The 113,292-nt window shown below is 68.2% G+C and carries 107 protein-coding genes and 1 pseudogene (2 of these 108 cut by a window edge); 37 read left to right on the top strand and 71 right to left on the bottom strand.

Translation table 11 applies throughout. The annotated features are described in order from the left end of the window. Both PGN12_04780 and PGN12_04775 read right to left on the bottom strand, forming a co-directional pair. Nucleotides 1-869: the start of a CusA/CzcA family heavy metal efflux RND transporter gene (locus tag PGN12_04780; GenBank protein ID MEH3103203.1), read on the bottom strand. Its footprint begins 2,314 nt before the window's first position; only the first 869 of its 3,183 coding nucleotides appear in the window; it begins with the start codon at nt 867-869; its stop codon lies off the left edge, out of view. Next, a complete protein-coding gene (locus tag PGN12_04775) occupies nt 866-2,128 on the bottom strand; it encodes an efflux RND transporter periplasmic adaptor subunit (protein MEH3103202.1) in 1,263 nt (420 codons plus the stop codon). Before PGN12_04775 ends, PGN12_04780 begins: the two co-directional genes overlap by 4 nt. 85 nt (nt 2,129-2,213) lie before the next feature. Here PGN12_04775 and PGN12_04770 point away from each other — a divergent pair, with 85 nt between their 5' ends. Then, complete coding sequence (locus PGN12_04770) at nt 2,214-2,891, top strand: response regulator transcription factor (protein ID MEH3103201.1); 678 nt, start codon at nt 2,214-2,216, stop codon at nt 2,889-2,891. Then, nucleotides 2,888-4,207 carry an ATP-binding protein gene (locus tag PGN12_04765; protein ID MEH3103200.1) on the top strand — a complete coding sequence of 440 codons (1,320 nt, stop codon included), beginning with the start codon at nt 2,888-2,890 and terminating at the stop codon, nt 4,205-4,207. The genes PGN12_04770 and PGN12_04765 overlap by 4 nt, the downstream gene beginning before the upstream one ends. A gap of 70 nt (nt 4,208-4,277) precedes the next feature. Here the strand turns inward: PGN12_04765 and PGN12_04760 are convergent, their stop codons facing one another. Further along, nucleotides 4,278-6,224 (bottom strand): CocE/NonD family hydrolase, encoded by a 1,947-nt coding sequence (locus PGN12_04760; protein ID MEH3103199.1) that lies wholly within the window; start codon nt 6,222-6,224, stop codon nt 4,278-4,280. A 153-nt stretch (nt 6,225-6,377) separates the two neighbouring features. Here PGN12_04760 and PGN12_04755 point away from each other — a divergent pair, with 153 nt between their 5' ends. The 3 genes from PGN12_04755 to PGN12_04745 all read left to right on the top strand — a co-directional run bounded on the left by PGN12_04755 (nt 6,378) and on the right by PGN12_04745 (nt 10,399). After that, the gene (locus PGN12_04755; protein ID MEH3103198.1) at nt 6,378-8,087 is read left to right on the top strand and encodes an alpha-L-fucosidase; all 1,710 of its coding nucleotides are present in this window, start codon (nt 6,378-6,380) and stop codon (nt 8,085-8,087) included. Between the two features lie 236 nt (nt 8,088-8,323). Further along, a complete protein-coding gene (locus tag PGN12_04750; GenBank protein MEH3103197.1) occupies nt 8,324-8,797 on the top strand; it encodes a glycine zipper 2TM domain-containing protein in 474 nt (157 codons plus the stop codon). A 153-nt stretch (nt 8,798-8,950) separates the two neighbouring features. Next, nucleotides 8,951-10,399, top strand: coding sequence for an oligosaccharide flippase family protein (locus tag PGN12_04745; protein ID MEH3103196.1), 1,449 nt, complete (start codon nt 8,951-8,953; stop codon nt 10,397-10,399). A 10-nt stretch (nt 10,400-10,409) separates the two neighbouring features. Here the strand turns inward: PGN12_04745 and PGN12_04740 are convergent, their stop codons facing one another. The 5 genes from PGN12_04740 to PGN12_04720 all read right to left on the bottom strand — a co-directional run bounded on the left by PGN12_04740 (nt 10,410) and on the right by PGN12_04720 (nt 14,726). Then, a complete protein-coding gene (locus tag PGN12_04740; GenBank protein MEH3103195.1) occupies nt 10,410-10,811 on the bottom strand; it encodes a TadE/TadG family type IV pilus assembly protein in 402 nt (133 codons plus the stop codon). Then, the gene (locus PGN12_04735) at nt 10,808-11,329 is read right to left on the bottom strand and encodes a hypothetical protein (GenBank protein MEH3103194.1); all 522 of its coding nucleotides are present in this window, start codon (nt 11,327-11,329) and stop codon (nt 10,808-10,810) included. The genes PGN12_04740 and PGN12_04735 overlap by 4 nt, the downstream gene beginning before the upstream one ends. Then, nucleotides 11,326-13,293 carry a hypothetical protein gene (locus tag PGN12_04730; protein ID MEH3103193.1) on the bottom strand — a complete coding sequence of 656 codons (1,968 nt, stop codon included), beginning with the start codon at nt 13,291-13,293 and terminating at the stop codon, nt 11,326-11,328. Before PGN12_04730 ends, PGN12_04735 begins: the two co-directional genes overlap by 4 nt. Before the next feature lie 217 nt (nt 13,294-13,510). Next, nucleotides 13,511-14,215: an anti-sigma factor gene (locus PGN12_04725; GenBank protein MEH3103192.1), complete on the bottom strand. Its 705-nt coding sequence runs from the start codon at nt 14,213-14,215 to the stop codon at nt 13,511-13,513. Next, complete coding sequence (locus tag PGN12_04720) at nt 14,205-14,726, bottom strand: sigma-70 family RNA polymerase sigma factor (protein MEH3103191.1); 522 nt, start codon at nt 14,724-14,726, stop codon at nt 14,205-14,207. The genes PGN12_04725 and PGN12_04720 overlap by 11 nt, the downstream gene beginning before the upstream one ends. Nucleotides 14,727-14,938: 212 nt before the next feature. Between PGN12_04720 and PGN12_04715 the strand changes: the two genes are divergently transcribed. Further along, nucleotides 14,939-15,928 carry a ferritin-like domain-containing protein gene (locus tag PGN12_04715; GenBank protein ID MEH3103190.1) on the top strand — a complete coding sequence of 330 codons (990 nt, stop codon included), beginning with the start codon at nt 14,939-14,941 and terminating at the stop codon, nt 15,926-15,928. Between the two features lie 53 nt (nt 15,929-15,981). After that, nucleotides 15,982-17,040, top strand: a complete 1,059-nt coding sequence (locus PGN12_04710) for a ferritin-like domain-containing protein (protein MEH3103189.1) — start codon at nt 15,982-15,984, stop codon at nt 17,038-17,040. A 42-nt stretch (nt 17,041-17,082) separates the two neighbouring features. Here the strand turns inward: PGN12_04710 and queA are convergent, their stop codons facing one another. The 7 genes from queA to panC form a co-directional block, all read right to left on the bottom strand. Then, nucleotides 17,083-18,108 carry a tRNA preQ1(34) S-adenosylmethionine ribosyltransferase-isomerase QueA gene (queA, locus tag PGN12_04705; protein ID MEH3103188.1) on the bottom strand — a complete coding sequence of 342 codons (1,026 nt, stop codon included), beginning with the start codon at nt 18,106-18,108 and terminating at the stop codon, nt 17,083-17,085. Nucleotides 18,109-18,112: 4 nt separating this feature from the next. Next, nucleotides 18,113-18,787, bottom strand: coding sequence for a peptidylprolyl isomerase (locus tag PGN12_04700; GenBank protein MEH3103187.1), 675 nt, complete (start codon nt 18,785-18,787; stop codon nt 18,113-18,115). Between the two features lie 212 nt (nt 18,788-18,999). Next, nucleotides 19,000-19,500, bottom strand: coding sequence for a pantetheine-phosphate adenylyltransferase (gene coaD / locus PGN12_04695; protein MEH3103186.1), 501 nt, complete (start codon nt 19,498-19,500; stop codon nt 19,000-19,002). 15 nt (nt 19,501-19,515) lie between these two features. Next, the gene (locus PGN12_04690; GenBank protein MEH3103185.1) at nt 19,516-20,424 is read right to left on the bottom strand and encodes a polyprenyl synthetase family protein; all 909 of its coding nucleotides are present in this window, start codon (nt 20,422-20,424) and stop codon (nt 19,516-19,518) included. Next, nucleotides 20,421-20,660, bottom strand: a complete 240-nt coding sequence (locus PGN12_04685) for an exodeoxyribonuclease VII small subunit (GenBank protein ID MEH3103184.1) — start codon at nt 20,658-20,660, stop codon at nt 20,421-20,423. The genes PGN12_04690 and PGN12_04685 overlap by 4 nt, the downstream gene beginning before the upstream one ends. Before the next feature lie 50 nt (nt 20,661-20,710). Continuing rightward, a complete protein-coding gene (locus tag PGN12_04680; protein MEH3103183.1) occupies nt 20,711-21,001 on the bottom strand; it encodes a hypothetical protein in 291 nt (96 codons plus the stop codon). A 109-nt stretch (nt 21,002-21,110) separates the two neighbouring features. Next, the gene (panC, locus tag PGN12_04675; GenBank protein ID MEH3103182.1) at nt 21,111-21,953 is read right to left on the bottom strand and encodes a pantoate--beta-alanine ligase; all 843 of its coding nucleotides are present in this window, start codon (nt 21,951-21,953) and stop codon (nt 21,111-21,113) included. Between the two features lie 74 nt (nt 21,954-22,027). Between panC and PGN12_04670 the strand changes: the two genes are divergently transcribed. From PGN12_04670 to PGN12_04660, 3 genes are read left to right on the top strand one after another with little or no spacing between them, the layout of a single operon-like run. After that, entirely contained in the window at nt 22,028-22,837 is an 810-nt protein-coding gene (locus PGN12_04670; GenBank protein ID MEH3103181.1) for an AAA family ATPase, read from the top strand. An 8-nt stretch (nt 22,838-22,845) separates the two neighbouring features. Beyond that, nucleotides 22,846-23,106, top strand: a complete 261-nt coding sequence (locus PGN12_04665) for a J domain-containing protein (protein MEH3103180.1) — start codon at nt 22,846-22,848, stop codon at nt 23,104-23,106. Beyond that, complete coding sequence (locus PGN12_04660; GenBank protein ID MEH3103179.1) at nt 23,103-24,473, top strand: phosphomannomutase/phosphoglucomutase; 1,371 nt, start codon at nt 23,103-23,105, stop codon at nt 24,471-24,473. Before PGN12_04665 ends, PGN12_04660 begins: the two co-directional genes overlap by 4 nt. Before the next feature lie 156 nt (nt 24,474-24,629). Here the strand turns inward: PGN12_04660 and PGN12_04655 are convergent, their stop codons facing one another. After that, entirely contained in the window at nt 24,630-25,370 is a 741-nt protein-coding gene (locus PGN12_04655; protein MEH3103178.1) for a Crp/Fnr family transcriptional regulator, read from the bottom strand. Between the two features lie 126 nt (nt 25,371-25,496). Between PGN12_04655 and murA the strand changes: the two genes are divergently transcribed. Together murA and PGN12_04645 are read left to right on the top strand one after the other, a co-directional pair. Beyond that, on the top strand, nt 25,497-26,780 hold the full coding sequence (gene murA, locus PGN12_04650; protein ID MEH3103177.1) for a UDP-N-acetylglucosamine 1-carboxyvinyltransferase: 1,284 nt from the start codon (nt 25,497-25,499) through the stop codon (nt 26,778-26,780). 124 nt (nt 26,781-26,904) lie between these two features. Next, nucleotides 26,905-27,126, top strand: a complete 222-nt coding sequence (locus PGN12_04645; GenBank protein MEH3103176.1) for a hypothetical protein — start codon at nt 26,905-26,907, stop codon at nt 27,124-27,126. A gap of 163 nt (nt 27,127-27,289) precedes the next feature. On the opposite strand, the gene PGN12_04640 is transcribed toward PGN12_04645, so the two are convergent. The 4 genes from PGN12_04640 to PGN12_04625 form a co-directional block, all read right to left on the bottom strand. After that, nucleotides 27,290-27,574, bottom strand: coding sequence for a hypothetical protein (locus PGN12_04640; protein MEH3103175.1), 285 nt, complete (start codon nt 27,572-27,574; stop codon nt 27,290-27,292). A 286-nt stretch (nt 27,575-27,860) separates the two neighbouring features. Then, the gene (locus PGN12_04635) at nt 27,861-29,084 is read right to left on the bottom strand and encodes a threonine synthase (GenBank protein ID MEH3103174.1); all 1,224 of its coding nucleotides are present in this window, start codon (nt 29,082-29,084) and stop codon (nt 27,861-27,863) included. Between the two features lie 171 nt (nt 29,085-29,255). Then, on the bottom strand, nt 29,256-30,542 hold the full coding sequence (locus PGN12_04630; GenBank protein ID MEH3103173.1) for a homoserine dehydrogenase: 1,287 nt from the start codon (nt 30,540-30,542) through the stop codon (nt 29,256-29,258). Between the two features lie 340 nt (nt 30,543-30,882). After that, nucleotides 30,883-31,365 carry a GNAT family N-acetyltransferase gene (locus tag PGN12_04625; GenBank protein MEH3103172.1) on the bottom strand — a complete coding sequence of 161 codons (483 nt, stop codon included), beginning with the start codon at nt 31,363-31,365 and terminating at the stop codon, nt 30,883-30,885. Between the two features lie 139 nt (nt 31,366-31,504). Here PGN12_04625 and PGN12_04620 point away from each other — a divergent pair, with 139 nt between their 5' ends. Continuing rightward, nucleotides 31,505-32,266, top strand: a complete 762-nt coding sequence (locus PGN12_04620; protein ID MEH3103171.1) for a DUF6454 family protein — start codon at nt 31,505-31,507, stop codon at nt 32,264-32,266. 4 nt (nt 32,267-32,270) lie between these two features. Here PGN12_04620 and PGN12_04615 read toward each other — a convergent pair whose 3' ends face one another. Next, nucleotides 32,271-32,885 (bottom strand): FMN-binding negative transcriptional regulator, encoded by a 615-nt coding sequence (locus tag PGN12_04615; GenBank protein MEH3103170.1) that lies wholly within the window; start codon nt 32,883-32,885, stop codon nt 32,271-32,273. A gap of 89 nt (nt 32,886-32,974) precedes the next feature. Between PGN12_04615 and PGN12_04610 the strand changes: the two genes are divergently transcribed. From PGN12_04610 to PGN12_04595, 4 genes are all read left to right on the top strand, one after another. After that, nucleotides 32,975-34,912, top strand: a complete 1,938-nt coding sequence (locus tag PGN12_04610) for an oligopeptide transporter, OPT family (GenBank protein MEH3103169.1) — start codon at nt 32,975-32,977, stop codon at nt 34,910-34,912. After that, the gene (locus tag PGN12_04605; protein ID MEH3103168.1) at nt 34,909-35,379 is read left to right on the top strand and encodes an OsmC family protein; all 471 of its coding nucleotides are present in this window, start codon (nt 34,909-34,911) and stop codon (nt 35,377-35,379) included. Before PGN12_04610 ends, PGN12_04605 begins: the two co-directional genes overlap by 4 nt. Before the next feature lie 124 nt (nt 35,380-35,503). Continuing rightward, the gene (locus PGN12_04600) at nt 35,504-35,887 is read left to right on the top strand and encodes a DUF2946 family protein (protein ID MEH3103167.1); all 384 of its coding nucleotides are present in this window, start codon (nt 35,504-35,506) and stop codon (nt 35,885-35,887) included. Between the two features lie 47 nt (nt 35,888-35,934). Further along, complete coding sequence (locus PGN12_04595; protein MEH3103166.1) at nt 35,935-37,251, top strand: PepSY domain-containing protein; 1,317 nt, start codon at nt 35,935-35,937, stop codon at nt 37,249-37,251. On the opposite strand, the gene PGN12_04590 is transcribed toward PGN12_04595, so the two are convergent. Then, a complete protein-coding gene (locus PGN12_04590) occupies nt 37,206-38,426 on the bottom strand; it encodes a multidrug effflux MFS transporter (protein MEH3103165.1) in 1,221 nt (406 codons plus the stop codon). The genes PGN12_04595 and PGN12_04590 overlap by 46 nt on opposite strands. Nucleotides 38,427-38,443: 17 nt before the next feature. Further along, nucleotides 38,444-39,625 carry a Xaa-Pro peptidase family protein gene (locus PGN12_04585; GenBank protein ID MEH3103164.1) on the bottom strand — a complete coding sequence of 394 codons (1,182 nt, stop codon included), beginning with the start codon at nt 39,623-39,625 and terminating at the stop codon, nt 38,444-38,446. Between the two features lie 125 nt (nt 39,626-39,750). Here PGN12_04585 and PGN12_04580 point away from each other — a divergent pair, with 125 nt between their 5' ends. Then, nucleotides 39,751-40,068: a hypothetical protein gene (locus PGN12_04580; protein ID MEH3103163.1), complete on the top strand. Its 318-nt coding sequence runs from the start codon at nt 39,751-39,753 to the stop codon at nt 40,066-40,068. Here the strand turns inward: PGN12_04580 and PGN12_04575 are convergent. The 14 genes from PGN12_04575 to PGN12_04510 all read right to left on the bottom strand — a co-directional run bounded on the left by PGN12_04575 (nt 40,050) and on the right by PGN12_04510 (nt 58,030). Beyond that, nucleotides 40,050-41,798: a glycogen debranching enzyme gene (locus PGN12_04575; GenBank protein ID MEH3103162.1), complete on the bottom strand. Its 1,749-nt coding sequence runs from the start codon at nt 41,796-41,798 to the stop codon at nt 40,050-40,052. The genes PGN12_04580 and PGN12_04575 overlap by 19 nt on opposite strands. Further along, nucleotides 41,795-43,414, bottom strand: coding sequence for an alpha-D-glucose phosphate-specific phosphoglucomutase (locus tag PGN12_04570; protein MEH3103161.1), 1,620 nt, complete (start codon nt 43,412-43,414; stop codon nt 41,795-41,797). Before PGN12_04570 ends, PGN12_04575 begins: the two co-directional genes overlap by 4 nt. Continuing rightward, on the bottom strand, nt 43,411-44,859 hold the full coding sequence (glgA, locus tag PGN12_04565) for a glycogen synthase GlgA (GenBank protein MEH3103160.1): 1,449 nt from the start codon (nt 44,857-44,859) through the stop codon (nt 43,411-43,413). Before glgA ends, PGN12_04570 begins: the two co-directional genes overlap by 4 nt. A gap of 4 nt (nt 44,860-44,863) precedes the next feature. Continuing rightward, on the bottom strand, nt 44,864-46,126 hold the full coding sequence (gene glgC, locus PGN12_04560) for a glucose-1-phosphate adenylyltransferase (GenBank protein ID MEH3103159.1): 1,263 nt from the start codon (nt 46,124-46,126) through the stop codon (nt 44,864-44,866). Between the two features lie 264 nt (nt 46,127-46,390). After that, nucleotides 46,391-48,562, bottom strand: coding sequence for a 1,4-alpha-glucan branching protein GlgB (glgB, locus tag PGN12_04555; protein ID MEH3103158.1), 2,172 nt, complete (start codon nt 48,560-48,562; stop codon nt 46,391-46,393). Continuing rightward, complete coding sequence (locus PGN12_04550) at nt 48,559-50,982, bottom strand: glycogen/starch/alpha-glucan phosphorylase (protein MEH3103157.1); 2,424 nt, start codon at nt 50,980-50,982, stop codon at nt 48,559-48,561. Before PGN12_04550 ends, glgB begins: the two co-directional genes overlap by 4 nt. 29 nt (nt 50,983-51,011) lie before the next feature. Continuing rightward, the gene (locus PGN12_04545; GenBank protein MEH3103156.1) at nt 51,012-51,848 is read right to left on the bottom strand and encodes a YihY/virulence factor BrkB family protein; all 837 of its coding nucleotides are present in this window, start codon (nt 51,846-51,848) and stop codon (nt 51,012-51,014) included. A gap of 274 nt (nt 51,849-52,122) precedes the next feature. Beyond that, a complete protein-coding gene (locus PGN12_04540) occupies nt 52,123-52,476 on the bottom strand; it encodes an iron-sulfur cluster assembly accessory protein (protein MEH3103155.1) in 354 nt (117 codons plus the stop codon). Then, complete coding sequence (locus tag PGN12_04535; protein ID MEH3103154.1) at nt 52,476-52,937, bottom strand: SUF system Fe-S cluster assembly protein; 462 nt, start codon at nt 52,935-52,937, stop codon at nt 52,476-52,478. The genes PGN12_04540 and PGN12_04535 overlap by 1 nt, the downstream gene beginning before the upstream one ends. Then, entirely contained in the window at nt 52,934-54,145 is a 1,212-nt protein-coding gene (locus PGN12_04530) for a cysteine desulfurase (protein MEH3103153.1), read from the bottom strand. The genes PGN12_04535 and PGN12_04530 overlap by 4 nt, the downstream gene beginning before the upstream one ends. Nucleotides 54,146-54,188: 43 nt before the next feature. Further along, nucleotides 54,189-55,253 carry a SufD family Fe-S cluster assembly protein gene (locus tag PGN12_04525; GenBank protein ID MEH3103152.1) on the bottom strand — a complete coding sequence of 355 codons (1,065 nt, stop codon included), beginning with the start codon at nt 55,251-55,253 and terminating at the stop codon, nt 54,189-54,191. Then, nucleotides 55,250-55,993, bottom strand: a complete 744-nt coding sequence (gene sufC / locus PGN12_04520) for a Fe-S cluster assembly ATPase SufC (GenBank protein ID MEH3103151.1) — start codon at nt 55,991-55,993, stop codon at nt 55,250-55,252. Before sufC ends, PGN12_04525 begins: the two co-directional genes overlap by 4 nt. 124 nt (nt 55,994-56,117) lie before the next feature. Continuing rightward, complete coding sequence (sufB, locus tag PGN12_04515; protein ID MEH3103150.1) at nt 56,118-57,581, bottom strand: Fe-S cluster assembly protein SufB; 1,464 nt, start codon at nt 57,579-57,581, stop codon at nt 56,118-56,120. A gap of 2 nt (nt 57,582-57,583) precedes the next feature. Beyond that, nucleotides 57,584-58,030: an SUF system Fe-S cluster assembly regulator gene (locus PGN12_04510; protein ID MEH3103149.1), complete on the bottom strand. Its 447-nt coding sequence runs from the start codon at nt 58,028-58,030 to the stop codon at nt 57,584-57,586. A 278-nt stretch (nt 58,031-58,308) separates the two neighbouring features. On the opposite strand from PGN12_04510, the gene PGN12_04505 reads away from it, so the two are divergent. Then, complete coding sequence (locus PGN12_04505) at nt 58,309-59,334, top strand: quinone-dependent dihydroorotate dehydrogenase (GenBank protein MEH3103148.1); 1,026 nt, start codon at nt 58,309-58,311, stop codon at nt 59,332-59,334. Nucleotides 59,335-59,475: 141 nt separating this feature from the next. Here PGN12_04505 and ggt read toward each other — a convergent pair whose 3' ends face one another. Next, nucleotides 59,476-61,233 (bottom strand): gamma-glutamyltransferase, encoded by a 1,758-nt coding sequence (gene ggt / locus PGN12_04500; protein ID MEH3103147.1) that lies wholly within the window; start codon nt 61,231-61,233, stop codon nt 59,476-59,478. Between the two features lie 115 nt (nt 61,234-61,348). Between ggt and PGN12_04495 the strand changes: the two genes are divergently transcribed. Continuing rightward, nucleotides 61,349-63,133 carry an AMP-dependent synthetase/ligase gene (locus PGN12_04495; protein ID MEH3103146.1) on the top strand — a complete coding sequence of 595 codons (1,785 nt, stop codon included), beginning with the start codon at nt 61,349-61,351 and terminating at the stop codon, nt 63,131-63,133. A 146-nt stretch (nt 63,134-63,279) separates the two neighbouring features. Here the strand turns inward: PGN12_04495 and PGN12_04490 are convergent. The 16 genes and pseudogenes from PGN12_04490 to PGN12_04415 all read right to left on the bottom strand — a co-directional run bounded on the left by PGN12_04490 (nt 63,280) and on the right by PGN12_04415 (nt 74,740). Further along, a pseudogene (locus tag PGN12_04490) lies at nt 63,280-63,564 on the bottom strand (GIY-YIG nuclease family protein). A 10-nt stretch (nt 63,565-63,574) separates the two neighbouring features. Then, entirely contained in the window at nt 63,575-64,903 is a 1,329-nt protein-coding gene (locus tag PGN12_04485; GenBank protein ID MEH3103145.1) for a sorbosone dehydrogenase family protein, read from the bottom strand. Between the two features lie 144 nt (nt 64,904-65,047). Continuing rightward, a complete protein-coding gene (locus tag PGN12_04480; protein MEH3103144.1) occupies nt 65,048-65,962 on the bottom strand; it encodes a hemolysin family protein in 915 nt (304 codons plus the stop codon). Between the two features lie 11 nt (nt 65,963-65,973). Next, nucleotides 65,974-66,483 carry an rRNA maturation RNase YbeY gene (gene ybeY, locus PGN12_04475; protein ID MEH3103143.1) on the bottom strand — a complete coding sequence of 170 codons (510 nt, stop codon included), beginning with the start codon at nt 66,481-66,483 and terminating at the stop codon, nt 65,974-65,976. A 1-nt stretch (nt 66,484) separates the two neighbouring features. Beyond that, nucleotides 66,485-66,883 (bottom strand): type II toxin-antitoxin system VapC family toxin, encoded by a 399-nt coding sequence (locus PGN12_04470; GenBank protein MEH3103142.1) that lies wholly within the window; start codon nt 66,881-66,883, stop codon nt 66,485-66,487. After that, a complete protein-coding gene (locus tag PGN12_04465) occupies nt 66,880-67,128 on the bottom strand; it encodes a type II toxin-antitoxin system VapB family antitoxin (protein MEH3103141.1) in 249 nt (82 codons plus the stop codon). The genes PGN12_04470 and PGN12_04465 overlap by 4 nt, the downstream gene beginning before the upstream one ends. A 48-nt stretch (nt 67,129-67,176) precedes the next feature. Continuing rightward, nucleotides 67,177-68,175, bottom strand: a complete 999-nt coding sequence (locus PGN12_04460) for a PhoH family protein (GenBank protein MEH3103140.1) — start codon at nt 68,173-68,175, stop codon at nt 67,177-67,179. A gap of 233 nt (nt 68,176-68,408) precedes the next feature. Further along, a complete protein-coding gene (gene miaB, locus PGN12_04455; GenBank protein ID MEH3103139.1) occupies nt 68,409-69,743 on the bottom strand; it encodes a tRNA (N6-isopentenyl adenosine(37)-C2)-methylthiotransferase MiaB in 1,335 nt (444 codons plus the stop codon). Nucleotides 69,744-69,788: 45 nt separating this feature from the next. Further along, the gene (locus PGN12_04450) at nt 69,789-70,211 is read right to left on the bottom strand and encodes a c-type cytochrome (GenBank protein MEH3103138.1); all 423 of its coding nucleotides are present in this window, start codon (nt 70,209-70,211) and stop codon (nt 69,789-69,791) included. Nucleotides 70,212-70,213: 2 nt separating this feature from the next. After that, on the bottom strand, nt 70,214-70,927 hold the full coding sequence (locus PGN12_04445; protein MEH3103137.1) for a lysophospholipid acyltransferase family protein: 714 nt from the start codon (nt 70,925-70,927) through the stop codon (nt 70,214-70,216). Nucleotide 70,928: 1 nt separating this feature from the next. Next, nucleotides 70,929-71,348 (bottom strand): Fur family transcriptional regulator, encoded by a 420-nt coding sequence (locus PGN12_04440; GenBank protein ID MEH3103136.1) that lies wholly within the window; start codon nt 71,346-71,348, stop codon nt 70,929-70,931. Between the two features lie 59 nt (nt 71,349-71,407). Then, nucleotides 71,408-71,893, bottom strand: a complete 486-nt coding sequence (rimI, locus tag PGN12_04435; protein ID MEH3103135.1) for a ribosomal protein S18-alanine N-acetyltransferase — start codon at nt 71,891-71,893, stop codon at nt 71,408-71,410. Continuing rightward, nucleotides 71,890-72,519: a tRNA (adenosine(37)-N6)-threonylcarbamoyltransferase complex dimerization subunit type 1 TsaB gene (tsaB, locus tag PGN12_04430; protein MEH3103134.1), complete on the bottom strand. Its 630-nt coding sequence runs from the start codon at nt 72,517-72,519 to the stop codon at nt 71,890-71,892. The genes rimI and tsaB overlap by 4 nt, the downstream gene beginning before the upstream one ends. Then, nucleotides 72,519-73,112, bottom strand: coding sequence for a malonic semialdehyde reductase (locus tag PGN12_04425; protein ID MEH3103133.1), 594 nt, complete (start codon nt 73,110-73,112; stop codon nt 72,519-72,521). The genes tsaB and PGN12_04425 overlap by 1 nt, the downstream gene beginning before the upstream one ends. A gap of 35 nt (nt 73,113-73,147) precedes the next feature. Further along, nucleotides 73,148-73,720, bottom strand: coding sequence for a NifU family protein (locus tag PGN12_04420; protein MEH3103132.1), 573 nt, complete (start codon nt 73,718-73,720; stop codon nt 73,148-73,150). 240 nt (nt 73,721-73,960) lie between these two features. Next, the gene (locus PGN12_04415) at nt 73,961-74,740 is read right to left on the bottom strand and encodes an aspartyl/asparaginyl beta-hydroxylase domain-containing protein (protein ID MEH3103131.1); all 780 of its coding nucleotides are present in this window, start codon (nt 74,738-74,740) and stop codon (nt 73,961-73,963) included. Nucleotides 74,741-74,908: 168 nt separating this feature from the next. On the opposite strand from PGN12_04415, the gene PGN12_04410 reads away from it, so the two are divergent. Further along, nucleotides 74,909-77,818: an insulinase family protein gene (locus tag PGN12_04410; GenBank protein MEH3103130.1), complete on the top strand. Its 2,910-nt coding sequence runs from the start codon at nt 74,909-74,911 to the stop codon at nt 77,816-77,818. A 170-nt stretch (nt 77,819-77,988) separates the two neighbouring features. Here PGN12_04410 and PGN12_04405 read toward each other — a convergent pair whose 3' ends face one another. Then, the gene (locus PGN12_04405; protein ID MEH3103129.1) at nt 77,989-78,291 is read right to left on the bottom strand and encodes a polyhydroxyalkanoic acid system family protein; all 303 of its coding nucleotides are present in this window, start codon (nt 78,289-78,291) and stop codon (nt 77,989-77,991) included. 84 nt (nt 78,292-78,375) lie between these two features. Between PGN12_04405 and lnt the strand changes: the two genes are divergently transcribed. The 3 genes from lnt (at nt 78,376) to ruvA (ending at nt 82,144) form a co-directional block, all read left to right on the top strand. Continuing rightward, nucleotides 78,376-79,995 (top strand): apolipoprotein N-acyltransferase, encoded by a 1,620-nt coding sequence (lnt, locus tag PGN12_04400; GenBank protein MEH3103128.1) that lies wholly within the window; start codon nt 78,376-78,378, stop codon nt 79,993-79,995. 42 nt (nt 79,996-80,037) lie between these two features. Further along, on the top strand, nt 80,038-81,255 hold the full coding sequence (gene metK, locus PGN12_04395; GenBank protein ID MEH3103127.1) for a methionine adenosyltransferase: 1,218 nt from the start codon (nt 80,038-80,040) through the stop codon (nt 81,253-81,255). Nucleotides 81,256-81,547: 292 nt separating this feature from the next. Next, entirely contained in the window at nt 81,548-82,144 is a 597-nt protein-coding gene (gene ruvA, locus PGN12_04390) for a Holliday junction branch migration protein RuvA (protein ID MEH3103126.1), read from the top strand. Nucleotides 82,145-82,383: 239 nt separating this feature from the next. Here the strand turns inward: ruvA and PGN12_04385 are convergent, their stop codons facing one another. After that, nucleotides 82,384-83,778 carry a DEAD/DEAH box helicase gene (locus tag PGN12_04385; protein ID MEH3103125.1) on the bottom strand — a complete coding sequence of 465 codons (1,395 nt, stop codon included), beginning with the start codon at nt 83,776-83,778 and terminating at the stop codon, nt 82,384-82,386. Nucleotides 83,779-84,029: 251 nt separating this feature from the next. Here PGN12_04385 and PGN12_04380 point away from each other — a divergent pair, with 251 nt between their 5' ends. The 4 genes from PGN12_04380 to PGN12_04365 all read left to right on the top strand — a co-directional run bounded on the left by PGN12_04380 (nt 84,030) and on the right by PGN12_04365 (nt 89,427). Then, nucleotides 84,030-86,138: an ATP-binding protein gene (locus PGN12_04380; protein MEH3103124.1), complete on the top strand. Its 2,109-nt coding sequence runs from the start codon at nt 84,030-84,032 to the stop codon at nt 86,136-86,138. Between the two features lie 103 nt (nt 86,139-86,241). Next, on the top strand, nt 86,242-88,326 hold the full coding sequence (locus tag PGN12_04375; protein MEH3103123.1) for a catalase: 2,085 nt from the start codon (nt 86,242-86,244) through the stop codon (nt 88,324-88,326). A gap of 12 nt (nt 88,327-88,338) precedes the next feature. Then, complete coding sequence (locus PGN12_04370) at nt 88,339-88,962, top strand: YbhB/YbcL family Raf kinase inhibitor-like protein (protein ID MEH3103122.1); 624 nt, start codon at nt 88,339-88,341, stop codon at nt 88,960-88,962. Between the two features lie 3 nt (nt 88,963-88,965). Continuing rightward, complete coding sequence (locus tag PGN12_04365) at nt 88,966-89,427, top strand: DUF3429 domain-containing protein (GenBank protein MEH3103121.1); 462 nt, start codon at nt 88,966-88,968, stop codon at nt 89,425-89,427. 19 nt (nt 89,428-89,446) lie between these two features. Here the strand turns inward: PGN12_04365 and PGN12_04360 are convergent, their stop codons facing one another. The 3 genes from PGN12_04360 to PGN12_04350 form a co-directional block, all read right to left on the bottom strand. Beyond that, nucleotides 89,447-89,653, bottom strand: a complete 207-nt coding sequence (locus PGN12_04360) for a hypothetical protein (protein ID MEH3103120.1) — start codon at nt 89,651-89,653, stop codon at nt 89,447-89,449. A 128-nt stretch (nt 89,654-89,781) separates the two neighbouring features. Then, nucleotides 89,782-90,360, bottom strand: a complete 579-nt coding sequence (locus PGN12_04355; protein ID MEH3103119.1) for a PEPxxWA-CTERM sorting domain-containing protein — start codon at nt 90,358-90,360, stop codon at nt 89,782-89,784. 89 nt (nt 90,361-90,449) lie between these two features. Next, the gene (locus PGN12_04350) at nt 90,450-91,130 is read right to left on the bottom strand and encodes a tRNA (guanine(46)-N(7))-methyltransferase TrmB (GenBank protein MEH3103118.1); all 681 of its coding nucleotides are present in this window, start codon (nt 91,128-91,130) and stop codon (nt 90,450-90,452) included. 47 nt (nt 91,131-91,177) lie between these two features. Between PGN12_04350 and PGN12_04345 the strand changes: the two genes are divergently transcribed. Beyond that, nucleotides 91,178-91,942, top strand: coding sequence for a hypothetical protein (locus tag PGN12_04345; protein MEH3103117.1), 765 nt, complete (start codon nt 91,178-91,180; stop codon nt 91,940-91,942). Nucleotides 91,943-91,997: 55 nt separating this feature from the next. Further along, nucleotides 91,998-92,627, top strand: a complete 630-nt coding sequence (locus PGN12_04340; protein MEH3103116.1) for a phosphatase PAP2 family protein — start codon at nt 91,998-92,000, stop codon at nt 92,625-92,627. 15 nt (nt 92,628-92,642) lie between these two features. On the opposite strand, the gene PGN12_04335 is transcribed toward PGN12_04340, so the two are convergent. Continuing rightward, nucleotides 92,643-95,546, bottom strand: coding sequence for a glycosyl hydrolase family 28-related protein (locus PGN12_04335; GenBank protein ID MEH3103115.1), 2,904 nt, complete (start codon nt 95,544-95,546; stop codon nt 92,643-92,645). Nucleotides 95,547-95,932: 386 nt separating this feature from the next. After that, nucleotides 95,933-96,187 (bottom strand): LuxR C-terminal-related transcriptional regulator, encoded by a 255-nt coding sequence (locus PGN12_04330; protein ID MEH3103114.1) that lies wholly within the window; start codon nt 96,185-96,187, stop codon nt 95,933-95,935. A 203-nt stretch (nt 96,188-96,390) separates the two neighbouring features. Here PGN12_04330 and PGN12_04325 point away from each other — a divergent pair, with 203 nt between their 5' ends. Continuing rightward, nucleotides 96,391-97,068 (top strand): FCD domain-containing protein, encoded by a 678-nt coding sequence (locus PGN12_04325; protein MEH3103113.1) that lies wholly within the window; start codon nt 96,391-96,393, stop codon nt 97,066-97,068. A gap of 109 nt (nt 97,069-97,177) precedes the next feature. Here PGN12_04325 and PGN12_04320 read toward each other — a convergent pair whose 3' ends face one another. Next, nucleotides 97,178-97,720 (bottom strand): gluconokinase, encoded by a 543-nt coding sequence (locus PGN12_04320; GenBank protein ID MEH3103112.1) that lies wholly within the window; start codon nt 97,718-97,720, stop codon nt 97,178-97,180. A 118-nt stretch (nt 97,721-97,838) separates the two neighbouring features. On the opposite strand from PGN12_04320, the gene PGN12_04315 reads away from it, so the two are divergent. Then, the gene (locus tag PGN12_04315) at nt 97,839-100,931 is read left to right on the top strand and encodes a TonB-dependent receptor (protein MEH3103111.1); all 3,093 of its coding nucleotides are present in this window, start codon (nt 97,839-97,841) and stop codon (nt 100,929-100,931) included. A gap of 117 nt (nt 100,932-101,048) precedes the next feature. Here the strand turns inward: PGN12_04315 and gloA are convergent, their stop codons facing one another. Both gloA and PGN12_04305 read right to left on the bottom strand, forming a co-directional pair. Further along, entirely contained in the window at nt 101,049-101,549 is a 501-nt protein-coding gene (gene gloA, locus PGN12_04310; GenBank protein ID MEH3103110.1) for a lactoylglutathione lyase, read from the bottom strand. Between the two features lie 13 nt (nt 101,550-101,562). Beyond that, entirely contained in the window at nt 101,563-101,988 is a 426-nt protein-coding gene (locus tag PGN12_04305) for an organic hydroperoxide resistance protein (GenBank protein MEH3103109.1), read from the bottom strand. A gap of 109 nt (nt 101,989-102,097) precedes the next feature. Here PGN12_04305 and PGN12_04300 point away from each other — a divergent pair, with 109 nt between their 5' ends. Then, nucleotides 102,098-102,538 (top strand): MarR family transcriptional regulator, encoded by a 441-nt coding sequence (locus PGN12_04300; protein MEH3103108.1) that lies wholly within the window; start codon nt 102,098-102,100, stop codon nt 102,536-102,538. A 130-nt stretch (nt 102,539-102,668) separates the two neighbouring features. Then, entirely contained in the window at nt 102,669-102,986 is a 318-nt protein-coding gene (locus PGN12_04295; GenBank protein ID MEH3103107.1) for a hypothetical protein, read from the top strand. A gap of 168 nt (nt 102,987-103,154) precedes the next feature. Here PGN12_04295 and PGN12_04290 read toward each other — a convergent pair whose 3' ends face one another. The 5 genes from PGN12_04290 to phaC all read right to left on the bottom strand — a co-directional run bounded on the left by PGN12_04290 (nt 103,155) and on the right by phaC (nt 107,974). Then, nucleotides 103,155-103,769 (bottom strand): glutathione S-transferase family protein, encoded by a 615-nt coding sequence (locus PGN12_04290; protein MEH3103106.1) that lies wholly within the window; start codon nt 103,767-103,769, stop codon nt 103,155-103,157. After that, entirely contained in the window at nt 103,766-104,653 is an 888-nt protein-coding gene (locus PGN12_04285; protein MEH3103105.1) for a dienelactone hydrolase family protein, read from the bottom strand. The genes PGN12_04290 and PGN12_04285 overlap by 4 nt, the downstream gene beginning before the upstream one ends. 298 nt (nt 104,654-104,951) lie before the next feature. After that, nucleotides 104,952-105,284, bottom strand: coding sequence for an ATP-dependent Clp protease adapter ClpS (clpS, locus tag PGN12_04280; GenBank protein ID MEH3103104.1), 333 nt, complete (start codon nt 105,282-105,284; stop codon nt 104,952-104,954). Nucleotides 105,285-105,412: 128 nt separating this feature from the next. After that, the gene (locus tag PGN12_04275) at nt 105,413-106,195 is read right to left on the bottom strand and encodes a phasin family protein (GenBank protein MEH3103103.1); all 783 of its coding nucleotides are present in this window, start codon (nt 106,193-106,195) and stop codon (nt 105,413-105,415) included. Between the two features lie 84 nt (nt 106,196-106,279). Next, nucleotides 106,280-107,974, bottom strand: coding sequence for a class I poly(R)-hydroxyalkanoic acid synthase (phaC, locus tag PGN12_04270; GenBank protein ID MEH3103102.1), 1,695 nt, complete (start codon nt 107,972-107,974; stop codon nt 106,280-106,282). 135 nt (nt 107,975-108,109) lie between these two features. On the opposite strand from phaC, the gene PGN12_04265 reads away from it, so the two are divergent. Then, complete coding sequence (locus PGN12_04265) at nt 108,110-109,318, top strand: LL-diaminopimelate aminotransferase (GenBank protein ID MEH3103101.1); 1,209 nt, start codon at nt 108,110-108,112, stop codon at nt 109,316-109,318. Nucleotides 109,319-109,513: 195 nt separating this feature from the next. On the opposite strand, the gene rpoZ is transcribed toward PGN12_04265, so the two are convergent. After that, entirely contained in the window at nt 109,514-109,858 is a 345-nt protein-coding gene (gene rpoZ / locus PGN12_04260) for a DNA-directed RNA polymerase subunit omega (protein ID MEH3103100.1), read from the bottom strand. 117 nt (nt 109,859-109,975) lie between these two features. Between rpoZ and PGN12_04255 the strand changes: the two genes are divergently transcribed. After that, nucleotides 109,976-111,136, top strand: a complete 1,161-nt coding sequence (locus PGN12_04255; GenBank protein ID MEH3103099.1) for a phosphatidylserine/phosphatidylglycerophosphate/cardiolipin synthase family protein — start codon at nt 109,976-109,978, stop codon at nt 111,134-111,136. Between the two features lie 111 nt (nt 111,137-111,247). On the opposite strand, the gene PGN12_04250 is transcribed toward PGN12_04255, so the two are convergent. Beyond that, nucleotides 111,248-113,065, bottom strand: a complete 1,818-nt coding sequence (locus tag PGN12_04250) for an ABC transporter ATP-binding protein/permease (protein MEH3103098.1) — start codon at nt 113,063-113,065, stop codon at nt 111,248-111,250. Nucleotides 113,066-113,180: 115 nt separating this feature from the next. On the opposite strand from PGN12_04250, the gene PGN12_04245 reads away from it, so the two are divergent. Then, nucleotides 113,181-113,292: the beginning of a hypothetical protein gene (locus PGN12_04245; protein ID MEH3103097.1), read on the top strand. 119 nt of this gene lie beyond the right edge of the window; only the first 112 of its 231 coding nucleotides appear in the window; it begins with the start codon at nt 113,181-113,183; its stop codon lies beyond the right edge, outside the window.

Here is a 113,292-nt window from a genome sequence, read left to right as displayed (position 1 = left end):
GCACCGCGCTGCATCAGCACGATGCCCTGCACGATGTCGTCCTGGTCGTTATAGCCGGCGATGCCGAGCCGCGGCGTGTTGCCGATCGTGACCTTCGCCACGTCCTTCACCAGCACCGGCTGCCCGCCGGCGGTGCCGACCAGCACGTTCTCGATCCCCGAGGGCGACTGGATCAGGCCGACGCCGCGGACGATCGCGGCCTGTGCGCCGAAGTTGATCGTCTGCCCGCCGACATTGCCGTCGCTCTTCGCGATCGCCTGCAACACCTGGTTGACGGTGACATTGTGCGCGGAGAGGCGATCGTTGTCGATCACCACGTCATAGGCGCGCAGCTTGCCGCCCCAGCCGGTGACGTCGATCACGCCGGGAATGCGCTTGAAGCGGCGTTGCAGCACCCAATCCTGCAACGTCTTGAGGTCCATCACCGAATAGCCCTTGGGCGCGGCGATCCGGTAGCGATAGATTTCCCCGACCGGGCTGGTCGGCGACAGCGTCGGCTGCGCGCCGCCAGTGAGCGGGGGCAGCTGCGACAGGCGGTTGATGACCTGCTGCCGCGCCTGTTCGTTGGTGTAATCGTAGCTGAACTGGATCTTGATGTCGGACAGGCCGAACAGGCTGATCGCGCGGATCGCGGTCAGATGCGGGATGCCCGCCATCTGCACCTCGATCGGGATCGTGACGTTGCGCTCCATCTCCTCGGCGGACAGGCCCTGCGTCTGGGTGATGACCTCCACCATCGGCGGGACCGGATCGGGATAGGCCTCGATATTGAGGTTGAGGAAGCCGATGACGCCCGCCACCAGCATGGTGACGAAGACGCCGACGATCAGCAGCCGCTGACGCAGCGCGAACCCTACGAGGCGGTTCACTCGCCGAGCCCCGCTTCGTTGACGAACAGCGCGCCGGCGGTGACGATCCGCTCGCCGGGCGCGAGCCCCTTCACGATCGCGATCTGCCCGTCCTGGCTGTCGCCGGTCACCACATCGCGCGAGGCGAGCACGCCGTGCGGCTGGACGACCCAGACGCGTGCCTGTTCGCCCTCGTGGATCACCGCGGCAGCCGGGACGCGCATCTCCGCGCTCGCGCTGGCGCGGCGGATCGCGAAGCTGGCGAACATCTGCGGCTTGAGCGCGCCGCCCGGATTGGCGATCGCCGCGCGCACCGGCAAGCGGTGCGTCACGGGATCGAGCGCGGCGCCGACCAGATCGATCCGCGCGCTGAACGTGCGGCCGGGCAGCGCGGGCGTGGTGACGGTGGCGGCATCGCCGACGTGGATCGATTCCGCATCGCCTTCGGCAACCTGCGCGACCAGCCAGACGCGCGACGGATCGGTGATCGTCATCACCGGCTTGTCGCCGCCCTGCCCGACATATTGCCCGGCGGCCACGTCGCGCGTCGCGATCAGCCCGCCGATCGGCGCGTGGAGCGTGGTGACGTCGTGGATGCCCGACACTTCGCTGACATTTTCCAATCGGCGGATTTCGGCGGGCGTCTTGCCGAGCACCGCGAGCTTGTCACGCGCCGCGCCCAGCGACGCGGCGGCGGTGCGCGCGCTGGCCTGTGCGGCGGCGAGATCGACCTGCGCCTGCTGGTAATCCTTCAGCGCGCCGCCGGCGGTCTCGTAGATCTGCTTCTGGCGATCCGCCGCGCGTTGCGCCGCGACCAGTTGCGCCTGCGCGTTCTGATAGCCGGCGCGCGCGGCGAACAGCCCGCTGCGCGCCTCGACGAAGTCGCCGGTGCGCACCAGCAGCAGCGGCTGGCCCTGCACGACGCGCTCGCCGGCCTCGACCAGTACCTTCACGACCTGACCCGCATAGGGCATCAGCACCGGCGTGCTGCGGTCGCCGTCGACGGTGATCGCGCCGCTCGCCAGCAATTGCTCGGCCGATCCGCCCTCGCCGACGCGCAGCGTCTGGAGCCCGGCGAGCTGCGTCGGGGTCGGGCGGAAGGTGCCGGGCGGCGGTGGTGCCGGGGGTGCCTCTTCCTTGTGGGTCCATTTGCCGATCAGCGTGACGAGCAGCACGATGCCGACCAAAGCGGCGGCGGCGATCGCCAGCCAGCGCCACTGCGCCGGGCGCGACAGGCGGCTCGCGGTGGGGAGCGGAACGGATTCGTCGGCTGCGTGCATGATCGACTCTGCGTACGGTGAACCGTAAGGCGCGTAGCGGTGCCGGCTTACATGTACCTGACGATTGCTGCGCTGCGGGGGGTTCTTGCGCATATTATTGATCGAGGATGACAGGGCGTTGGCGGAGGCGTTGGCGGCGGCGTTGCTGCAACGCGGGCTGACGCTCGACCATGCCGCGTCGCTGGACGAGGCGGAGGCGTATATGGCGGCGGTCGACCATGCCGCGATCCTGCTCGACCTCGGGCTGCCCGATGGCGACGGGCTGGCGTGGCTGCGGCGGCGGCGCGCGCGCGGCGAGACGCGGCCGGTGCTGGTGCTGACCGCGCGCGGCAGCGTCGAGGCGCGGGTACGCGGGCTGCATGACGGGGCGGACGATTATCTGGTCAAGCCGTTCGATGCCGACGAACTGCATGCGCGATTGCTGGCGGTGCTGCGGCGGCAGGGCGGCTATCTGGGCGTGTCGCTGACGTGTGCGCGGCTGACCTTCGACGTCGAGACGCGGACGGTGCGGGTCGGCGACACGCTGCTGACGCTGTCGACGCGCGAAACCGAATTGCTCGAATTGCTGCTGCGGCGAGCCGGGAATGTCGTGCCCAAGCGCGTGGTCGAGGACCAGTTGTTCGGGGCGGGCGGCGATCAGGGATCGAAGAACGCGGTCGAGGTCTATGTCCACCGGCTGCGCAAGCGGCTCGACGAGGCCGGCACCGGCGCGCGGATCGATACGGTGCGCGGGGTCGGTTACCTGTTGCGCAGCGCGGCATGAGGCGGTGGTGGCCGCGATCGCTGTTCGGGCAGCTCGCGCTGCTCCACGTCGCGATCGCGCTGGCCGCCGCGGTGACCTTGCCGGTCGCGGTGGGGGCGCTGCTCCACCGCGTCGCGCGGCATTACCAGCATGAGGTGCTCCACCAGCAGGCGCAGCGGGTCGCCGACCGGCTGCACGCCGATCGCGGCGATGCGCGGCGCGCGATGGCGAGCGTCGATTTGCTCGCGGGCGGGCTGTCGCTGGCGATCGTCGATGGCGCGCGGCATGTTCTCGCCGCGCGCGGGGCGATGGTGCCGGCGGACGTGCCGCTGGCGGGGCAGCCGGAACTGGTGCGGCTTGGACGGGTCGCGGTGCTCAGCCGGCCGGCGGGTGCCGGGCGGTGGATCATGGTGGCGCAGGACAGCACCGCGCCCGAGGTGGTGACCGACGATATCGTCACCACCTTCCTCAAGCGCTTCGTGCTGTTGCTGCTGCCGTTCGTGATGCTGGGGCCGCTCGCCGCGGCGTGGCTGACGCGCGGGATCCGCGCGCGGATGCGACGCGCGGCGCAGACCGCCGCCGCGATCGGCCCGCGCGCGCTCGACCGTCGCCTGCCGCAGGGGACGCTGCCCACCGAGATCGAGCCGCTGGCGGTGGCGACCAATGAAGCGCTCGACCGACTGGAGCAGGCGTTCGCGGCGCAGGCGGCGTTCGCGGCAGATGTCGCGCACGAGCTGCGCACGCCGCTGGCGACGATCCGGCTGCGCGCCGATGCCGTGACCGACGCAGCAGCGCGCGCGGCGCTGTTGCAGCAGGTCGACCGCGCGGCGCGGGTGATCGCGCAATTGCTGAGCCTCGCCGATCTGGAGCGGCCGGTGCAGGACGATGGTGGGGTCGTCGATCTGGGTACGCTCGCAGAGAAGGTGGTGGCGGAGCGGGCGCCGGCGGTGCTCGCGTCGGGGCGGACGATCGCGTTGCAGGTGGACGGCGCCGCGGCGATCCCCGGTCAGCCGGCGGCGATCACGCTGGCGCTGGAGAATCTGATCGACAATGCGGTGCGGCATACGCCGGCGGGGGCGCGGATCGCGGTCGCCGCCGGGCCGGGCGCGCGGCTGTGCGTGTGCGACGACGGCGCGCCGATCCCGCCCGAGCGGCTGGTCAAGATGCGCGAACGCTTCTGGAAGGGTGAGGCGCGCAGCGGCGGCTCGGGGCTGGGGCTGTCGATCGTCGCGCGGATCGCCGCGGCGCATGGCGGGGCGCTGACGCTCGCGCCGGGCGAGGACGGGCGCGGGTTGCGGGCGTGTCTGGTGTTGGGCGGCACGTCATCCCGGACTTGATCCGGAATCCCGCTTTTGCTGCGGCTGCCGAAGAAGCGGGGCCCCGGATCAGGTCCGGGGCGACGGTCGGTTATTGGGGCGCCTGCCCCTGCGCCACCGGGACGATCGGGAGCAGCACCGCGCTCGCCTGCGCGCCGCCGCGTTCGATCGTCACGGTCGCCTTCTTGTAGTCGCCGGGCTGCGCGAAGAAGATGTTCTTCACATAGGTCTGCGGGTTGCGGTCGTAGAGCGGGAACAGGCTCGACTGAACCTGCACCATCACGCGGTGCCCCGGCTGGAAGACGTGGTTCACGGTCGGCAGCCGGAAGCGATAGCGCTGCACCTTGCCCGCCGGGATCGCGCTGGGGTTCGCGAAACTGTCGCGGTAGCGGCCGCGGAAGATGTCGAGGCTGATCGGCAATTGATAGCCGCCCATCTTCGCGTCGGCGACGTTCGCCGGCAGCACGTCGATGATCTTGACCACGAAATCGCCGTCGGTGCCGGTCGTTTTCGCATAGAGATCGGCGATCGGCGCGCCAGAGACGCGCAGCGGCTGCGTCAGCACCGGCGTCATATAGGTCATCACGTCCGTGCGGCCATCGGCAGGGCGCTGGTCGCTGACCAGCCAGTCGCCCCAGCGGCCGTCGTTGAAATTGACCGGGCGCGGGAGGTGCGGGACCGGCTTGGCCGGGTCCGAGACATAAGCGTCGCCGCCCGCCGCGCCCTTGGCGGTCGACAACCCGCCGTCCGCCTGAAGGTACATCGGCGTCAGCGGCGCGGCGCAGCCCTGCTCGCACGCCAGTGGCCAGGTGGCGAAGCGATCCCAATGGTTCTCGCCGGTGTTGTAGATCGCGGCGGTCGGCAGGTTCGCCGCCGGCCCGTCCTTGAGATACTGGTCAAACAGCGGGCGCACCATCTGCTCGCGGAATTGCGCGGCGGTGTCGCCGTTCCACTGGAACGGGCCCAGGCTGTTGCCCTCGCGGTTGACCTGGCTGTGCCGCCACGGCCCCATCACGAGGAAGTTGTTGCCGAGCTTGCCCTTGGCCTTGAGCGCCTCCCACGCGGTGATCGCGCCGTACATGTCCTCCTGATCCCACAGCCCCTGTTCCCAGAGCGTCGGGACGTTCGAGGGATTGGCGGCGAGCAATTTGTCGAGCGCCTGCCCCTGCCAGAAGGCGTCATAGGCGGGATGCTGCGACATGCGCGTCCAGTACGGCAGCTGGTCGTAGCCCGATTGCTTGGCCCAATCGCCCGCCGACTTGTCGCGGAAATTGTCGTAATCGTCGTAACCGCCGGTCGGCGGGAGCGGCCCGCCGCTCTTGTAGCCGGTCTGCCCGCCCAGCCATGCGATATTGGCGAGCCGGAACGCGCCGTAATGGAACCAGTCGTCGCCCATCCAGCCGTCGATCATCGGGCTTTCCGGCGCGGCGACCTTGAGCGCGGGATGCGGGTTGAGCAGCGCCATCACGACGGTGAAGCCTTCGTAGGACGAGCCGATCATCCCGACGCGGCCGTTCGACTGCGGCAGGTTCGCCTTGTTCACCAGCCAGTCGATCGTGTCGTAGGCGTCGGTGACGTGATCGACCCCGATCTTACCTGGGGGGGTGGGGTTGAGCGGGCCGATCACCGGGCGGGTCACGACATAATCGCCCTCCGACCCGTATTTGCCGCGCACGTCCTGATAGACGCGGATGTAGCCGCCCTTGACGAAGATCTCGTCGGCGAGCGGCAGCGCGTTAAGCATCGAGGGGCCGTCGCTGCGGTTCGCGCGCGCCGAGGCATTGTACGGCGTGCGGGTCAGCACGATCGGCGCGTTGGTGGCGTTCTTCGGGATGACGATGACGGTGTGGAGCTTCACCCCGTCGCGCATCGGGATCATCACGTCCTGCTTGATATAGTCGCGCTCGATCGTGGGCAGGCGGAAGTCGGCGGGAATGTCGCCGCCGGCGGGCGGCTGGGTCTTCGTTCCGGTTTGGGGCGCCTGCGCCGCGAGGGTGGCCAGAGCGATGAGCGGCAACGACAGCACGGAACGGCGCATGGAAAACTCCGGCAGGATTGTTGCCCCGATCTGTGCGGCAGGACGCCCGTTATCGCAAGCGTGGCGAAAGGGGGTGGTCATGCGCCGGGTCGCAAGGCATGATCGTGAAAACCAGTTTTCAAAACAACGAATTACCCTGAGAGGAGCAGCCCGATGAAGGTGACACGCAGGCAGGCGCTGGGTGCGGGTGCGACCGCTGGGGCCCTGGCAGGGGTGCCCGCGGCCGCGGCGGGCGCGGGCACGTGCGCCTATAGTACGCGACCCGGCGGCAAGCGCGCGGTACGTGTCCCTGCCCCGCGCGCCTTCACCGGCGACTGGCGTTCGCTGACCGATGGCTATAGCGTGCCGGACTGGTTCCGCGACGCCAAGTTCGGGATCTGGGCGCACTGGACCGCGCAATGCGTGCCCGCCGCGGGCGATTGGTATGCGCGCAACATGTACCTGCAGGGGTCGTCGCAATACGCGCATCACCTGAAGAATTACGGCCACCCCGCCGACACCGGCTTTATGGAGATCCAGAACCGCTGGAAGGCCGAGAAGTGGGACCCGGTGCGGCTGATCGACCTCTACCAGAAGGCCGGCGCGCGCTATTTCATGGCGCTCGCCAACCATCACGACAATCTCGATTGCTATGCCTCGACGCATCACGCGTGGAACAGCACGCGCGTCGGGCCGAAGCGCGACATCGTCGGCACGTGGGAGAAACTGGCGCGCGAACGGGGCCTGCGCTTCGGCGTGTCGAACCATTCGGCGCACGCCTGGCACTGGAACCAGGCCGCCTATGGCTATGACCCCGAAGGACCGCGGCGCGGGCAGCGCTATGACGCGTTCCGGCTGACCGCCGCCGACGGCAAGGGCAAATGGTGGGAGGGGCTCGACCCGCAGCAGCTTTATACCGGGCGCGACGACATCATGCCCGACGGGATCGAGACGCTGCTGGAGGCCAATGCGTGGCACGAGGCGCACGACCGGCTGTGGAACGAGGGCACACCCGCCAATCCGGCGTTCGTGCGCAACTGGTATCTACGCTGTCAGGAGCTGATCGACCGCTATCGCCCCGATCTGGTCTATTTCGACAATTTCGACCTGCCGCTCGAACAGGCCGGGCTCGACATCACCGCTTACTTCTACAACCGCAGCATGGCGTGGAACCGCGGGCAATTGCAGGCGGTGGTGACGGGCAAGAACATCCCGCCGCAGCGCCGGATGGGCGTGGTCGACGACGTCGAGCGCGGCGGCAAGACCTATATCGAGCGCTTCCCGTGGCAGACCGACACCTGCATCGGCGAATGGCATTACGATCAGGCGGTGTACGATCAGGACCGCTACAAATCCGCCGCGACCGTCATCCATACCTTGTGCGACGTCGTGTCGAAGAACGGCAATCTGATGGTCAACGTGCCGCTGCGCGGTGACGGGACGATCGACGACAAGGAAGAGCGGATCGTCGAAGGGATCGCGGCGTGGATGCAGCGGTACGGCGATGCGATCTACGCTACCCGCCCGTGGCGCGTGCATGGCGAGGGGCCGCGCAACGGCGGCGGCGGCTTGTTCTCGGAAGGCGGGCCGACGTCGCTCTATGGCCCGAAGGATATCCGGTACGTGACCAAGGGCGAGCGGCTGCATGCGCTGGTGCTCGGCTGGCCCGAGGATGGGGTTGCGCGGCTGACGTTGCTGGCCAAGGACAATCGCGTCGGGCGCGGGACGGTCCAGCGGGTGACGGTGCCGGGCAGCGACGCGCCGCTGCGCTTCGTGCGGACGGATGAGGCACTGGAGGTGACGCTGCCGCCGGCGTTGCGCAACGAGATCGGTGTGGCGCTGGTCCTCAGCGGGTCGGGGCTGACCGAGGGATCGGTAATGTAGTCCGTCTTCCGTCGCCTCGGCCTTGAGCCGGGGCCCGCTTCCCGCGCCCCAGGAGGAAGAAGAAGCGGGATCCCGGATCAAGTCCGGGATGACAGAAAGAGGAAGGTGGCGTTTTGAACATCGACCTTAACACAGGATAACGGACGCATTCAGTCTTCGCTCAAGCGCGCGAGTCTATCCCGGCATCGTCGCAGCCGCCTCGGCCTGCGGCAGTGATGCGTGAGGGGAGCTGGATCATGTGGAAGAAGATTTCGGTCGGTTTCGGTTCTGCGGCGTTGGCGATGGCCGCGCTGACCCCGGTCGCTGCGCAGGCGCAGCGGTGGGTCGAGCGTGACTATTACGAGCGCGACTATCGCGGCTATGACGACGATGGTTATCGCGACCATAACCGCGCGTATCGCGATGCGTATCGCGACGGCTGGAACCGCGGCCCGCGCTACGCCGAATATGATCGCGGCGGATATTATCGCGACGATCGCGGTGGGTACGATCGTGGCTATGATCGCGACGACCGCCGCTACCGCTATCGCGCACGCTGCCAGAACGGCACGACCGGCACGGTGATCGGCGCGATCGCCGGCGGGCTGCTCGGACGCACGATCGACCAGCGCGGCGACCGCACGCTGGGCACCGTGCTGGGCGCCGGGGCGGGCGCGCTGGCGGGCAACGCAGTCGAGCGCGCCGACAATCCGCGTTACTGCCAGCGCTGAGCGACGCATCGGTCGTCGTGGCGGAAGAGCCCCCTCCCTCGCGGGCGGGGGCTTTTCCTCTTTATGGTTCCGGATCAACACCTTCGATCAAGTGCATGGCGGCCGTGCGATGAATATTGCATGGCACGCCGTACTTGATCGAAGAGGAAGATCGTGGCGCGTCCAGCGGTGCTCAATACGCTCAGCCTGGCGATTTCGAGCGGGCTGAACTTCATTTCGTTATTACTGTGGGTTAGACTTCTTTCCCCCGCCGAATTCGGGCAGCTGACGCTGATCACCACGACCACGCTGCTCATCAATGCGACTTTGTTCGAATGGGCGCGGATCATCAGCGCGCGGACACTTTATTCGTCGTCGTCCGCCACCCGGATCGACCCCGGGCGCGCCGATGCGCTGTTCACGATCGTGATCGGGCTGATCGTCGCGCTCGGCGGCGTGACCGCATTCCTGTCGCTCGCGGGCCGGACGGTCTTCGGTCTGGCATCCGGCTGGCTCTGGATCCTGTTCGCCTTTCTGGTCAGCGAGGTCGCGTTGACGCAGTTGAACGTCATCAGCCGGGCGCGACAGGCGGCGTGGCACACCTTCTGGGTGATCGTCACCCGCTCGGCGCTGTCGCTCGCAATCGGGGTGACGCTGGTGCTCGGTTACCGGCTGGGGCTCGCGGGCGTGCTGCTCGGTCTGGTCGTCGGCCAGTCGGTGGCGGTCATCGGTGGCGTCGCGACCGACGCGGTGTGGCGGCGATTGCGGCTGCGCGGGGTGCGGCAGGCGGATCGCGCGGTGATGGGCGGAATGCTCCGGCTGGGCGCGCCGTTGATGCTGAGTTCCGGGCTTTCCTACGGCGTCGGGGTGCTCGATCGCTATCAGGTCGAGCATATCCTCGGCACGACGAGCGTCGCTTATTACGCCGCCCCCGCCGACCTGTTGCAGAAAACGCTCGGCTTCGCGATGCTGGCGGTCAACATCACCATGTATCCCGCGATGGTGCGCGCTTACGAGGACGACGGCCCGGGCGCGGCGCGCGTGCTGCTTGAGGGCAATGCCGTCCTGTACTGGGCGATGTGCCTGCCGATGCTGGTCGCCGCGACGGTGCTGGCCGGGCCGGTCAGCCAGCTGCTGCTCGGTGCGCGGCTGGCGGCGCAGAGCGCGCCGTTGCTGCCGCTGGTCACCGCCGCGGCGCTGCTGCGCATGCTGACCATCTACCACCTCCAGATCGCGTTCCAGCTGACCCGGCATATGCGGCTGCTGATGGTCGCGCCGGGGGTGGCGATCGCGACCTTCGTGCTGCTGGGGGCACCGGCGCTGCATCGCTTCGGGCTGATCGGGATCGCAGGCGTGTCGCTGCTGGCGCAGGCGAGCGGCTATGCGATCAGCGCGGCGCTGGCGCGGCGGACGTTCGGCCTGCGGCTGCTGCGGCCCGACAATGCCAAGGTGCTGGTGGCAGGCGCGGCGATGGCGGCGGCGATGCTGCCGTTCGCGCACGTCACCGGCATGGCGATGACGCTGGCCGCGCTCGTCTCGGGCGGGACGGTCTATGCCGGCGCGATCCTGTTGCTGCGGCTCGATCAGGTGCGCACGGTCCGCGCGACGTTCGCGCGTCGCTGATCGCGGGCGATCACACCGGAGGCAGTGCGGGCAGGCAGGCGCGGCCGCGGACCGTGGCGGGCAGCGGCAGCAGCTTGCCGACCGGCGAGGAGAAAGCGACGGTGAGCGTCACCGACAACCCGCCCGTCGACCCGCCGCAGGTCGCGGCCGGATCGATGACGACGTTGGCGGGCGCGACGGTGATGCCGTTCGCTTTGGCGCGAGTCACCGCGTAGCTCACCTGTTTCGCCGCGCTGTCGCACGCCGCACTCGCGATCGTGCGGCAGCGCGCGGTGCTGTAGGCGGCCTGGTCCAGCGCCTGATCCATCCAGATCAGCCGCGCACCCTCGATCAGCCCGAACAGCGCCATCAGCAGCAGCGGCAGGACGATCGCGAACTCGATGACGGTCGCGCCGCGTTCGTCGCGGATCATTGCAGCCGCACCGTCGTGCTCTGCGACACCACGCCGTTGCCCAGCATCCCGCGCGGGAGCAGCGCGGGGCGGAACGGGTAGGAGGCGGTCATCCTGAGATAATAGCCCGACTGGCTGTTCGCCGACGCGCCGCTGCCGCACGGCGCGCCGCAGCTACCGGCGGGGACCAACGTCGCCGACGAGGTCAGGCACGCACAGGTGCGCGCGGTGTTGACGCAATTGTCCTGCCCGCCGTTGCAACCGATCCTGACCGTCAGCGCGCCGGGCGTCGTGACGTTGGAGGCGGCGCGCAAATAGCCGGGCAAGGCGCTGTAATTGACCGCGTCGCGCGACTTGAACGCGGCGATCGACGCGCCGCTCATCGCCTGCGCGAGCCGCGCGCGCTCGATCGAGAAGGTGCCGATGTCGAGCGCGGCGAGCATGGTGATGAAGAACAGCACCATCCACAGCGCGAATTCGGCAGCGGCGACGCCGCGCCGGTCGCCGGAGAGACGGCGGAGAAGAAAGCGCTTGTTCATGAGATCAGATCCACCGTGCCGCTGCCCCCGCCACCCGTGCCGATCCCGGTGCAGGTCGACCCCGACGTCGCACCGCCGGTCACCGTCACCCGCAACGCCACCAGCATGAAGCATCGCACGCCCGATTGCGTGCTGTTGCCGCCGCTGCTGGTCAGCGCCGAATTGGGGAGATGGACCGCGCCGCTGAAGACGCTGGTGGCGCCGGCGCTCCATTTGGTGTCTGTCGAGGTCAGGCTGTCGATCAGCATGTCGGCGATGGCGCCGTTGGTCGTCGTGGTCGCGGGTGCGATCAGCAACGTCTTGGCGCCGCCGCCCAGATTGATCGTCCCCGACAGGATGAAGGTGACATTCACCCCGGCCATGTCAAAGTCGGCGACGCTGGTGCCTTCGAGGGTATTGCCCCAGGTCTTGTTGTTGATCGGCGAGGTATAGGGCCAGGTCGTGCCGCCCGTGCCGTTCACGAGACTGCCCTTCACGGTGTAACGGCCGGCGCCGAACAGCACCGAGCCCGCGATCGACAGGTCCCCGTTGATGAGGTGGTTCGCCGTCTTGCCGAACACCAGCCGGCTGCCCCCGGCCGTCACCACCGAACCGTTGGCGCTGAACAGGCCGTCCCCCATGAAGAAGCGCCCGCTGCCGCTCAGGTCGATCGCATTCGCGCCGGGGTTGGAGAGCGTGACGTCGCCCGCGCCGGCAATGATCGTCGAATCGCCGGCGACCGAGACCGCGCCGGTGACGTCGAGCGACCCGTCGCCCATCGTCAGCCAGCTGCCGCCGCCAACCGAGATGCCGCCAAAGGCGTGCGCCCCGGCCCCGATCGCCAGCGTGGCGCCGCCGCCGATCGTCAGCGGTGAGACGATCGTCACCGGACCATTGCCGACGCGATTGGTGCCCGTGAAGCTGACGGTGCCTGCGCCGATCGACAATTCGCCGTTGCCGAAGGTCACGCCGCTGGAACCGCTCGTGAAGCCGCCGTTGATCCGGTAGGTTCCGTCACCGAAGACGACGGTCGAACCGCCGCCGATCGTCACGCCGCGCGCGACCGTCACGGTCGACCCGGCGTTGAAGGTCACGCTAATCCCGCCTCCGATATCGAGTGTGTCGATCGTGTAATTGCCGGCCGGCACGACGAAGTTGCTGCTGCCCCCCTTGCGAAATGCGACGACCGCCGGCGACGGCGTGCTGCTGAACGACCAGGCCGCGCCCCCGCCTGGCGTGGTCGGGTTGGCGAGGGTGGCCGGCGCACGCCACGTCCCGATCAGCGACCGCGCGCTGCTGAGATCGAGATTGTCGGCCAGCGGATCGGTGACGGTGGAGCTCTGCTTCACGCGCTTGTCCGCGCTCGGCACGTTGTTGTTCCAGCTCGGATTGGTGAAAGTGCCGGCGTAGCGGAGCAGATCGGCGCTGAGCGTGCCGTAATTGTTCACGATGTCGCCCGCGCCGGAAATGATGTTCTTCGCGGTGATGCCGTTGCCGTTGTTCGCGACCGTCCCGACCCCCGCGACCGCGCACGCCGCCGCGTTGATCGTGGCCCCGCCCTGCGTCTCGATCGCGTTGCCCGAGTTCGCGAGCCCGACGATGCAGCCGGCGGTCGACTGCGTGGCGAGGCTTGCGGTAGCGATGGTGCTGACGGGATAGCTGGCACCGAGCCCGAGCACACGGCCAAGCGTGATGTTGAGCGGCACGGTGATCGTCACCTGCACCGCCTTCGCGCCGGGCGTCGGCACGTCGGTCACCAGTCGCGCCACGACGGTGCCGTTGGTAATGCCGTGAACGGTCGCCAGATCCTGCGCGGTGGGCTGGAGGATCGCCTCGTTCTTTGCCGCACCATAAGCGACCGCGGCGGCCAGCGCGGCCATATCGGCGACGCGCTGGTTCGACACCATGGTCTCGTAGCCGCGATTGAGATCGACCGCGAAACTGGCCATGCCGATCAGGCTGACCGCGGAGAGCGCCGCGAGCACGCTGACGCCGCCACGGCGATCCGCGACGACGTTCCACCGCCTGAATGGCGCACACTTGCTCCAGGTCCACATACGCGGGACGCTAACGCGGTCTGGTAAATAAATTCAGATCAAGCCACGTCGAAGTACCTTGAAGATCGATGAAAATCCGGAAGGCTCTTCCCGTAAGCCTTCAAAACCCTGGGGCAGCGATCGGGTGTTGCTGTCCCGTCGACGATCACAAACGCTCCACCGTCCCGGCCAGCACCACCGGTCCGGTCGGTTGCCCGGTCGGCGACCCGCCGAGCGGCTCGATCGAGATCGCCAGCGTGCTGCCTGCCACCGGCAGGTTGGCGAGCGCGACGCGCACCTCACGCCCGTCGCCACGCGGCAGCAAGCCGAGCGGGATCGGCTTGCCGCCCGCCGGAATCCGCCACAATTGTCCGTCGCGACCGGCGGGCGTGTCGACGGCGCGGCTCAACCGCACCGACCCGGTCGTCGCTTCGACGATCGCGACCGGGGCAGGCGTCTTCGTCTTGTCGGTCCACGCCAGCTGCGCGATCATCAGCTTCGCCGGCGCCGCCGGCACCGTCACCGGCGGCGCGGGCGGCGTCACGGTGGCGGGGGTGAGCAGCCATGCGGCGAGCGACGCGGCGAGCGCGCCACCGGTCGCGCCGAACGCGAGCGAGCGCCAGTGCACGCGCTTCGTACGTCCCGCGACGTGCGGCAGCCCCAGCATCGCCTCGATCCGCGCCGCGAGCTGGGGCGGCGGCGCGACCTCGGGATAGTGATCGAACAGCGGCGCGAAGCGGGTTTCCCACCAGTCGACCTCGGCGGCGAAATCGGCATCCTGCGCCCGCCGCGCTTCCGCCGCGGCGGCCTCTTCCTCCGCGAGCAGGCCGATCACCAGCTCGGCCGCCAGAATGCGATCGTCAGGCGTCATCGTTCAGACACTCCCGCAGACGGATCAACGCACGACGGATGATGCTCTTCATCGTCGGCAGCGGAACGCCCGCGCGCCCGGCGACATCGGCATAGGTGAGCCCGTCGAGGAATGCCGACCGGATCGCGTGGCGCGGCCGCTCGTCGAGTTCCTCCAGGCAGAGATCGAGCCGCTGCCCGTCCTCGATGGCGACCATCGCCTGATCCGCCGGCAGCGCGTCATCGACCGATTCGTGCGCATCGTCGGTCGGGATCGGCGCGAAGGCGCGGCCGCGCGGCGAGCGTCGCCAGTCGAGCGCGCGGTTGCGCGCGATCGTCGCCAGCCACGTCACCGGATGGCTGCGCTCCGGCCGATAGGCGGCGGCGCGGCGCCAGACGATCAGATATACCTCCTGCAACACGTCCTCCGCGGCCTGCCGCTCGCCACAGATACGCAGGCAGATGCCGTAAAGCTTCGCGGCAGTCAGGTCGTACACGCGTCGAAACGCCTGCCGGTCTCCATCCGCGCTCATCGTCAACGCGGCGACGAGCGTCGCTCTTCGCGCGTCCGCCGTCTGTGTGTCGGTTGCCGTCACCGCTTCACTCCGCTGGCGGGATCGCCCGCTGAAATTGTTTTTTTAACGATCCCGCATCCTATCCCGAACTCGTCTCGTAGCTGCATTCACCCACGTCGAGGAAGATGCTTCGTGTCATTCCCGTGGGTTGTGGGAGGTGCGAAGTGACGATGCAAGACGCCCGAACCGAGCAGGATCTGTTGATCGAAACCTTCGACGGCCGTGCGCGCCGCCGGGAAAACCGCCGTGCCTTCTTCACCGCTGCACTGGGGGTCGCCGCCGTCGGCGGGGCGTTCGCCTATGCCGATCCGGCACTGGCGCAGACCAGCGTCACCGACAGCGACGTGCTGAACTTCGCGCTCAATCTCGAATATCTCGAGGCGCAATTCTATCTCTACGCGGCCAACGGCACCGGACTGACCAGCGACCTGACCGCGAGCGGCGGCAACACGGCCGGCGGCACGGTGACCGGCGGTGCGCAGGTGGACTTCACCACCGATCCACTGGTCGGCGCCTATGCGCGCGAGATCGCCGCCGACGAGCTGGCGCACGTCAAGTTCCTGCGCACCGCGCTCGGCACGGCGGCGGTGGCGATGCCGAACATCAATATCAGCGGCGCGGCCGACGGGCCGTTCACCGCCGCCGCGCTTGCGGCCGGGGTGATCACGTCGGGCGCCTTCAATCCCTATGCCTCGCCAACCGACTTCCTGCTCGGCGCGTTCATTTTCGAGGATGTCGGGGTGACCGCCTATAAGGGTGCGGCGCCATTGCTGAGCAACAAGACCTTCCTGGAGGCCGCCGCAGGCATCCTCGCGGTCGAGGCGTATCATGCCGCGATCGTCCGCACGACGCTCTATTCGAAGGGTGTGCAGGGGCTGATCGACGCGACCGAGAAGATCGCCGCCGCGCGCGACTCGCTGGACGGCGCGCCGACCGAGGACAAGGTGCGCGGCATCGCGCCGAACGACGATCAGGGGATCGCGCCGTCTGGCAGCGGCGACACGCTGACCGCCAATCTGTCCCCGCTCAACAGCAACGGGCTCGCCTTCAGCCGCACGCCGGGACAGGTGCTCAACATCGTCTATCTCAACCCCGGCACGGCGACGATGGGCGGCTTCTTCCCCAACGGCGTCAACGGAAACATCAAGTCGACGACCTGAGCGCCGACGTGCGCTTCCGATGATGTTTCCCTGACGCTCCGAAGGAATTTTCCATGATCGACCCGTTCAAGGCTCTCGAAATCCTGTCCGCCGCCGATGCGCGGCGTGCCGCCCGGCGCGGCTTCCTCAAGGCCGCTGGTGGCGGCGCGGTGCTATTGGGTGGCGCTTCGCTGCTGTCGGGGTGCTACGGCGATTACGGCGATACGGTCGACCCGACGCCGACGCCCTCCCCTACCCCGACGCCCACCCCGACCGCGATCACCGACAGCGACGTGCTGAACCTCGCGCTCAACCTCGAATATCTCGAGGCGCAATTCTATCTGTACGCGGTCAACGGGACCGGTCTGTCCGCAACGCAGACCGCCAGCGGCGGCGGCACCGCCGGCGGCACCGTGACCGGCGGGGCGAAGGTCGACTTCTCCGGCGATCCGATGGTGGGCGCCTATGCGCGCGAGATCGCCGCGGACGAAGCGGCGCACGTCGCCTTCCTGCGTGCAGCGCTTGGGTCGGCGGCGGTGGCGATGCCGAACATCAACATCGACGGCGGCGCGAACGGCGCCTTCACCGTAGCGGCGCGCGCGGCGGGCGTGATCGGATCGAGCGATACGTTCAATCCCTATTCGTCACCTGAAAACTTCCTGCTTGGTGCATTCCTGTTCGAGGACGTCGGGGTCACCGCGTACAAGGGCGCGGCGCCGCTGCTGACGAACAAAACCTATCTGGAAGCGGCGGCGGGCATCCTTGCCGCGGAGGCGTATCACGCCGGGATCGTGCGCACCGTCCTCTATGCCAAGGGCATGTCGACCGACGCGCTCATCACCGCGACGACGAAGATCTCCGATGCGCGCGACCTGCTGGACGGCAAGCCGACCGATGACACCACGCGCGGGATCGGCGCGGACGACGATCAGGGGCTGGTGGACGCCAGCAACGGCAACGCCGCCAATCTGGTCCCGGCCAACGTCAACGGCATCGCCTATAGCCGCAGCAGCGAGCAGGTGCACAATATCGTGTATCTGAACGCGACCGGCGCGAACCGTACCGGCGGCGGATTCTTCCCGAACGGGACGAACAACCCCAACGCCGCGCTGCGCGTCGGGCTGTCGTCGTAAGGCGCACGGCCGTCCGGGTGACCTCACCCGGGCGGCCGTCGACTATGGCAGCAACAGGCTCGCGTCGCCGTAGGAATAGAAGCGATAGTCGTGCCCGATCGCATGGGCGTAAGCGGCCTGCATCCGGTCGAGCCCCATCAGCGCCGAAACCAGCATGAACAATGTCGAGCGCGGCAGATGGAAGTTGGTCATCAGGCCGTCGATGCCGCGAAAGCGATAGCCGGGAGTGATAAAGATCGAGGTATCGCCCTCGAACGGCTGGATCACACCCTTCGCGTCGGTGGCGCTCTCGATCAACCGTAGCGAGGTGGTGCCGACCGCGATCACGCGTCCGCCGCGCGCACGCACCGCGTTGAGCCGCTCTGCCGTCGCCGCGTCGATCCGCCCCCATTCGGCGTGCATCTTGTGGTCGGCGGTATCCTCCGCCTTGACCGGGAGGAACGTGCCCGCACCGACGTGGAGCGTCAGCGTCGCATGCGCGACCCCGGCGGACTCGAGCGCGGTCAGCAGCGCGGTGGTGAAGTGCAGTGCGGCGGTCGGCGCGGCGACGGCACCGGGTTCGGCCGCGAACATCGTCTGATAGTCCTGCGCGTCGCGCGCGTCGGTGTCGCGCTTGCCCGCGATATACGGCGGCAGCGGCATCCGCCCGGCGCGCTCCAGCAGCAATTCGACCGGCTCGTCACCCGCGAAGACCAGCGCCCAGCTGCCGTCCTCGGCGCGGTCGTGCGCGGTCGCGGTGACGTCGCGCCCGAAGTCGATCGCGTCGCCGTCGCGCAGCCGCCGCGCGTTGCGGACGAACGCACGCCAGCGCCGCGGACCCTCGCGCTTGTGGAGCGTCGCGCCGATCCGCGCCGATCCACGCGTGCCCTCCAGCTGCGCGGGAATCACGCGCGTGTCGTTGAACACCAGCAGGTCGCCGGCCCGCAGCAGCGCCGGCAGATCGGCGACGAGGCGGTCGGCCAGCCCCCCGGGCGTGACCACCAGCATCCGCGCCGCATCGCGCGGGGCAGCGGGACGCAGCGCGATCCGCTCCGGCGGGAGCGTGAAGTCGAACAGATCGACGTTCATCGTGTCAGCGGCGGGCGGCGCGCTTCCTGGGCGCGGGCTGCGTGCCCGGCAACGTCGGGAGCGTGGCGGGCAGCGTCGGCGGCGGCGCGACCGCGAGCGGCTGATACGCCGGGGGATTGTCCGATGCGATATAGGCGTGGACGATCCGCGACGGGTTCTGCGGCGGCTCGCCCTTCTCGATCGCATCGACATAGTTCATGCCGGTCAGCACGCGGCCGAACACGGTGTATTTCTTGTCGAGCTGGAAGCGCGGTTGCAGCACGATGTAGAACTGGCTGTTCGCGCTGTCTTCCTTCTCGGCGCGCGCCGCCGCCACCGCCCCGCGGACGTGCGGAAGGTAGTTGAACTCGGCGGGCAGGTCGGGGAGCGTGCTGCCGCCGGTGCCGTCGCCCTTGGGGTCGCCGCCCTGTGCCATGAAGCCGTCGATGACGCGGTGGAAGACCAGCCCGTCATAGAAATGCTGACGGGTCAGCGTCTTGATCCGGTCGACCATCTTCGGCGCGACGTCGGGACGCAGCGCCACCTCGACCCGGCCGCCGGTCGAGAGATCGAGCACCCAGATGTTGGTCTTGTCGCCCAGCGGCGGGGCGGGAAGCCGGTCCTGCGTGGTCGCCTGGGCGGAAGCGGCGACGGAAAGCGTCGCGGCGAGCGCGGCGGCGAGAAGGGCGATCGGGCGCATCGGGTCTTTCGGATCGGATCAGTGGTTTCCGTTTCGCCCTAGACCAGAAATGCGCTTGCGCCAAACTGAACGCGCACCCGTCATCTTCGCGGCGGCGGGGATCCAGACGCGCAGGTTCGTCGAAGGAGACGGGACGTCAGAGGTTCTGGATTCCCGCCCTCGCGGGAATGACGCAAAGAGGGGGCGGGGATGACGGTGGGTGAGGAAGCGGCTCAGCTCCCCCGGCGACCGTCGCGCTCGACCCGCGCCACGACCTCGTCGCACACCGCGGGGCTGACGAACTTGCCGATGTGCCCGCCGAAGATCGCGATTTCCTTGACCAGCCGCGAGGCGATCGGTTGCAGGCAGACGTCGGCCATCAGGAAGACCGTCTCGATCCGGTCGTTCAGCTGCTGGTTCATCCCCGCCATCTGATATTCATATTCGAAGTCGGCGACGGCGCGCAGGCCACGGACGATCATCGTCGCGCGCTCGCGCTCGGCGAAGTCCATGAGCAGCGAGTCGAACGAGACGACGCGAATGTCGCCGCCGATCTCGGCGACTTCGCGCTCGACCATCGCCATCCGCTCGCCCAGCGAAAACATCGGCGACTTGCCGGGATTGGTGGTGACACCGACCACCAGCCGGTCGACCAGCTTCGCGCCGCGCCGGATGATGTCCATATGCCCCAGCGTGACCGGATCGAAGGTGCCGGGATAGACGCCGATACGCATGGGAAAGCCCTTCGGTCAGCCGCGACGATCAATGACGAAGCGCGCGATCGCGCGGAGCAATTCGGCTTCCTCGCCATAGCTGCGCAGATGGTCGATCGCCTGGTCGACCAGCATCCGCGATTGCTGGCGCGCGCGATCGACGCCGAGCAGCGAGACGAACGTCTCCTTGCCTTGTTCGCCGTCCTTGCGCAGCTTCTTGCCGGCCAGTTCCTCGTCACCCTCGACGTCGAGCAGGTCGTCGACGATCTGGAAGGCGAGCCCGAGGTCGTGCGCATAGCCACGCAGGTGGCGGCGACCCTCCGGCGGGATACGGCCGAGGATCGCGCCGCCCTCCACCGCCGCGCCGATCAGCGCGCCGGTCTTCATCTGCTGGAGCCGGGTGACGGTGTTGAGGTCGAAGCGCGTGCCGTCGGCCTTCAGATCCATCGCCTGTCCGCCCGCCATCCCCGACGGGCCGGAGGCGCGCGCGAGATCGGCGATCAGTTCGGCACGGACGAACGGGTCGGCGTGGGTCGCCGGATCCGCGAGCACTTCGAACGCCAGCGCATGGAGGCAGTCGCCGGCGAGGATCGCCGTCGCCTCGTCGAATGCCTTGTGGACGGTCGCCTTGCCGTGACGCAGATCGTCATCGTCCATCGCGGGCAGATCGTCGTGGATCAGCGAATAGACGTGGATCGCCTCCAGCGCGGTCGCGACCCGCCCCGCTGCCTCGCGCGAGACGTCGAACAGCCGCGCGGTCGCGAACACCAGCAACGGACGCAGCCGCTTGCCGCCGCCGATCGTCGCGTGGCGCATCGCGCGGTACAGGTCCGCGCGCGGATCGTTGGGCACCGGCAGCAGCGCGTCGAAGCGGCGGTCCATCTCCGCCGACACTTCCTTCAGCGCCGCTTTCAGCTGCGGCGAGGCGTTGGCGGCGACGTTCATCCGGCGGCGAACGGCTCGACCGCGGCGGGGCGCCCGTCGGCACCGGTACGGATCGCCTCGATCCGCGCCTGGGCGGCATCCAGCCGGTCGGCGCAGCGTTGCCGCAGCACGCTGCCGCGCTCGTAGAGGCGGATCGCCTCCTCCAGCGGGGTGTCACCCGATTCAAGCCGCGCGACGATCTCCTCGAGCTCGCGCAGACCGGCTTCGAAGGACGGCGTCTCGGTCGAATTCTCCATGACCGGGCTATGCGCCGGGCAAGCCTGACGGGTCAAGGAGATGCGGCAGGTTAAGCGGCGCGGCGCTGCATCCCGCCGAGCACGTCGCGTGCGGCGCGCTGCGCGGTCGCGATCTCGCGCGCGGTCATGTCCTCAGCGATGTCCGAGCGCGCCGCCGCGGCGGCGTCGTTGCCCCAGGCCGCCGACAGATTGAACCACTTGTGCGCCTCGATCAGGTCGAGGACGACCCCCATGGTGCCAGTCGAATAGGCGACGCCCAGATCGTAGGCGGCATCGGTATCGCCGCGGGTCGCTTCGTTGATGCGGCGCGCCAGCAACGCGGTATCGAAATCACTTACCATCGGATCACCCCTCAATCCTTCAATGTGAGGCGGAGTGTGCACCGATTCGGCTCACCAAATGGTTAAGAGCGTGAACACCTAAATCATTGAGAACACGCGATCCCGGCGATCAAGCGGGATCGACGGCGAGGTTGTCGATCAGTCGCGTGTTGCCGAGCCGCGCGGCGGCGAGCAATTGCCGGCGGCGCCCCGGCGCAGGATCGCTTTCGAGCGTTTCGGCATCGACCAACGTGACGTAATCGACCGCGAAGCCCGCGGCGACCAGCGTCGCCTGTGCGTCCGCCAGCGCCTTGGCCGGATCGCCACCGCCGAGCACCGCGCGCGCCGCGACGCCGAGGGCGCGCGGCAGGGCCACCGCTTTCTGGCGTTCTTCGGGAAGCAGGTAGACGTTACGCGACGACAGCGCGAGGCCGTCGTCCTCGCGCTGCGTCGGCACGCCGGTGATCTCGATCGCGAAGTCGAGATCGGCGACCATCCGGCGGATCACCGCGAGCTGCTGGAAATCCTTCTCGCCGAAATAGGCGCGGTTCGGGCGGACCTGGTTGAACAGCTTCGCGACGACGGTCGCCACCCCGTCGAAATGGCCGGGGCGCGCCGCGCCGTCCCATCCCTCGCTGACCCCGGCGACCGAGACGTTGGTCGCAAAGCCGGCGGGATACATCTGCTCGACCGGGGGCAGCCACAGCAGGTCGCAGCCGGCATCGGTGAGCATCGCGATGTCGCTGACCTCCTTGCGGGGGTAGCGCGAGAGATCTTCGTTGGCGCCGAACTGCTTCGGGTTCACGAAGATCGAGGCGACCACCAGCGCGCCGGGCCGCCGCGCCGCCTCGACCAGCGCGATATGGCCGGCGTGGAGCGCGCCCATCGTCGGCACCAGCGCCACCTCACGCCCGCCCGCACGCGCCGCATCCAGCGCGGCGCGCAGGCCGGCGAGATCACGATACACTTCCACCCGTTACCCCTCGAAACTCGCGGTCGGGGGTTCTATGGTCGCGACGGGACGCAATCAATCGAGGATGCGACGAATTGTCCGAAACGGGGACGGAAGCGCCACACGGTCGCACACATGTGATTGTGTTCGCGAACGAAAAGGGCGGGACAGGCAAGTCGACGACGGCGGTTCACGTCGCGATCGCACTGGCCGCGAAGGGCGCGCGGGTGGCGTGCATCGACCTCGATCATCGCCAGCGGACGCTGGGACGTTATCTCGACAACCGCGAGGCGACCGTCAAGCGTGCCGGGATCGAACTTGCCATACCGGTCCATGCCACCGGCGACGGTCGCGCCGATGGGGTCTTCCCGGCGATGTACCGCGACTTCACCGACGGGTTCGACTTCCTCGTCATCGACACGCCGGGGCGTGACGATCCCGCCGCGCGGATCGCCGCCGCGCTGGCCGACACGCTGGTGACGCCGATGAACGACAGTTTCGTCGACTTCGACCTGATCGGGCAGGTCGATCCCGAAACGTACAAGGTGGTGCGGCCGAGCTTCTATTCGGAACTGATCTGGGACGCGCGCAAGGCGCGCGCGCGCGAGGACGGGACGACGATCGACTGGGTCGTGCTGCGCAACCGCCTGCAATATCTGGAGGCGCGCAACATGCGGCGCGTCTCGGAGGCGCTCGACCAGCTGGCGCGGCGCGTCGGTTTCCGCATCATCCCCGGGCTCGGCGAGCGCGTGATCTATCGCGAGCTGTTTCCCAAAGGGCTGACGCTGATCGACGCCAAGGAGTTCGGCGGGATGGGGCTGAGCCATGTCGCCGCGCGGCAGGAACTGCGCGAGATGATGGCGGCGCTGGCGCTGCCCGAGATCGGCGCGACACAGGCCGCCTGACGATGCTGATGAAGTGGATCGTCGCGGCGCTGATCGTGTGGGGCGTGTGGATGCTGCTGCGCAAGCCGGCGAAGAAGCGCCCCTCCCCGCTCGGCGAGGCGCGGCGGGTGCTGGGGGTCGACGCGCGCGCCGACGCGGGCGAGATCCGCGCCGCGCACCGCCGGCTAATGAGCGAGCTGCACCCCGACCGCGGCGGCTCCGAACAGCGCGCGCGGCGCGTCAATGCGGCGCGCGACACATTGCTGGCGGCGCTGAAGGAGCCACGATGACGCACCGGCTCTCGCCCGAGATCCTGCGCGCCTATGACATTCGCGGGCGCGTCGGCGACACGCTGACCGAGGCGGATGCGTGGGCGGTCGGGCGCGGCTTCGCGACGCGCATCCGGCGCGCGGGTGGGACGCGCGTCGCGGTCGGCTATGACGGGCGGACGCATTCGCCGATGCTGGAGGCGGCGCTGGTCGCGGGATTGACCGCATCCGGCGTCGATGTGGTCCGGATCGGCGTCGGGCCGTCGCCGATGCTCTATTATGCCGCCGCGACGCTAAAAGTGGATGGCGGCGTACAGGTAACGGGCAGCCATAATCCCCGCGAGGACAATGGCTTCAAGCTTGTGATGCAGGGGAACAGCTTCTGCGGGCCGGACGTGCGCGATCTCGCGCGGCTCGCCGAGGCCGGCGACTGGGAGCGCGGGACCGGCGTCGTCACCGAGGCCGACGTGCTCGACCGCTACGTCGGCCGGCTGCTCGCCGGCTATGCGGGCGGCACGTACCGGATCGGCTGGGATGCCGGCAACGGCGCGGCCGGGCCGGCGATCCGCGCGCTCACCGCGCAGCTTCCGGGCGAGCATCATCTGTTGTTCTGCGACATCGACGGCACTTTCCCCAACCACCATCCCGATCCGACCGTGGAGGCCAATCTCGCACAGCTCCAGGCGCTGGTGGCGGAGAAGAAGCTCGATTTCGGACTGGCTTTCGACGGCGACGGCGACCGGATCGGCGCGGTCGATGCGCAGGGCCGCGTGCTGTGGGGCGACGAGATCCTGTCGATCCTGGTCGCGCCGATCCTTGCCGACCTGCCCGGCAGCACGATCGTCGCCGACGTGAAATCGAGCGACGCGTTGTTCGAGCGGATCACCGCGCTGGGCGGCACGCCGGTGATGTGGCGGACCGGCCACAGCGAGATCAAGACGAAGATGAAGGAGTTGCGCGCCCCGCTGGCGGGCGAGCTGTCCGGCCATATCTTCTTCGCGCACGATTATTACGGGTTCGACGATGCGCTGTATGCCGCGGTGCGGCTGATCCATGCGGTGAAACTGTCGGGGCGCGCGCTCACCGCGCTGCGGGCGGACACTTCCGCGCGGGTGGCCACGCCCGAATGGCGCGTTCCGGTGCCCGAAGCGCGCAAGGGCGCGGTGGTCGAGGAGGTCGCGGCGCGACTGGCCGAACAGGGCGCGCGGGTGACGGTGACGGACGGCGTGCGCGTCTCGACCGCCGATGGCTGGTGGCTGTTGCGCGCCTCGAATACGCAGGCGGCGCTGACGCTGCGCGCGGAGGGGCGCGACGCCGAGGCGCTGGCGCGGCTGGTGGCGACGATCGACGCGCAGCTGACGGCTTGCGGGCTGTCGCGCCTTTCCTAGGCAGAGCCTTCAAAGGGCGTTACTCCGGCGAAGGCCGGAGCCCAGTCGGGAAGGCCGAAGAAGCGAGGTGCGACGGCCATCATCTGCGTCCCCCAACTGGACCCCGGCCTTCGCCGGAGTGACGATTGAGGGTGGTCGAGCTACGCCGATTGGATGCTACGCCGGCTGCACTTCGGGAAGCCACGACAAATCGGCGCCGTCGCCGCGATCGTTGCGGCCGGCGGCGCGGCGCATGCCGGCCTCGTCGAGGATCGTCACCCGCCCGCTGGTGCGCGCGATCAGTGCCTGATCCTCGAGCTGACGCAGCATCCGGTTGACGTGCACCGCGGTCAGCCCGACCGCGTCGCCAATCTCCTCCTGCGTCAACCCCGGTGCGAAGCTGTCGCCGATCGCGGGATCGCCGCGCCGCATCCGTGCGCGGATTTCGAGCAGCATCCCGGCGACGCGGGCGCGCGCCGGCATCTTCGCCACCGCCGCCAGCCGGTCCGCCAGCGACGCGCTTTCGATCTGTTCGAGCGCGGTGAGCGCCAGCGCGAGCCGCGGATGACGCAGCGTCGCCTCCGCGAGCGCCGCACGATCGATCGGCGCGACGACGCTGTCGGCGGCGGCCACCAGCGTTTGCTGCGCCTTGCCGAACACCATCACCTGTGTCCCGAAAAGGTCGCCCGGAAAGATCAGCCGCAGGATCTGCCGCCCGCCATCGCCCAGCAGCACATAGCCCATCATCATCCCGCTTTTCAGCGCGAAGAGATCGGTGCCACGTTCGTTCTGGCGGACGAGCGTCGCGCCGCGACGCAGCGGGCGTTCGCGCTCGGCAAGCCCCGCCAGTACGCTGCGTTCGACCGCCGAAAGGGATAGAAAATCACCGACCCGGTCGGCGAAACTAAGCGCTGGCACGCGGTGTTGATCCTCAAATTCCTCGGATCGTTACGCGGGCGTGGGGTCGACCCGCATTAAAACCGATCAACCGGCAGGCGCGTTGCTTCACTTGGCGCGACGCCGCAGCTTCGATAGATGGTGCCGATGGACCGTATCATCATCCGCGGCGGCCGCCGCCTGTCTGGCAAGCTCCCCATTTCCGGCGCCAAGAACGCCGCCTTGACCCTGATGCCGTGCGCGTTGCTCACCGACGAGCCGCTGACGCTGCGTAACCTGCCGCGGCTGGCCGACGTCGACGGCTTCGGGCATCTGCTCAACCAGCTGGGCGCCTCGACGCGGATCGAGGGCAGCAAGCCCGACGAATTCGGCCGCGTGATGACGATCCGCGCCGGGCAGCTGACCTCGACCGAGGCGCCCTATGACATCGTGCGCAAGATGCGCGCGTCGATCCTCGTCCTCGGCCCGATCCTCGCCCGCGCCGGGCAGGCGCGCGTGTCGCTGCCGGGCGGCTGCGCGATCGGCAACCGCCCGATCGATCTGCATCTCAAGGCGCTGGAGGCGATCGGCGCGACGCTGGAGATGAGCGCGGGCTATGTCACCGCCACCGCGGCCGGCGGACGGCTGTCCGGCGGCAGCTACAGCTTCCCGGTCGTGTCGGTCGGCGCGACCGAGAATGTCGTCATGGCGGCGGTGACCGCCAAGGGATCGAGCCGGATCGAAAACGCCGCGCGCGAGCCCGAGATCGTCGACCTGTGCCGCTGCCTGATCGCTATGGGCGCGCGGATCGAGGGCGTCGGCACCGGCACGCTGGAGATCGAGGGCGTCGACGAGCTGCATGGCGCGACCTATGCCGTGATGCCCGACCGGATCGAGGCGGGCAGCTACGCCTGTGCGGTCGCGGTGACCGGCGGCGCGGTCGAGCTGACCAACGTCAACGCCGCCGACATGGGCGCGACGCTCGACGCGCTCCGCCAGGCGGGCGTCGGGATCGAGGAGCGGCGCGGTTCGATCATGGTCACCTCCGAGGCGGAGCTGAAGCCGCTGTCGCTGTCGACCGCGCCGTACCCGGGCTTCGCGACCGACATGCAGGCGCAATTCATGGCGATGCTGTGCAAGGCGCCGGGCACCAGCACGCTGACCGAGACGATCTTCGAGAACCGCTACATGCACGTTCCCGAATTGGCGCGGATGGGCGCGGACATCAGCGTGCGCGGGCGCACCGCCCAAGTGACCGGGGTCGAGCGGCTGGTCGGCGCGCCGGTGATGGCGACCGACCTGCGCGCGTCGATGAGCCTCATCATCGCCGGGCTGGTCGCCGACGGCGAGACGACCGTCTCGCGCGTCTATCACCTCGATCGCGGCTACGAGCGGCTGGAGGAGAAGCTGCAGGCGGTGGGTGCCGATATCGAGCGCGACGGCGGCGGCTGACGGTCGCTTTGCCGTGGCGCATTAACGGTTCGTCAAGCAATGCCGATTAACGTCACGGTGGGGCGTTGACGAACGGACGCATAACCGGTCCTCTCCCGGCCCTGCGGCGGCACGAGTCGTCCGCATGCCCGAGGGTGGAACGATGGACGCGATGACCGGCGGCTCGCCGCTCGAGACAATCCTCTGGACCGCACGCAGCGCCGGCGCGACGTTGATCATCTCGCGCGGGCACGATCCGGCAGCGATCCGTCAATTGCTCGACGAAGGGCTGGTGCGCGAGCGGCTGGGGCATCTGGTGCTGACGATCAAGGGCATGCAGCGGCGACGGGCGTGCGCGCCTTATTGAGGCCGGTGGTCGGCCCTACACTCGACGTCATTTCCGCGGAGGCGGGAATCTGGGAACTCTGACGTTTCTGGCTCTTGCGAATACTGGCGCGTCGGAATTGCCGCCTTTGCGGAAATGACGGGATTTGGTGGAAAGCGGACAGTTCGCTTTGCGACTTCTGCCCTCAAGAAGTGGACCGTCCGTTCCAGCGACGACCGATCACGACTAACACCACTGGTGTGATGTAGAACCACGCAGCAATCACCGCCCATAGCCCCACTCCCTCAAGCGTGCTTTCGTCGCTGAACGTCGGCCAGAGCGGAACTTCCAAAAGGGCCGCGCTAAGCAAGCACATCGGGATGGCAGTTGCCAACCAAACGGCAGCAACGAGCCGGAACAGCCATAGCTTGATCTGCGAAGGCCCGCTGGTCACGTCAGCAGAATGTCTGCTTTCAGGATCCAGGTCCATCCCTTCGATGACCGCAAATGGGCGTGAGCGGCTGAAGTATCTGGTGCTGACGTTGCAACGCCAATGCGCATGCGCGCCGTATTGAGGTCAGGGGTCGGCCCCACACCCTACGTCATTCCCGCGAAGGCCGTTATCCAGACGCGCAGGGCTTCGCTGGAGCCACGAACGCCAGAGGTTCTGGATTCCCGCCTTCGCGGGAATGACGAGACACTGATCGAGTGCGTGACCTACCGGGACTGGTGGTGATTCAGTAAATGCGTCAGACGCTGGACGACTTCCGCCACCACTACAAAGCGTCGAAGTCGATCACCCCATGCCGATCCAGCCGTTGCTCGGCGGCCGGCATCGGATACTTCAACCCCGTCGCGCAATTGAACAGCACCACCTCTTCATCCTCGTCGACCAGTCCGTCGCGTAGCGCCTGCCGATACGCCGCCAGCGTCGCTCCGCCCTCCGGGCACAACAACAACCCGTCCTTGCGCGCGCAGTCGTCGACGGCCTTGATGATCGCAGGATCGCCGACCGCCAGCGCCCGGCCGCCGCTTTCGCGCACCGCGCGCAGGATCAGGAAGTCGCCCACCGCGCGCGGGACGCGGATGCCGGCGGCGATCGTCTGCGCATCCTCCCAGCGCTCGGCATGGTCCTCGCCGGCCTCGAACGCGCGGACGATCGGTGCGCAGCCCGACGCCTGCACCGCATACATCCGCGGGCGCTTCGATCCGATCCAGCCGAGTTTCTCCATCTCGTCGAACGCTTTCCACATCCCGATCAGCCCGGTTCCGCCGCCGGTGGGGTAGAAGATCGCGTCGGGCACGTTCCAGCCGAGCTGCGCGGCGAGTTCGAGACCCATCGTCTTCTTGCCCTCGATCCGGTACGGCTCCTTGAGCGTCGAGAAATCGAACCAACGCCCCTCCGCCGCGCCCTTTGCGACGATCGCGCCGCAATCGTCGATGAAGCCGTTGACGCGCCACACCCGCGCGCCCTGCGCGGCGATCTCGCGGACGTTCACCTCGGGTGTGTCGTCAGGGCAGAAGACGATCGTCTCGATCCCGACGCGCGTCGCATAGGCGGCGAGCGCGGCGCCGGCATTGCCGTTGGTCGGCATCGCGATGCGCGTGACGCCAAGCTCCTTCGCCATCGCGACCGCCATCACCAGCCCGCGTGCCTTGAAGCTGCCGGTCGGCAGACGGCCTTCGTCCTTGACCCAGACGTTCGGACCCGCGCTGGCAGGGATCGGGATCAGCGGGGTTTCGATCTCGCCGAGGCTGACGACGTTGCGCGTCTCGCGCACCGGCAGCAGCTCGCGCCACCGCCACAGATCCGTCGCACGCGCGGCCAGCGTGTCGCGCGGAAGCGCGGCGCGAACGGCCTCGAGGTCGTAGCGCACCAGCAACGGCCGCCCGGCGCGGGAGATGTTGTGGAGCCGGTCCGCCTCGTAGCGCTCGCCGGTCAGCGAGCATTCGAGGTGCGTGACGAAGGTCGGGCGATCGGCGGTGAGATTCTCGTTCATGCCTCGGAGGTTTAGCGGCCGGCCGAAGGGGCGTCATCCCTGCAACCTTCATCCTTCCCGCGCCGGCGGGTATCCAGACGCGCAGATGCTCGCACGTGCCGCGGTGTCAGAGGTTCTGGATCCCCGCCTGCGCGGGGATGACGGAAGGCGCGGGGTGCGTCCCCGGCACCCTCACCCCAGGATGTGCATCCACAGCGGCTCGCCGGTCAGGCTCTGCGATCCGCGCAGCCGCTCCAGCGCGGCGGCGACGCAGCGTTCCGGGCCGTCGTGGGTGACGATCGCCACCAGCACGCTGCCATCGGCAGGCGCACCGCGCTGGATCAGGCTCTCGATCGACACGCCCGCGTCGCGCATCGCCGCGGCGATCTCCGCAAGCACGCCGACGCGGTCCGCGACCGCGAAGCGCAGATAGGCGCGTCCGCGCCGCTCGCCGCTGTCCGCCGCCGCGGCGGTCGCCAGCGCGTCTGCAGGCATCGCGAACGGCGGGCCGGCCTCGCCACGCGCGATATCGATCAGGTCCGCGACCACCGCGCTGGCGGTCGGCCCCTCGCCCGCACCCGCGCCCTGGAACAGCAGCCGGCCGACATAATTGCCCTCAGCGACGACCGCGTTGGTCGCGCCCGTGACATGCGCGAGCGGATGATCGTTGGGAACGAGGTGCGCGTGGACGCGCTGGAACAGCTTGTCGCCATCTGCCTCGGCGACCCCGACCAGCCGCACGCGATAGCCCAGCGCCGCCGCCTCGGCGATGTCGGCAGCGAGCAGATGGCGGATGCCACTGATCGCGACGTCGCCGAACGCCGGCGCGGTGCCGAAGGCGAGGCTGGCGAGGATCGACAATTTGTGCGCCGCGTCGACGCCGTCGATGTCGAACGACGGATCCGCCTCTGCGAAGCCCAACGCCTGCGCCTCGGCAAGCACTTCGGCGAAGTCGCGCCCCTCGGCCTCCATCTTCGACACGATGAAATTGCAGGTGCCGTTGAGGATGCCATAGACACGCGCGATCGCATTCGCCGCGGCGCCCTCACGCAGCCCCTTGATGACCGGGATGCCGCCCGCGACCGCCGCCTCGAACTTCAACGGCACGCCCGCGCCCTCCGCGACGCGCGCCAGCTCGAGCCCGTGATGGGCGAGCATCGCCTTGTTGGCGGTCACGAACCCCTTCCCCGCCGTCAGCGTGCGCCGCGCGAGCGCCAGCGCCGGGCCGTCCGAGCCGCCGATCAGTTCGACCACCACATCGGCCTCCGCCTCGGCGAGCGCCGCGGTGTCGTCGACCCAGGCGAAGCGCGACAGATCGACACCACGATCCTTCGCGCGATCGCGTGCGGAAACGGCGGCGACCTCGATCGGCCGACCGGCACGACGGGTAATCAGCGCGCGGTTCTCGTCGAGCACGCGGATCACGCCGCCCCCGACCGTCCCCAGCCCTGCCAATGCCACCCGCAACGCCTGCGCCATACCGACCTCCGTATCCGTAGCGCTCGCTGCTAGGCGGTAGGAAAGATGCTGTCGAGCGCCTCCGCCGCCAGACGGTTGCAATTCCTGCAATCGAGGTAAGATTTATTGCACTTGCGTCCTGTCGTGCTGCGGCGCAAAAAAGGTGTGCCTTTCAGGCATCCTCTCCTAAAAACTTTTACAGCCGGGCCTTGCCCGGCTTTTTTTTGGCCCCGCCGTCAGCTAGGCACCGAATCGCCGGGCCGAAGAGCACGGACGAACAGGAAAAACAGGACAGGATGCGCCGGTCGAACCGGCAGCGGAGCGGGGAACGGTCGGCGGGCCGTTCCCCGGGCGGGGCACCTCACAGCGCGCGGAACATCACCAGCGCGTCGACGATGCCCAGCGTCGGATGCCGGAATGCGCCGGGCAGCCGCCCGACGATCACCAAGCCGAGCGCCTGCCACAACGTCACCGCTCGCGTGTTGCTCGCCACCACGAAATTGAACTGCATCGCGGTGAAGCCGGCGGCGCGCGCCCGGTCGAACGAATCGGTCGCCATTGCCCGCGCGATGCCGCGTCCGCGCGCGGACGGGTCGACCATATAGCCGGCGTTGGCGACGTGATCGCCGCCGCCGGCCTGGTTCGCGCGAAGGAAATAGCTGCCGAGCAGCCGCCCTTCATCTTCGAGAGCAAAGGTTTGACGGTCTGGTCCACACCAATAGGCCACCGCCGCCGCTGCATCCATGTCGCGGGGCAAGGCATAGGTTTCGCCGGCCGCGATTTCTGGAAGGATCAGCGCGGCGATCGCCGCCGCATCATCGGGTGAGGCAGGTCGGATCAACATGACCCGCCGTCTTTAACCCGACACGTGACGCTCATCAAATCGCAACGTAACTTGCGCGATGCTGACACGAACGACGGGCATGGCTTTCGCAGGCAAGCTGCGGGGTCCGGCCATGAACCGTCGATGGGTGCGATCGGGAATGACCCTCGCCTTGTTGCTGCTGTCGAGCCTGTCGGTCGCCGCCGCGCCGCAGACCGCGGAGGACGACGTGGAAGGCGCGCGCTTCCGCGGCGCGACGGCGCTCCATGGCGACATCTTCCACGTTCAGGGGCTGGCGCTGCAAGGGCAGCGCGTGTGGGTGACGTCGGTCGACCGCTTCACGCGGCGCGGCTTCCTGCACCTGTTCGATCGCGCGACCGGCCGGTTGGTGCGGCGCGTCGAATTGACCGATGGCGCACGCTATCACCCCGGCGGGATTTCGGTCGATGGCCGCTCCCTGTGGGTGCCCGTCGCCGAAATGCGCGCGAACAGCTCCGCGGTGCTGATCGAGCTGGATACCGAGACGCTGCGCGTGCGGCGACGGATCCGCGTCGCCGATCATCTCGGCTGCGTCGCGGCACAGGGACGCTGGCTGGTGGCGGGCAATTGGAACAGCCGGTTGTTGTATGTGATCGACCGCGCGGCACCGGAGCGGATGCGGGTCGTCGCCAATCCGTCCGCGACCCGGTATCAGGATATCAAGTTCGCGAACGGCCAATTGGTCGCGGGTGGCCCGCGATCGTGGTGGAGCGGGACGGTCGACTGGCTCGACTGGCCCGCGCTGACGCTGCGGCGCTCGATCGATGCGGGGACCTATACCGCCGAGGGCATGGCGGTCGAGGGAGACGACCTGTATTTCGCGCCGGAGGACGGGCCGGGGCGAGTGTATCGGTTCCGGTTGAAGGACGGTGTGTCGGCGTAGCTGCTCAATCGTGCGGGATGAGGCCAGCGAGATGATGGTCAGCAGCGCGAAGTCCATCAGCCACGCCCTTGCGATCCTCGCGGCTACGGTTTTGACTGACCTTCCATTTTCCTTCGAGACATTCGACTGCGATTTCTAGGCCGACGATGCCTTTCAGTTGCGCCCGGATGAAGTCATCAGGCGCATCGGCGACCGTCCATGGTTCGGGCTGTTCGTTCTCCGCCGCGGTCGTCAACGCGGTGATCTGCTGCAGCAACCACGCCGGATCGTCGATCACGCGCGCGCTGCCCCGCGCCTGCACGATGACGTAATTCCACGTGGGAACGACCTTCCCGTGAACGCGCTTGCTCGCATACCATGTGGGGCTGACATACGCTTGCGGCCCGTGGAACATGACCAGCGCCGCCGCACCTCCGAGAAGTTCGGCCACCTGCTCGTTCGCCCGAGCGAGATGCGCCCGGAGCAGGTCACCCTGCGCCGTAACCTCAAGGCTGAAAGGGATAACGTTGGCGATGATGCCGCGGTCGCCCGCCGTCACGAGCGTTGCAAGCGGATGTGCCCGTATCGCATCACGGAGCACATCCGGACGATCTTCGCGAAACGCAGGCGGCCGGTACATGGACCGGGTTGTACGATCGCACATCCGGGTTGACCATCATGAGTGAGCCCGCGCTGTAACCGGCCGCGGACTTGTGGCACGAAGGCAGCATGGCTTCCGCTCCGCTCCGCTCTCCTGTCGAACTCACGCTCCGCGGCGTGCTGCTCGGCGGCATCATCACGTTGCTGTTCACCGCCGCCAACGTCTATCTCGGGCTCAAGATCGGGCTGACCTTCGCCACCTCGATCCCCGCGGCGGTGATCTCGATGGCGGTGCTGCGCGCGTTCCGCGATTCGACGATTCTCGAGAACAATATCGTGCAGACCGTCGCCTCGGCGGCGGGGACGCTGGCGGCGATCATCTTCGTGTTGCCGGGGCTGGTGATGATCGGCTGGTGGCAGGGGTTTCCGTTCGTCACCACCGCGACGATCACTGCCACCGGCGGTATCCTGGGCGTGATGTTCTCGGTGCCGCTGCGCCGCGCGCTGGTGGTGGACACCGTGCTGCCCTTCCCCGAGGGCCGCGCCGCCGCCGAGGTGCTCAAGGTCGGCGAGGAAAGCCGCCACGGCGGGGCGGAGAGCGCCAAGGGCTTGTCGGCGATCGTCGCGAGCACGCTGGCCGCCGCGGCCTTTTCGATTCTGACCCAGACGCGGTTGATCGCGGGGGAGGCCGCGCAGTTCTTCCGTGTCGGCGCGGGCGCGACCGGGGTGAGCGCCGGACTGTCGTTCGCGCTGCTCGGCGCGGGGCATCTGATCGGGCTGTCGGCGGGGCTGGCGATCCTGCTCGGCGTCGTGGTCGGCTGGTGGATCGTGCTGCCGATCCTGACCGCCGCTGCGCCGCAGGCCGGCGACGTCGCCGCCTGGGCGAACGGGGTGTTTCGCAGCGATGTGCGCTTCTTCGGCGCGGGCGTGATCGGGGTGGCGGCGATCTGGACGTTGCTGCGGATTGCGCGCCCGGTGGTCGGCGGGCTGCGCGCCTCGCTGACCGCCGCGCGGGGCGATAGCGTTGCGATCGAGGAGCGCGACCTGCCGATCGGCATCGTCGCGGGGGTAAGTCTCGCGACGCTCGTGCCGATCGCGTTGCTGCTGCATTCGGTGGTGAGCGGCGGGCCGCTCGCAGGAAATGAATGGGCGCTGGTCGCGGGCAGCCTGCTGTTCGTGGCGGTGATCGGGCTCGTGATCGCGGCGGTGTGCGGCTATATGGCCGGGCTGATCGGTGCGTCGAACTCGCCGGTGTCGGGGATCGGCATCCTGTCGGTGATCGCGGCGGCGACCTTGCTGGTCGGGCTGTTCGGACGCGGCGGGGAGGTCGCGCAGACGCAGGCGCTGGTCGCCTATGCGCTGATCGTGACCGGGATCGTGTTCGGCGTGGCGACGATCTCGAACGACAATCTGCAGGACCTGAAGACCGGGCAGCTGGTCGGCGCGACCCCGTGGAAGCAGCAGGTCGCGCTGGTGATCGGCGTGTGCTTCGGCTCGGTGGTGGTGCCGCCGGTGATGCAGTTGCTCTATACCTCGTTCGGCTTCGCGGGGATGCCGGGCGCGGGGCCGAACGCGCTCGCCGCACCGCAGGCGGCGCTGATCTCGGCGCTGGCGCAGGGGGTGCTGGGCGGCAATCTCAACTGGACGATGATCGGCTGGGGGGCGCTCGCCGGCGTGGCGGCGATCGCGCTCGACGAGGCGCTGGGGCGCGCCGGGCGGCTGCGGCTGCCGCCGCTCGGCGTCGGGCTCGGCATCTATCTGCCGATGAGCGCGACGCTGACCGTCGTGGTCGGCGCGGTGATCGGGCATTGCTACGATAAGCGCGCCGATGCGATGCCCGATGCCGAGGCGGCGAAGCGGCTCGGCGTGCTGACCGCTACCGGCATGATCGTCGGCGAGAGTTTGTGGAACGTCGTCTTCGCCGGGATCGTCTACGAAACCGGCACCGAGACGCCGCTGGCGCTGGTCGACGGGTTCGAGGGGCCGGCACTGATCGCGGGGACGTTGCTGTTCGCACTGGTCGCGTGGTGGCTGTATCGCCGCACGCGAAAGCTCCACGCGGCATGACGCGCGTCCAGCTGCACTGGACCGGCAATCGCGGTGTCGGCACCGCGGGTTATACCAGCTATGCGCGCGACCATGAGATTGCGGCCGAGGGGAAGGCGGTGATCGCCGGCTCGTCGGACCCGCGCTTCCGTGGCGATGCGACACGCTGGAATCCGGAGGAGCTGCTGCTCGGTGCGATCAGCGCGTGCCATCAATTGTGGTATCTGCACCTGTGCGCCGATGCGGGGATCGTCGTCACCGCCTATCGCGACGAGGCGGAGGCGGTGCTGACGCTCGACGCGGACGGCAATGGGCAGGTGAGCGAGGCAACGCTGCGCCCGCACGTCACGATCGCCGTCGGCGGCGACGTCGCGCTGGCCGAGGCGCTCCATGCGGAGGCGCAGCGGCGCTGCTTCATCGCGCGCTCGGTCGCCTTCCCGGTGCGCCACGCGGCGGCGATCGCGGTCGCCGCAGTATGTTCTGGTTAACCATCTCCCGGTAAGATGCGGGACATGACAATCAATCGTCATTGCGAGCGTAGCGAAGCAATCCAGGGCCTCCTGATCCGGCGCTGGATTGCTTCGCTGCGCTCGCAATGACGGAGAGCCCGTGGTGAGCGGCCTTCGCGCCTCGCCGCGGCTGCTGGTCGCGCTCGCCGCGCTCGCGCTGCTCGTGCGGCTGCTGGTGCCTGCCGGGTTCATGCCGCAGGTTGCACACGGACAGGTCACGATCGTCGCCTGCCCCGGCATGGCGACGGCGAGCACCGCGCACCATCATGGACATGACGCGCCGGTGCACGACGGCTTCGAGCGACCATGCGCCTTTGCCGCGGTCGCCGCGCCTGCCACGCTGCTCGCGATCGTGCTGTTGCTCGTTCTGCCGCTGGCCGCGGTGGTCCGGCGTCTTCTATCTCCCGAAACCCGGCTCGCGCCACGCAGCGCGCTCCGCTGGCGTCCCCCACTCCGCGCTCCACCGACGATCCTCCCGACCCGCTGACCTGCTGTCGCGGCGCGCCCGATGCGCGCCGAACCCGAGGAATCGTCATGACATCTTCCCGTCCGGCCGCGATCGCGGCCGAACTCCAGCGCGCGGTGTGGCGCTGGCACTTCTTTGCCGGCCTGCTGGTGCTGCCGTTCCTGCTGTGGCTGGCGGTGACCGGCGCGCTGTATCTCTACAAGCCCGAGATCGAGCGGCAGGTCTATGCCGACTGGATCCACGTCACGCCGGGACGCGCGACGCTGCCGCTCGACACGCTCGCCGCGCGCGTCGGCGCGTCGGTCGGCGGTGCGGTGACGCAGGTGCAGAAGCCCGCGCGCCTCGACGAGAGCTGGCGCGTGACGGTTCGTCGCGGCGACGGCACGAAGCTGATGGCGTTCGTCGACCCGCATGATGCGCACGTTTTCGGCACCACCCATCCGGGCGGGGTGATGCAGACCGTCAAGCATCTCCACAGCCTTGCGATTACCGGCTGGGTCGGCAACTGGCTGATCGAGATCGCCGCCGGCTGGTCGATCATCCTCGTCGTCAGCGGACTGTACTTGTGGTGGGGGCGCGGGCGGACGATGACGGTGCGCGGGCGCGCGAGCGGGCGGTTGTTCTGGCGCGACCTCCATGCCGTGACCGGGCTGTTCGCGGGCGGACTGATCCTGTTCCTCGCGATCAGCGGCATGCCGTGGAGCGCGGTGTGGGGGCATAACGTCCAGGCGGGGGTCGCGGGCGCGGGCTGGGGTCGACCGGCCGCGCCCGGCGGCGAGGGTCATGCCGGGCACGACCTGCCATGGTCACTTCAGCAACATACCATGCCAATGGGGCATGATGGCCCGCGCGTTACTGCCGACCGCGCGCTGGCTTCGGCGCAGGCGCGCGGCATGGCGCCCGACTGGACGCTGACGTGGCCGGAAGGCCCCGGTGCGCCGTATCTGGTCAGCGCCGTGCTGGGGCCGTCGGAGGCAGCGCATGTCGTCTATGTCGACGCCGGCACCGGGCGGGTGCTGCAGGATGCCGGGTTCAAGGACTTCGGCCGCGCCGGTCAGGTGATCGAGTGGAGCGCCGCCGTCCACCAGGGCAAGGAATATGGCGAGGCCAATCGGCTCATCATGCTGTTCGCCTGCGCCGCGCTCGCGCTGCTGACGATCACCGCGCCGGTGATGTGGTGGAAGCGGGGCCCGCGCGGGCGGACGACGCTGCCCGATGCGCGCACCGGCACCGGGCTGCTCGCGATCATGGGCGTGGCGGGGCTGCTGTTTCCGCTGACCGGGCTGACCATGCTCGCCGCGCTCGGCTACGGCCGGATCAAGGCCGTCGTCGGTGCGGCTCAGGCGAGCCGGGCGCGGAAGAGCTGGCCCTCCTCCACGACATAGACGATCACGAACGCCGCGACGCCGATCGCGAGATAGCCCAGCGTCAGCGGCAGCGTGGTGCCGGCATAGGATTGGCCGATCGCCGACCCGACCAGCACCGCGCCGACGCTGGTGATGAAGCCCTGCACCGACGAGGCGGTGCCCGCGATCCGCCCGACCGGCTCCATCGCCATCGCACCGAAGTTTGACCCGCACAGGCCGATGCAGGTCATGCTCAGCGACTGGAAGACCATGTAGCTGGCGAGCGTCTCCCACCCCATCCACACCACCGACAGGTGCATCAGCGACAGCACGATCAGCGCCAGCACGGCGGTCTGCGAGATCAGCCGCGTGCCGAGCCGCTCGACCAGGCGGCTGTTCATGAACGACGCCACGCCCATCGCGCCCGCGCAGATCGCGAACAGGAGCGTGAAGCGGTCGCCTGCGCCGAATTCGTCGACGAACACCTGCTGCGCCGAGGACACGAAGGCGATGATCCCGCCGAAGGTCAGCGAGGCGGCGAGCGCATAGCCGAGCGAATAACGGTTGGTGAGCGTCAGCCGGTAGCTGCTGGAAAGATTGGCGAGCGAGATCGCGGTGCGCCGCTCAGCCGGCAGCGTCTCGGGCAACCGCGTCAGCGTCCAGACCAGCACCAGCCCCGCAAAGCCGCCCAGCGCATAGAAGACGAACCGCCACGGCCCGATCACCAGCAACCCCTGACCGATCGTCGGCGCGAGGATCGGCACGAGGAAGAAGATCATCTGCGCCACCGACATGGTACGCGCCATCGCACGGCCCGAGGCGTTGTCGCGTACAACCGCCACCGCGATCACGCGCGTCGAGGCGGACATCAGCCCCTGCAACACCCGCGCGCCGAGCAGCGCCGCGAAGGTCGCCGAGGCGGCGGCGAAGACGCTCGCGCCGACGAAACCGATCAAGGTCGCGACCAGGACCGGCTTGCGCCCATAGCGATCGGCGAGCGGGCCGTAGAGCAACTGCCCGACGCCGAAGCCGAGCACATAGGCGGTCACCACCCATTGCCGGTGGTTGGCCTGATCGATCGCCAGATCGCGCCCGATATCGGCGAGCGCGGGGAGCATCAGGTCGACCCCCAAGGCATTCACCGCCATGACCGCCGCGACGAAGATGACGAACTCGGTCGCGTTCATGCCCGGAGGCGCGGCGTGGGGCTTCATGGAATTTTGGTCCGTTTTCAATCGAATGGCCGGTCGATACTCGGTTGTGGCTCGGTAAACCACGCCGCTCCAGCGTTCGTGACGTAGAAATGATCCTCCAGCCGGATGCCGAACCGTTCGGGCACCACGATCATCGGTTCGTTCGAGAAGCACATGCCCGGTGCGAGCGGGGTCTTGTCGCCGCGCACCAGATAGGCCGGCTCGTGGATCGACAGCCCGATCCCGTGACCGGTGCGGTGCGGCAGGCCGGGCAGGCGATAGTCGGGCCCAAGCCCCTCGCGCACCAGCACCGCACGCGCCGCGGCGTCGACGTCCTCGCACGGCACGCCCGGTGCGACCGCAGCAAAAGCGGCGGCCTGCGCGGCATGTTCGATGTCCCAGATCGCACGCACCTCGTCGGCGACCGGGCCAAAGGCATAGGTGCGCGTGATGTCGGAATGATAGCCATGGACGCGGCAGCCGGTGTCGACCAGCACCAGATCGCCCTCCGCCAGCGCGCGATCGCCGGGGAGGCCGTGCGGGTAGGCGGTCGCCTGCCCGAACTGCACCGCGCAGAAATAGGACGGGCCGCCGCCGATCGCGCGATGCGCATCGTCGATGAAGCGGATGACCTCGCTCTCGCGGATGCCGGGGCGCAGGATGCGCGCGGCGGCGGCGTGCACCGCCAGCGTCATCTGCATCGCCTGAGTCATCAGCGCGATCTCCGCGGACGACTTGAGCATCCGGCAGCCATCGATCGCGGGCGCGCCGTCGACGGTCGCCAGCCCCGCTCCCGCCAGCCGCCGCGCCCAGCCGTAGAAGAGCATCGGATCGAGCGCGAGCGTCGCCCCGGCGGGCAGCGCGTCGGCGACCAGTGCGACCGGGTCCTCATCCTCTTCCCACAACGCGAGATCGGCGGAGATGGCGAGTTCTGCCTCCAGCGAGCCGCGCTCGAACGCCGGGCAAATCAGCCGCGGCGTGCCGGTGACGGGCAACAGCAGCGCGACCAGCCGCTCGCTCGGGTTCCACGCCACGCCGGTGAAATAGTGGAGCGACGGGCCGGCCTGCACGAGCAGCGCATCGGCGCCCAGCCCGGCGGTCAGCGTACGGGCGCGCTCCAGCCGCGCGTGGCGCTCGGTCGTATCGATCGGTGGCGCCTTGTTCGCCCAGGGAGTGATGGCGGCAAGTTCCGCCGCCGCGCTGGATCCGCCGATCGTCATGCCACGCTCCGTCAAAATGGGTCATTCCGCCGGAACGACGGCGGACAATAACATAGGTGGTTACCGCTTCTTTACTTCTCGCTCCGTAAACCGGGCGTCGGGAAGAAAAGACGTGAGAAGGGGCCATGGCATCCAAACCGCTGATCGACAACCGTCGTGAGACACGCGTCCCGGCCGAGTGCCGCGGGCTGGCGCGGCTGGCGATTTCGATCGAAATCCTCGATGCCTCGGCAGCGGGACTGCGCGCCCGTACAGCGATGACGCTGATATCGGGCACGTTGCTGAAGCTGACCTTGCCCGGTGGTGCGGAGCGGCACGCGCGCATTGCGTGGGTCGACGGTCACATCTTCGGCTGTGAGTTCATGAAGCCGTTGAATAGCAAGGAGCTGCGCGATCTGGTCGATGCGACCGCCAACGCCGCGCCTTATGCGATCTGTGCCTGATCGGTCGGCGTCAGCGTTACGGTGTGCGCCTCGCGATCGACGGTGATCGTCGCATCGCGCAGCCGCAGGACGAAGCCGGACGCGCCATGCCAGTCGGCGTCGCGCATCGGCTGACCATCGAGGCGTAACCATGTCGCGTCATGCGCGACGTCCGGATCGGCCAGTGACGCGCACGCCGCGCGTCGCCGTGCGAGATCGGCGACGAACGCTTCAAGCGAACGGTCACGGCCGTTCCAGTCGAGCCACAGCAATTCGTCCTGCGCATAGCCGTTGTTGTTGCCGCGCTGCGTGCGGCCGAATTCGTCCCCGGCGGTAAGCAGGATCGTTCCGCGGGTCGCGAAAAGCGTCGCGAGCAGCGCGCGGACGTCACCCTCACGCGCGACGCGCACCGCAAGGTCGTCGGTGTCGCCCTCGACCCCATTGTTCCACGAAATCTCGCCGGCATGGCCGTCGCGATTGTCCTCGCCGTTGGCGTGATTGTGGCGCGTGGCAAAGGCAACGGTGTCGGCGAGCGTAAAGCCGTCGTGCGCCGCGACGAAGCTGACCCCGCGCGCGCGGTCGCCGAACAGATCGCTCGATCCCATCAGCCGCGTCGCGAGCGCCCCCACGCTGCCGTCGCCGCGCCAGAAGCGGCGGACGTCGTCGCGGTAGCGGTCGTTCCATTCGAGCCAGCCGCTGGGAAACTTTCCCAGCTGATAGCCGCCGGGGCCGATGTCCCACGACTCGGCGATCAGTACCCGGTCGCGCAGCACCGGGTCGGCGGCGATCTCCGCGAAGATCGGTGCGGCGGGGTCGAAGCCGGGACCGCGCGCCATCACCGTGGCAAGGTCGAAGCGGAAGCCGTCGACCCCCGCTTGGCGAACGAAGTGGCGCAGCGTGTCGAGCGTCAGCGCACGCACCGCCGGATTGGCGAAGTCGAGCGTGTTGCCGGTGCCGGCGTCGTTGATGAGCGTCCCGTCGGGCGCCCGCGCATAGGCGGCATCGTCCAGCCCGCGCAGCGCCAGCGTCGGGCCGAGGAGGTCGCTCTCGCCGGTGTGGTTGAACACGAGGTCGAGGATGGTGCCGATACCGGCCGCGCGCAATGCCGCAACCGTGGCGCGCAGCTCGGCGATGCCGCCGGGGGCGAGCCGTGGGTCGAGCGCCATCGGCACGACCGGGTTGTAGCCCCAGCCGTTGCCGAGCCCGAGCGGTGGCAGATGCCGCTCGTCGATCCATGCGACGACCGGCATCAGCTCGACCGCCGCGACGCCGATCCGCCGGAGGTGCGCGATCACCGCCGGATGCGCGAGCGCGGCGATCGTCCCGCGCTGTGAGACCGGCACGTCGGGGTGGCGCATCGTAAAGGCGCGAACGTTGATCTCGTAGATCAGCCCACCGGTACGGAACAGCGGCGGCAGGTCGAGCGGCGGCAGCGGCGCGGTGACGATCGCCTTGGGGACCAGCGCGGCGGTATCGATGCGCGGCTCACGCAGGTGCGGGTCGTAGACGAAGCGCCGGTCGAGCGTCACCGCATGCGGATCGACCAGCAGCTTGGCCGAATCGGCGTCGGTGCGGAAGCCGTAGCGCGTCCCCTCGCCGGCCCCGGTGACCCGCGCGTGCCATGTGTCGCCGCTGCGCGCCATCGCGACGCGGCGCTCGGCGTCGCCGTCGAACAGGCATAGCCATACCGCCTCCGCGCGCGGCGCGCGGACCGTGAAGTCGACGCCACCGGCGACGAGCGTTGCGGTCACGTCACGACGTCGGGCTGCTCGCGTCCGGTATGCGCGCGAATCCCGGCGATCGCCTCGGCCGCGGCGACGATGTCCGCCAGCATCGCGCCGGTTTCGGCATCCATATCGCCGCCGACCGGCTCGTAGCGTTCGAGGTAGACGCGCAGAGTCGCGCCGCTCGTCCCGGTGCCCGACAGGCGGAACACGACGCGGCTGCCACCCTCGAACAGCACACGCACACCCTGGTTGCGGCTCACCGAGCCATCGGTCGGGTCCTCATAGGCGAAGTCGTCCGCCGCCGCGACGGTGAGTGGGCCGAACGCCGTGCCGGGCAGCGTGCCGAGCTTGCCGCGTAGTTCCGCCATCAGGATGTCGGCCGCGGCGCTGTCGACGCCCTCGTAATCGTGGCGCGCGTAATAGTTTCGGCCATATTCCGCCCAGTGATCGCGCGCGATCCGGTCGACGCTCTTGCCCGTCGCGGCGAGGATGTTGAGCCACAGCAACACCGCCCACAGCCCGTCCTTCTCACGGACGTGATCGCTGCCGGTGCCGGCGCTTTCCTCGCCGCAGATCGTCGCCATGCCGGCGTCGAGCAGATTGCCGAAGAATTTCCAGCCGGTCGGCGTCTCGAACGACGGGATGCCGAGCTTCTCGGCGACGCGATCCGCCGCGGCGCTGGTCGGCATCGAGCGCGCGATCCCCTTCAGCCCGCCGGCATAGCCGGGTGCGCGATGCGCGTTGGCGGCGAGCATCGCGAGGCTGTCCGACGGCGTCACGAACCGCCCGCGCCCGATGATGAGGTTGCGATCGCCGTCGCCGTCCGACGCCGCGCCGAAATCGGGCGCGTCCGCCGCCATCATCGTCTCGTAGAGGTCGTGCGCATGGACGAGATTGGGGTCCGGGTGATGCCCGCCGAAATCCTCCAGCGGGGTGCCGTTGCGCACCGTGCCGGGCGCGAAGCCGAGCCGCCTCTCCAATATCTCCTTGGCATACGGCCCGGTCACCGCACTCATCGCGTCGAAGGCCATCGTCAGCTTCGCCGCGCGGATCGCGTCGAAGTCGAACAGCGACTCCATCAGTTCGGCATAAGCGGCGACCGGGTCGATCACCTCGACCGTCATCCCCTCGACCTGCGTCTCGCCAAGCGTGTCCAGATCGACGTCGGCGGTGTCGGCGCCGTGCCATGCGTCGATCGACAGCGTGCGGGCGTGGATCGCCTCGGTCACCTTCTCGGGCGCGGGGCCGCCGTTCGCGACGTTATATTTGATCCCGAAATCCTCGTCGGGGCCGCCGGGATTGTGGCTCGCCGACAGCACCAGCCCGCCGAGCGCGCCGCGCGTGCGGATCACGTTCGACGCCGCGGGAGTCGACAGGATGCCGCCTTGCCCGACGACGACCCGCGCAAAGCCGGCCGCCGCCGCCATGCGGATCGCGGTCTGGATCACCTCGCGATTGAGATACCGGCCGTCGCCGCCGATCACCAGCGTCGCGCCCTGCTTGCCCTCGACCACGTCGAAGACCGACTGGATGAAGTTCTCGGCATAGTTCGGCTGCTGAAAGACCTTCACCTTCTTGCGCAGACCGGAGGTGCCGGGCTTCTGATCGGTGAAGGGTGAGGTCGTGACGGTACGGATCATGCGGACAGCAGCTCCCGGTAAAGATCGGCATAGCGGCGTCCGCTGGTCGCCCAGGAGAAGTCCGCCGCCATGCCCGCGCGCTGGATCGAGGCCCAGCGATCGGGCGTGGCAAACAATTGTATCGCAAGCGCAATGGCATGCGCCAGTGACTCATGCGTGACGTTGTCGAATTGCACCCCGGTCGCCACGCCCGCGTCGAGCGCGGCGGCATTGGCGTGGATCACGGTATCGGCGAGCCCGCCAGTCCGCGCGACCACGGGCACGCAGCCATAGGCGAGACCATAGAGCTGGGTCAGCCCACACGGCTCGAACCGCGACGGGATCAGGATCGCGTCCGCCCCGCCCTGCATCAGATGCGACAGCGCCTCGTCATAGCCGATCCGTACCCCGACCTTGCCGGGGTGTCGTGCCGCCGCCGCGTTGAAGGCGTGCTCGAGCCACGCGTCGCCCGATCCGAGCAGCGCGAGGCGACCACCCCCTGCGACCAGCGCGTCGATCGTGTCGACCAGCACGTCCATGCCCTTCTGCCACGTCAGGCGCGTGACGACGCAGAACAGCGGACCATCGCCGGGTTCGAGCGAGAAGGCGGTTTCCAGCGCGCGCTTGTTGGTGACGCGGTGGGCGAGGCTGGCGGCGTCGTAGCGCTCGGATAGGGCGGCGTCGGTGGCCGGATTCCATACCGCCGGATCGATGCCGTTGACGATCCCCGACACCCGCCCGCGGCGGGCGCGGATCAATCCTTCCAGACCCATGCCGAAATCGGGACGCAGGATCTCGGCGGCATAGGTCGGGCTGACGGTGGTGATCGCGTCGGCGGCCTCCAGCCCGGCCTTGAGGTAGCCGACCCCGCCATAATATTCGACACCATCGACCGCGAAGGCGCGATCGGGCAGCGCCAGCGAGCCGAAGATGCCGCCGTCATAGCGGCCCTGAAAGGCGATGTTGTGGATCGTCATCACCGATTGCGCGGCGCGGCCACCGGCCGGAGCGAAGCGCAGATAGGCGGGGGCGAGCCCGGCCTGCCAGTCGTGCGCGTGGAGCACGTCGAAGCGGAAGCCCTTGACCGCGCCCGAGGCGAGATCGGCCGCCGCGCGCCCGAACGCGGCGAAGCGCCGCCAATTGTCGTCCCAGTCGCGCCCGGACGGATCGCCATAGGGCCCGCCCTCCCGCGCGAAGTAGCCGGGCGCGTCGAGCACGAGCAATTTGTGGCCGCCGATCGTTCCCGACAGCAACCGTGCGGGTGCGCCGATCAGGTCCGGCCAATCGTGGAGCACCGCCGACCCCTCCACCGCCGTCATGACGCGCGGATAGCCGGGGACGAGCGTAACGACGTTCACGTCATGCGGCGCGAGCGCGGCGGGCAGCGCGCCGACGACATCGCCCAGCCCGCCGGTCTTGACGAGCGGATAGGCTTCGGACGCAACCGACAGGACCGAGATCGGCATGGGGCTATAGCTCCAGCCGGTCGATCATCGGCTGCGTGATGAGGCACACGCCCTTTTCGGTGCGCCGGAAACGGTGACCATCGAGCAACGGGTCCTCCCCGACGACCAGCCCGTCGGGGATGATGACGCCGCGGTCGAGCACCACCTTCCTGAGCTGCGCGTTGCGGCCGATCTTGCAATGCGGGAGCACCACCGCTTCATCGAGCGACGAATAACTGTGCGCCCGCACGCCGGTCGAAATCAGGCTGCGGTGGACGTTCGCGCCGGAGATGATCGTATCGCCGGCCACCAGGCTCGACACCGCCTGCCCGCGCCGGCCATCGATATCGTGGACGAACTTGGCGGGCGGGGTCAGCTCGGAATAGGTCCACAGCGGCCACTCGCGGTCGTAGAGGTCGAGCTGCGGGACGACATCGGTCAGGTCGATGTTCGCTTCCCAATAGGCGTCGACCGTCCCGACGTCACGCCAATAGGCTTCGGGCTCCTCGGGCGAACGGACGCAGCTGGCGGAGAAGCGGTGCGCATGCGCATGGCCGTGCGCGACCAGATAGGGGATGATATCCTTGCCGAAGTCGCGCGACGACCCCGGCGTGGCAGCGTCGCGGCGCAATTCCTCGATCAGCAGCTTCGTGTTGAAGACGTAGATGCCGAGGCTGGCGAGCGCGACGTCGGGCTGGCCGGGGATCGATGGCGGATCGGCAGGCTTCTCGACGAAATCGACGATGCGGTCGTTCCCGTCGACGTGCATGACGCCAAACGCCACCGCTTCCATCCGCGGGACTTCCATGCACGCCACGGTCACGTCGGCCCCGCTGTCGCAGTGCTGCCGCAGCATGATCTCGTAATCCATCTTATAGATATGGTCGCCCGCGAGGATGACCATGAATTCCGGCGCGCTCTCCGCGATGATGTCGATGTTCTGGTAGACCGCGTCGGCGGTGCCCTCATACCATTGGAACTCGCTGATCCGCTGTGACGCCGGCAGGATGTCGAAGCTTTCGTTGCGTTCCGGGCGCAGGAAGTTCCAGCCGCGCTGGAGATGGCGGATCAGCGAATGCGCCTTGTACTGGGTCGCAACACCGATGCGGCGAATGCCCGAGTTGATCGCGTTCGACAAAGCAAAGTCGATGATGCGGCTTTTGCCCGCGAAATAAACCGCTGGTTTCGCTCGCGTATCGGTCAGCTCCTTCAATCGGCTGCCCCTGCCCCCGGCGAGGACATAGGCCATGGCGTCGCGCGCTAGCGGCTGACCTTTGCGTTCGTCCACCTCAGGCTCTCCTTCCCAGCATCTTTACTTAATGTTCATCAGGCGTTAACCGTAAAGTCACGGATCTGACGCTAAAAGGCGCGGTCGCCGTAAGTGAGTGCGTATCAAGAAGAATACGACTTTCGAGAGGATCGCCGATGCACCCCGCTTGCCAGCCCCGTTCCGCCGATGGTTTGATCCGTGGCGTCGCCTGCGCGCTCGTTCCGTCGCTGCTCGCCTGGGGCGCAATCTTCGCGATCGTCGGCCGGATCGTCTGAGCCGGAGTCACGACTCCGACTCCCACTCCAGCATCACCGTCGCCAGCGGCGGCAACGTGACATCGGCGTGGCCGCCCGAGGCGACCACGCCACCGAGATTGCCGAGCCCCGATCCCCAATAATCGTGCGCGTCGGAATTGAGCACTTCGCGCCAGCGACCGTCGTTGGGTAGCGGCACCCGGTACGGCATCCGCGCGACCGGGGTCATGTTGACGATCACCGCGATCGGCGCGGCGCCCGGCGCGGTGCGGAGCCAGACGAACACCGAATTCTCGGCATCGTCCTGTACCAGCCAGCGAAAACCGTCGCGCTCGCAATCGCGGGCATGAAGCGCGCGCTTCTCGCGATAGAGCCGGTTGAGATCGCGGACCAGCTTGCGAACGCCGTCATGCGCGTGCGAGTTGAGCAGGTCCCAGTCGAGCGAGCGCTCCTCGCTCCATTCGCCGCGCTGCGCGAACTCCTGCCCCATGAACAGCAGCTTCTTGCCGGGATAGCCCCACATCATCGCGTAATAGGTGCGGAGATTGGCGAATTTCTGCCAATCGTCACCGGGCATCTTGGTGAGCATCGAGCCCTTGCCGTGCACGACCTCGTCATGGCTGATCGGCAGTACGAAATTCTCGTCGAAGGCGTAGACCAGCCCGAAGGTGATCGCATCGTGGTGATGCTTCCGGTGGACCGGCTCGCGCGCCATGTACTTCAGCGTGTCGTGCATCCAGCCCATGTTCCACTTGAATCCGAAGCCGAGCGCGGTGCGCGGGGCCTCGTCATAGGCGGGGGCGGAGACGCCGGGCCAGCTGGTCGATTCCTCAGCGACGGTGAACACGCCGGGTTCGCGGGCGTAGAGCACGCGATTGGCGGCGCGCATGAAGTCGACCGCTTCCCAATTCTCGCGCCCGCCTTCGCGATTGGCGATCCACTCGCCGTCCCTGCGCGAATAATCGCGGTACAGCATTGAGGCGACCGCATCGACGCGCAGCCCGTCGACATGGTAACGCTCGGCCCAGAACAAAGCGTTGTTGACCAGAAACGCCGACACCTCGCGCCGCCCGAAATTGTAGATCGCGGTGTTCCAGTCGGGGTGATAGCCGAGCCGCGGGTCTTCATGCTCGTACAGCGCGGTGCCGTCGAACCGCGACAGGCCATGCGCATCGGTCGGGAAATGTGCGGGCACCCAGTCGAGCAGCACGCCGAGCCCGGCGCGGTGCGCGCCGTCGACGAAGCGCGCAAAGCCCTCGTGATCGCCGAACCGCGCGCTGGGGGCATAGAGGCCGGTGGTCTGATAGCCCCAGCTCGGATCATAGGGATGTTCCGAGATCGGCATGAACTCGATGTGCGTGAAGCCCATCGACACGGCGTAGGGGATCAGCCGCTCGGCAAGCTGGTCCCAGGTCAGGAACCAGCCATTCTCGTCGCGCTGCCAGCTGCCGGCATGGACCTCGTAGATGCTGATCGGCGCGCGGCGCGGATCGACCGACGCCCATGCCTCGCGATGCGCGGCGTCGCCCCATTCATGGTGCATCGGCGCGGTGGTGAGCGACGCGGTCTTGGGGCGCAGCTCGGCGGCGAAGGCATAAGGGTCGGCCTTGAGCGGCTGGAGTGCGCCGTCCGGCCCGGTGATCGCGTATTTATACGCCCGGCCTGCGCCGAGATCGGGCAGGAACAGCTCCCAGACGCCGGTGTCGTTGCGCCGGCGCATGCCATGGCGGCGCAGATCCCAGTCGTTGAAGTCACCGACCACCGCGACGCGCCGTGCGTTGGGCGCCCAGACCGCGAAATGCACCCCCTCCGCGCCCTCGTGCACGATCAGATGCGCGCCCATCTTGTCATGAAGGCGGAAATGCGTACCCTCGTTCATCAGGAAGTCGTCGGTGGGCCCGAGCACCGGACCGAAGCTGTACGGATCGGTCACCCACCATTCCGCGCCCCCGCCCTGCGCGACATAGCGCAACGGCTGCGGATCACCGTCAATGATCCCCTCGAACAGCCCGCGATCGTCGACCCGCGTCAGCGTACCGAGCACCTCACCTGCCAACGTGCGCGCAACCGCAGTGTCGGCCCCCGGTATCCAGACGCGCGCGAACGTGCCCTGCGGCCCGCGATGCGGGCCGAGCAGCGCAAAGGGATCCTCGTTGGTGCCGTCCAGCAGCGCGTCGATCGCGGCGGCGGGCGGCTTCACTTCACGCCCCAGATCTCGCGTGCATATTCGCCGATCGTCCGGTCCGACGAGAACCAGCCCATGTTCGCGACGTTGCGGATCGCGCTGCGGCTCCACCCGTCACGATCCGCCCAGCGCGCGTCCACGTCGCGTTGCGCGGCGGCATAGGCGTCGAAATCCGCCGCCACCATGAACCAGTCATGGTCGTACAGGCCTTTCATGAGGTCGCGGTAGCGGTCGTGGTCATCTGGTGAAAACACGCCGGAAGCGATCGCGTTCACCGCCTGCGCCAGTTCGGATGAATTTTCGATGACCGCGCGCGGATTGTAGCCGCCGGCACGCTTCGCGGCGACCTCGTCGGCGGTCAGGCCGAAGATCACGATATTCTCGGCACCGACGTGATCGCGGATCTCGACGTTCGCGCCGTCGAGCGTGCCGATCGTCAGCGCGCCGTTGAGCGCGAACTTCATGTTGCCGGTGCCCGACGCCTCCATGCCGGCGGTCGAGATCTGTTCGGACAGATCGGCGGCGGGCACCATCCGCTCGGCGAGGCTGACGTTGTAATTGGGGACAAACGCGACCTTGAGCAGCCCGCCGATCGACGGATCGGCATTGACGCGCCGTGCGACGTCGCCGGCCAGCTTGATGATGAGCTTGGCCTGGTGATAGCTCGACGCCGCCTTGCCCGCGAACAGCTTGACGCGCGGCGTCCAGTCGCGCTCCGGATGGCTGCGGATCTGGTCGTAGAGCGCGACCGTCTCGATGATGTTGAGCAACTGACGCTTGTATTCGTGGATCCGCTTGATCTGCACGTCGAAGATCGCCGACGGATCAAGGCGCACGCCCATTTCGGCGCGCAGATAGTCCGACAGTGCCGCCTTGTTGGCGCGCTTGACCGCGGCGAAACGCTCGCGGAACGAGGCATCCTCGGCGAACGGGGCGAGCGCGGTCAGCTTACCGGCATCGTCCATGAACCCGTCGCCGATCGCCTCGCGGATCAGCGACGTCAGCCCCGGATTGCATTCCTGCAACCAGCGGCGCGGAGTGATGCCGTTGGTCTTGTTGTTGATCCGATCGGGATAAAGCTGGTGCAGGTCGGCGAAGACGGTGGTCTTCATCAGGCCCGTATGCAGCGCCGCGACGCCGTTGACGCTGTGCGCGCCGGCGAAGGCGAGATTGGCCATCCGCACCCGCCGCTCGCCGCCCTCGTCGATCAGGCTGATCGCGGCGATCGCACGATCGTCCATTCCCTCTGCCTTGCGCGCGGCGCGGAGCAATTTGGCGTTGATCGCATAGACCAATTGCATGTGGCGCGGCAGCAGCCGCTCGAACAGCGGCAGCGGCCAGCTCTCCAGCGCCTCGGGCAGGAGCGTGTGGTTGGTGTAGCCGAACGTCGCCTGCGTGATCTCCCACGCCTCGTCGAAGGCGAGACCGTGTTCGTCGAGCAGCAGCCGCATCAGCTCGGCGACCGACACCGCCGGATGCGTATCGTTGAGCTGGATCGCGGCGCGGGTCGGCAGCGTGCGGATGTCCCCGAAATACTGAACGTGGCGTCGGACGATGTCCTGGATCGAGGCGGAGGAGAAGAAATACTCCTGCCGCAGCCGCAATTCCTGTCCCGCCGCCGTCGAGTCGTTGGGATAGAGGACGCGGACCAAGGTTTCGGCGCGCAGCTGGTCCGCCATCGCGCCGGCGAAATCGCCCTGGTTGAACGCGTCGAGCTTGAACGGATCGAGGCTGCGTGCGGTCCACAGCCGCAGCGTGTTGACGCGCCGTCCGCGCCAGCCGACGACGGGCGTGTCGACCGCCATCGCCTCGACGACTTCGCCGGGCTTCCACGTCACCGCGCCGCTTTCGTCGCCGTGCACCTCGCCGCCGAAGCCGATGACATAGGCGCTCTCGCGGCGACGGAATTCCCATGGGTTGCCGTATTGCAGCCACGTCTCGGGTAGCTCGACCTGCCAGCCGTCGTCGATCCGCTGGCGGAACATGCCGTTCACATAGCGGATGCCATAGCCGTAAGCGGGAAGGTCGAGCGTCGCGAGGCTCTCCATGAAACACGCCGCCAAGCGCCCGAGCCCGCCGTTGCCGAGCGCCGCGTCGGGTTCGATCTCCTCCAGTGCGGCGAGGTCGACGCCTAGTTCGTTCAGCGCCTTCGCCACTTCGTCGCGCGCCGACAGGTTCGCGAGCGTATCGCGCAGCAGCCGCCCGATCAGGAATTCGAGGCTGAGATAATAGACGCGCTTCGCCCCCGCAGCGTGCGCCGCCTTGGTGGACACCATCCAACGCTCGATGATTTCGTTGCGAACGGTGAAGATCGTCGCCGCGAGCCAGTCGTGCGGGCGCGCCGCCTGCTCGTCCTTGCCGATGCGGTGCACCAGCGTGTCGAGGATATTGAGCGCAAGCGGCCCCCGCTGCCGCGCGGTTTCGGTCTCGATCACGCCTACCCCCTTGTTCGTAGATGCAATGCCTAGGCGGTAGCCGGTGTTGCAGCAACGGTTTCCACCGCGCGACCGCGATACGCCTGCACGTCGAGCGCGGCACCGAGCAGGAAGGCGTAGACGCTGAGCCACAGCCACGTCAGCGCGACGATGATCGCCCCCAGCGAGCCGTAGGTCGCGCCGTAATTGCCGAAATTGGCGACGTAGAGGCTGAAGCCGGTGGTCGCGATCAGCCACACGAGGGTCGCGGTCACCGTCCCGGGCGTCGCCCAGCGCAGCCGCGAACCGTGGCGATACGGGCCGAAGCGGAAGAGCAGCGAGGCGCCGGTGATGACGATCGTCGCGAGCAGCGCATAGGTGGCGACGCGGATCAGCGCGAGGACGATGCCCGGAAACCACGGGATCAGCGCCCCGATGAACGCCACCACCGCGCTGGCGGCGATACCGAGGAAGATCAGCACGATCCCGCCAAGCACAATCGCGAACGAGGTGAGCGTCCAGACGATGAAGTTGCGCTTGTCCTTGACCTCATAGGCGACGTTGAGCGCGGTCATCATCGCGGTTGCCGCCTTGCTGCCGCCGTAGAGCGCGATGACGAGCGCGAGGATCAGCCCTAGCCCCTTGCGACCTTGCGAGCCCGAGGTGACGATGTCGAGTTGCTGCCCAACCAATGTGGCCACGTCGCCCGGCAAGGCGGCGAACAGCGCGCGAATGTCCTCTTGGACGGTCGCCGCGTCGGCGAACAGGCCATAGGTGAAGACGGTTACGGCGAGGATCGGGGCGATCGACGAGATGATGTAAAAGGCTGCGCCGGCCGCGATCAGCCCGAGATTGTCGTCGTTCGCGGCGGTGTAGGCGGCCTTCATCTGGCCCCACCAATCCCGCCGGAAGGATCGCCACAGATCGGTCGAAGACAAGTCGATGTTCATTACGGGGGCGAACGCAGCGCGGCGGCGTAGGCTCCCGGTCGAAGGATTAGCCTGGGTTAATTCCCTTCCCGTCGCCCCTGCGAAGGCAGCGGCCTATGGCTGTGCCGTCTTCCGGTCGGCATGACACAGGATCGCGGTGCTATGTGTCAGATGTTACTCGACACTCCACAGACATGGGCCCCTGCCTTCGCAGGGGCGACGGTCAGGACGGTCAAACCGTGAAGCTCTCGCCGCAGCCGCACGCGCCCTTGGCGTTGGGGTTGTTGAAGACGAAGCCTGCGGTAAAATCGTCCTCGACCCAGTTCATCGTCGAGCCGATCAGATACAGGATCGACCCGCCGTCGACGAACAAGGTGCCGCCGGGCGTCTCGATCCGCTCGTCCATCGGCTGGGCCTCGGTGACGTAATCGACCGAATAGGCCAGCCCCGAGCAGCCGCGGCGCGGGGTGGACAGCTTGACGCCGATCGCACCGGCGGGGGCCTTGGCCATTAGCTCGGCGATGCGCGCCTCCGCGGTCGGCGTCAGCAGCAGCGGCGCGGGGCGCGCGCGGAGCGTGGTGGCCATCACAGCATCCCCAGTTCGAGCCGCGCGTCGTCGGACATCTTCTGCGGGTCCCATGGCGGGTCCCAGACGAGGTTGACGTCGGCAAAGGCGATGCCGGGCACCGCCGCGACGCGCATCTCGACCTCGCCGGGCATCGACTCGGCGACCGGGCAATGCGGCGTGGTCAGCGTCATCGTCACCGCGGCATGACCGTCCTCGGTGACGTCGACGCCGTAGATCAGCCCGAGGTCATAGATGTTGACCGGGATTTCGGGGTCGAAGATATCCTTGAGCGCGTCGATCACCGCCTCGTACAGCGCGCCGCCTGGTTCGTGCGCGGCCTCGCCGGTCGGTTTCTGCGCAAGGAACCCCGACAGATAATCGCGCTGCCGCTCCGCACCCGTATCGATCGCGTCGGACACCTGCGCGCGCGGCGGCTTGTCGACCGCCTCGACCGTTTCGCTCCGCACCGAGTCGCTCATCCAAAAATCCTCTTCACTCGCTCGATCCCGGCCGCCAGCGCCGCCACGTCCTCCGGGCCGTTATAGACCGCGAAGCTGGCGCGCGCGGTCGCCTCGACGCCCAGCGCCGCCATCAGCGGCTGGGCGCAATGATGCCCGGCGCGGATCGCGACCCGGCTCCCGTCCAAGATGGTGCCGATGTCGTGCGGATGCACCCCCTCCATCACGAAGGAGACGATCCCGGCGCTGTCGTCCGGCCCGAGCACTCGGATCGAATTGACGCGCGACAGCGCGGCGCGTGCCTCGCGCACCAAAGCGGTTTCGTGCGCATGGATGCGGTCGAGCCCGATCGCACGGACGTAATCGACCGCCGCCGACAGGCCGAGCGCGCCGACGATATGCGGCGTCCCGGCCTCGAAGCGCGTCGGTGCGGGGGCGTAGGTGGTGCGCTCGAACGAGACGCGGTCGATCATCGACCCGCCGCCCTGATAGGGCGGCATAACGTCGAGCAGCTCGGCGCGTGCCCACAGCACGCCGATGCCGGTCGGACCGTAGAGCTTGTGCCCGGAGAAGACGTAGAAATCGCAGCCGAGCGCGGCGACATCGACCGCCACGCGCGGCACCGCCTGACAGCCGTCGATCAGGATCTTCGCGCCGACCGCATGTGCGATCGCGCTGGCCTTGGCGACGTTGAGGATCGAGCCGAGCACGTTCGAGACATGCGCCAGCGCGACCAATTTGTGTTCGGGGCGGATCATCGCCGCCATCGCGTCGAGGTCGATGCGATGATCGTGCGTGAGCGGGATCACGTCGATCGCCGCGCCGACGCGCTCGGCGACCATCTGCCACGGCACGATGTTGCTGTGATGCTCGAGCATCGACAGCAGGATGCGGTCGCCGGCCTTGAGGTTCTGCGCCGCCCATGACTGCGCGACGAGGTTGATCGCCTCGGTCGCGCCGCGGACGAAGACGATCTCGTTCGCGGGCGCGCCGATCAGGTCGGCGATGTTTGCACGCGCCGCCTCATAGGCCAGCGTCATGTCCGCCGAACGTTGGTACACGCCGCGGTGAACGGTGGCGTAAGTGGTGTCGTAGCCGCGGGTGATCGCGTCGATCACGGCCCTTGGCTTCTGCGCGGTCGCGGCGGTGTCGAGATACGCCCAACCCTCCGGGATTGCGGGGAAATCCGCAACCACGTCGAGCGGGCGATCGGCGGTCGTCACGCTCATGACCGCGCCCGAATGTTGCGAATGTTGAGACGCCGGCGGGGTATCACAACGCGCTCTCCAGCCACGCATCCGCGTCGGCGGCGAAGGCAGCGCGGACCGTTTCGTCGGCGATGCGATCGAGCGCGTCGGCGACGAACGCGCGGGTCAGCAACGCCTTGGCGCGCGGCGCCGGGATGCCGCGGCTCTCCATGTAGAACAAGGCGCGCGCATCGAGTTCGCCGACCGTCGCACCGTGCGCGCACTTCACGTCGTCGGCGAAAATCTCCAGCTCGGGCTTGAGATTGACGGTCGCGGTGCGGTGGAGGAGCAGGCCGCGCAACGATTGCTCGCCGTCGGTCTTCTGCGCGTGGCGCGCGACCTCGACTGCGGCGGCGAGGCTCGCCTGCGACTGGTCGGCCGCGACCGCGCGCCACAATTGGTGCGACTGGCCGTTAGGCTCGGCGTGGCGGACGCGCACCGCGCATTCTTGACGAAGCCGGTCGCGGGTCAGCAGCGCGCCACCGTACTCGGCATAGCCGCCCTCGCCCGCCAGCGTGATCGCGGCGTCGATGCGAACGCCCTGATCGCCCGCCGCGAGCATCGTGCCGATCAAGCTCGCGCCCTCGCCCACTTCCGCCTCGTCGCGCAGCGTGACGAAGCCCGCCGCTTGCGTCATGCGGACGGCGCGCATCAGCCGCGCGGCCTTGCCGAGCCGGATGCGGGTGTTGCGGTTCGCCCAGCCCGCGCCGACGAAGGTCTCGACGACCTGCGCCGAGGTGTCGGTGTCGAGCACGATCTCCGCGGCGACGTGATTGTCGCCGCCGGTCGCGACATGCACGACCTGCACCGGGTGCGCGACCGCCTGCGCATCGAGGTGGAGCGACCAGCCGCGGGTGGCGCGCTTGCCGAGCGCGTGCGCGCCGGGGGCCAGGTCGCCGACCCGAACGCGGTGAAGGTCGCTGGCGGCGTCATCAAGGACGCCGTCGACGAACAGCAGCTTCGCGCCGGGCAGGTCGAGGAACTGCGCGTCGGGACGCGTGATCGGCGCGAGCGCGGCGGCGGCGGCGATCCCGCCGAGATCCGCCCAGCGCCACGCTTCCTCGCGGTTGGAGGGGAGATCGAGCGTCACGCGGCGACCTCGGCATAGCCCTGCCGCTCCAGCTCGTGCGCCAGCTCCGGCCCGCCCGAGCGGGTGATGCGACCATCGGCGAGGACGTGGACACGATCGGGCTGCACATAATCGAGCAGGCGCTGGTAGTGGGTGATGAGCAGCACCGCCTTGTCGGGCTTGCGCATGATGCGGTTGATGCCGTCGCCGACGATCCGCAGCGCGTCGATGTCGAGCCCCGAGTCGGTTTCGTCGAGGATCGCGAAGGCCGGGTCGATGATGCCCATCTGCACCATCTCGTTGCGCTTCTTCTCGCCGCCCGAGAAGCCGACGTTGACCGGGCGCTTGAGCATGTCCTGCTGGAGCCCGAGCGCATCGGCCTGCGCACGGGCGAGCTTGAGGAACTCCGCGCCCGACAGCGGCTTCTCGCCGCGGCTGGTGCGCTGCGCGTTGAGCGATTCGCGGAGGAACTGGACGTTCGAGACGCCGGGAATCTCGACCGGATACTGGAAGCCGAGGAACACGCCGGCAGCGGCGCGCTCGTGAGGTTCCTTCTCCAGCAGGTCCTCGCCGTTGAAGGTGATCGACCCCTCGGTCACCTCGTAGCCGGGGCGGCCGCCGAGGACGTAGCCGAGCGTCGACTTACCCGCGCCGTTCGGCCCCATGATCGCGTGTATCTCGCCCGCGTTGACCTCGAGCGACAGGCCCTTGAGGATTTCCTTGCCGTCGATTTCGGCGTGGAGGTTTTCGATTTTCAGCATCATTCTTCCTCTTAGCCCCTCCTCTTCAGAGGAGGGGTTGGGGGTGGAGCGAGGTCTCACCGAGACCTTCGCTCTTTATTCCCCCACCCCAACCCCTCCCCTGAAGAGGAGGGGCTTTTTTCCGTTAGCCCACACTACCCTCTAGGCTGATGCCGAGCAGCTTCTGCGCCTCGACCGCGAACTCCATCGGCAGCTGCTGCAGCACCTCGCGCGCGAAGCCGTTGACGATCAGCGCCACCGCCGCCTCGGCGTCCAGCCCGCGCGACATCGCGTAGAACAATTGGTCCTCGCTGATCTTGCTGGTCGTCGCCTCATGCTCGATCTGCGCGCTGGGGTTCTTGACCTCGATATACGGCACGGTGTGCGCACCGCACTGATCCGACAGCAGCAGCGAGTCGCATTGCGTGAAGTTGCGGACGTTCTCGGCGCTCGCCGCGACGCGCACCAGCCCGCGATAAGTGTTGTCGGAGCGCCCGGCGCTGATCCCCTTCGACACGATCGTCGACTTGGTGTTCTTGCCGAGATGGATCATCTTGGTGCCGGTGTCGGCCTGCTGGCGGTTGTTGGTGACCGCCACCGAGTAGAATTCACCGACCGAACCATCGCCCGCCAGCACGCACGACGGGTACTTCCACGTGATCGCGCTGCCGGTCTCGACCTGCGTCCACGACACCTTGCTGTTGCGGCCCTGACAGAGCGCGCGCTTGGTGACGAAATTGTAGATGCCGCCGACGCCGTTCTCGTCGCCGGGATACCAGTTCTGGACGGTCGAATATTTGATCTCGGCATCGTCCATCGCGACCAGCTCGACCACCGCGGCGTGGAGCTGGTTCTCGTCGCGCATCGGCGCGGTGCAGCCTTCGAGGTACGAGACATAGGCGCCCTCGTCGGCGACGATCAGCGTGCGCTCGAACTGGCCGGTGTTCTCGGCATTGATGCGGAAATAGGTGCTCAGCTCCATCGGGCAGCGCACGCCTTTCGGCACGTAGACGAACGTGCCGTCGGAGAAGACCGCCGAGTTGAGCGTCGCGAAATAATTGTCGCGCTGCGGCACGACCTTGCCGAGCCACTTCTTCACCAGATCGGGATATTCGCGGATCGCCTCGCTGATCGACAGGAAGATCACCCCCGCCGCCTTCAGCTCGGCGCGGAAAGTGGTGGCGACCGAGACGCTGTCGAACACCGCGTCGACCGCGACCTTGCGCGCGCCCTCGACGCCGGCGAGCACTTCCTGCTCGGCGATCGGGATGCCGAGCTTCTCATAGGTGCGGCGGATTTCGGGATCGAGTTCGTCGAGCGAGGCGATCGTCTTCTTCACCTTCGGCTCGGCGTAATAATACGCATCCTGATAGTCGATCGGCGGCACGTTGAGCTTCGCCCAGTCGGGCGCCTCCAGCGTCTGCCAGACGCGGAACGCCTTCAGCCGCCAGTCGAGCATCCATTCGGGCTCGTTCTTCTTCGCCGAGATATAGCGGACGGTGTCCTCGCTCAGCCCCTTGGGCGCGAAGTCCTGCTCGATGTCGGTCGCGAAGCCCCATTCGTACTTCTTGGCGACGGCGGCGTGTGCCTCGGCGTTCTTGGTGGCCATGATTATGCCTCAACCTTCATCTGCTGCTGCGCCGCGGGCGGCGCGTCTGCGGCGAGTTGCGCGAGCGTGATTCCCGCCAGCGCCCCGCGCACCGCCCGGTTGACCGCACCCCAGTGCGGCTTCACCCGGCAATTTCCCTCAATCGCGCAATCGTGATTTTCGGCATCGACGCACGAGGTCATCGCGATCGGCCCCTCGACCGCCTCGACGATGTCGGCGAGCGTGATCGACGCCGGCGGGCGCGACAGCCGGAAACCGCCGCCCTGCCCACGCGCACTGTCGATCAGCCCGGCCGCGGCGAGCTTGCTGACCAGCTTCTGCGCGGTCGGCAACGGTACGCCGGTTTCCTCGGCAAGCGAGGTCGCATTCTGACGCGCCATCCCGCCGCAATGCCGCGCGGCGGCGCCGAGCAGCACCACGGCATAATCGGTCAGGCTGGAAAGACGCATCTGTTGCGAACCACTCTTAAATCGGATCGGATCGTTCCGATTGGCAGATGGTCGTTTGTGGCCCCGAAATCAACCGCCGCGTTCGGCACAAAAAAAGGGCCCGGCATCGCTGCCGGGCCCTTCAGGAAAGAGACTTCCTTGAGGAAGCCCTTCGGGTCGCACGCATCTTATGCCGCTGATTCGGCCGCAAAGATTGGATGGATGCGACGCAGCATACGGCAAAACTTACAATTGCGCCGTGCTTGATCTCCCCGCGCGAGGAGGCGAAACGACGGGGCATGGCCGACCTGCTCTCCCGCCTCGTGCATACGCTCGATCCCGAAACCGCGCACGTCTGGGCGATTCGCGCGCTCGGCGGCTGGGGGCGGAGCGGCGCGCCGCTCGCGGGGACGATGCCACGGTTGGAGACGGTGGTGGCGGGCGTGCGCTTTCCCAATCCGGTCGGGCTGGCGGCGGGGCTCGACAAGGATGCGCGCGCGATCACCGGGTTGATGGCGCTGGGGTTCGGGGCGGTCGAGGTCGGGACGCTCACCCCGCTGGCGCAACCGGGCAATCCGAAGCCGCGGCTGTTCCGGCTGGCCGAGGATCGCGCGGTCATCAACCGGATGGGGTTCAACAACGGGGGGCTGGCGGACGGCGTTGCGCGCGCGCGGGCGGCGGATCGGCGCGGCGGGGTGCTGGGGATCAACGTCGGCGCGAACAAGGATGCGACCGATCGTGTCGCCGATTATGTCGCGGGGGTGCGCGCGGCGGCGGCGGTGGCGGATTATGTGACGATCAACATCAGCTCGCCGAACACGCCCGGCTTGCGCGACCTGCAACAGGGGGCGGCGCTCGACGAATTGCTGGCGGCGTGCGTCGCGGAGCGCGGGGCGACGCCGCTGTTCCTGAAGATCGCGCCCGATCTGGACGCAGGCGGGATCGACGGCGTGGCGAAGGCCGCGATCGCACGCGGCGTCGATGCGCTGGTGATCGGCAACACGACGATCGCGCGTCCGACGCTGCGCAGTGTTCACGCCGGGGAGACCGGCGGCCTGTCGGGCGCGCCGCTACGCGCGCTGGCGGCGGCGAAGCTGGCGGAGGTGCGCGCGGCGACCGGCGGGCAGATCGCGCTGGTGGCAGCGGGCGGGATCGACAGCGGGGCGGAGGCCTATGCGCGGATCCGGGCCGGGGCGAGTCTGGTGCAGCTGTATTCGGCGCTGGTCTATGAAGGGCCGGGGTTGCCGCGGCGGGTGGTGAGCGAACTGGCGGCTTGCTTGGCGCGCGATGGCTTCGCGAGCGTCGCGGAAGCGGTGGGGGCGTAGAAAGCCCCTCTGTCACAGTCACACCGTTCGTGCTGAGCTTGTCGAAGCACGTGACCCAAGCGAGCCGCCTGGAATCCCGTACTTCGACAAGCCCAGTGCGAACGGGTCAGACGTAAGGCGTTTCGCGCGGCCGCCGACTCGTCATTTCGCTGGCGCTGGCTCGATCGCGACCTTGCCTTCGCGGCGCGGGTCGTAGCCGCCGTCGAGGCGACCGTCGCGCAGGATGATGCCGTGCAGCCCCGAATCCTCGCCCTGCCCCGGCCGCACGACGACGCCGCGCGCGGCCAGTCCGTCACGCACCGCCGGGGAAAAGCGCGACGCTTCGCCCTGATACGCGTCGCCCTTGGCGATCAGGTTGGGCAGTCCCAAGGCTTCCTGCATCGGCAGCTTCCAGTCGATCGCCGCGACCGCCGCCTTGCCGACATAGGCGAGGATCGCATTGCCGCCCGCCGAGCCGAGCGCACCGACGAAGCGGCGTCCGTCGTCGAGCAGCACCAGCGGCGTCATCGACGAGCGCGGACGCTTGCCGGCCGCGACCGCGTTGGCGGCGGCGCGGCCGGCGGCATCGCGCGGGCTGAACGAGAAATCGGTCATCTGGTTGTTGAGGAAGAAGCCGTCGACCATCCGTCCCGAGCCGAAGATCGACTCGACCGTCGTGGTGATCGACACGACGTTGCCGCGCGCATCGCCGACGACGAAATGCGAGGTGCCGGTCGGCTCGAGCGTGCGGTCGACGGCCGCGGCGGGCGCTCCGGCGGGGTTGCCCGGCGCGGGTGCAGGGCCGGCGCGGGTGCCGATCAATTGCGCGCGCTTCGCGAGGTAATCGGGCGCGAGTAGCCCGGCGACCGGCACGTCGACGAACGCGGGATCGCCGACATAACGGTCGCGGTCGGCGTACATCAGCCGGCTCGCCTCGGCGAACAGGAACCATGCCTGCGGATCGTTCGGCCCGCGCGTGGCGATGTCGGTACGTTCGAGCAGCCCGAGCAGTTCGAGCAGCCCGACCCCGCTGGCGGGCGGTGGCGGCGCGCAGACCAAAAGCACGCGATACGGCGCGCAGATCGGCTCGCGCACCACCGGGTGATAGGCGGTGAGATCGGCGAGCGTCATCGTGCCCGCGAGCGGGCCCTGCGTGGTGCGCGCGACGATCCGCCGGGCGGTTTCGCCGGTGTAGAGCGCGTCGGGTCCTTGGTCGGCCAGCCGCGCGAGGAATGCGGCATAGGCGGGATTGCGGAGCCGGTCGCCCGCGCGGAGCAATCCGCCGCCGGGACGCGCGAAATAGGCGCGGACGTCGAGCGCGCTCAGCTCGGCATAATTGCCGCCGAGGAAGCGCGCGAGCCGCGGCGAGACGGTGAAACCGTCCCTAGCGGTGCGGCGTGCGTCGCCGAACAGGGTGTTCCACGCGAGCCGGCCGTGTTCGGCGTGCACCATCGCCAGCATCTTCACCGCGCCGGGCACGCCGGTCGCGCGTCCGCTGAGCACCGCCTGCGCGAACGGCAGCGACTGGCCATTGTCGTCGAGGAACATGTCGGGCGTCGCGCCCGCCGGTGCGGTTTCGCGCCCATCGTAGATGCGCACCTGCCGCGCGGCGGCGTCATAATAGGTCAGGAACGCACCGCCGCCGACGCCGGAGCTTTGCGGCTCGACCAGCGACAGCATCGCCTGCACCGCGACCGCCGCATCCGCCGCCGAGCCGCCGCGGCGCAGCACCGCCATCCCGGCATCGGTGGCAAGCGGGTTGGCCGACACGACGAAGATCTGCGCCTTTGCGGTCGTGGCGGACGGTGCCGGAACGGGCGGGGCGACCGCCGCCTGCGGAGCGGCGCACGCCCCGAGCAGCAAGGCCGCCCCGAACAGGAGCGCGTGGAGGCGCGGCAGCGCGTGTCTCGTGTCGGTCATCGCGCCATGCGATAGCTCCGAGCCGGGACAGCGTCCATGCTGGCGCGGCGGGGAAATCCTTGGCATGACGCAAGGGAAAGGGCGACACGCCCGCAAGGAGAGGAGCGGCACCATTATTCGTCGGCTGGAACCATTCCCCAATCTGGTGACGATGTTCTTCACCCGCGCCGCGGAGAAGGGCGATGCGCCGTTCCTGTGGCAGAAGCGCGACGGCAAATGGGTGTCGACGAGCTGGCGACAGGCGGCCGAGACGGTCGCGCGGCTGGCGACGGGGCTGCGCGCGGTCGGGCTGGAGCGCGGCGACCGCGTGATGCTGGTCGCTGAGAACCGCCCCGAATGGTGCCTGTCCGATCTGGCGATCATGGCGGCGGGCTGCGTGACCGTGCCGACCTACACGACCAACACCGAGCGCGACCACGCGCACATTATCGAGAATTCGGGTGCGAAGGCGGTGATCGTCTCGACCGCGAAGCTCGCGAAGACCCTGATGCCCGCGATCCTGCGCTCGATCCGGCCGCAGATGCTGATCGGGATCGATGCGATGCGGCTGGGGCAGACCGCGATCGACGTCCACGATTGGCAGACGCTGATCGAGCGCCATCCCACCGAGGTCGCCACGGTCGCCGCGCAAGCCGATTTCGCGCGCGATGATCTGGCGTGCATCATCTACACCAGCGGCACCGGCGGCGCGCCGCGCGGGGTGATGCAGCATCACGGCGCGATCCTGCACAATGTCGCGGGCTGCTCGGCGGTGGTGGCGGAGGATTTCGGCTGGGGCGACGAGGTATTCCTGTCGTTCCTGCCGCTCAGCCACGCCTATGAGCATACCGGCGGACAGCACTTCCCGATCGGGATGGGCGGGCAGATCTATTATGCCGAGGGGATCGACAAGCTCGCCGCCAATATCGAGGAGGTGCGCCCGACGATCATGTTCGTCGTGCCGCGCTTGTTCGAGGTGCTGCGCACGCGGATCAGCAAGGCGATCGAGCGGCAGGGCGGCCTGCCCGCCAAATTGCTCGCCGCCGCGCTCGATATCGGGGCGAAGCGCGATGCCGGGCGGCTGCGGCTGGGCGACCGGCCCAAGGCGCTGCTGGTCGACACGCTGTTCAAGCCCAAGATCGCGCGCAAGTTCGGCGGACGGATGAAGGCGATGATCTCCGGCGGTGCGCCGCTGACCCCGGAGGTCGGCGTGTTCTTCCAGTCGCTTGGCGTCACCTTCCTGCAGGGCTATGGCCAGACCGAGGCGGCGCCGGTGATCTCGTGCAACCGCCCGAGCGCCGGGGTGACGATGGACTCGGTCGGGCCGCCGCTCGCCGCTACCGAGGTGAAGATCGCCGAGGATGGCGAAATCTTGGTGCGCGGCGAATTGGTGATGCACGGTTACTGGCGCAACGAGGCCGAGACCGCGCGGGTGCTCAAGGACGGCTGGCTACACACCGGCGATATCGGCGAAATCGATGCCGGCGGGCGCATCCGCATCACCGATCGCAAGAAAGACCTCATCATCAACGACAAAGGCGAGAATGTCGCGCCGCAGAAGGTCGAGGGGCTGCTCACGCTCCAGCCCGAAATCGGGCAGGCGATGATCGCGGGTGACCGCAAGCCGCATATGGTGGCGGTGCTGGTGCCAGATGCCGAGTGGAGCGCGGAATGGGCGGCGGCGCACGGCAAGCAGGGCGCATTGCTGGCGGAGGACCCGGCGTATCGGTCGGCGGTGCAGGCGGCGGTGGATCGCACCAATGCGATGCTGTCGGTGACCGAGCGGGTGCGGCGGTGGATCCTCGCGGACGCGCCGTTCTCGATCGAGAACGAGCAGCTGACGCCAAGCTTGAAGATCCGCCGGCATGTGTTGCGGCAGGTGTATGGCGCGCGGTTGGATGCGCTTTATGGGGCGGGATAGTTAATGCCGTCGCCCCTGCGCAGGCAGGGGCCTATGTCTGTCTAGTCGGTTTGTGCGGGTTCGGACACACAGGCTGGTCGTGTGTCCAAGATGGCCCGCGGAACGCGACAGACATGGGCCCCTGCCTTCGCAGGGGCGACGGTGGATCACATGTTGATCTTTTCCCACAGGTCGTCCCAATCGGGATTCATCTTACCGATCAGGTTGAGCTTCCACGCGCGCTTCCATTTTTTCAGCGCCTTCTCGCGCGTGATCGCTTCGAGCATCGTGTCGTGCCACTCGACGTAGACCAATCACGTCAGGCCGTGTTCGCGGCAGAAGTCCGAACCCCTGCCCTCGCGATGCTGCTGGACGCGCGCCGCCAGATTGCCGGTCACGCCGATGAAGAGCGTGCCGCTGGGTGCATCGGTCATGATGTACACCCAGCCCACGCCCGCTGGCTCAACCGCCCGCGCTGACCCGCCAGATCGTGTTGCCGACGTCGTCCGCGACCAGCAGCGCGCCCGTCCTGTCGGTGATGACGCCGACCGGGCGGCCGTGCGCCTCGTCGTCCTTGTTGAGGAAGCCGGTCAGCACGTCGACGGGCTTGGCACCCTTCACCGGCCAGCCGCTCGCGTCGAAGGGGACGAAGACCACCTTGTAGCCCGACAGCGGCTTGCGGTTCCACGAGCCATGCTCGCCGATGAACGCGCCGCGCGCGAAGCGGTCGCCGAGCTTCGCGTCCGCCGCGAAGGTCAGCCCGAGCGCGGCGACGTGCGGCCCCAAGGCATAATCGGGTCGCTTGGCATATTGCTGCAATTGCGGGTTCTTCGGCTCGACGCGCGGGTCGATATAGCCGCCCCAATAATACCACGGCCAGCCGAAATGATCGCCCAGCTCAACCGCTGTCAGGTAATCGGGGACGAGATCGGAACCGAGCATGTCGCGCTCGTTGACGACGGTCCACAGCCGGTCAGTGCCGGGGACCAGCGCCATGCCATTGGCGTTGCGAATGCCGGCGGCGAAGACGCGATATTTCTTGCTGTCGGGATAGACCTGCAGGATCGCGGCGCGGTCGTGCTCGACGTCGAGCCCGTCGTCGGCGATGTTGGTGGCCGAGCCGACCGAGACGTAGAGCGTCTTGCCGTCCTCGGCGACGATCACGTTGCGCGACCAGTGGTTGCCGCCGCCGGGATAGCGGACGACCGTCTCGGGACGCGCGGTGATCGTCGTCTCGCCGTCGCGATACGGCACGCGGACCAGCGCATCGGTGTTGGCGACGTAGAGCTGGCCGCCCAGCAGCGCCATGCCCGACGGCGAGTTGAGCCCGGTCAGGAACGGCGTCTTCAGCTCCGCCACGCCGTCGCCGTTCGCGTCACGCAGCAGCGTGATGCGGTTGGCGGAGGGGACGCCCGCGCCGACCTTGCCGAGCAAGTGGCGCATCACCCAGCCCTTGATGCCGCCGCCCGAGCGTGGCGGCGAATTGGTTTCGGCGACCAGCACGTCGCCGTTGGGCAGGCGATAGAGCCAGCGCGGATGGTCGAGCCCGGTCGCGAACGCAGCGGCTTTCAGCCCGGCGGCGGCGGTCGGTGCCTCGCCGGCCTTCCAGCCGATCGGGTCGGCGGTCTTGACGGTCGGGAGCACCTGCTCGCGTGGGGGCGTGATGTCCGGACGCGCGCCGGTCACCGCCGCCACGTCGCGTCGGGCGGTGTCGGGCCACGACAGATAGAGAAAGATCGCGACGCCGAGGGCGATCAACAGGCCGATGACGGCGAGGACGTGTTTGCGCATAGCGCGAATGTAGGCGCGTGCGCGGGGAGACGCCACCGGGTTCGTGCCCCGACCGTCGTCCTCCCGGACTTGAGCCGGGATCCCACTTCTGCCGCTCGGTAGAGAAGAAGCGGGGTCCCGGATCAAGTCCGGGACGACGGCGGATTATTCCTCGACCCCCTCGGGCACCGGCACGGGCGGGTGGAGGCGCAGGCGGTTGATGCGGCGTTCGTCGGCGTCGGTCACCTCGATCCGCCAACCGCTGGGGTGGTCGATGCACGTCCCCGGCTCGGGCACATGCCCGGCGAGTACCGCGGTGAGCCCGCCGATCGTGTCGACATCGCTTTCCGCCTCGGCGAGCCGCGCGTCGACAGTGGTGCCGACATCCTCCAGCTCGACGCGCGCATCGACGTCCCATGCGCCGCCGTCGAGGGGCACGAGCAGCACCTCGGGGGCGTCGTCATGCTCGTCCTCGATCTCGCCGACGATCTCCTCGATCAGATCCTCGATCGTCACGAGCCCCTCGGTGCCCGAATATTCATCGAGCACGACCGCCAGATGGCTGCGCGACTGGCGCATGTCGGCGAGCAGGTCGAGCGTACCGCGGCTCATCGGGACGTAGAGCGGCTGGCGGATCAGCTTCTGAATGTCGGTCGGGCGCTCGCCGCCCGCCGCGAGGATCGCAAACACGTCCTTGAGGTGCACCATCCCGACGACATGGTCGAGGTTGCCGCGATAGACCGGCAGGCGGCTGACGCCGGCTTCGTGGAAGACATGGACCAGATGGTCGAAGGTGGTCGCTTCCTCGACCGCGATCACGTCGGCGCGCGGCACGCCGACGTCGCCGGCGTCGCGTTCGCTGAAATGCAGCAGGTTGCGGACCATCTGCCGCTCCAGCGCGGTCAGGTCACCCTTGATCTCGGGCGCGGGATCTTCCTCGTAGCGGTCGATCGCCTTCTCCAGCAATTCGCGCAAGGTCGCCTCGCGCGGCTCGCCGAAGATCATGTTGCGCAGCCCGGTCCACAGGCCGCCTTCATGGTGCTCGCCGCCGTTCGCGGCGCTACTTCGGTCGTCGGCCATGGCCGTGGTGTTCAATCCTCGCGAATCAGATAGGGGTCGGCGATGCCCAGATCGGCAAGGGCATCGCGCTCGATCTGCTCCATGGCGTCGCCCTCGTCGTCGGTCATATGGTCATAGCCTAGCAGATGCAGGCAGCCATGCACCACCAGATGCGTGAAATGATCCGCCGCCGTAATGTTCCGCTCCGCCGCCTCGCGTTCGCAGACGCCGTGCGCGAGGACGATGTCGCCGAGCAGCACCTCGCCATCGTCGCTGTTCTGGCTGACGGTGTCGATCAGGTCGGGCTGGACCATCGGGAAGGACAGGACGTTGGTCGGCTTGTCCTTCTGCCGGTACTGGCGGTTGAGTCCCTGCACCTCCTCGTCGGCGGCGAGGCGGACGCTGATCTCGACATGCGCAGGCGTGGTGATGAGCTCGCCATACGGCGTCCGCGCGATCGCGGCGCGGGCGGCGGCGAGCGCGCGGGCGTCCCAGTCGGTGTCGGGCCACGGTTCTTCGCGGGTGAGTTCGATGTGGATCATGTCAGCCGAAGTCCGTGTGGGAGAAGTCGTTGCCTTTGTAGAGCAGACTCGCGCCGTTTGCTTTCGCGCAGGCATAGGCGAAGCAATCGGCCATGTTCAATTTGGCGGGGTGTTTCGACAGCTTGCCGTACCGCGCGGCGGCGTCGATCGCGGCGCGACCCTCGGACACGCCGATCGTCACCAGCCGCAATCCGGTCTGATGGGCGAACTCGGCGATGACGGCGCCGGCCTCGGGAAGGTCGATCCCCCACAAACGGGCGATCGCGTGCGCGGCTTCCCACGCCCCGACCGCGCAATAGCAACGATCATTATGTGCCTCGATCGCGTCCGAGAAGGCGTCCGCCTCCGCTTCGCCGTCGATGATCGCGACGATGGCGGAGGCGTCGACGAAGATGGTCAATCCATGTCCTCGTCACTGAGCGAATCGTAAAACGCCTTGTCCGCCGACAGCCCGGTACGCTTGCCGGACGGAAGGGTCTTGCGCCACGCCGCCAGACGTTCGCGCAACGGGACATGAACATCGTCGCGTGCCAGTTCATGCTGGAGAGCCAGCTTCACGGCCATCGTCTTGGAGATGCCACGTCGCTCGGCGAGCCGTGCCGCCAGCACGTTCGCCTCCTCATCCTTGATGTACAGAGACGCCATGGCATCCTCCGGAATATCCCTTCAAGCTACCAAGGATATCCCAGCGCGTCAACCAGACACCCCCTCATACGCCTCCACGATCCGCCCGACGATCGGATGACGGACGACGTCGGCGGCGGTGAAGCGGCACAGCGAGATACCCTCCACCCCCTCCAGACGCGTCGTCGCATCGGCCAGGCCGCTGGCGCCGACGCCGCCAGGCAGGTCGGTCTGGTTGGGATCGCCGCAGATCACCATCCGACTGTTCTGCCCGAAGCGGGTCAGGAACATCTTCATCTGCGCCGGAGTGGTGTTCTGCGCCTCGTCGAGGATCACGAACGCGTCGCCCAACGTCCGGCCGCGCATGAAGGCGATCGGGGCGATCTCGATCTCCCCCGACGCGATCCGCCGCTCGACCTGCTCGGCAGGCAGGCAATCGTACAGCGCGTCGTAGAGCGGGCGGAGATAGGGATCGACCTTCTCTTTCATGTCGCCGGGGAGGAAGCCGAGCCGCTCACCCGCCTCGACCGCCGGGCGCGACAGGATCAGCCGCTGGACGCTGCCCGAGATCAGCTGCGCGACCGCCTGCGCGACCGCGATATAGGTCTTGCCGGTGCCCGCCGGGCCGAGCGCGAAGATCATGTCGTGCGTGGTCAGCTCGCGCATGTAATGCGCCTGCGCGGGCGTGCGCGGGACGATCGTCTTCTTGCGCGTGCGGATCATCACCGACGGCGTCGGACTGCGCTCGGCGGAGATGATCCCGTCGAGCACCGGCTCGGCCGCCATGGCGATCGATGCGTCGACGAGGCCGGTATCGACCTCCTCGCCGCGCTGGATCCGCGCATAAAGATCGTGGAGCACGTCGCGCGCCAGCGCCACCTGCTCGGCGGTCCCCTCCAGCCCGACGCGATTGCCGCGCGCGGTGATATAGACCCCCAGCCGATTCTCCAGCGCCACCAGATGCTGGTCATACTGGCCGAACAGCCGGCTCAGCAGTTGCGGGCGGTCGAAGACGACCTCGACGCGCGAACGTTCGCCCGTCTGGGCGGGGACGGGTTTACGGCTCATGCGGCTCCTGTGGCGATGGGCGACACGCGGCAGATCGCCGCAAGGGGCGAGATAGGGGCGGCGCGTGACGGCACAATGGCATCGCCGACGAATGTGGCAGGCGATGTTTGCGGGGGGAAGGCGGAATCGACATGATGGTCGTCACCCCGGACTTGATCCGGGGTCCCGCTTTCACCGCCTGCCAGAAAGGAAGAAGAAGCGGGGCCCCGGATCAAGGCCGGGGCGACGCAGGGTCACGCCGCCGCGAGCGCGCGTACCTCGCCGGTCAGCGAGAGCGGCCCGGCCTGCGTCAGCGTCACCTCGAGCACGTCGCCGATCGCGTGCGGGCCGACGACGTGCACCGATTGCAGCCACGGCGACTTGCCGAGCCACTGCCCCTCGCGCTTGCCACGGCGCTCGATCAGCACGCTGCAGTCGCGCCCGACCGACGCGGCGTTGAAGGCAGCCTGATCGCGATTGAGCGCGGCCTGCAAGCGCTGGAGGCGCTCGTCCATGACCTCGGCGGCAATCTGCTCGCCGAGCGTCGCCGCCGGGGTGCCGGGGCGCGGCGAATATTTGAAGCTGTACGCCTGCGCATAGCCGACCGCGCCGACAAGGCTGAGCGTTTCGGCGAACTCGGCCTCGGTCTCGCCGGGGAAGCCGACGATGAAGTCGCCCGACAGCGCGATGTCGGGGCGCGCGGCGCGGATGCGGTCGAGCAGGCGCAGGTAGCCGTCACGCGTGTGCTGGCGGTTCATCGCGCGCAGCACGCGGTCGCTGCCGGCCTGTACCGGCAAATGGAGGAACGGCATGAGACTCTCGACATCGCGGTGCGCGTCGATCAGCCCCTCCGCCATGTCGTTGGGATGGCTGGTGGTGTAGCGGATCCGCGCCAGCCCGTGGATGCGGTCGAGGGCGCGGATCAGGTGGTGGAGCCCGCGCCCCTCGCCATCGGTCCAGGCGTTGACGTTCTGTCCGAGCAGTGTGATCTCGCGCGCACCGGCATCGACCAGCGCCTTGGCCTCGTCGACGATCGCCGCGAACGGGCGGCTGATCTCCGCGCCGCGCGTATAGGGGACGACGCAATAGGTGCAGAATTTGTCGCAACCTTCCTGCACGGTCAGGAACGCGCCGGGCGCGACCTTGCGACGGGCAGGCAGCGCGCCGAACTTCGAGGCGAGCGGCATGTCGGTGTCGAGCGCGGCCTCCCCCTTCGCCGCGGCGGCGACCAGCTTCGGGAGATTGTGATAGGCCTGCGGGCCGACGACCACGTCGACCTTGGCGCGGCGGACGATCTCCTCGCCCTCGGCCTGCGCGACGCAGCCGGCGACCGCGATCATCGGCGCGCGGCCCGCGGCGCCCGCGACCTTGCGGACGCGACCGATGTCCGAATAGACCTTCTCGGTCGCCTTCTCGCGGATGTGGCAGGTGTTGAGCACGACGAGGTCGGCGGCATTGGCGTCGTCGGTGGCGATCATCCCCTCGGCCGCCATCAATTCGGCCATCCGCTCCCCGTCATAGACGTTCATCTGGCAGCCGAACGACTTGACGTGGAAGGTCTTCGGCGGGGTCTTCTGGGGCACGGACATGGCGCGCGCCTTAGCCGAAACGCGTCGAGCTGGCCAGCGCGCCGGTCAGCGCTGGGCCTTGAGATAGGCGATCAGGTCGGCGCGCGCGAGCGGATCGCGGACCCCGGCAAAGGTCATCGTCGTGCCGGGCACGGTGGCGCGCGGGTCGGCGAGCCACGCGTCGAGTCGCTGGTCGTCCCACACGCCGCGCTGCGCCTGCAAGGCGTCGGTATAGCCGAAGCGCGGGCGGTTCTGCGCGATCGGCGCGCCATAGACGCCGTGCAGGTTCGGGCCGTTGCGATCCGCACCGCCGGCCGCGATCGAGTGACAGGCGGCGCATTGCCCGAAGCGGCGCGCGCCGGCCTGCGCATCCGCGACCTGCATATAGTGCGCGAGGGTCGGGTTCGGCCCGAGCCGCGCGCGTCGCTCGACACTGTCGTCACGCGAGCAGGCAGCGAGCGCGAAGGTCGCAACCAGCACGGACCGCACCCTTACGCCGCCGCCTCGATCTGCGCACGCGCCGCGGCGGCGATCGTCTTGCGGTCGCCTTCGGGGACGAAGGGCGTGAGGAAGTGCAGCGTCGCCACGAACGTGCCGCGGCGGTTGAGGACGCGCTTCGCGTGGCGCGCACCGTCTTCGGCGCCGACCCACGCCACGTCTGGGGTGGCTTCTCCATAGTCAATCCGCACCGGCTGAACGCGCACGCCGGGCGGCGGCGGGGCGAGCGCGGCGAGCAGACCGGCCTTGAACGGCCCCAACGTCACGCCATCGCCGGTCGTGCCCTCGGGGAAGATCGCCACTGGCTGCGGGCCGGCGAGCTGGTCGCGGAGCGCGGCGACCTGTGCGTCGATCCCCATCCGATCACCACGGCGGACGAACAAGGTGTTGTTGAGCGTGCACAGCCAGCCGACCAGCGGCGCGTCGCGCAACTCGGCCTTGGCAACGAACGCGGCACCGCTCGCCCCGGCCATCGCGAGGATGTCGATCCAGGTGACGTGATTAGCAAGCAATACCGCGTCGCGGCGCAGCGGTGTACCGATGACGCGCACCTGCGCCCCGACGATCCGTGCCACCCAGCCGAGAAAGCGTCGCGGCCACGGCGAGCGCAACCGGAACAGCCGCCACGTGCCGTGCAACAGCAGCGCGACGACCAGCGCCGCCGCGAGCGCGACGAGCCGCGCCCAGCCGCGCGCGTTGAGCCGCACCTCAGTCCCTGCGGAGCGCGACGCCGTACAATTCCATGCGATGGTCGACGAGCCGGAAGCCGAGCCGCTCGGCGATCGCCTTTTGCAGCAGCTCGAGTTCGGGATCGACGAATTCGATCACCTTGCCGGTCTCGACATCGATCAGATGGTCGTGATGAGCCTCCGGCGACGGTTCGTAGCGCGCGCGGCCGTCGCCGAAATCGTGGCGGTCGAGGATGCCCGCCTCTTCGAACAGCCGCACGGTGCGATAGACGGTGGCGATCGAGATGCCGGGGTCGATCGCGGAGGCGCGCGCATAGACCTTTTCCACGTCAGGATGGTCTTCCGCCTCCGACAGAACGCGCGCGATGACGCGACGCTGTTCGGTGATACGCAGGCCCTTTTCGTGACACAGCGCTTCGAGATCGATCTTGCGAGCCATGATCGCCATGTAATGGATCGCGCTTGTTGCGAAAAGCGCTACCGACTCGCAAAAGGCGATTATCGATGAATTTCGAGCGCGCGGGCGTAGGTGTGCGCGTCGAACGCCTGTCCGTCGCGCCCGCGATAATAGTTGCGACGTACCCCGGCGTGACGGAAGCCATGCGCGGCGTAGAGCGCGACCGCCGGGTTGTTGGCGCGCACCTCCAGATGCAGCTTCGCCACCCCGCGCCCCTCGCATTCGGCGATCACCCCGCGCAGCAACGCCGCACCGACGCCGCTGCGGCGTGCGGGCGGGTCGACCGCGATCAGCAGCAATTCGGCCTCGTCCATGATCGCGCGGACCAAAGCGAAGCCGACCACCGTGTCGTCGACGCGCGCCAGTGTCAGCCAGACACCGGGCATGGCGAGGATGCCGATACACTGGCTCCGCGTCCACGCCTCGCCATAACGCGGGTCGAAGGCGGCGAGCATGATCCGATCGACCACCTCGGCATCCGCCGCGCCGCCCGGCGCCAGCTCGATCAGCCGCACCCGCGTGCTCATGCGGCGGGCACGCGCGCGACGGCCGGCAGCTTTGCGTCGGGCGCGCGGCCGTAGACGGGCACCGGCGGCAGCGCGCGCGCCGCGGGCGGGAGCAGCAGCGCATGACGCGCGTCGGGCAAGGTCTCGTCGAGCGGCACACCCGCGTCGAGCGCGGCGAGCCAGCGCGTGCCGCTGCCGATCGCGCGGCGACCTTCCAGCGCTGCAAGCGCCGCCGCCGGGGTCAGCGAACGGGGTGCGTCGAGCGCGGCGAAGGGAGCGGTGAAGCCCTGCATGAAGACCTCACCGTGCCCGCCTTCCATCACCACCGCAAGCGGGCGCGGATCATCGGTGAGCGCGGCGACCGCCACCAGCGACGGCGCGCCATAGCCGGCGATCGTCGCGCCCCAGCCGAACGCGAGCGCGCGCGCGGCGGCGATCCCGACGCGGATGCCGGTGAAGCTGCCCGGCCCGACATCGACCAGCACGCGGTCGGCGCGCCCGCCGTCCGGCAGCGCGGCGATCATCGGCACCAGCCGTTCGGCATGGCCGCGCCCGACCACGTCATGCGTGTGCGCGAGCAGTCGCTCGTCCTCGAACAGCGCGACCGAACAGGCGGCGGTCGCGGTGTCGATCACCAGGGTGCGCATCAGGCGAGGCGGTTGAACGTCTCGAATGCCGGGCGCGGGTTGCGCGGGTGGAGCGTCGCGGGATCGCCATAGCCGAGCGTCGCGATGAAATTGGTGCGCACCGCCGGCGTGTCGGCGAAGAACGCCTTGTCGACCGCACCGGCGTCGAAGCCCGACATCGGCCCGACATCCAGCCCCAACGCACGCGCGGCGAGGATCAGATAGCCACCCTGCAACGACGAATTGCGGAACGCCGACGCCTCGCGCAGCTCGCGATTGCCATCGAACCAGCTCTTGGCGTCGACGTGCGGGAACAGCTCGGGCAGGTGCTCGTGGAATTCGACGTCCATGCCGATCACGACGCTGACCGGCGCCTTCAGCACCTTGTCGCGGTTGGTGTCAGAGCAGGCGGCGGCGAGCGTCGCCTTGGCCTCGTCCGACACGCACCATACCAGCCGCGCGGGCAGCTGGTTGGCTGAGGTCGGCCCCATCTTCACCAGCTCCCACAGCGCGCGAAGCGTGTCCTCGCCGACCGGTTCGTCGCGATAATGGTTGAAGGTGCGCGCGGTGCGGAACAGCTGGTCGAGCGCCTGGTCGTCGAGCGGGGTGGCCATCGGAAACTCCAATTATCGGGAAGGTCGGCGCGCGATCAGACCGCGCGCACCTCCGTCACCTCGGGGACGTAATAGCGCAGCAGCTGCTCGATGCCGTTCTTGAGCGTCGCGCTCGACGACGGGCAGCCGGCGCACGCGCCCTGCATCCGCAGGAACACCTTGCCCTTGTCGAAGCCGCGATAGACGATGTCGCCCCCGTCGTTGGCGACCGCCGGGCGGACGCGGGTGTCGATCAGTTCCTTGATCTGCGCGACGATGTCCGCATCCTCGGGGTTCTCGGCGAACGTCTCTTCCTCGGGCGGCACGCTGAAGCCCGCGCCGCCGGTGCGGAACAGCGGCATCTGCGCGGTGAAATGATCCATCAGGATCGCGAGCACATCGGGCTTGAGCGTGCTCCACTGGACGCCGGGCGCCGCGGTCACCGAAACGAAGTCGCGCCCGAAGAACACGCCGGTGACGTCGCCGAGCCCGAACAGCGCGTCGGCGAGCGGGCTCGCTTCCGCTTCCTCGGGGGTGGCGAAGTCGCGCGTGCCGGCGTCCATGACGGTGCGGCCGGGCAGGAACTTGAGCGTCGCCGGGTTGGGCGTGGCTTCGGTTTCAATCAGCATGGCGGCGATGTGGCGCGTGCGGCGCGCCGGATCAAGCGCGCAGGAGGAAAGCGATCGTTTCGGGCGGGATAGATGGAGGGGATCGTTCCGCTCTCTTTCGTCATCCCCGCGAAGGCGGGGATCCAGACGCACAGGTTTGTCGATAGAGGCGCAGGCGTCAGAGGTTCTGGATCCCCGCCTCCGCGGGGATGACGGTAACCGGGGAATGACGGCGGGCCGGGAATGACCGAAGGAGGCCGATCACCCGTCCATCTGGCCGACCGCCGCATTCCACTTCGCGATATTCGCACGCGCCTCCTGAACGAAGGCGGAGCGGCGGACCGCGCCGAGGAACAGGTCCGCCGCCCATTTTCCGGGCTGGCGCAGCGGGCGTTCGAACTGGATCAGCAGCACCACGCGGGTGCCGTCGGTATCGTTCCACACCTCATGGTCGTAGGTGTCGTCGAACACGAGCGTCTCGCCTTCCGACCAGCGGACGATCCGGTCGCCGACGCGCATCCGCACGTCGCCGTCGCGCGGCACGATCAGCGCGAGATGGCAGGTGATGAGCCCCTTCGTCACGCCGCGGTGCGGCGGAATGTGCGTCCCGGGCGCGAGGATCGAGAAGAAGGCGGTGGTCAGCCCGGGCACGCGCGCCAGCACGTCGCGGGTCCGCGGGCAGCGCGTCAGATTGTCGTCGATGCGATAGCCGTAGCCCCACAGGAAGTAGGAGCGCCACTTGCCGACCTCGGCGATCGCGCGGTGATCGGGGGAAATGGTGGCGAGGCTGGGCGCGGCATCGCCGACCAGCGCCACCGCGCGCGCCTCGGCAAGGATGTCATGCCAGCGATCGCGGAGCAGTGCGGTCCAGGCGAAATCGCGCACGTCGAGCACCGGTGCGTTGGCGACCAGCGACGATCCCGCGATCAGCCGGTCGACGGTGCCGCGCAGCCGCTTTCCGACGCGCACCGGCCATGGCCGGCCGCGTTCGGCGACCAGCACCGACGAGGGCGACGCAGCCAGCGATCCCGATGCGGACACTCTCAGATTTCACCTCATCATCTGCTTGTCGATCAATTACTTGCCCGCCGCGAACGACAGGAAAGTGGCGGCGGATAAACCCGCATCGCGGCCAGAACGTGGCGCACAACGGCAAAGGAAAGGCGGGCGGCCGTTGCCGCGCGCCGCGCCCGTCCCTACACTCGGGCCATGCATCCTTATTCGCGCGTGCTCGCGAAGCCGCTCGTCGCCCTCCTGCTCGTCTCCGTCGCGCTGCCGCTCCCCGCGCAGCAGCGTGCGCGGCGCGCGCCGGTCGCCACCTCCACCGTTCCCACGCAGGCGGCCGCGCCGATCACGGTCGACACGCGGCCATGGCTGTTCGCCGACTCGGACATCCCTCCCGACACCAATTGGCATTTCGGCGCACTGCCCAGCGGGTTGCGCTATGCGGTGCGGCGCAATTCGGTGCCGCCGGGGCAGGTCGCGGTGCGGGTCCGCATCGACGCGGGATCATTGTACGAAACCGATGCCGAACAGGGCTTTGCGCACCTGATCGAACATCTGTCGTTCCGCGGCTCGAAATACGTCCCCGACGGTGAGGCCAAGCGCGTGTGGCAGCGGTTCGGCGCGACGTTCGGCAGCGATTCGAACGCGTCGACCACCCCGACCCAGACCGTCTACAAGCTCGACCTGCCCGGCGCGACCGACGTGAAGCTCGACGAGAGCCTCAAGATCTTCTCGGGGATGATGGCCGCGCCCGCGATCAGCGACGCCGGGCTCGCCGCCGAGCGCCCGGCGGTGCTCGCCGAACAGCGCGAGGCGCCGGGGCCGCAGGTCCGCTATGGCGACGCGCTGCGCCAGACCTTCTTCGCTGGCCAGCCGCTCGCCAGCCGCTCGCCGATCGGGACGATCAAGACGCTGGAAGCGGCGAACCCGGCCAGCGTGCAGGCGTTCCACGACAAATGGTATCGCCCTTCGCGCGCGGTGGTCATCATCTCGGGCGATATCGATCCCGATGTCGCCGCGCGGCTGGTGGTCAAGAATTTCGGCGGCTGGCAGGGCAAGGGTCCCAATCCCGCCGATCCCGATTTCGGCACGCCGCAGACCGATGAGCCGATCGCCAAGACGATCGCCGAGCCATCGCTGCCGCCGGTCGTCGCCACCGCGGTGCTACGCCCGTGGAAATATCAGAGCGATACGATCGTCTTCAACCAGAAAAGGATGGTCGACCAGCTCGCGATGCGGCTCATCAACCGCCGGCTGGAGACGCGCGCGCGCGCCGGGGGCAGCTTCCTGCAGGCGGCGGTCAATCTCGACGACGTGTCGCGCTCTGCCAACGGCACCTTCACCAACGTCATCCCGATCGGCACCGACTGGGAAGCCGCGTTGAAGGATATCCGCGCGGTGATCGCCGACGCCATGGCGACCCCGCCGACGCAGGGTGAGATCGACCGCGAGCTGGCCGAGTTCGACGCCGCGATGAAGAATGACGTCGACACCGCGCGGGTCGAGGCGGGCGCGAAGCAGGCCGACGACATGGTCAGCGCGCTCGACATCCGCGAGACGGTCGCGGGTCCGCAGACCAGCTACGACATTCTGAAGCAGGCGCGTACGAAGGGGATGTTCACGCCCGCCGCGATCGTCGAATCGACCAACAGGCTGTTCAAGGGCGACGCCAATCGCGCCTTGGTCAACACCCGCACCCCCGATGCGGGCGCGGCGGCGAAGCTGGCCGCGGCGATGAAGGCCGACGTCTCGAGGCTGGCCGGCAAGCGCACCCAGCAGGCGGCGGTCGACTTCTCGCGCGTCCCGAAGCTCGGGCAGCCAGGGAAGTCGGTCGCGCAGGCGCGGGTCGGCGATCCGCCGATGGAGCAGGTGACGTTCGCCAACGGCGTGCGCGCGCTGATCTATCCCAACGCCTCGGAAACCGGCCGCGTCTATCTGCGCGTACGGTTCGGGCGCGGCTTTCAGGCGCTGCCGGCCGATCGGCCGACCCCGGCATGGGCGGGTGACAGCGCGCTGATCGCCAGCGGGATCGGCACGCTCGATCAGAGCGATCTCGACCAGCTCACCACCGGCCGCCGGATGGGGCTCGATTTCGACATCGGCGACGACGCGTTCCTGTTCGGTGCGCAGACGACGCCGGGCGATTATGCCGACAATCTCACGCTGATGGCGGCGAAACTGGCCGCGCCGCGCTGGGACAAGGCGCCGGTGGCGCGCGCGCGCGCGGCGATGCTGGCGGGTTACGCCGGGCTGTCGTCGTCACCCGACGGGGTGCTGGCGCGCGATCTGGAAGGATTGCTGCGGGACGGCGATCCGCGCTGGGGCACGCCGACGCTCGAGCAGATCGAGAAGCTCGACGCCGGTGCGTTCAAGAAATTGTGGCAGCCGCTACTGGGGACGGGGCCGATCGAGGTCGACATTTTCGGCGACGTGAAGGGCGACGAAGCGATCGCGGCGGTGGCGAAGAGCTTCGGTGCGCTCAAGCCGCGCCGCGCGGACGATCCGCGCTCGCCGGCGGTGCGCTTTCCCGCGCATGTCGCACAACCGGTCTTGCGCACGCATGACGGCGACGACAATCAGGCGGCGGCGGTCATTGCCTGGCCGACCGGCGGCGGGTCCGCCGATCATGCCGAGCAGCGGCGGCTCGACGTGCTGGCGGCGGTGTTCAACGACCGGCTGTTCGACCGGCTGCGCTCGGTGGCGGGGGCGAGCTACTCGCCGAGCGCGCAGAGCCAGTGGCCGGTCGGGCAGCCCGGCGGCGGGCGGCTGATCGCGATCGGCAAGGTCGCGCCCGACAAGGTGCCGCTGTTCTTCCAGCTGTCGCGCCAGATCGCGAGCGAGCTGGTCGCGACGCCGGTCAGCGAGGACGAGCTGCGCCGCACGATCGTGCCGATGCTCCAGTACATGGCGCGCGCGTCGTCGGGGAACCAGTTCTGGCTGCTCCAGACCAGCGGCGGGACGTTCGATCCGAAGCGGATCGAGGCGAGCCAGAGCCTGGTGAGCGACTTCACGACGATCACCCCCGCACTGTTGCAAGCGACCGCGGCGAAGTATTTGAAGCCGGAGAAGGACTGGACGATGGCGGTGGTGCCGAAGGGGGCGGTGGCGAAGTGAGCGGGGCGGCGACCGCGTCATCGGCCGCCCCTGCGAAGGCAGGGGCCAGTGGCTGTGGAGTGCCGCGGGCCGTCTGACACACCGACCGCGATCGCTGCGGCAACCCGATCGACACACGACACAGACATGGGCCCCTGCCTTCGCAGGGGCGACGGTGGGTTTGGCAGCGGTTAGGCCAGCAGCTTCGGACCGTCCTTCTGCAGCTTGGCGCGCAATTGTTCGCCGAACATGCCGAGCAGTCCCGGCAGCTCGAACAAGGCATGGACGTTTCGCTCGGTGACATCCAGCCGCACCGCGACGCGCTGCCCCATGCCCTCGACGGTGAAGTACAGCGTGTCGCCGTCCCAGCGATGCTCGGTGACGCGCCCGCCGGGCAGATAACCGGCGAGCTTGTCGAAGCCGCCGTCGATCCGCGATCGTGCGCCGGCGACGCCGAGCTGGTGCGGCAGGTCCACTTCGATCGGGGTGCTCATGCGGTCCATCCATCACGTGTCATGCTGCACTGATACGCCTCGCAACCGTCATCGTCACGTCCTACCTCGCGCGGATGGCTTGCGATGCCGCGCGGAGCGTCGCAGGAGACGGTTTCTGTCCGCGGCGAAGGAAGCCCTCCCCTGACCTATCGTTCCTCGATCGAAGCGTTTCCCCGCCGCTATCCTGCGTTGAGCGCCTTGTTGCTGGGCGTCGCCGCGGCGTGCGGGTTCGCGCCGCTGGAATTGTGGTGGCTGGCGGTCGCCGCGTTCGCCGGCTGGATCGCGCTGGTCCATGTCGCACCGACGCGTGCACAGGCGCTGTGGCGTGGCTGGGCGTTCGGGGTCGGGCATTTCACGATCAACGACAATTGGTTCCAGCACGCCTTCACCTTCCAGGACCAGATGCCGCACTGGCTGGGCTATGCCGCGCCGCTCGCGCTGGCGCTGTATCTGGCGGTGTTTCCGGCGCTGTGCGCAGGGTTGGCGTGGCGCGGGCGAAAGGCGCGGATCGATGCGGGGTTCGTGCTGCTGTTCGGCGCGTGCTGGATCCTGACCGAGTGGATGCGGAGCTGGTTGTTCACCGGCTATGCGTGGGACCCGCTGGCGGTGATGTGGGTGCCGGTGCAGCCGGTCGCGTGGCTGGCGACGTTGGTGGGAACCTATGCGCTGTCAGGGCTCACCGTTGCGGCGGCCGGAGGGCTGTTGTTGCTGCCGGCGGGGCGCAAACAGATCGGCATCGGCGTGGTTCTGTTCGCGATCCTGACCGTGGCGGAACTGCTGAGTTACCGGTCGGGACCGACGCCCGCTGCCGCAGACGCGCCAAGGCTCGTCGTCGTGCAGCCCAACGTCCCGCAGGATCAGCGCGGCGAGAGCGATCAGGCGATGATGCTCGCCCGGCTGCTGCGGCTGTCGGGGACGCCGGGCGCGGCACCGCGGCTGGTGATGTGGCCCGAAGGCGTGATCCGCGACTTCATTGAGGATGATTATCCCTATTGGGTGTACGACAACACCAGCCCGTGGCTGACGCGGGAGCGGATGGCGTCGGTGCTGGGGCCGCGCGACATGCTGCTCACCGGCGGCACCGCGCTCCAGTTCGACGGCAAGGGCGAGGTGACGACCGCGAGCAATTCGGTGTTCACGCTCGACGGGCGAGGGCGGATCCGTGGGCGCTACGACAAGGCGCATCTGGTGCCCTATGGCGAATATCTGCCGATGCCGTGGCTGCTCAAGCCGCTCGGTCTCTCGCGACTGGTGCCGGGCGACATGGATTTCGCGCCCGGGCCGGGGCCACGGACGATGACCGTGCCGGGGTTCGGCGCGATCGGGATGCAGCTATGTTACGAGATCATCTTCTCGGGTGAGGTCGTCGACCCGGCGCAGCGCCCGAGGTTGATCTTCAATCCGTCGAACGATGCGTGGTTCGGCAATTGGGGCTCGCCGCAATTCCTCGCTCAGGCCCGGCTGCGCGCGATCGAAGAGGGGCTGCCGGTGATTCGTGACACGCCGACCGGTATTTCCGCGGTAATCGCCGCCGATGGCGCAGTGCTGGCAACCGTGGCGCGCGACGTCAGCGGCACGATCGTCGTGCCGATCCCACCCGCCCATGCGCCCACCCTCTTCTCGCAGCTCGGGAATTGGGCAGCGTTGCTGGTCGGGGCGGCCCTGACGCTCACCGCATTTGCGTTGCGGCGTCGATCGCGGTAACGACATAAAGCTATCTTTATATCGTTATCTCCCGGAGCCTCCATGCGTCAGTCGTTCATCTTCACGTCCGAGTCGGTGTCCGAAGGCCATCCCGACAAGGTCGCGGACCAGATTTCGGATTCGATCGTCGACCTGTTCCTTTCCAAGGACCCCGAAGCGCGCGTGGCGTGCGAGACGCTGACCACCACGCAGCTCGTCGTGCTGGCGGGCGAGATCCGCGGCAAGGGCGTCTACGAGAACGACCAGTGGGCGCCGGGGATCGAGGAAGAGATCGAGGCGACCGTCCGCGCGACCGTGAAGCGCATCGGCTACGAGCAGTCGGGCTTCCACTGGAACGAATTCCGCTTCCTCAACGAGCTGCACGGCCAGTCGGCGCATATCGCGATGGGCGTCGATGAGAGCGGCAACAAGGATGAAGGCGCGGGCGACCAGGGCATCATGTTCGGTTACGCGACCGACGAGACGCCGGGCCTGATGCCGGCGACGCTCTACTACAGCCACAAGATCCTCGAGCGGCTCGCCGCCGACCGCCATTCGGGGACGGCGCCGTTCCTCGAGCCCGACGCCAAGAGCCAGGTGACCTTGCAGTATGAGAATGGCGTGCCGGTCAAGGCGACCGCCTTGGTCGTCTCGACGCAGCATGCGCCGGGCTATTGCGAGAAGGGCGACAATGCCGATGCCGCCAAGTACAAGGTCCTGCACGATTACGTGATGGGCGTGTTCAAGGACGTGCTGCCGGACGGCTTCATCGACGACGCCACCAAGATCTACATCAACCCGACCGGCCAGTTCGAGATCGGTGGGCCGGACGGCGATGCCGGGGTGACCGGGCGCAAGATCATCGTCGACACCTATGGCGGCGCCGCCCCGCACGGCGGCGGCGCGTTCAGCGGCAAGGACCCGACCAAGGTCGATCGTTCGGCGGCCTATGTCGCGCGCTACCTGGCGAAGAACGTCGTCGCCGCCGGGCTCGCCAAGCGCTGCACGATCCAGCTGTCCTATGCGATCGGCATCGCCGAGCCGCTGTCGGTCTATGTCGACCTGCACGGCACCGGTACGGTCGAAGAAGCGAAGCTCGAGGCGGCGCTGCCGCAGCTGGTGCGCCTGACGCCGAAGGGCATCCGCGAGCACCTCGCGCTCAACAAGCCGATCTATTCCAAGACCGCGGCGTACGGGCATTTCGGCCGCGATGCCGAGGGTGACCTGTTCACCTGGGAAAAGACCGATCTGGTCGATGCGTTGAAGAACGCCGTCGCCTGATCTGATGCGGGGGCGGTTCAGTTGAACCGCCTCCATTTTCATCGCTGCGAGAATCGCGAAGCAGTCCAAGGCCGGATCAAGACGATCTGGATTGCTTCGCTACGCTCGCAAGGACGTCCGGGAGTGACGGTCCGCCCGTCACCCCGGACTTGTTCCGGCATCCACCGTACCGCAGGGTCACCGGCCTTTGAATGCGCGGCGCGGTGAACCCCGGAACAAGTCCGGGGTGACGACGGCTGTTCGCCACCACACCCCGTGACGCAGCCCCCGCTTTGTTCTACCGCCCTTGCCCATGATCGCGCATCTCAAGGGCATCCTGACCGCGACCGGCACCGACCATGCGGTGATCGACGTGCATGGGGTCGGCTATCTGGTCGGCGCGTCGGCGCGGACGCTGGCGGCGATCGGGCCGGTCGGCGAGGCCGCAACGCTATTTACCGAAATGCTGGTCGCCGAGGACTTCATCCGGCTGGTCGGCTTTGCGAGTGCCGCCGAACGTGACTGGTTTCGGCTGCTGACCGGGGTGCAGGGCGTCGGCGCGCGGGTGGCGCTCGCGATCCTGTCGGCGTTGGAGCCTGCCGACATCAGCCGCGCGGTGATGGCGCAGGATAAGGCAACCGTCGCGCGTGCCAATGGCGTCGGGCCCAAGCTGGCCGAGCGGATCGTGCGCGAGTTGAAGGACAAGGTCGGCGGCGTGGCGCTGGGGCCGTCCGCCGCGGCGCAGGTGGTGCCGGTCGGCGCATCGTTGGACGCGGTGTCCGCGCTGCTGAACCTTGGGTTCCGGCCGGCCGAGGCGGCGAGCGCGGTCGCGGCGGCCGAGGAGGAACTGGGCGAAGGTGCATCGCTGGATGCGCTGGTGCGGCTCGCGCTGCGCAAGGCGGCGAAGTAGCCCCTCGATCGTCATCCCCGCGGAGGCGGGGATCCAGACGCGCTGGTGCTCGCGAGAGTCGCTGACGTCGGCGGCTCTGGATTCCCGCCTGCGCGGGCATGACGGTGGCTGGATGCTGTCCGTTCGTGCCGCGCCTGTCGAAGCACGTGAGCCGAGCGGAGCGTCCGGGGCACGCACTTCGACAAGCTCAGTGCGAACGGTTCGGAGGTCATCCCGGGGCGAACCCGGGACGACGACGCTTACGCGCCAGCAGAGGCGCCGCTGCCGCCGCGACCGCGACCGCCGCGGCGACGGCGGTTGCCGCCCGGGCCGCCAGTGGCGTTGGCGTAATTGCGGCCACCCTGCGTGGCACCTCGCGCACCCTGCGCCGAGCCCGGCGTCGCGCGCGGCGCGTGGCTGGCCTTGGGACGCGCCGGGCCGCGCTGGCCACGCGGACGATCCTCGCGCGGGGCGGGGTCCGCACCGATCGTCTTGACGCGCTGCGCCTTCAACTGCTCGGCCTGCTTGAGGAAGTCCTCGGGCAGCTCGCTGACCGGGATCTTCTGCCGCGTGACCTTCTCGATGTCCTTCAGGTACGGACGCTCGTCATCCGCGCAGAAGGCGATCGCCTCACCACTGCGACCGGCGCGGGCAGTGCGGCCGATGCGGTGGACGTATTGCTCGGCGACGTTCGGCAGCTCGAAGTTGAAGACGTGGCTGACGCCCGATACATCGATGCCGCGCGCGGCGATGTCGGTGGCGACGAGGATCGGCACCTCGCCCGACTTGAACAGCGCCAGCGCACGCTCGCGTTGCGGCTGGCTCTTGTTGCCGTGGATCGCGTTGGCAGCGATACCATTGCCGGCGAGCAGCTTCACGACGCGGTCGGCGCCGTGCTTGGTGCGGGTGAACACCAATGCGCGGTCGATGGGCATGTCACGCAGCAGGATCGTCAACAGCGCCTGCTTCTCGGTCTGGTTGCAGAAAATCACCGACTGGTCGACGCGCTCGGCGGTGGTAGAGGCCGGCTTGATCGACACGGTCGCCGGATCGTTGAGGAATTGCGACGCCAGATCGCGGATCGCGGTCGGCATCGTCGCCGAAAAGAACAGCGTCTGGCGCTTGCGGGGAACCATCCGCACGATCTTCTTGAGCGCATGGATGAAGCCGAGATCGAGCATCTGGTCGGCCTCGTCGAGCACGAGGATCTCGATCATCGACAGGTTGATGTACCCCTGCTCGACGCAGTCGATCAGCCGCCCCGGCGTGGCAACGAGGATGTCGATGCCGCGCGCGACATCGTTGCGGTTCTTGTTGATGCTGGTGCCACCGAACACGGTCGCGACCGACATTTTCGAGAACTGGCCGTAGGCGCGCGCCGAGTCGGCGATCTGGCTGGCCAGCTCGCGGGTCGGGGCGAGCACGAGCATCCGGCAATGCGTGGGTAGGACCTTCTTGCCGGCCGACAGCCGCTGGATCGACGGCAGCACGAAGGCTGCGGTCTTGCCGGTGCCGGTCTGCGCAATGCCGAGCAGGTCGCGGCCTTCGAGCAGCTGCGGGATCGAGTCGCGCTGGATCGGGGTGGGTTCGGTATAGCCCTTGGCTTCGAGCGCGCGGACGAGCGGCTCGGCAAGGCCGAGAGTGGCGAAAGACATGGAATTGCAGTCCTAATACAGGCGCTACCCGCATGCCCGACAGGCACACGAGTGACGGGGAAGATTGACACCCCGCGTGACTTGGGAAGCCCGTGAAAACGACCGAGGCGGAGCCGGGACCATCTGGTCCGATCACGCTGCCAACGCCTCGATGGCCCGCCAGATGGCGAATTCGCTGACGAAAGTCAAGGTGAGACCTTTCGCGGGTTGATCGCGCAACCGTTGCGAACGTATCGCGTTCGCACCCCGCCATGACCGACCAGCCCCCCACCACCTTGCGTCATGCGCCCGATTCACCGCCGCTCGGCCGCTGGGATTGGGACATTATCGCCGATCGTGTCACCTCGGACGCCGGGTTCGCCCGCCTGTACGGGGTGGAGCCCGACATTGCCGCCACCGGCGCGCCGATCGCCGAATTCTTCCACGGGATCGCGCCACAGGACCGGCCGCGCGTGCGGAGCGCGATCGCGCGCAGCATCGCCGAGGGCGTACCGTTCGAGGAGGAATATCGCGTCGCCGGTCCCGGCGGTCGCTGGCGGTGGGTCGCGGCGCAGGGTCGCGTCGATCGCGATGCCGATGGGCGCGTCACGCATTTGCCGGGGATCAGTTTCGACATCGACGCGCGCAAGCGCGCGGAATTGCGGCTGGCGGCGCTGGTCGAATTGGGCGACCGGTTGCGCGATCCGGGTGACGCCGGCGATCTGGCGCTCGCGGCGGCGCGGGTGCTGGGCAATGCGCTCGACGTCAGCCGCGCCGGCTACGGCACCGTCGATCCGGTCGCCGAAACGATCACCACCGAGCGCGCCTTTTGCGGGGACGGCATCGCTCCCCTGCCCGCGGTGCTGCACTTCCGCGATTATGGCAGCTATATCGAGGATCTGAAGAACGGCGTGACCGTCGCGATCGCCGACGTGCGCGAGGACGACCGGACCCGCGCTACTGCGGAAGGGCTTCGCGAACTGGCGGCGATGTCGTTCATCAACATGCCGGTGACCGAACAGGGCGGGTTCGTCGCGCTGCTCTACCTCAATCACGCCGAGCCGCGCGAATGGCTCGACGACGAACTGGCGCTGGTCCGCGAAGTGGCGGAGCGAACCCGAGACGCCGTCGAGCGCCGCCGCGCCGAGCACGAGTTGGCGACGCTCAACGAACGGCTTGAGCAAGAGGTCGAGGCGCGCACCGCGGCGTTGATGGCGGCCGAGGAACAGTTGCGGCAGGCGCACAAGATGGAGGCGGTCGGGCAGCTGACCGGCGGGTTGGCGCACGACTTCAATAATCTGCTGACCGGCATTTCCGGCGCGCTGGAGATGATGCAGGTCCGCGTCGCGCAGGGACGGATCGGCGAGCTGGACCGCTATGTCGCGGCGGCGCAGGGCGCGGCACGGCGCGCGGCGGCGCTGACGCATCGGCTGCTCGCCTTCTCGCGGCGCCAGACGCTCGACCCGCGTCCGACCGACGTCAACCGGCTGGTCGCGGGGATGCAGGAGCTGGTCCATCGCACGCTCGGGCCGGCGATCACGCTGGAGGTGGTCGGCGCGGCCGGGCTGTGGAACACGTTGGTCGATCCCAACCAGTTGGAGAATGCGCTGCTCAACCTGTGCATCAACGCGCGCGACGCGATGCCCGACGGCGGCCGCGTGACGATCGAGACCGCGAACAAATGGCTCGACGAGCGCGCCGCGCGCCCGCGCGACCTGCCGCCCGGCCAGTATTTGTCGCTGTGTGTCAGCGACACCGGGACCGGCATGACCCCAGAGGTGCAGGCGCGTGCCTTCGACCCCTTCTACACCACCAAGCCGATGGGTGAGGGCACGGGGCTGGGGCTGTCGATGATCTATGGCTTCGCGCGCCAGTCGGGCGGGCAGGTACGGATCTACAGCGAGCCGGGCGACGGCACGACGGTGTGCATCTACCTGCCACGCCACCATGGCAGCGTCGACGACGAGGGTGAGGCGACGCTGCCGCTCGATCAGGCACAGCCTGTCGAGGGAATGCCGACGGTGCTGGTCGTCGACGACGAGCCGACGGTGCGGATGCTGGTGATCGAGGTGCTCGACGGGCTGGGCTATACGGTGCTGGAGGCCGGCGATGGCGCGGGCGCGCTGCGGATGCTCGACAGCGGGATCCGTCCCGACCTGCTCGTCACCGATGTCGGCCTGCCCGGGCAGATGAACGGGCGGCAAGTCGCCGATGCGGCACTGGCGCGGTTCCCGACGCTGCGCGTATTGTTCATCACCGGCTATGCCGAGAATGCCGTCATCGGCAGCGGGCAGCTCGATCCGCATGTCGCCTTGCTGACCAAGCCGTTCACGATGGAAGGCTTGGCCGCCAAGGTACGGGCACTGCTTGCCGAGGCCTGACCGCCGCGACGAAACGCGTCGTCGCACGGAACCGCAGCGCGCGCCGTCCCTTTGATCCACGACACCGGCGCGCCCTTGCGCGCGGGAAGAACGAGGATCGTCCATGACCGACATCAAGACCCGTCCGGCCGGCAACGGCGGCGAGACGCATCAGGTGACCGACGCCGATCACCCGGTGCTGACCACCAATCATGGGACGCCGGTATCGGACAATCAGAACCAGCTGAAGGTCGGTCCACGCGGCCCGGTGCTGCTGGAGGACGAAGTCTATCGCGAGAAGATGAACCATTTCGATCATGAGCGCATCCCGGAGCGGATCGTCCATGCGCGCGGTTCGGCCGCGCACGGCTATTTCGAATGCACCGATTCGCTGGCCGATATCACCCGCGCCGACCTGTTCCAGAAGAAGGGGCAGCGCACCGAGGTGTTCGCGCGTTTCTCGACCGTGGCGGGCGGCGCCGGATCGGTCGATACCCCACGCGACGTGCGCGGCTTCGCGGTGAAGTTCTATACGCGCGAGGGCAATTGGGATCTCGTCGGCAACAACATCCCGGTCTTCTTCATCCAGGACGCGATGAAGTTTCCCGACCTGATCCACGCCGCGAAGATGGAGGCCGACCGCGGCTATCCGCAGGCGGCGACCGCGCACGACACCTTCTGGGACTTCATCTCGCTGATGCCGGAGGCGACCCACATGATCATGTGGGCGATGTCGGACCGCACCCTGCCGCGCAGCTTCGCGACGATGGAAGGGTTCGGTATCCACACCTTCCGCTTCGTCAATGCCGAGGGGAAGAGCACCTTCGTCAAATTCCACTGGAAGCCCCGCGCGGGGCTCGCCTCGACGATCTGGGACGAGACGGTCAAGATCGCCGGCGCCGATCCCGACTTCCAGCGCCGCGATCTGTTCGAGCGGATCAGCCGCGGCGACTATCCCGAATGGGATCTGGGCGTGCAATTGTTCGACGAAGAGTTTGCGAACAGCCAGCCGTATGACGTGCTCGACGCGACCAAGATCATCCCCGAGGAGGTGCTGCCGGTTCGCATCGTCGGCAAGATGGTGCTCGACCGCTATCCCGACAATTTCTTTGCCGAAACCGAGCAAGTCGCCTTCTGCCCCAGCCATATGGTGCCAGGGATCGACCATTCGAACGATCCGCTGCTGCAGGGCCGGCTGTTCAGCTATCAGGACACGCAGATCAAGCGGCTGGGGTCGACCAACTGGCACCAATTGCCGATCAACCAGGCGAAGGGCCGCGCCGATGCGGCGGGCTGCCCCTTCCTGAACATGCAGCGCGACGGCCACATGCAGATGCAGGTGCCCAAGGGCCGCGCCAATTACGAGCCGAACAGCCTGCATCTCGCCGGCGAGCCCGGCGGCCCGCGCGAGGACCCGAACGGCTTCAAGAGCTTCCCCGCCGAGGAGAGCGGCCAGAAGCTGCGCATCCGCGCCGAGACGTTTGCCGACCATTACTCGCAGGCGCGGCTGTTCTGGCGCTCGATGGACAAGGCCGAACAGGCGCATATCGCCTCGGCGTTCGTGTTCGAGCTGAGCAAGGTGTCGATCCCGCACATTCGCGTCGCGCAGCTCGCCAATCTGCGCAACGTCGACGAGGAACTGGCGCAGCGCGTCGCCGATGGTCTGGCGATCGACCTGCCCGCGGCATCGCCGACCAGCGCACCGGTGCGCGACATGGCCCCCTCCCCGGCGCTGCGCATCGTGCGCGGCCCGCTGGAGAAGCATACGCTGGAGGGGCGCACGGTCGGCATCCTGTTCGCCGACGGCACCGATCGCGAGGAGTTCGAGTCGACGGTCGCGGCGGTCAAGGCGGCCGGCGGCCATCCGCTGACGATCGCGCCGAAGGTCGGTGCGGTGCCGCTGTCGGATGGCACCAGCGTCGCCGCCGATGCGCAATTGTTCGGTCAGCCCTCGGTAACGGTGGATGCCTGTGCGGTGATCCTGTCCGAAGCGGCGTGCGCCAAGCTCGTCAAGGAAGGCGCGGCGGTGCAATGGGTCATGGACGCGTTCGGCCACCTCAAGGCGATCGGGCATAACGATGCGGCGAAGCCGTTGCTCGACAAGGCCGGGGTGGAGCCCGATGCGGGCGTGACCGACCTCGAAGCGTTCGTCGATGCCGCCAAGCAACGCTATTGGGACCGCGAGCCCAACGTTCGCACGCTGGCCTGAGGGAGCGCGATCATGCTCGAACATGTCCCGCACTGGCTGGGCAGCCTGATGCACAATGTCCGTGCCGGTCATGCCAAGCTGGCGATCGTGCAGGACGGCATCGTCACCGGTGATGCACAGCTGGAACTGTCCAGCCTTGCGTTCGCCGATGGCGGGCGCCTGCCGGAGCGCTTCACCGCCGATGGCGCGGGCGTGTCACCGCCGCTGACGTGGCGCGGCGTACCGGCGGGCACCGCGGCGCTGGCCTTGCTGGTCGAGGACCCCGATGCCCCTGCGCCCAACCCGCTGGTTCACGCCGTAGTCTGGAACCTGCCGCCCGAGAACGGCTCGCTACCGGAGGGTGCGATCGCGCCGGACGGACGCGGCGCGGACGACGGCTCGGATGTCGGGCGAAACAGCTATAGTCAGGAGGGCTGGCTGCCGCCCGATCCTCCGACCGGGCACGGCAGCCATGACTATGTCTTCCAGCTGTTCGCGCTCGACAGCGCGGCGGCACTCGACATCAACCCGGGACGTAGCGACCTGCTCGCCGCGATCCGTGGACATGTGATCGCAGCGGGGATGCTGGTCGGCACCTATTCGCGCGGCGAGGAAGCGCCGGTTGGCCCGGCATCGGCTGCCCCGCAGGTCGCCTGAGCGATGACTCCGCTGCCGCAGGTGCGCACGCCACCGGCGGCGTTGGGTATCGCGGGGCTGTTGCCGCAAATCGCCTGCGTCACGCTCGCGTTGGTCGAGCCGGCGACGCGCCCCGCCGCGGCGGTCGTCGGCGGCGGCTATGCGGCACTGATCCTGTCGTTCCTGGGCGGGATGTGGTGGATGCAGGCGCTGTCGCGCAGCGATGCGCGCTGGTGGCCCTATCTGCTGGCGGTCGCCCCCAGCCTGATCGGGTGGGCGGTGCTGCTCGCGGTGTTCGGCGGAGTGGCGCCACCGGCGGCCGGGCTCATGGCGCTGGCGCTGGCCTTGCTGGCCAGTCCGCTGGGCGATCGCGAGATCGGGCCGCTGTTGCGCGCGGTGCCGGCGTGGCGGCAGTTGCGGCTGACGCTGTCGCTTGGGCTCGGCGCGCTGACGCTGGTTCTGGCCGTGCTCGGTGGGCGGGGCTGAGCCCGCCCATCCGTTAGGGTCAATGCGGGCGCGCGGCGGCTGCCTTGCGGGCATAATGATGATGGACGGCCGCACAACCGACGGCCGCGCCCAGCACGCCGTGCCCCTTGCCAACCATATGGCCGGCGACACCACCAGCGGCGGCACCGCGCAGGCATCCCTTGGCCGCTGCGGGTGAGGCCGCCATGACCGTGGCGGCGATGGCGGCGATGAGGACGGTACGCATCTCTTCTCTCCTTGATCGATGGGAGGAAGATAAGCGTTCGTCGTGCCTTGTCCCGTTACAAACAGGACCGGCGCCGGACAGGCAACGCCAAGGCGGCCCGGCTGCCGACAGCCGTGCCGCCGCGACGTTCAGGCGAACAACGGCTGCACCGTCGCCGACGCCCGCTTCCGCATCGCTGCGCCGACCAGCCCGAAGCCGAGGATCATCATCGCCCAGGTCGCCGGCTCCGGCACCGGACCGGCCGGCGGAGTGGTCGTGCGATCGAACTTCACCTGCAGCGAGCTGTCGGGCGCGAACGTCGTGTTCGACAGGTTGATGGTCAGGAAACCGCCATCGAGGCTGACGGTGCTGCCATCGACGCCCTCGACGCCGTTCACGTCGCCCAATTCCGCAAAGGTGAACGGATTGGTTTCGTTGCTGAAGGTAAGCGAGAACGGCTCGCCGAATTCACCGACGTCACCCACTTCGGGATTGTTGGCCCAGAAGAGCGTCAGCAGGCCGGCCGAGAAATCCGCCGTAAACAGCGTACCGAGATCGCTGAAGTCGATCCCGAACTCCACGCCCGAACCGACCGTCGCGCGATCGTTCGAACATTCGAGGCTGACGCCGCCGCACGTGACGATGTCGCCTGCCGCGACCGTGGCGGACGCAGGAGCGGAAACACATGCGCCGACAAACGCCAGACCAGCCAAAAGGTGCTTCTTCATGTCCGTCCCCTTTTTGGCCGGCGAAGACCGACCCTTAACGTCGTCTCACAGCAATTGGTTAACAGAAGGTTAACGACTGCCGTTAAGGATCATACGCGGATATACCTGAAATACCAGACTTCATGACCTTGCCGACGCGCCTTTCGCTCGTAGCGGGTTTCGGGCCAGTCCGCGGGACGCTCGAGGAAATCGCGCGCACTATGCGCCTGCCAGACGAAATCGCCGCGCTGGTGCATCACCATCATCGCCCAACGGCAATAGGTGGGATCGTCGGTGCCGAGCCGGAACTCCGCGCCGGGCTTCAGCTTGGCGGCGATCAGGTCGAGCGGGCCGTGGTTCATCATTCGTCGCTTGGCATGGCGCGCCTTGGGCCAGGGATCGGGGTGGAGCAGGTAGACGCGCTCGAGCGACCCGTCCGGCAGGCGTTCGATCACCTCCAGCGCATCGCCCATGTGGATGCGGACATTGTCGAGCGCGCCGTCGCGGACATGGCCGAGCGCGCCGACCACGCCGTTGAGGAACGGCTCGCAGCCGATGAAGCCGGTGCCGGGCGCTGCTGCCGCCTGCCCGGCGAGATGTTCTCCTGCGCCGAAGCCGATCTCGACCTGTAGCGGCCGATTGTCGCCGAACAGCCGCATGGCGTCGAGCGGGCCATCGGTGGGGACCGCAATGCGCGGGAGCAGTTCCTCGACCAGTGCCGCCTGCCCGGCGCGCAATGCATGGCCCTGACGCCGGCCATAGAGGCGGCGGATCGTTGTGGGATCGTTCATGCAGCCGCGCCTACCGCACGGGCGCGCGAAACGAAACGGAGGAAGCGATGCGTGCGTGGTGGAGCGGTGTGGCGGTGGTCGCGGTGGCGGCGGCAGTGCCGGCCTGGTCGCAACTGGCGAACCAGCGATCGATCTCGATGCTGAACGGCGACAACGGCTGGACGCAGGCAGTGTTCGTCTGCGATTCGACCGATCGCGACCGCGTGCTGATCCTGTCCGCACCCGATGCGCAGCGTGGCGCGACGCTGACCAGCCTGTCGAAGCCGGGGCTGGTGCGGCATCAGGTGCCGGTGCGGATCGGCGCAGGCGATCCGGGGATGGGGCAGATCTATTATCCGCTGACCAATGCCGCCGGCCGGACGGTCGGCACCATCCATGCGGTCAACCCGGGCATGGTCGAGCCGGGCGCGACGACACCGACCGTCACGTCGGTCACCTACGGTCGCGACACGACCGGGTGCCGCTTCGCGCCGCAGACGCGCGTGCTGGGGGTGACCGCGAAACGCTCGGTACAGGTGACGCGCAGCGAGCGCGACGGCTTCGTGTACCGCAGCTATAATCACGACACCGATCTCCCCGCGATCGATCAGCCATGGGGCGGGCGCGACACCCGCACGTCGTTGACGATCACCGGCGGGCGGCTGGTCGAGGAACGCGACGGGCGGCGCATCTATCAATTCGCGAACGGCGGCTATGTCTATCGCGTGCTCGCCTCGGTCGATCCGACCAGAGGTGGCGGCGGGGTGCAGGTGTGGCGCGACGGGCGCATGCTGCTCGCCGAGCCGTTCGTCACCTATACCGCCGCGTCCTGAGCGGGACCGAAAGTGCGCCCGGCTCGTTGGCAAGCCGACATAAAGCGGAGCCGACATGGGCAAGAAGAAGAAGAAGGCGCTACGCGCCGCCGCGCAACGCGAGCATGACGCGACGGCGCCGCTGCGCGCGATGGCCGCGGCGGGGGCGATGCGCGCGCTGGCGCCGATCGCCAAGGCCACCGACGAGCCGCCGCTGCTCGCGCTCGGCCTCGGCACGCTGGCGATCGGTGCGGTGCTGCGCCGCCCGGCGCTGGCGCGCAGCGGCGCGCGGATGGTGGCGAGCCATCTGCTCGCGACGGGCCTGAAGACGATGCTGAAGGCCGGAGTCGATCGCGCCCGCCCGAACGTCGCGGGCACCGACGCCGTGCCGCGAAGGGGACATGGCACCGACGATACCGATTTCAACGCTTTTCCCTCGGGGCACACCGCCGGTGCGGTAGCGGTGGCGCAGTCGGTCGCGCACGAAGCGCCCGGCATCGGCGGGGTCGCGAAGCTGGCGGCGGGAACCGCGGGGGTGGCGCAGGTCGCGCGGGGCGCGCATTATGGCAGCGACGTGGTGGCGGGCGCGGTGATCGGCTGGCTGGCCGAGCGCGTCGCCGGCTGGGCGATCGACGCTGGGGAGCGCTTCGCCGAGACGCGCCGCGAGGTGAAGGCTGAAGCGGAGGTCGAGGCGCACCCTAGCTGACGGCATTTGCTGCCATTACAGTTGCATCGCGTAGAGCGCGTGGTGTGCGAGGATGTAGAGCGTCCGCCGGTCCGCGCCGCCGAGCAGCAATTGCAGGGGGCGCTCGGGAACGTCGATGCGGCGGGTCAGCGCGCCGTCGGGGGCATAGACGAACACCTGTCCGTTCGCGACGTACAGGTTGCCCGCTTCGTCGCGCGCGACGCTTTCGCCGCCGCGTGGCGCGACGACCTTGAGGTCGGTCACTTGCCCGCCCATGCCGACCAGACCGCTGTAGGTGAGGTTCTCGGACGCATTGGTCAGCGTGACGCGGCTGCCCGGCACCGCGCCGACGAAGCCATAGGAATCAAGCGTGTCCGACCAGCGCCAACCGAGGTGATCGTCGGGTCCCTGGTTCCAGACGCGAAACGCCGGCAGCGCCAGCGATCCGTCGGGCGAGCGATATTCCTGCGCCTTCGCCTCGCCCAGCTTGGTGGTGAAGAAGGACGCGATCGGGGGATATTCGTAGGTCGCCGGATCGATCCGGTCTGCGAATTCACCGTTCGCCCAGACGTTTACCGGAAGGAGCGTCGTCACCTTGCCCGTCGCACGAACGGCGGTCGGCTCGATCGGGCGTATATCCAAGGGGTTAGCAGGGTCGAGGCTGTAGACGCTGCCGTCGCGGCCGGCGGAGGATTGCACCAGCAGGCGGCCGGAGCGATCGACGGCGAGGTTGACCGGATCGAGCGGCGCGTCAGAGACGGTCGTCAGCCCCTCAGCCGGCGTAAAGCCATGAATCCGCTGGAAGAAGCGGTCGACGAAATACAACTTTCCCCTCGCGTCCACCGCGCCGCCGGCAATCGAGTAAAAGCCGTCCGCGAGCTTGGTTACGCCGGAAGTCACTGGAATTGCTGCGACATTGCTGGCCACGGGGATGTCGAGACTGGCGAACTCGCGCTCGCGGACTTCCTGACGGCGGGTCATGTCCTTGATGCTGTTTTCAAACGGGAATTTGCTGGCCCGCAGGTACGTGCCGCAGCCCTTGGCGTCGCAGCTCGCGAAACCGCTCTCGGCGTTCACATGGACGTTGCGGAAGCGAATACCGCCGGAGTTGAACAGCTTGACCGCCGCGTCCATCGGCTTGATCGTCCGCGTGACGCGATAGCCGTGGTAATTGGCGAACAGGATATTGCTCGAGTCGTGGAACTCGGTCGAGACCGCGTTGACGCCGTCGCGTACCTCCTGTTCGGTCTGCGGTGCCAGAAATTCCCAGTTTTTAACCCGGTCCAACACGATTTCGGCACGATAATGATGCTCGGCGGAGAGCTGATAGACGTGTCCGGGCGTGCTGGTGTCGGAAACGTGGAATCCCGCCGACGCGAGCGTGTTGGGCGACCAGATCGCCGAAAAGGTCCCGCCGCCGCCGTCGGTGACCATGATGCTGGGGTACTGGCCATCGGTTCGCGCGCGCGGGTCGTTCTGGTTGATCGGGCTGCCCTTGGTCAGCACCGTGCCGCCGCCGCCCTGGATCTTGACGTCGTTGACCTCGGAAGTCGCGCCGGCCTTCCACAGCAGCGCGGTGGCGCGGCGATTGATCGCGCCGGTCCAGAGGCCGAGGCCGTGGACGATCGCATTGCCGCCCTTCGCGCTCTCGATCATCGCCTTCGCGCCACCGACGCCGGTGAAGGCGGGGGTCTCGTCGGGAAGGTAGACGTGCGTCAGGCTGGGGTGGAGCGAGATGAGGACGGTGTCGGGGCGCAGCCGGATCGTGTCGGTGACCCGGTAGCGGCCCAGCGGAAGATACACGACCCGGTGGGTATCGATCGCGCGCTGCAACGCGGCGGTATCGTCGGTGGCGTCGTCGCCCTTTACGCCGAGATCGTGCGCGTTCGCCCATTCGCGGACCGGCGGCAGCGCGCGGATCGCGTTGGCGGGGCGCTTCGGGACGCGCGACAGCGGGGTCATCGTCACGTCGGTCGCGGTCTCGCCGATCGTGCCGAGTCCGGCGAGCTTCAGCCCGTGCGAGAAATCGGCGATGCGGTAGCGCGCGCCCTTCCCCGCGATCGTCTTGCCGGAGTCGCGGAAGCGCGCGAAGGTCGGCGTGTCGATCGCCACCGCATCGTCGAAGCCGATCTGCGTGAAGACGCTATTCTCCTCCGAGATCACCACCGCGGCCTGTGAAACACGCTCGAAGCGGACTTGCTTGCCCCACAGCGAATCCGAATAGCCGCGGTCGATATCGATCCCGACGGGCGTGTCGCGGATCGCGACGTTGACCAAGGTCAGGTCGACCTCATGCTCGCGGATCGCGGCGTCACGCTGCCCGGAGAACTCGCTGTCGATCAGCGTGAACTGCCATGCGGGCGAGGTCTTTTCGGACATGATGCCGTAGCGACCGCCGAAGAAGCGCAGGTTCTCGAACTCGTTGCCGGCCTGATAGACGCCCGCCAGCCCGGAGCCGATGTGAAAATCGACGTGGCGCAGATAGCCGTGCTGCGCCACGCGGAAGCGCACCGCGACCGCGCCGGCATTGCCGTCGCCGATGCGGAAGTCGATGTTCGACAAGGCGGAATAAAAGGTGCTGGAGGTCGCGTCGAAGATCGCCGGGTCGAACGGCACGCTGGTGCGCGGCGGGACCGGCGCCTTGCCGACGCGATACTGGTCCTCGCCGGTGAACGCGACCATCGCCGCGACGCCGCTGCCGAAGCCGGCGGTGTTGTCGCCGAGCACGATCTGCGGACGCGTCTTCCCGACGCCGAACAGGCGCACCGCCGAGCGGACGAAGATCGTGCGCGCGATGCGGTAGGTGCCCGAGGGCACGAACACCACGCCGCCGTGCCCGCCCGCGGCGGCGGCGTCGATCGCCTGTTGCAGCGCCGCGCTGTCGTCGGCGCGGCCGTCACCGACCGCCTTGAGGACGATCGCGCGCGAGTCATCGGGCATGGTCTGGTAGACCGAGGCGCCGGGCTTGATGCCGGGTGCCGCGAGTGCCGGGGTGGCGAGCACCGCCGCCAGTGCCGCTCCGATCCGCCATCCTGCCCGCATCGCCCGTCTCCCATCTGTTTTCGCGCTTTTGCTAGCGATACCAGCGAGATGCTTCATGCGCGACGATGGTCGTAGGTGGGCTTCTCTGCCCCTCCCCTGGAAAGGGATCGTTGCGAAATGTCGGGACTGCGCCCGTTCCAAGCCGTACCCCGGCGGAGGCCGGGGTCCAGTTGGAAAGGCTTTTCAGCTGGTTACAATCGTCTCCCAACTGGGGCCCGGCCTCCGCCGGGGTACAAGAAGGGAATTTCGTAACGATCCCCGCTGGGGGAGGGGCTTTGCTGCCGTCAGGCGTAGCTTGTGTCGGCGGTCAGCGCCTGCGCGGCAATCGCGACCTGCGTGCGGTTGCGGACGTTGAGCTTGCGCATCAGCGCGGTCATGTGCGCCTTCACGGTCGCCTCGGCGATGCCGAGATCATAGGCGATCTGCTTGTTGAGCATTCCCGAATGGACGCCGCGCATCACCTTGAGCTGGGTCGGGGTCAATTGCGCCAGCATCGCGCCGTTGACCGGCGGCGGCATGTCCTGAGCGGTGGCTTCCATTCCGTCCTCCCGTAATGCCGCCCCCCGTCACGCTTTCGAGCGGATTCGGTTGGACAGCTTTGCGACGATATGCCCCGATATGTTAGCGCTTTTCAAGTAACTTGCGCTAGGTTTGTCGATGAAGTTGTCGGACAGGCTCGGGCACTCGCCAGCCGCCGCGGCGGCGGCTAGGTTCGAGTCGACGACACAGGGGAGGACGCGCGGTGAGCGAGGGACGACTGGCCGACCGCGCCTATGCCGCGATCGTGCGGATCATCACCGACGAGGGGCTGGCGGCGGGCGACCGGCTGCCGTCCGAGGCGCGGCTCGCCGAGACGTTCGGCATGTCGCGTACGATCGTCCGCGAGGCGCTGGCGCGGCTCGCCTCCGACGGGATCACCGAGGCGCGGCGTGGCGCGGGGAGCTACGTCAAGCGGCGACCGTCCGAGCGGCTGGGGACGCATCTGCCGCTCGACGCGCTGGCGGTGACGCTCGGCACGTACGAGGTGCGGTTCGTGCTGGAGGCCGAAGCGGCGCGGCTGGCGGCGCTGCGGCGGTCGCAGGCACAGCTCGATGCGATCGAGGCCGCGCTGGAGGCGTTGCGCGCGGCGTTGTTTTCCAATGCACCGGCGCATGACGAGGATTGGGCGCTGCACCTCGCGATCGTCGCGGCGACCGGCAATGCCGCGTTCGCGCCGGTGTTCGATCATCTGCGCGACAGCGTGATGCAGATCCTGCGCGCCGGGGTCGATATCTCGCGCTCGCGCCCGCCGCAGGTGATCGGCGCGATGATGGAGGAGCATGACGCGATCGTCGACGCGATCCGCGTCCGCGACGCCGACGGCGCGGCGCTGGCGATGCGCTGGCACCTGTCGCAGGGGCGCAAGCGGTTGATGCCGTGAGGCTCATGTCTTCGAGAAGCCCGCGCGTCTGGATCCCCGCTTTCGCGGGGATGACGAAGAGGGACTTCAGCCGGACGAACAAGGGTCGAGCCCGGGACGACGGCGAGGGTTAGGCCGGCCGCTTCTCCACCCATGCCTGCACCTCGCGACACAGCGCCTCGGGCGCGTGGCCGGCGTCGAGGCGGAGCGCGCGTTCATCGGTATCCGGTGGTTCCAGCGTCGCGAGCTGGCTGTCGAGCAGGCTGGGCGGCATGTAATGGCCGGTGCGCGCGCCCATGCGGCGGGCGATCTCGCCGCGGTCGGTGTCGAGGAACGCGAAATACAGCGGCAGCCCCGCCGCCGACGCGAGCCGCGCGCGATAGGCGTGGCGCAGTGCGGAGCACGCCGCCACCGCCACGCCCCCGCCCCGCGCCGCCTCGCCGAGCGCCGCGCCGAGCCGGTCGAGCCATGGCCAGCGATCCTCGTCGGTGAGCGGCGCGCCGGCTTCCATCTTCGCGACATTGGCCGCGGAGTGGAACGTATCCCCTTCGAGGAACGGCGCGTGCCAATGGTCGGCGAGCAGGCCGCCGAGCGTCGACTTGCCCGTGCCGCTGACCCCCATCACCACCAGCGCCAGCGGCTCGCCCGTCGTTCCGCCTGACTGTGCCACCATCGATCCTCCCACCGCGCCGCGCGAGCTATCGGCCGGACGCTTGCGCCATGACCATTACGACCTTTGTCGGCGCGCCGCGCGACTTTGGTCGTAGATGCCGGTGCACACGGCGTCTTGTATGACCTGCATCACAAAACCGCGTGCCCGCACCAGCGACGGCGCGCTGCTGCTTAGGGGATGGAGCATGGTCAAGGCACGTCGTCGTTCGGTCAGATTTGGTAACGCTACCAGCATTGCAGCGGTCGCGCTGATGCTGGCGGCGACGCCGGCCATCGCGCAGCAACAGGCCGGCGACCTGCCCGATTCGACCCGCAGCGCCGCGCCGGCGACGCCTGATGCACTGGTGACATCGACGACGCCGCCGCCGCAGAGCGAGGCGCCCGCCAGCGCCTCGGACATCGTCGTCACCGGCACGCGCATCACCGCAAGCGGCTTCAACGCCCCCACCCCGACGACGGTGATCGGCGAGGCGCAGATCCAGGCGAACGCGCAGCCGAACATCTTCAACACGATCGCGCAATTGCCGTCGCTGCAAGGCTCGACCGGCGCGGCGACCGGCACGTTCAGCACGTCGAGCGGGCAGCAGGGGCTCAGCTCCTTCTCGCTGCGCGGGCTGGGGACGATCCGCACGCTGACGTTGCTCGACGGGCAGCGCGTGGTCGGCGCGAACGTCACCGGCGTGCCCGACATCAGCCAGTTTCCGCAATTGCTGATCAAGCGCGTCGACGTCGTGACCGGCGGCGCCTCGGCGTCCTATGGCTCGGACGCGGTCGGCGGCGTCATCAACTTCATCACCGACACGCGCTTCCAGGGCGCGAAGTTCAACGCGCAGACCGGTGTTTCCACCTATGGCGACGGCGGGCAGGCGTTGGTGCAGGCGGCGCTGGGCAAGAGCTTCGCAGGCGACCGGCTGCATGTCGTGCTGAGCGGCGAATATGCCAAGGATCAGGGCGTCGGGCCGGGCAATTTCGGCGAGGATCTGGCGAGCGGGCGCGACTGGTATCGCGCCACCACCTTCGTCGACACCAACATCCGCAACAGCAACAACCCGCAATTCCTGGTCCGCGATCACGGGCAGGCGTTCAAATATACCAAATGGGGGCTCATCAATAACGGGCCGTTGCAGGGGATCGCGTTCGACGGCGACGGGCGGCCGTTCGCGTTCAACTATGGCTCAAACGGGGTGCCGGCGAAGAACGCCAATGGCGACGTGATCGGCTGCTACGTCGGCTTCTGCGTCGGCGGCGACCAATCGGGGCATGTCGGCTCGGGCACGTCGCTCCAGTCGGCGCTGGAGCGGATCAACGGCTATACGCGGATCGGCTATGACGTCGCGCCCGACACCGAATTGTATCTGACCGCGAACATCGCGCAGGTGAAGACCAGCAACCAGCCAAATCCGGGTGCCGCCAAGGACAATGTCACCGTCCAATGCGCCAATCCGTACCTGCCCGCCTCGATCCAGGCGCAATGCGCGACGGCGGGGATCACCCAGTTCCGCTATGGCCTGAGCAACGCGATTCTGCCGAACATCAAGGTCAACACTGACCGCCGCCAGTACCGCTTCGTCGGCGGGCTGAAGGGCAAGGCGGAGATCTTCGGCGACAGCTGGACCTACGACCTCTATTACGAGCACGGCATCAACGTCACCGACATCAACGTCGACAATATCAGCCTCAACGGCCGCTATACGCAGGCGGTGAATGCGGTGCGCTTGAACGGCGAGATCGTCTGCGCCGACGCCGCGGCGCGCGCCAGCGGGTGCCAGCCGATCAACATCTTCGGCAACAACAAGCCTTCCGCCGCGGCGCTGGCGTATATCGTCCCCGAGAACGGGCCGTTCCAGCACACACGCCAGACGCAGGACGCGGCGGCGGCGAGCATCTCCGGCACGCCGATCGACCTGTGGGCGGGGCCGCTGGCGATCGCGGCGGGGATCGAGTGGCGGCAGGAGGAGTATCGCGTGCGCGCCGACGCTTACGGCGCGGGCGTGTCGGACCTGAGCCCGAACAATGCCGACTATCCGGCCGATCCGTCGCTGCTGGCCACCGGCAACAACTGGTATGCGGGCAATTACAAGAACGGTTCGGGCAAGTATAACGTGGTCGAGAGCTTCCTCGAGCTCAACCTGCCGCTGATCGACTCTCCGGTGGTCGGGCGCGCCAATCTGAACGGCGCGGGGCGCGCGACGCGCTATTCGACCTCGGGTGTGGTCTATGCGTGGAAGGTCGGCGGCACGTGGGACACGCCGCTCAGCGGGTTCCGCCTGCGCGCGGTCACCTCGCGCGACGTGCGCGCGCCCAATTTGTCGGAGCTGTTCGCCGCGCCGACGACCACCACCGTCCCGAACTTCACCGATCCGTTCAACAACACGCAGGTGCTGATCATCCAGAACACGATCGGCAACACCGCGCTGCGCCCTGAGATCGCGCGCAGCACCGAGCTGGGCGCGGTGCTGGCGCAGCCGTCGTGGTTGCCGGGGCTGAGCCTGTCGTTCGATTATTACGACATCAGGATCGACGACGTCGTCTCGTCGCTGTCGGCGCAGCAGATCGTCAACCTGTGCCGCGAGGGCAACGCCGACACCTGCAGCGCGTTCAACCTGCAGAACACCGCCGGACCGAATTTCGTCAACGTGCAGGCGTTCAACCTCGCCTCGATCAAGACGCGCGGCTTCGACATCGAGGCCAGCTATCAATGGCGCCAGCCGCTCGGCCTGCCGGGCAGCCTGACGCTGCGCGGGCTGGGCACGCATGTCATCGAGTTCATCACCGACTCCGGGCTCAATTCGAACGGCAGGCCGGTCGCGCCGGTCGATTCGGCGGGCGCCAATTCGGGGGCGACGCCGAGCTGGAAGTGGCTGGCGATCCAGACCTATCAGAACGACAATTTCAGCCTGTTGCTGCAGGAGCGCTGGTTCAGCGACGGCGTGTACGGCAATCAGTACATCGTCTGCTCGCCCGGCAATTGCCCGCAATCGACCAACGACAATCCGACGATCGACTTCAACCGGATGAAGGGCGCGTTCTACTTCGACATCGGCGCGACGGTGAACGTCACGCCGCAGGTCAGCATGTTCGTCAAGGTCGACAACGTCTTCAACCGCGATCCCGAGCCGTCGCCGCAGACCAACACCGGGCTGGACGTCAATCCGGCGCTGTACGACACACTGGGGCGGTTCTTCCGCGTGGGCGTGCGCGGGCGGTTCTGATAACCAGAGCGGCTTGATCCCCCTTACGGCCGTTCGTCCTGAGCCTGTCGAAGGGCGTGCCCAACAACACGTGCTTCGACAGGATCAGCACGAACGGTGAAGGGGGCCGAGGCTATCTCAGAGGAAGGCGGTCATCCCCGCCGGCGACAGGATTTCGATCCAATAGCCGTCGGGATCGGTGATGAAGGCGATGTCCTTCATCGTGCCGTCCTGCGGGCGCTTTTTGAACGGCACGCCCAGTTCCTCGAACCGTGCGCAGGCCGCCGCCACGTCGGGCACCGAGATGCCGATATGGCCGAAGCCGCGCGGGTCGGTGTTGCCGCTGTGATAGCCGCTGAACGCCGGGTCGCTCTCGGTGCCCCAATTGTGGGTCAGCTCCAACGTCGTCTCACGCGTGAAGATGAAGCGCGCGCGCTCGGCCGGGTCGGCGGGCACCGTCTCGCCCTCGGCCAGATAGGCGAGGAAATAGAGCGAGAAGCGCATGTCGGGAAAGTCGAGCTGCTGGAGCAGCGTCATGCCCAGCACGTCGCGGTAGAAGGCCAGCGACGGCTCGGGATCGCGGATGCGGAGCATCGTCTGGTTGAGCGCGAAGCCTTCGGTGCCGGGCGTGCGGGGCATGGTGTTCTCCGGATCAGGCGAGCGTCAGGCCGACATCGACATTGCCGCGCGTGGCGTTGGAATAGGGGCAGATCTGGTGCGCGGTATCGACCAGTTGCTGCGCCTGATCCCTGTCCACGCCGGGCAAGTCGACGACGAGGTCGGCGGTGATGCCGAACCCACCCGCCGAACGCGGGCCGATGCCGACGGTTGCGGTGACCTTGGTCTCGGCGGGTACCTTCACCTTGAGCTGCTGCCCGGCGACCTTCAGCGCGCCGAGGAAGCATGCCGAGTAGCCGGCGGCGAACAATTGCTCGGGGTTGCTCCCCTCGCCGCCCGCGCCGCCCAGCTCCTTCGGGGTCGACAGCGCGACCTCGAAGCGGCCGTCCTCGCTGCGCGCGCGGCCATCGCGGCCCCCAGTGGCGGAAGCGGTCGTGGCATATTTGACGTCGACGGACATGAACGCGATCCTTATTCCAGTAATCTGTATCGCGATATGTAAATGCGTGAGGCCGAGGTGTCCAGCGAAAAGATTATCGCGATAAGCAAAAAGCTGCTAAGCCCTTATCATGGCTGGTGCGCGCCCCCTCGATGAGCAGCTCTGCTTCTCGCTCTATTCCGCGAGCATGGCGGTTGGGCGCGCCTACAAGCCGCTGCTCGACGCGATCGGGATCACCTATCCGCAATATCTCGTGCTCCACGCGCTGTGGGAGCAGGACGCCCGCATGATCGGGGCGATCGCCGAGCGGCTCGCGCTCGAGTCGAGTACGGTGACGCCGCTGGTCAAGCGGCTGGAGGCGGCCGGGCATGTCAGCCGCCAGCGCAACCCGGACGACGAGCGACAGGTGCGCGTGTTGCTGACCGATAGCGGACGCGCGTTGCGCGAGCGCTGCGGGTGCCTTGCCGACGAACTGGTCGCGCGTAGCAGGCTGTCGATGGACCAGCTCGCGAGCCTCAACCGGCAGGTCGCGGCATTGCGCAGCGCGCTGGCGGGTGAGCCCCAAAGCTGAACGGACCCGCCGCGATCGCGACAAAGTGACACACTTTTGCGGGGTTGGCGGGACGGGCGTGCGACAGACGCTGCCTATCTCCGTTCCCGTACCGCCGCGGATTGCGGTGCCAGTGCAAAGGAGCGTTACAATGAACCGTCTTCACCTGCTGATCGCCGGGATCGGCCTCGCCGGCGTCACCGTTCCGGTCGCGGCCAGCGCCGCGCCGTGGCAGTCGATCAACGCGCGACAGGCGCGGCTCGATCAGCGGATCGATCAGGGCATCCGCAGCGGCACGCTCGATCGCCGCGAAGCGACCCGGCTCCGCCGCGACTCGCGCCAGCTCGTCCAGCTCGAGACGCGCTATCGCCGCAGCGGCGGGCTGTCGAACTGGGAGCGTCAGGACCTCAACCGCCGCTTCGACGCGCTGAGCGCGCGGGTCCGCTGGGACAAGCACGATCGCCGTTGAGGCGCATCGACAGTCACTGATTACCACTCTTCTTCTGTCATCCCGGACTTGATCCGGGACCCCGCTTCGTTGCGCTCTCGCCAGGAAGAAGCGCGGCCCCGGATCAAGTCCGGGGCGACGAAGGAAAAAGCCCACAACGACGGCGGGAACCTTCGATGCCGCTCCCGCCTACCGCTGAGCGGCCTCCGCGATCAGCGCGTCGTCGATCGCGGCGGCGCGCTGATAGGCCGGGCGCTGCTGGAGTCGGTCGAGGTAGCGCATGAACGTCTCGCGCTTCTCCAGCAGCCCGAATTGCGTGAACCAGCCAACCGCGCTGCCGACATAGACGTCGGCGGCGGTGAAGCGATCGCCGGTGATATAGCCGTGCGACGACACCGCATATTCGAGCGTGTCGACTGCCTGCGCAAAGCCGCCATAGCCGACCATCCCCCGCTTGGCCTCGGGCACCTCGACCCCCAGCACCTTGTCGACCATCGCCGCCTCCAGCGGGCCGGCGGTGAAGAACATCCAGCGCAGATAGGGCGCGCGCTCTTCCGCGCGCGGCGCGAGCCCGGCGGCGGGAAACGCCTCGGCGAGATAGGCGCAGATCGCCGCCGCCTCGCTGACCACCGCGCCGTCGTGAACGATCGTCGGCACCTTGCCGAGCGGATTGGCGTCGAGCAGCGCAGCCGGCTTTTGCGTCCAGTCGACCAGCATTGTGTCGTACGGCTCGCCGATCTCCTCGAGCATCCAGCGCACGATCCGGCCGCGTGACATCGGGTTGGTGTAGAAGGTCAGCGTCATGCACGCGCATCCAGATGGCGGTGAAAGAAGTCGATCGTCCGGCCCCAGGCGAGATCGGCGGCGGCCTTGTCGTAGCGCTCGGCGGAGGTGTCGTTGTTGAAGGCGTGGTCGACGCCGGGATAGTCGAACGCCTCGACCGGCTTGCCCGCGGCCTTGAGCGCGGCGACCCACGGCATGCCGGTCTGCGCGACCCGCGCGTCCTTGCCGGCGTAGTGGAGCATTAGCGGAACGTTGAGCTTGGGTGCCTCGGCCGGATCGGGTGCTGGGCCGTAATAGCTCACCGCGGCGGCGAGCCCCGGCCCGGCGGCGAGCGCGACGCGGTCGACGAGCGCCCCGCCCCAGCAGAAACCGACCGTGCCGACCCTGCCGGTGCCGTGCGACAATCTGGCGAGCCGGCCGACCGTCGCGACGGCTGAGGCGAGCACCGCGTCCATGTCGGCCTTGCCGATCAGGTCGCGCGCGGCATTCTCGTCGGCGGGGGTGCCGCCCTGTGCGGAGAGGAAGTCGGGCGCGACCGCGAAGAAGCCGGCGAGCGCGACGCGGCGCGCGACATCCTCGATATGCGGTTGCAGCCCACGATTTTCATGGATCACCATCACCGCGCCGACCGCGCGGCCGGGATTGCGCGGCGCGGCGAAATAGCCGGTCATCTGTGCGCCGCCGCCGATGCCGTAGCTGCCCTTGCGGGTGACGAGCCGCGCGTCGCCGGGATCGGTGAGCGCGGCGGCGGCGGGCGACGCGGCGATCCCGCCGATCAGCGCCTCGGCGGCCGCGACCGACCCGACCAGCGCGGTCATCTGACGCAGCAGCGTCCGGCGGTCGCGGTGTTCGTGGGTGAAGGCGTCGTACAGGCCGATCGCCCGGTCGCGCAGGCTGGGGTCCATGACAGTTTCCTCTCACGATTCGCTGGGGTTAGCGTGGGAGGGTAGCGGTAAGCGGTGGGGCGCGGAAGGTGGTGTGGGTGCAGCGGTGTGCTGTCGTTTGCCATCGCCACCGTCGCCCTGCGCAGGCAGGGCCTATGTCTGCCGGCGTCTTGATGGTGCTGGGCCGTCGTCGGCGCGGTCTGTGTGTCCGGCGTTCCGCCACCGGAGAGAGACATGGGCCCCTGCCTGCGCAGGGGCGACGGTGGATTTGGCTGACGGATCGCCTTGATCGTCCGCAAGTCAGGTAGTTAGCGTGTGATCACGCCTTCTCCAGCGTGCATTGCAGCGGGTGCTGGTTCTGGCGCGCGAAGTCCATGACCTGGCTGACCTTTGTCTCGGCGACCTCGTAGCTGAACACGCCACAGACGCCGACGCCCTTCTGGTGGACGTGGAGCATCACGCGCGTCGCCTCTTCCATGTTCATCCGGAAGAAGCGCTGAAGGCACAGGACGACGAATTCCATCGGCGTGTAATCGTCGTTGAGCATGAGGACGCGGTATGGCGTCGGCTTCTTGGTGCGGGCGCGGGTACGCGTGGCGATGCCGATCCCGGTGCCGTCACCGTCGGCATCGTCGCTCTGGCCCGCGGCCATCGGGACAATCTGCTGCTGCATGGACACGGGGCAGATATGGCACGCGCGGGCGCACAGGCAAGCCTGCAAACACGCAAAAAAGGCGGCCGCATCGCTGCGACCGCCTCCTTTCGCTTGCACGACCGCGATCAGGCGGCGGTGCGGAACTTGTCGGCGGCGACCGCCACGCGGTTCTGCAGCGGCTTGGCGACATCGCCGGCCAGCTTCAGCGTCGCTTCGGTCGAACGCGAGGCTTCCTTGACCAGCGCATCGAACGAGGTGCGGACGTAATCGGCCTGCAGTTGCAGCGCCTCGGTCGGCGACTTCACCGACGCGAGCGTCTGGACGAGCTGCGCGGTGCTCTCATAACGGGCGCGCGCGAACGCGGCGGCGTCCTGACCGAACGACTCGAACGCCTGCGCGGCGATGCGGCTCGATTCGACCAGCGCCTCGACATTGCCCTTGCCGAATTCGGCGAGATCCTCGGCGACCTTGCGGCTCTTGTCGAGCGCGACGCGCGCCTGCTCGCCGGCGTTGGCGAATGCCGCGCGGCCCTGCTCCTGCGCCTTGTCGGCGAAGGCCTTTGCCTGATCCTGCGCCTTGTCGGCGAACGTCGTGACGGTGTCGGTCATGGTCGTGTCCTTCACTTCCAATGGCGCTGCCGGAGCAGCCGCTTCGGGTTGGGTTGGGGTTGCGGGTTCTTCGAGCACCGGAGCCGGCGCGGCGGGCTCGGCGGCCGGCGTTTCCGCCGCCACCACCGGTGTCGGCTCCTCGGCGGGGGGCGCCGCGAGGATCGCGGGCACCTCCGGCTCGGCGGGAAGCGGCGGCAGCACGGGCTTGGCGGATAGCGGCGGCTTCGCAGCGACGCGCGGACGCCCCTTGGTCGCTCCGCCCGTCTTCCTGCCCTCAACCTTGCCGGTTTCGCCCACCATCGTGTCGCTCCGTTATTTGCTGCGGCGCACAATAGCGATGTGCGATGCGAGTCGCAAGCTTCTTGTGCGGTGCAGCATTGCCGCTCATCGTGCCCGGACGTAGCTGCCCGGCGCTTCCTCGATCGCGGGCAATTCGCCCTCGCCGGGCACCCGCGCACCATCCGCCGCTACCGTTGCTGGCGCACGGTCGCGCAGCCACGTCGCCCAGTCACCCCACCAGCTGCCCTTCACCTCGCGCGCGATCGCGACGAACTCGTCGAGCGTGGCAGCGGGCTGGTCGCTGATCCAATGCTGGTACTTGCCCGCAGCCGGCGGATTGACGACGCCCGCGATATGACCCGATCCGGCGAGCACGAAGCGCAACGGTCCGCGCAGATGCTCGGTCAGCTTCCAGACGCTTTCGGCCGGCGCGATATGATCCTCGCGCCCGGCCTGCACATAGGCGGGCGTCTCGACCTTCGTCAGATCGAGCGGCACGCCGCCGACGCTCATCGCGCCGGGCTGGACCAGCAGGTTGTCGCGGTAGAGGTCGGTCAGATAGGCGAGATGCCATTTGGCAGGCAGGTTAGTGACGTCGCCGTTCCAGTGCAGCAGGTCGAACGGCGCATAATCCTTGCCGAGCAGATAGTTGTTGGTGACGTAGTTCCAGATCAGGTCGCGCCCGCGCAGCAGGTTGAAGGTCGCGGCGAGATAGCGGCCGTCGAGGAAGCCCTGTGGGCTGAGCGTCGCGATCACCTTGAGCTGTTCGTCGTCGACGAAGTGGAGCAGTTCGCCCGCGCGGGAGAAATCGACCTGCGCGGTGAGGAAGGTCGCGCTCGCCACCTTGTCGGTCTGCTCCTGCGCCGCAAGCCACGCCAGCGTCGCGGCCAGCGTCGTCCCCGCGACGCAATAACCGACCGTATGCACCGTCGGCACGTCCAGCAGATCGCGGACGGTGTCGATCGCGTCGACCTGCGCGGCGACGTAATCGTCCCAGATCACCTCGGCCATCGAGGCATCCGCCGACTTCCACGACACCATGAACACGGTGATGCCCTGCGCCACCGCCCAGCGGATGAAGCTCTTCTCCGGCGTCAGGTCGAGGATGTAGAAGCGGTTGATCCACGGCGGGAAGATCAGCAGCGGCGTCGCCAGCACCGTGTCGGTGGTCGGGGCATATTGGATCAGTTCGTAGAGGTCGGTGCGCTTGACGACCTTGCCCGGCGTCGCGGCGAGATTGCGCCCGACCTCGAAGGCGGTGCCGTCGGTATGCGTCAGCTGCCCGCGTCCGATATCCGACAGCATGTTGGTGAGCCCGGTGAGCAGATTCTGCCCGCGCGTCTCGATCGTCTTCTCGATGACTTCCGGGTTGGTCACCGCGAAGTTCGACGGGCTCATCGCATCGACGAAGCCCGATGTGGCGAACTTCAGCTGCGCGCGCGTCCGCTCGTCGACCCCTTCCAGCGCATCGACCCCGCGCAGCATGTGATCGGCGATCAGCGCATAGCTCTGCCGCATCCAGTCGAACGCCGGGTTGCTGCGCCACGCCGGGTTGGCGAAGCGGCGGTCCTTCTCCTTCGGCCGCTCCGCCTCGGGCGCGGCGGGGGCGGTGAAGCGCTGCCACAGCGCGAGATAGTCGGTCCAAAAATCGCGCGTCTGCTCCGCGACGCTCTCGGGCGGCGCGAGCGGGACGCCGGCCTCCAGCATCAACTGCTGCGCGCGACCCATCAGCCATGTCCAGTGCTGAAGATCGGCGAGATCGGGCAGCGCGGCGTTCGATGGGGCGTTGGGCTCGGTCACGCGAAATCCTCTCTCTCGGCTGCCGTAACGTAACGACGTTGCAGCGCGAAGTCAGGTCCACGGCTTTTTGCTGCGCGGGGTGCCCGCCGCACGCGAATGGCTGTATAGCCGGCGGCGCAAAGGAGTATCAGCCCCGTGTCCGACGAATTCTACCGCATGAAGCGCCTGCCGCCCTATGTCATCGCCGAGGTCAATGCGATGCGGGCGCAGGCGCGTGCGGGTGGCGAGGACATCATCGATCTCGGCATGGGCAACCCCGATCTGCCACCGCCAGACCATGTCATCGCCAAGCTGATCGAGGTGGCGCAAAAGCCGTCGGCGCACGGCTACTCGCAGTCGCGCGGCATTCCCGGGCTGCGGCGTGCGCAGGCCAATTATTATGGCCGCCGCTTCGGTGTCGATATCGATCCCGAAACCGAGGTGGTCGTGACGATGGGGTCGAAGGAGGGGCTGGCGAGCCTCGCCACCGCGATCACCGCACCAGGCGACGTGGTGCTCGCGCCCAACCCGAGCTATCCGATCCACACCTTCGGCTTCATCATCGCCGGCGCGACGATCCGCGCGGTGCCGACCACGCCCGACGAACAATATTTCGAAAGCCTGCAGCGCGCGATGGAGTTCACGATCCCGCGCCCGAGCGTGTTGGTCGTCAATTATCCGTCGAACCCGACCGCCGAGACGGTCGACCTCGCCTTCTACGAGCGGCTGGTGGCGTGGGCGCGCGAGAACGAGGTGTGGATCCTGTCCGACCTCGCCTATTCGGAGCTGTATTTCGACGGCAAGCCGACCGTCTCGATCCTGCAGGTGCCGGGCGCGAAGGACGTCGCGATCGAATTCACCAGCCTGTCGAAGACCTATTCGATGGCCGGGTGGCGGATCGGCTTCGCGGTCGGCAACAAGAAGCTGATCGCGGCGATGACGCGCGTGAAATCGTACCTCGATTACGGCGCGTTCACGCCGGTGCAGGCGGCGGCGTGCGCGGCGCTCAACGGGCCGCAGGACATCGTCGAAAAGAACCGCCAGCTCTATCACAAGCGCCGCGACGTGCTGGTCGAAAGCTTCGGGCGCGCCGGGTGGGACATCCCCGCCCCGCCGGCGAGCATGTTCGCCTGGGCACCGCTGCCGCCGGCGTTGAAGCATCTGGGATCGCTCGAATTTTCGAAGCAGTTGCTGACCCACGCCAAGGTCGCGGTCGCGCCGGGGGTCGGATACGGCGAAAACGGCGAGGGCTTCGTGCGGATCGCGATGGTCGAGAACGAGCAGCGGCTGCGACAGGCGGCGCGCAACGTGAAGCGCTATCTCCAGAGCATGGGGGTGAATACGCCGGGGAAGGTCGCGGGGTGAGTTGAGGGGGCGACCTGCTCCCCGCCACGCCGTCGCCCCGGACTTGATCCGGGGCCCCGCTTCTTCGTGGCGCGCGAAACAAGAAGAAGCGAGATCCCGGATCAAGTCCGGGATGACGTAAGTAGTACGAACAAGAAAAAGGCCGGCCGCTCCACCGAGCGGCCAGCCTTTTTCATCCACACCGAAGCGACGGGATCAGCCGTCGTAATCGGCGCCGAGGTTCTGGTTGCGCGGCGGGGCGACCGCGGTGAGGCGCAGCGCCTCGGCCGACGCAGCGAGGCTGCCGATCGCGTCGGCCTCTTCCTCGTCGTCGATCTGGACGCGCTGGAGGCTCTGCACCACCGACTCATGCAGGTCCTTCGGCCGCACGGTTTCCTCGGCGATCTCGCGCAGCGCAACCACCGGGTTCTTGTCACGATCGCGATCGATCGTCAGTTCGGCTCCGCCCGACACCTGCCGCGCGCGCTGGGCGGCAAGCAGGACCAGATCGAAACGGTTCGGGATCTTGTCGACGCAATCCTCGACAGTGACGCGCGCCATCCGCGTATCCTCTAAACGGTAAACTCAGGGAAGCTGGAGCAGGTACGCGCCGGACCGTCATTCGTCAAGGAAAGGCTGCGCTTGCCCGGCGGCGGCGCAGACGCCATCTGCGGGGCCATGGAGGACGCCGCCCCGCAACCCGTGTTCACCGTCGACGGCAACCGGCTGACCTTGCTCGACACCGGGCCGCGGCGACTCGAGGCGGTGCTGGCGTTGATCGATGGCGCGCGACGCTCGCTGCGCATCCTTTATTACATCTATGCCGACGACACGACCGGGCGGCGCGTCAACGCCGCGCTGATCGCGGCGGCGCAGCGTGGGGTCGCGGTCAAGCTGATCGTCGACGGCTTCGGGAGCGAGGGCGACGACTTCTTCGATCCGCTGCGCGACGCGGGCGTGTCGGTGTGCCGCTTCTCGCCGCGCGTCGGGCGGCGCTACCTTCTGCGCAACCACCAGAAGCTGGCGCTCGCCGATGCCGAGGATGCGGCGAGGATCATCATCGGCGGCTTCAACATCGAGGACGATTATTTCGGCACGCCCAAGGAGCAGGCGTGGCGCGACCTCGGGTTGCTGGTCGAGGGACCGGCGGCGGCGCGGATGGCGGGCTATTTCGACGCGTTGGAGGAGGGCATCCACAGCGGCGGCAAGATCCGGCGGCTCAACAAGGCACTGGCGCAATGGAGCGAGCGCGAGGGGCGGTTGCGTTGGCTGATCGGCGGGCCGACGCGGCATCTCTCGCCCTGGGCGCGTGCGATCCGCGCCGACATGCGCCACGCCAGACGGATCGACATCATCGCGGGGTATTTCACCCCGAGCCCGACCGTGCTGCGGCGGCTCGATCGCGCAGGCAAGCGCGCGGCGACGGTGCGCGTCGTCACCGCCTCGCGTTCCGACAACAATGTCACGATCGCGGCGTCGCGGTTCACCTACGCCGGGTTGCTCCGCAAGGGCGTGCGGATCTGGGAATATGCCGCGACCAAGCTGCACACCAAGCTGTACGTGGTCGATGACGCGACGTGGATCGGCAGCGCGAATTTCGACATGCGCAGCCTGTTCATCAATCTCGAGCTGATGCTGCGGATCGAGGATGCGGCGTTCGCCGAACATGTCCGCGGCTATGTCGACGGCGAGATCGCGCAGTCGAACGAGGTGACGGTCGATGCCTATCGCAAGGCGACCGGCTGGTGGCAGCGGAGCAAGCAGTTCGTGGCGTATCTGCTGACCGCGGTCGCCGATCCGGCGATCTCGCGCGGGCTGAACTTCGGGATCGACGAATAGCGGCGTAATCCCTGCGCTTTCGTCGCCCCGGACTTGATCCGGGGCCCCGCTTCTTGGCAACGGCAGGGAAAGCGGGATCCCGGGTCAAGCCCGGGATGACGGCGGGGACCATCACTCCACCGCCAGCGCTTCCTCTTCCTGCTCCTGCGCCTGCCGCGCCCACATCTCCGCATAAAGCCCGCCCTGCGCCAGCAGCGCGGCGTGGGTGCCGCGCTCGACGACGCGGCCGGCCTCCAGCACGACGATCTGGTCGGCATGGACGATCGTCGAGAGCCGGTGCGCGATCACGATCGTGGTGCGGCCGCGCTCGATCGCCTCCAGCGTCTCCATGATCTCGGCTTCCGTGCGGCTGTCGAGCGCGCTGGTCGCCTCGTCGAGGATCAGGATCGGCGGGTCCTTGAGCAACGTCCGCGCGATCGCGACGCGCTGCTTCTCGCCCCCCGACAGCTTGAGCCCGCGCTCGCCGACGCGGGTGGCATAGCCGTCGGGTTGGCGCTCGATGAAGCCGGCGATCGCCGCGCCGCGTGCCGCCTGCTCGATCGCGGCCTGGTCGGCGTCGGCGCGACCATAAGCGATGTTGTAGCCGATCGTGTCGTTGAACAGCACCGTGTCCTGCGGAACGATCCCGATCGCGGCGCGCAACGACGGCTGCGTGACCTTCGCGATGTCCTGTCCGTCGATCGTGATCCGCCCGCCGCTGACATCGTAGAAGCGGTACATCAGCCGCGCGAGCGTCGACTTGCCCGCGCCCGACGGCCCGACGACCGCGCAGGTGGTGCCCGCCGGCACGTCGAGGTCGATGCCCTTGAGGATCGGCATCCCGGCGTCATAGCCGAACATGACGTTCTCGAACCGAACCGCGCCGCGCGACACCAGCAGCGCCGACGCGCCGGGCGCGTCGACCACCTCCGACGGCGTATCGATCAGGTCGAACATCGCGCCCATGTCGATCGCGCCCTGCCGGATCGTGCGATAGACCATCCCGAGCAGGTCGAGCGGCCGGAACAGCTGCGAGAGCAGGGTCGAGACCAGCACCACCTCGCCCGCGGTGAAGCGTCCCTGGCTCCAGCCATAGGCGACCCACGCCATCCCGCCGCCGAGCATCGCATTGGTGATCGCCGCCTGCCCGATGTTGAGCCACGCAAGGCTGTTCTCGCTGACCACCGCGGCATCGGCATAGGCGCGCATCGCGCGGTCGTAGCGCTGCGCCTCACGCTCCTCGGCGCCGAAATATTTGACGGTCTCGAAGTTGAGCAGCGAGTCGACCGCATGCGCGACCGCGCCGGTGTCTAGGTCGTTCATCCGCTCGCGCAGGGCCGAGCGCCAGTCGGTGACGATGCGCGTGAACCAGATGTACAGCGCGACCATCGCGACGGTGCCGGCGACCAGTTGCCAGCCGAATTTCACCCAGAAGATGCCGAGCACCAAGGTCAGTTCGAGCACGGTCGGCGCGATGTTGAACAGCAGGAAGTAGAGCATCGTGTCGATGCTCTTGGTGCCGCGCTCGACCACCTTGGTGACCGCGCCGGTGCGGCGTTCGAGGTGGAAACGCAGCGAGAGCTGGTGGAGGTGGCGGAAGACGCGCGCCGCCAGCCGGCGGGTCGCCTCCTGCCCCACCCGCTCGAACACGGTGTTGCGCAGATTGTCGAACAGCGTCGTGCCGAAGCGCGCCGCGGCATAGCCGACCACCAACAACACGACCAGCGACAGCGGCGTGGTCGGCACCGCCATGCCGTCGACCGCCCCCTGCAACGCGAACGGCGCGCCATAGACCTGCACCAGCTTCGACAGCACGACCAGCAGCATCGCGCCAACCACGCGCAGCTTCATCCCCGGCGCGTCGGCGGGCCAGAGGTCGGGCAGGAAGCGGCGGAGCGTCGGCAGCAGCGGGCGCTCGGCGGCGGAGGGGGTCGATCTGTCGGGTGGCATGGGTGACGGGGATGTCGTGCGCGGGGGGACGCGCGTCAACCGTCCCGCGGCGGGACCGGCCGCCGATCGGAACACGCCGGTGGCGCGATCGTTTTATCGGCGAAGGGAGGACGAGATGGAAGCAGCTTTCTTCGTCATGGCGATTATGGGGTGCGGCGACGCCGCCACCACCTGTGCCACCGCCCGCATCGAGCCGGCGCATTATGCGACCGTGCAGCAATGTCAGG

The organism is Sphingomonas phyllosphaerae, from assembly GCA_036946405.1.
GTDB lineage: Bacteria > Pseudomonadota > Alphaproteobacteria > Sphingomonadales > Sphingomonadaceae > Sphingomonas > Sphingomonas phyllosphaerae_D.
The sequence above is the reverse complement of the archived record's forward strand: the minus strand, read 5'-3'. Positions and strand labels throughout refer to the sequence as shown.

What these genes read in the sequence shown, in the direction of transcription:
- PGN12_04610 (MEH3103169.1), top strand. Translation starts at nt 32,975, where the DNA reads ATGGCTTCCGCTCCGCTCCGCTCTCCTGTCGAACTCACGCTCCGCGGC.
- PGN12_04320 (MEH3103112.1), bottom strand. Translation starts at nt 97,720, where the DNA reads ATGGTGGCACAGTCAGGCGGAACGACGGGCGAGCCGCTGGCGCTGGTG.
- queA (MEH3103188.1), bottom strand. Translation starts at nt 18,108, where the DNA reads ATGAACGTCGATCTGTTCGACTTCACGCTCCCGCCGGAGCGGATCGCG.
- PGN12_04750 (MEH3103197.1), top strand. Translation starts at nt 8,324, where the DNA reads ATGTGGAAGAAGATTTCGGTCGGTTTCGGTTCTGCGGCGTTGGCGATG.
- PGN12_04700 (MEH3103187.1), bottom strand. Translation starts at nt 18,787, where the DNA reads ATGCGCCCGATCGCCCTTCTCGCCGCCGCGCTCGCCGCGACGCTTTCC.
- PGN12_04345 (MEH3103117.1), top strand. Translation starts at nt 91,178, where the DNA reads ATGCGTGCGTGGTGGAGCGGTGTGGCGGTGGTCGCGGTGGCGGCGGCA.
- PGN12_04640 (MEH3103175.1), bottom strand. Translation starts at nt 27,574, where the DNA reads ATGGACCTGGATCCTGAAAGCAGACATTCTGCTGACGTGACCAGCGGG.
- PGN12_04440 (MEH3103136.1), bottom strand. Translation starts at nt 71,348, where the DNA reads ATGGCTCGCAAGATCGATCTCGAAGCGCTGTGTCACGAAAAGGGCCTG.
- PGN12_04665 (MEH3103180.1), top strand. Translation starts at nt 22,846, where the DNA reads ATGAAGTGGATCGTCGCGGCGCTGATCGTGTGGGGCGTGTGGATGCTG.
- PGN12_04620 (MEH3103171.1), top strand. Translation starts at nt 31,505, where the DNA reads ATGACCCTCGCCTTGTTGCTGCTGTCGAGCCTGTCGGTCGCCGCCGCG.
- rpoZ (MEH3103100.1), bottom strand. Translation starts at nt 109,858, where the DNA reads ATGGCGCGCGTCACTGTCGAGGATTGCGTCGACAAGATCCCGAACCGT.
- PGN12_04680 (MEH3103183.1), bottom strand. Translation starts at nt 21,001, where the DNA reads ATGGTAAGTGATTTCGATACCGCGTTGCTGGCGCGCCGCATCAACGAA.
- PGN12_04530 (MEH3103153.1), bottom strand. Translation starts at nt 54,145, where the DNA reads ATGAGCGTGACGACCGCCGATCGCCCGCTCGACGTGGTTGCGGATTTC.
- gloA (MEH3103110.1), bottom strand. Translation starts at nt 101,549, where the DNA reads ATGCCCCGCACGCCCGGCACCGAAGGCTTCGCGCTCAACCAGACGATG.
- sufB (MEH3103150.1), bottom strand. Translation starts at nt 57,581, where the DNA reads ATGGCCACCAAGAACGCCGAGGCACACGCCGCCGTCGCCAAGAAGTAC.
- murA (MEH3103177.1), top strand. Translation starts at nt 25,497, where the DNA reads ATGGACCGTATCATCATCCGCGGCGGCCGCCGCCTGTCTGGCAAGCTC.
- PGN12_04300 (MEH3103108.1), top strand. Translation starts at nt 102,098, where the DNA reads ATGGCTGGTGCGCGCCCCCTCGATGAGCAGCTCTGCTTCTCGCTCTAT.
- rimI (MEH3103135.1), bottom strand. Translation starts at nt 71,893, where the DNA reads ATGAGCACGCGGGTGCGGCTGATCGAGCTGGCGCCGGGCGGCGCGGCG.
- PGN12_04590 (MEH3103165.1), bottom strand. Translation starts at nt 38,426, where the DNA reads ATGAAGCCCCACGCCGCGCCTCCGGGCATGAACGCGACCGAGTTCGTC.
- PGN12_04595 (MEH3103166.1), top strand. Translation starts at nt 35,935, where the DNA reads ATGACATCTTCCCGTCCGGCCGCGATCGCGGCCGAACTCCAGCGCGCG.
- PGN12_04725 (MEH3103192.1), bottom strand. Translation starts at nt 14,215, where the DNA reads ATGACGCCTGACGATCGCATTCTGGCGGCCGAGCTGGTGATCGGCCTG.
- PGN12_04505 (MEH3103148.1), top strand. Translation starts at nt 58,309, where the DNA reads ATGGCCGACCTGCTCTCCCGCCTCGTGCATACGCTCGATCCCGAAACC.
- PGN12_04255 (MEH3103099.1), top strand. Translation starts at nt 109,976, where the DNA reads ATGGAGGACGCCGCCCCGCAACCCGTGTTCACCGTCGACGGCAACCGG.
- PGN12_04715 (MEH3103190.1), top strand. Translation starts at nt 14,939, where the DNA reads ATGCAAGACGCCCGAACCGAGCAGGATCTGTTGATCGAAACCTTCGAC.
- PGN12_04735 (MEH3103194.1), bottom strand. Translation starts at nt 11,329, where the DNA reads ATGAACAAGCGCTTTCTTCTCCGCCGTCTCTCCGGCGACCGGCGCGGC.
- PGN12_04425 (MEH3103133.1), bottom strand. Translation starts at nt 73,112, where the DNA reads ATGGCCACCCCGCTCGACGACCAGGCGCTCGACCAGCTGTTCCGCACC.
- PGN12_04570 (MEH3103161.1), bottom strand. Translation starts at nt 43,414, where the DNA reads ATGATCCGTACCGTCACGACCTCACCCTTCACCGATCAGAAGCCCGGC.
- PGN12_04585 (MEH3103164.1), bottom strand. Translation starts at nt 39,625, where the DNA reads ATGACGATCGGCGGATCCAGCGCGGCGGCGGAACTTGCCGCCATCACT.
- clpS (MEH3103104.1), bottom strand. Translation starts at nt 105,284, where the DNA reads ATGGCCGCGGGCCAGAGCGACGATGCCGACGGTGACGGCACCGGGATC.
- PGN12_04305 (MEH3103109.1), bottom strand. Translation starts at nt 101,988, where the DNA reads ATGTCCGTCGACGTCAAATATGCCACGACCGCTTCCGCCACTGGGGGC.
- PGN12_04535 (MEH3103154.1), bottom strand. Translation starts at nt 52,937, where the DNA reads ATGAGCGACTCGGTGCGGAGCGAAACGGTCGAGGCGGTCGACAAGCCG.
- PGN12_04315 (MEH3103111.1), top strand. Translation starts at nt 97,839, where the DNA reads ATGACCTGCATCACAAAACCGCGTGCCCGCACCAGCGACGGCGCGCTG.
- tsaB (MEH3103134.1), bottom strand. Translation starts at nt 72,519, where the DNA reads ATGCGCACCCTGGTGATCGACACCGCGACCGCCGCCTGTTCGGTCGCG.
- metK (MEH3103127.1), top strand. Translation starts at nt 80,038, where the DNA reads ATGCGTCAGTCGTTCATCTTCACGTCCGAGTCGGTGTCCGAAGGCCAT.
- sufC (MEH3103151.1), bottom strand. Translation starts at nt 55,993, where the DNA reads ATGCTGAAAATCGAAAACCTCCACGCCGAAATCGACGGCAAGGAAATC.
- ybeY (MEH3103143.1), bottom strand. Translation starts at nt 66,483, where the DNA reads ATGATCCACATCGAACTCACCCGCGAAGAACCGTGGCCCGACACCGAC.
- PGN12_04285 (MEH3103105.1), bottom strand. Translation starts at nt 104,653, where the DNA reads ATGGACCCCAGCCTGCGCGACCGGGCGATCGGCCTGTACGACGCCTTC.
- PGN12_04605 (MEH3103168.1), top strand. Translation starts at nt 34,909, where the DNA reads ATGACGCGCGTCCAGCTGCACTGGACCGGCAATCGCGGTGTCGGCACC.
- PGN12_04330 (MEH3103114.1), bottom strand. Translation starts at nt 96,187, where the DNA reads ATGGAAGCCACCGCTCAGGACATGCCGCCGCCGGTCAACGGCGCGATG.
- PGN12_04370 (MEH3103122.1), top strand. Translation starts at nt 88,339, where the DNA reads ATGCTCGAACATGTCCCGCACTGGCTGGGCAGCCTGATGCACAATGTC.
- PGN12_04375 (MEH3103123.1), top strand. Translation starts at nt 86,242, where the DNA reads ATGACCGACATCAAGACCCGTCCGGCCGGCAACGGCGGCGAGACGCAT.
- PGN12_04410 (MEH3103130.1), top strand. Translation starts at nt 74,909, where the DNA reads ATGCATCCTTATTCGCGCGTGCTCGCGAAGCCGCTCGTCGCCCTCCTG.
- PGN12_04360 (MEH3103120.1), bottom strand. Translation starts at nt 89,653, where the DNA reads ATGCGTACCGTCCTCATCGCCGCCATCGCCGCCACGGTCATGGCGGCC.
- PGN12_04355 (MEH3103119.1), bottom strand. Translation starts at nt 90,360, where the DNA reads ATGAAGAAGCACCTTTTGGCTGGTCTGGCGTTTGTCGGCGCATGTGTT.
- ggt (MEH3103147.1), bottom strand. Translation starts at nt 61,233, where the DNA reads ATGACCGACACGAGACACGCGCTGCCGCGCCTCCACGCGCTCCTGTTC.
- PGN12_04760 (MEH3103199.1), bottom strand. Translation starts at nt 6,224, where the DNA reads ATGCGCCGTTCCGTGCTGTCGTTGCCGCTCATCGCTCTGGCCACCCTC.
- PGN12_04460 (MEH3103140.1), bottom strand. Translation starts at nt 68,175, where the DNA reads ATGAGCCGTAAACCCGTCCCCGCCCAGACGGGCGAACGTTCGCGCGTC.
- PGN12_04685 (MEH3103184.1), bottom strand. Translation starts at nt 20,660, where the DNA reads ATGGAGAATTCGACCGAGACGCCGTCCTTCGAAGCCGGTCTGCGCGAG.
- PGN12_04350 (MEH3103118.1), bottom strand. Translation starts at nt 91,130, where the DNA reads ATGAACGATCCCACAACGATCCGCCGCCTCTATGGCCGGCGTCAGGGC.
- PGN12_04250 (MEH3103098.1), bottom strand. Translation starts at nt 113,065, where the DNA reads ATGCCACCCGACAGATCGACCCCCTCCGCCGCCGAGCGCCCGCTGCTG.
- PGN12_04510 (MEH3103149.1), bottom strand. Translation starts at nt 58,030, where the DNA reads ATGCGTCTTTCCAGCCTGACCGATTATGCCGTGGTGCTGCTCGGCGCC.
- PGN12_04710 (MEH3103189.1), top strand. Translation starts at nt 15,982, where the DNA reads ATGATCGACCCGTTCAAGGCTCTCGAAATCCTGTCCGCCGCCGATGCG.
- PGN12_04480 (MEH3103144.1), bottom strand. Translation starts at nt 65,962, where the DNA reads ATGGCCGACGACCGAAGTAGCGCCGCGAACGGCGGCGAGCACCATGAA.
- PGN12_04540 (MEH3103155.1), bottom strand. Translation starts at nt 52,476, where the DNA reads ATGGCCACCACGCTCCGCGCGCGCCCCGCGCCGCTGCTGCTGACGCCG.
- PGN12_04465 (MEH3103141.1), bottom strand. Translation starts at nt 67,128, where the DNA reads ATGGCGTCTCTGTACATCAAGGATGAGGAGGCGAACGTGCTGGCGGCA.
- PGN12_04660 (MEH3103179.1), top strand. Translation starts at nt 23,103, where the DNA reads ATGACGCACCGGCTCTCGCCCGAGATCCTGCGCGCCTATGACATTCGC.
- PGN12_04635 (MEH3103174.1), bottom strand. Translation starts at nt 29,084, where the DNA reads ATGAACGAGAATCTCACCGCCGATCGCCCGACCTTCGTCACGCACCTC.
- PGN12_04580 (MEH3103163.1), top strand. Translation starts at nt 39,751, where the DNA reads ATGGCATCCAAACCGCTGATCGACAACCGTCGTGAGACACGCGTCCCG.
- lnt (MEH3103128.1), top strand. Translation starts at nt 78,376, where the DNA reads ATGCCGCGCGGAGCGTCGCAGGAGACGGTTTCTGTCCGCGGCGAAGGA.
- PGN12_04645 (MEH3103176.1), top strand. Translation starts at nt 26,905, where the DNA reads ATGCCCGAGGGTGGAACGATGGACGCGATGACCGGCGGCTCGCCGCTC.
- PGN12_04385 (MEH3103125.1), bottom strand. Translation starts at nt 83,778, where the DNA reads ATGTCTTTCGCCACTCTCGGCCTTGCCGAGCCGCTCGTCCGCGCGCTC.
- PGN12_04615 (MEH3103170.1), bottom strand. Translation starts at nt 32,885, where the DNA reads ATGTACCGGCCGCCTGCGTTTCGCGAAGATCGTCCGGATGTGCTCCGT.
- PGN12_04420 (MEH3103132.1), bottom strand. Translation starts at nt 73,720, where the DNA reads ATGCTGATTGAAACCGAAGCCACGCCCAACCCGGCGACGCTCAAGTTC.
- PGN12_04340 (MEH3103116.1), top strand. Translation starts at nt 91,998, where the DNA reads ATGGGCAAGAAGAAGAAGAAGGCGCTACGCGCCGCCGCGCAACGCGAG.
- PGN12_04365 (MEH3103121.1), top strand. Translation starts at nt 88,966, where the DNA reads ATGACTCCGCTGCCGCAGGTGCGCACGCCACCGGCGGCGTTGGGTATC.
- ruvA (MEH3103126.1), top strand. Translation starts at nt 81,548, where the DNA reads ATGATCGCGCATCTCAAGGGCATCCTGACCGCGACCGGCACCGACCAT.
- PGN12_04485 (MEH3103145.1), bottom strand. Translation starts at nt 64,903, where the DNA reads ATGCGCAAACACGTCCTCGCCGTCATCGGCCTGTTGATCGCCCTCGGC.
- PGN12_04295 (MEH3103107.1), top strand. Translation starts at nt 102,669, where the DNA reads ATGAACCGTCTTCACCTGCTGATCGCCGGGATCGGCCTCGCCGGCGTC.
- PGN12_04290 (MEH3103106.1), bottom strand. Translation starts at nt 103,769, where the DNA reads ATGACGCTGACCTTCTACACCAACCCGATGTCACGCGGCCGGATCGTG.
- PGN12_04380 (MEH3103124.1), top strand. Translation starts at nt 84,030, where the DNA reads ATGACCGACCAGCCCCCCACCACCTTGCGTCATGCGCCCGATTCACCG.
- PGN12_04630 (MEH3103173.1), bottom strand. Translation starts at nt 30,542, where the DNA reads ATGGCGCAGGCGTTGCGGGTGGCATTGGCAGGGCTGGGGACGGTCGGG.
- PGN12_04765 (MEH3103200.1), top strand. Translation starts at nt 2,888, where the DNA reads ATGAGGCGGTGGTGGCCGCGATCGCTGTTCGGGCAGCTCGCGCTGCTC.
- coaD (MEH3103186.1), bottom strand. Translation starts at nt 19,500, where the DNA reads ATGCGTATCGGCGTCTATCCCGGCACCTTCGATCCGGTCACGCTGGGG.
- PGN12_04625 (MEH3103172.1), bottom strand. Translation starts at nt 31,365, where the DNA reads ATGTTGATCCGACCTGCCTCACCCGATGATGCGGCGGCGATCGCCGCG.
- PGN12_04740 (MEH3103195.1), bottom strand. Translation starts at nt 10,811, where the DNA reads ATGATCCGCGACGAACGCGGCGCGACCGTCATCGAGTTCGCGATCGTC.
- PGN12_04755 (MEH3103198.1), top strand. Translation starts at nt 6,378, where the DNA reads ATGAAGGTGACACGCAGGCAGGCGCTGGGTGCGGGTGCGACCGCTGGG.
- miaB (MEH3103139.1), bottom strand. Translation starts at nt 69,743, where the DNA reads ATGTCCGTGCCCCAGAAGACCCCGCCGAAGACCTTCCACGTCAAGTCG.
- PGN12_04545 (MEH3103156.1), bottom strand. Translation starts at nt 51,848, where the DNA reads ATGAAGGCCGCCTACACCGCCGCGAACGACGACAATCTCGGGCTGATC.
- PGN12_04690 (MEH3103185.1), bottom strand. Translation starts at nt 20,424, where the DNA reads ATGAACGTCGCCGCCAACGCCTCGCCGCAGCTGAAAGCGGCGCTGAAG.
- glgA (MEH3103160.1), bottom strand. Translation starts at nt 44,859, where the DNA reads ATGCCGATCTCGGTCCTGTCGGTTGCGTCCGAAGCCTATCCGCTCGTC.
- PGN12_04335 (MEH3103115.1), bottom strand. Translation starts at nt 95,546, where the DNA reads ATGCCCGATGACTCGCGCGCGATCGTCCTCAAGGCGGTCGGTGACGGC.
- PGN12_04405 (MEH3103129.1), bottom strand. Translation starts at nt 78,291, where the DNA reads ATGAGCACCCCGATCGAAGTGGACCTGCCGCACCAGCTCGGCGTCGCC.
- PGN12_04720 (MEH3103191.1), bottom strand. Translation starts at nt 14,726, where the DNA reads ATGAGCGCGGATGGAGACCGGCAGGCGTTTCGACGCGTGTACGACCTG.
- PGN12_04775 (MEH3103202.1), bottom strand. Translation starts at nt 2,128, where the DNA reads ATGCACGCAGCCGACGAATCCGTTCCGCTCCCCACCGCGAGCCGCCTG.
- PGN12_04275 (MEH3103103.1), bottom strand. Translation starts at nt 106,195, where the DNA reads ATGGTGGGCGAAACCGGCAAGGTTGAGGGCAGGAAGACGGGCGGAGCG.